Below are 113217 nucleotides of genomic sequence, written 5' to 3'. Positions count from 1 at the left end.
TGCTTTCTGCGCCAGCCGCCAGCGTGCGTTGGTAGGCCACGTCGTCCAGAATGCGTGGCAAATAGAGCTGCTGGCAGGTCTGCTGCCACACATTCAATGCGCTGGCCTCATTGACATCGTCTTTCCAAAACCAGTCTTTCAATACCTTGGCCAGATGGACAGGTGCCCACTCGGTGATCAGGAGCTCGTTGTCTTTCAGCACGCGCTCCATTTCCTGCGACAGATTGGGCGCGCCGGGATTCAGCGGGAACGGTTCCCACTGAATCTCCGACAGCCCGCCGCCTTTGCCGTTCATCGGGCTGCCGATTTGCATGGGTGCGATCAGCCATTTGTAGGTCTCGCGCACCATGCGGCGCAGGGCTTCGTTGGCGTCGTCATAGCTTGCACTGGCTTGCCGGGCCTGGAACTGGTCCAGGTTGAGCTTCATCTCCTGGATGTCGGCCACGATGGACTGCCACGCCAGCGTGGACCGCACCTGTTCGCGTAGCCGGTTCACGCTGTCAAAGTCGGCTGCCAGAAAGATTAAGCGGTTTTGCTTGAAGCGTGGCTGCTCGCCCCGGTGCTTCAGAAAGTCCGTCGCGCGCGCAGTCGCTGCGGCTGGGCTACTCCGGCTAAAGGCCGCATCCGGCGGCAACACCACCAGGCGCAGTTGCCAGTCGTCTGGCACATCGCCACTGCCGGTAAAGATGTGTATGCCACCAAACACGCTGGAAGCAAAGCTGCGTTGCATGCGCTCTCGAATGGCGGGGAACACGTCCTCCTTGTCCTGAAAGCGGCGCTTGCGCTCTTCCATCTCGCGGCGCAGATTGGGGCGCGTGTCAAACCAAAAACGGTTATTGCCACTGTTTAGATAGTGCAACCTGTCGCCCAAGCGGCGCAGCGCGTCCTTGTAAATGCCAATCTGCTGTCCTGGTTGCGCCACACCCAGCACAATGCGCTCCAGCTCTAGGCCGCGCACCATTTGGGTGGCGGTGGTAGGCGCGCTGCCAAGAAAAATAGTCCGCGCCGCGCGGCGGCAGGCCTGCACTGCGCCGAGACGTGTGTCCCGGCTTTCTATGTCGGTGGTTTCGGCGCGTTCGCCGTCCACGTCGCGCTCCACCACTGGGTCCCAACCCGGCGGCAGGTAATTGACCAGATCGTTGCGCGTCTCTGCATCCGCCAGCGGAAAGCTGCCCGGCATGATAAGCGGGTCTTTGTCGTTGTCATTCCACAGCCGGTGAATCACCTTGGCCATTAGCTTCAGCACACCGCGCGTGCGCTGAAAGTTGTCCAATGAAGACCAGTCTTCATACAGCCGGTCAAACACCTCAGGGTGAATCGGGTAGGCGCGCACCAAGCGGTCAAAGTAACGGCTCTCCTGCGTCTCGCGCGGCAGGTCGGCACTATTGGCCGTATAAAAATCGGCAAAGGCCCGACACACCGCTTCGGCAGCCAGCTGGTCGTTGATGGTGGCAAACAAACGGCGACGCACGATTTCAAACGCCTCTTCCGTGCCCACCGGCTTCCACAGCGCCTGCACCCGCCCAAAGTAATGCGACAGCGAGGCCAGCGCCTTCACGCCACGCTGGCTGCCCGCCTCCCGCTCCGACTCGGGCAGCGAAGCCAGCAGCACCGCCGTGGGCACAGCCTTCAACGCCTCGGTCAGTGCCTGCACAAAGCTCAGGTTGGAATCAAAAGTCCCCCCAGTCAGCGTCTTGCCCTCTTCAAACTGGCGCACATAGGCCACCAACTCGTCGATCAAGATCACGCAGGGCGCGTAGCGGGCCAGCAGCGTTTCCAGCACCGCCTTGCCAGGCGATGTACCTGAGGCATCCGCTTCCGCCACCAGCGCATAACCCTCAGCTTTACCCAGTTGCCAGGCCAGGTCGCCCCAGAGCGTACGAACGGCCTGCTTGCTTGCGCCGTCTTGTCGCTGAAGCGGTTGGTTGGGCGCGTACCCGTTTCCATCCAGCACTGCCATGCGCGCTCGCGGCAGCTCGGTCACCCCGGCTGCGTCCAGAATGGCGGGCACGCCCGGCAACTCGCTGGCCGGTGCCAGCCCCTGGGCCAAGTGGTACACCGCCAGCATGGTGTGCGTTTTTCCACCGCCAAACGCGGTTTGCAACTGAATCACTGGGTCGCCGCCCTTACCCACCAAGCGCTTCACCACAGAGTCCAGCAACAGACGCATACCCTCGGTGATGAAGGTGCGCTGGAAGAACAGGGCTGGGTTTTGGTATTCCGGTGTCGCCGTGCCTTCATGCACGCGCGACAGGTCAGCCGCAAACTCGGCTTGCTGAAAAGTGCCCTTGAGCACGTCTTCATGCGGTTCGGCGATTTCGCGCCAGGGTTTGAGTGTCATTTTTTCTCCCTCGGATTCAACAGCCTGCTGCAAGCAGGCGATCTGGTCGGTCTTTGAAATACATCTCGCCAGCCAAAATCACTTGGCTTAGCGTTTCAACTTCATGGCGAACCTTTGCATCCAAACATTGATCTAAATAAGCGCTTGCGCCCAGCTTGGGATTGACATTGCGCCGTAGCGTGCGCAGGCCTTCAGCCAATTGGCGCAGCGCCTCAATATCTGCAGACTCCAGCGGAATGTTCAGCGTGTGGTCCACCGTCATCGAACGGTTCAGATCGTTGTGGCTCAAATACTTGTTGCGCACATCTGCCAAGCCAGAGCCATCCCAAATCGCCCGAATCGTTTTCTCGTCGGCGTCGATGTTTGCATCCGCTGCTACCAATTGCTTCAGGCTAAGGTTTGTCAATTTCCCAGTGGCAGCCGGGTCCATCAATCGAGAAACACGCATCAGTAGCGACTCCATCAATGCCGTTTGCATCACGTGCGTCAACGTTGATGTATCCATGTGTAAAGCTTGCCAACCCTTGCCGTGCGGCTGGAAATACAGACCATTCACGGTTTCCCACAGCAATTGAATGCCGGTAATCTCTTGCTTGATGACCGTCCAGAGGTTCGCTGCTGTTGGCTGTGCAGTTGGTGTCGTAGCCATGTCCGCCCCTTACATATCCAGGGACGTCTGCGAACCGGCAATGCCTGCCTCACCCGCCGCCTGCTCAATGCTCTGCCACGCCGTCACCAACTCGTTGTAGGCCCGTGCTTCTTCGGCCCAGCCTTTGCGTTCGCACAGTGTGTAGAGGCGGTAGGCCAGCAGACGCATGGGGTCTGCGCGCTCGGGCATGCGGGCGAGTAAGGTGCCTGCTGCGGTTTCGCCATCCTGATTCAGCGCACGAATGAGCTGGTGCAGCGCCTCCCACACCGGTGTTTGGGCATCGCTTTCGGGGCTCCAGTCTTTGGCCAGTTCGGCCCAGCGCAGCAGGCGCAGGTTGCCGGCTGTGCTGTCCGCCACGCCGGCCTCTACTAGGCTGCCCACGCTGGTGCCCTTTGCACGGGCCAACACATCAGCATCGCCAAACTTGCCGGTGGCCCAGCCCTGCTGCTCAAACCAGGCCAGGCAGAACTGAGTGTCGTGGTCGAAGTCGTCCTCAGCAAAGAAGCGATTGATGAGCTGCAGCGCGGCGCGCACGCTCATAGGTGTGCCGTCGGCTTCCAGCACGGCGGCGTACTGGCTGAAGATGGCCATGCCGGGGCCGATGATGGCCTGACTCAAGTCCACCGGGTCTACAGGCGACACGGCACCACCGCTCAAATCCACGCCACCGCGCGTCATGTCCAGCAGCGCATCGGGCAACGCGGCATTAAGTTCGCGGATGAATTCGCGGCGGTTGATGGTGGTGGCATCGGCAGCACGCTGGCGGCAGACGAGAACGATGCTGGACGCCAGGGCGTTGGTACCCGAGCCAATCATGCGGTTACTCAACTCGGTGCGCATGGGCCAGGTGCCAGTCAGCGCAAAGCCGGCCTGCAACACAGCCTCCAGGAACGTCACCCAGCCGGTGCTGTGGGTGCCACTGTCGTCAGCGGTGTCGCTTTGCTTGAAGGCGTAGTAAATGGTGACTGGAAAGGCGGGATGTGCCTGCTCGGCCAGGTTGTGCATGGCCTGCGTCATGCCGCCCAAGAAAAAATTCTCGGCTTCCGTCTTGCCGCCATGGCGGTAGGGTGTCGCCACTAACTCCTCGGCCTTGGGAACGGCTACCGTGGCGTACAGACCGGGAAAGATGGGCTTGAGGCTACGGCGCAACCAGACATAGAAGAAGTCGGACAGGTCGGCGTAGCCGATATTGTCGTAATACGGCGGGTCAGTCGAGACGACCTTAGCTGCGCTGATGGTTTGCGTTTGGGCATCGCCCTGATCAGCAAAACCGTGAGCACGTGCAGGCATCAGTTGCAGAGCCTTGTACGCCCAATCTATTCCGCTGCTTACGTTGCCTGCTGAATCGGAGAAGGGATTAGTTTCCGCATAGTCCCAAGTCATGGGAATGGCTTGCCGACCAAATGTGTTACGAATCAGGTCTTTACTGGAATGCCAAGTACAAATCGACGACCAGTAATCCGATGCTTTGTCGATTGAAAACGCCAAATACACCCCCACAGCCTCCGCATACGCCGTGGCACCGCCGCCGCCAGCGTCCAGCCCACGTCCGTCGTCGGGCATTCCTGCGCCCAGAGCATCGGCGCGGACGCGGGCGATGGCTTCGGGCACCAGATCGGAAAACGTGGTCAGCGCAACGAGTTGGCGCGGGATGAAGAGGTCGCCCCACGTGGTCAGCCCATAAGGCGTGCAATTCCCGCCCGTCATGCGGGTGGGAATGTCGCCGCCTGGCTTCCAGGTAGGTGCTGCGGTCAGCGGAGTGGATTCTTGCTCGGGTGTAGGTGCCATATAAATGCGGCCACGCACCCCTTCTGCAACGATGGCCATCAGCCGTGCACCCATGCGCCCGCCCTTGCCTTCGGTCTTGATGTAGTCGCCACCAATGGGCGTACCGGAAAGCAGACACAGGAAGTTGGCACCACGGCCCTCCGCTTTAGTGCCGCCCTTCGCACCATCCGGCGGCGTTCCCGTACGCACCTCAAAACGGTAGCTATCGCCATCCACCACCGGCTGCACATAGGCTTCCTTGCCCACCTTGCTGGACAAAATGAACGTGCTGGCCAGCGGCACATCCACATGGCTGAAGGCCGGGTTGGGACTTTTAACCGTGCGCGCCCACAGCCAGGCGATGACGGTCAGTTCGTCCCCCGCCTTCAAGCCCGCCAGGCCTGCATTGACTGGCATTTCAGTGCCAAATTGGCCTCCAGCCCCAGCGGAATGTGCGTGAGCAGCTATTAATTCAGGAGTAACTACAAATTTGGGATACAGGTGGCCGATGCGCATTGCTGCTTGCTCACGCATCCACGCGCCATAGCGGCGCACGTCTTCGGCCAAGCCCTGCGCACCTTGCCACTGCTTGGTGAACATCTCCTGGCTGGCCTTGCCCTTGAGTTCGGGCGCTGGCCCCACCGGGGCCCGCCCGGCAAACTTGGGCGGAATCTCGATCATGGCTTTGTTGATGGTCACGGCCACGGGGTTCAGGTCGCTGGCATAACTCTCCAGCCCCAGGCGCTGCGCTTCTAGCGGTAGCGCACCACCACCGGCAAACGGATCGTGGAAGGCGGGCAAAACGTCGGGGTTGAACAGCGCTGCGGCCTGCGGGTGGGCCTTGTTCAGCTCACAGGTCTCGCGCCAGCTGCGGCGTATCTCTGCACGGGCGCGCTCCAGCACTTCTTCGTTGTTGGTGTTCTCCCACAGCACCAGGTCTTCGATGATCTTGAACAGGCGCTCGCGCTCTATGGCCGCCCTCTCTTTGTTCACCCCATAGCGAAAGCCGCCACCTTGCTGGTAGCCGGGGTCGTTGACCATCTGCGCAAAGATGACCGCCCGCGCCGCCGCCAACGGGCGGCGCGCCCACCACAGGTGCAGCGTACTGGGGTGGCCGTGGCGGATGGACTTCTCGCGGGCGCAGGCGGCGTTGATGGCGTCCAGCGGCAGGGCGACTTCGATGAGTTTCTTGGGGGTTTTGATGGGGTGCATGTTTCGCATGTGTCTCAGGCAGGTGGCACTGCGCGGGCCAGCAATTCGCTCAAATCCAGATTGATGCTGGTCACCGCCCAATCGGGCTCCTGCGCGAACGGCCGCGTGACGTAGAACGGCCCCTCATGGGTGTCCCCGTCCACCAGCACGATGGCCAAGATGAATTTGTCTTGCTGGTTGAGCGCGTAGAGGATTTCGTTGCGCGTCACCGTCACGGTGCTGGCACCTTTGGTGCGGCCTTTGACTTCGATGTGACGGGCCGGGGGCAGCTTGCCGTTTAACGCGGCGGGCTGGCTGGTCACGTCCCAGCCGCATTTCTGGGCGGACACGTCGCTGACTATGTGACCCAGTGCGCGCTCGGCGTTCATCACCGCGTGCATAGCTGCCCATTCGATGCGGCTGCGGGCAGCGGCATCGGCCGTCCACAATGCGGACGACTCGGGCGCACCGGCACGCTGGGCCAGCAGGCCCGCGGGGATGACAAGCGCGCCACCGGCCACCACTGGCGTGGCGGAGATGACATGGCGCTGGGCCATCAGCTCTTGCTCACGCGACTGGCGGCGGGCGGTCAGGTCGTCAATGGTGCGGCGCACGTTGTCCAGTGTCAGGCGCACGTCTTTGCCTGCGGCCAGGTCGTCGCCGAGCTTGATGTAGCGGTCGGACCAGTAGTTGATTTCCTTGACCAGGCGTTCGTGCACGGCGGCCAAGGTTTTGTCCACATGCTGTTCGCGGCGGGTGCGCACCTCGTCAAAGTGCTCGGGTACCAGGTGGGTGGAGGCGTGGGCCAGGGCCTGCTGCTCCAGTTGGTGCGATGCGCCGCCGTGCAGCCATGGGGCGGCCAGCACGTCTTGCACGCGGGCCAGTTCGTCCGCGCCTATGGGCTGCAAGTCCAGGTGCGGGGCCCAGCCAGCGCTGGTGGCCTGGCCTTCAGGGTCCAGGGCCACGAACTGCATACGCCGTGAGACGACATGCACAGGGTTGCTGCCTTCTTTAACCGAATGGTCGATCATGAACAGCACGTGAGGAGTGACGCCGGTGTCGCTGGGGTCCACCAGCACGGCACCTTGCTTGAGCTTGCTGCGGTGCTGCTCCAGCACCACGTCGGTCACCGACTGCATGAGCGGGTGGCCGGGGTGCATGAGGCTGGCCATGGGCGCGCCCACGCGGCCTGCCAGGCGCACATAGGTTTTCTCAAAACACACGCGCTCGTAGCGGCGCAGCACAGGGTCGGTGCTGCGGCGGTCGCGGCCCGTGATCTGGCGGTCTCGCTCCCGGATGGGGGCGGGCACGTGGGTTATCTCGAACCGGCCCGGTTCGCGGGCACGCAACTCGCCGCCGAGTTGCGCAAAGGCCTGGTGGAAGAAGGCGCGGATGAAGTAGGGCTGGAGCTTGCGGGCCTCGGCCTTGTCCATGTCGGAGCGTACGGCGTACAGGCGCTCGGCGCTCATCACCTCTTCGCACAGGGCGTTGCGCTGGATGATGGCTTGCAGGTGGGCGGTGTCCAGTGCGCCTTCAATCTTGGCAGTCAAGCGGGCGCGCACCTCGGGGTCTTCACCGTAACGAATGGCTTCGATCAGCAGGTCTTTGAGGCTTTTGTCTTCAAACACTTCGCCCAGAATGTCGAACACACGGCCACCCAGCGCGGCGCGCTCGACCTCCAGCTTTTCAAACAGGCGCTGGAAGACGTCGCCTTCGCGCGTCTCGGCGGCCACCATGTTCCACAGGTGGCACACCTCGGTCTGGCCAATGCGGTGGATGCGGCCAAAGCGCTGCTCCAGGCGGTTGGGGTTCCAAGGCAGGTCGTAATTAACCATGAGGTTGGCGTTTTGCAGATTGACGCCTTCGCCCGCCGCGTCGGTGGCCAGCAGCACGCGGGTGGTAGGGTCGTTGCGAAACAGCTCTTGCACCTTGCGCCGGTCTTCGCGCTTGACGCCGCCGTGGATCATGGTGATGGCGTCTTCAGCGCCGCCTGCAACGCCAAGAAGGCCGCGGATTTTGATGGCCAGGTAGTTCAGCGTGTCGCGGTGCTCAGTGAAGATGATGAGCTTGCGCTGGCGGCCACTGTCTTCGCGCATGGCGGGGGACTGCAGCAGGCTGGAGAGTTCGTCCCACTTGCGGTCTTGACCGGAGTGGACCAATTGCCGGGCCTGCTCTTCCAGGTCGGCAAGGATGATGATTTCGGCTTCCAGCTCGGCAATGGTCTGCGCGGCGGTGGCTTGGTCCACCACGGCTTCTTCAAAGTTTTCGTAGTCGTCGGGCGGCAGGGCGTCGCCAGACTCCCAGATGTCTTCCGTCGCGCCGAGGATGTTGAGCGCGTCTGTCAGCAACTGCCCGCGTGTATGGTCGTTGGTGCGGCCACGCTGTTGCAGTTTTTCGTCTTCGACACGGCGAGTGAGCTTGTTGCGGCGGCGTTGCAGAGAGCGGTAGATAGCTTCGGGGCTGGAGGCCAAGCGGCGCTGCAAGGCGGTGAGCGCAAAGCCGACCGTGCCTTTGCGCTGGCCGCCCAGTTTGTCGGCCCGGTTCATTTCTTGTTTGACGTAATCGGTAACGGCGGCATAAAGCGCCGCTTCGGCGATGGACAGCGTGTAGTTGGCCGTGATGGCGCGCCGGTCGGGGAAGAGCTTGGTGCCGTCAAAGCGCAGCATGTCTTCCTTGACGGTGCGGCGCATCAGGTCGGTCACATCCACCTTGTGCGCACCGGTTTTAGCGTCGCCGCGAAACTTGCCGTAGAAGCGGTCGGAGTCCAGCAGAGACATGAAGAGCTGAAAGTCTTCTTCCTTGCCGTTATGGGGCGTGGCCGTCATCAATAAAAAGTGGCGCGTGACGCTGCCCAGCAGCTCGCCCAGCAGAAAACGCTTGGTTTTGTTGACCTTGTTGCCAAAGTAGTTGGCCGACAGCTTGTGGGCTTCGTCCACCACGATCAAGTCCCACTGGCTGGCGCGCAGCTTGTCTTGTAGGTCTTCGTTGCGGGAGAGCTGGTCGACGCGTGCGACCATCAGGTCCACATCGTCAAAGGGGTTGCCACCGCGCGACTGCTCCACTTGCTCACGGCTGAACAAGGTGAAGTGCAGGCCGAATTTCTCGGCCATTTCGTCTTGCCACTGCTCTACCAAGCTGCCGGGGGCGACGATGAGTACGCGCTTGGCGTCGGCCCGCATCAGCAGTTCGCGGATCAGCAACCCGGCCATGATGGTTTTGCCTGCGCCGGGGTCATCTGCCAGCACATAGCGCAGGGGCTGGCGCGGCAACATGGATTCGTAGACGGCGGTGATCTGGTGCGGCAGGGGCTCCACGTTGGAGGTGTGCACGGCCATCATGGGATCGAACAAGTGCGCCAGGTGGATGCGGTAGGCCTCGACCGCCAGCTTGAAGGCCTCGCCCGGAGCGTCAAACGCCCAGGGGCGACCGGCTTCGGCCAGGGAGAGCTTGGCTTCGTCGGCGCGGAACAACATGCGCTCGCACAAAACGCCGTCGGCAGTCTTGTAGTAAACAGTGAGCGCGTCGTTACCCACAGGCTCGGTGGTGACGATGCGCACCACCTGGCCGGGTTCAATGCCAGCAATAGCTGCGTTTTTTTGGATGTGTTCCAGCGTGAGCATGGCAGCGGTGTTGACCTCCCTCTGGGCTGGCCAGAACCGGTCAACGTAATCATTAGTTACGTTTAAAACGTGACTATACCGTGCTGTTCCTAATGTGCTGAATTCGACGGATAGCGTAACCCCATGCAAAACGCAAAGACAATGTTTGCGGATCGGTTACGTGACGCGATGAAGGCCGCTGGCTATGAGGCCAAGCCGGCGGTGCTGGAGCGCGAGTTCAATACGCGTTACTGGGGCAAGCCCATGACCCTGCACGGAGTGCGGCGCTGGTTACGCGGTGAAACGATCCCCACGCACGACAAACTATTGGTTTTGGCAGAGTGGCTAGCGGTATCTCCACAGCAACTAGGATTTGGAGATGAGATTTACCGCAAAGTGGAGCAACGTCGAGCCCGATGGGACAGCGGCATTGGCTACCAAGACCAAGATCTTTTTGAGGCATTTCTGAAGTTGCCCATCCCCCAGCGCAAACTCATCCGCGAAGTCATATTGACGTTTGTAAAAGTCCACCAAGAGAAAGTAGCGGCAAACGACTCGGTATGAAACGCCTAGGCGCTTGCGCGACAATGCCCCTGCCGGCCCCCACCGCAGGGGCCTTTTTTATTCTGGAGACACCTCACCATGCAACGCCGCACGCTCACCATTGCTACACTTTCTATAGCTGCTTGCGCAATATCCACGGGGGCTTGGGCCCAAAAAACACCTCAAACTGCGGCCTGGCCGAGCAAGCCGCTGCGCATCATCGTGGGCTTTCCCGGCGGGTCATCGCCCGACCTGACGGCGCGCGCCTTTGCCGAGCCCCTGTCCAAGGCGCTGGGCCAGCCGGTGATTGTGGAAAACAAGGTGGGCGCGGCTGGCAATATTGCAGCCGATGCAGTGGCCAAGGCCACAGACGACCACACCATCGGGCTGATGATCAATGGCAATATGACGATTGCCAAGCTGCTCAACCCCAAGCTGAGTTACGACCCGCTGAAGGACCTGCAACCCATCAGCCTGCTCGGTGTGTCGCCCTTGGTACTGACAGCACCGGCCAACGCGCCCGGCAACAATGCCGCCGAGTTTTTGCAGGCCGCGCGTACCGCCGGCGACCGCTGGAACTACGGCACCCCCGGCATGGGCACCGTGGGCCACCTGGGCATGGAACTGCTCAAGTCGCAGGCCAAAATCGCCCCGGTGCATGTGCCCTACCCTGGTTACCCGCAGGTGGCCACGGCCATGATTGCCGGGGACCTGCACCTGAGCCTGCTGCCCCCGGCACTGGCCAACGCCCAAATCAAGGCCGGCAAGCTCAAGGCCATTGGTGTGACCGCCAGCGTACGCAGCCCGCTGGCGCCGGAGATTCCCAGCCTGTCCGAAGCTGGCGTGAAGAACTTCAACCTGGAGATCTGGAACGCCGTAGCCGCCCCCAACAGCCTGCCACCGGCGGCAGCGGCCAAGCTGGCCACACTGTTCAGTGAGATTGCGCGCAGCCCCGAGATGCGCCAAAAGCTGTTTCAGCAGGGCTGGACGGTGGTGGGCACCACGGCCGAAGGCCTGCGCCTGCGCGTGAAGTCTGACACCGCGTTGTTGGGCGGCATCATCGCCAGCCAGGGCGTCAAGTTCGACTGAACAAGACGCCAGCCACTATAAAAATAGGAGCTGCTAGCGCTTATTCCACGGGGGCTAGCAGCCTATTTGGCTCTTATTTTGCTCAGGAACTGCTTTTGAGCAGCTGGGCGATGTCGGACGCCAGCACCTTGGCACCGCTGCCATAACGCGTGAACAGGCGCAGATTGCCCTGCGGGTCGTAAATGTAGCTGCCCGCCGAGTGATCCATGGTGTAGCTGGTGGGGGTCTTACCCTCCACCTTTTTGTAATAGACCTTGTAATCCTTGGCCAGCACGGCCAGTTTCTCGGGCGTGGTGCTCAGGGCCAGGAAGCTGGGGTCGAAGTTGCCCATGTAGGCCTTGAGTACCTCGGGCGTATCGCGCTCCGGGTCCACCGTCACAAACAGGCCTTGCAGGCGGTCACCGTCTTTGCCCAGCAACTGCTTGACCTCGGCCAGCTCGGCCATGGAGGTGGGGCACACATCGGGGCACTGGGTAAAACCAAAGAACACCACCACCACCTTGCCTTTGAAATCGGTCAGGTGGCGCAGCTGGCCGTTGTGGTCGGTCAGCTCAAAGTCCTTGGCGTAGTTGGCACCGGTGACGTCTACCGAGGCGAACGAGGGCTTCTGCTCGGAACAGGCAGTCAAAACAGCCATAGCGCCCATGGACAGTGCGCCAGCAGCTATCGATTTAAGAGCAAAACGTTTATTCATGGCAGGGCTCACAGAAGGTAATGGTCTACCAGCAGTGCGGCAAATAACACGCTGAGGTGGATGAGGGAGAAGCGGAAAGTGGCACGCGCCAGTTCGTCAGAGTAGTTGCGCAGCAGGAGCACGGCATACCAGCAAAAGCCTGCGCTCAAGCCCAGCGCCACCACCAGGTAAAGCCAGGAGCTCATGCCATACACAAAGGGGAACACACAGGCCGCCGCCAGGATGATGGTGTAGAGCAGGATCTGCAGGCGTGTGAACTCGCTGCCATGTGTGACTGGCAACATGGGCAGGCCGGACTTGCGGTAGTCCTCTACCCGGTACAGGGCCAGCGCCCAGAAGTGCGGCGGCGTCCACAAGAAGATGATGAGGAACAGGATGAGCGCTTCGGGGCCCACGTCACCGGTCATGGCGGCCCAGCCCAGCACGGGCGGCATGGCGCCAGACGCACCGCCAATGACAATGTTTTGCGGTGTGAGCGGCTTGAGGATGACGGTGTAAACGACCGCGTAACCGACAAAGGTGGCAAAGGTCAGCCACATGGTGAGCGGGTTGACCCAGACATACAGAATGGCCGAACCGGCGGCGCACAGCAGAGCCGAGAAAATCAGGGTTTGCGTGTCGCTGAGCTCACCACGCGCCGTGGGGCGCCAGGCGGTGCGCTTCATCTTGGCGTCAATGCCTTTTTCCACAATGCAGTTAAATGCTGCGGCCGCACCCGCCACCAGGTAGATGCCCGCGCAGGCGATGGCGGCCAGGCCGATTTGCGGGAAGGTGGGCACACCAGGCACCGCCAGCACCATGCCGATGAGGGCACAGAAGACGATGAGCTGAATCACCCGGGGTTTGGTCAGCGCATGAAATTGGCGCAGCACCGAGAGGTTGGCCGTAGAAGCGTTCGCAGTCATTCCGTTTTTCCGTTCAAGGGGGGCTGGCCCGCCAGGGTCAAGGTCCACACCAGGGTTACCAGCAAAGCCCCCGCGCCCCCGGTGTGTAACACGGCCGCCAGCAGCGGCCAGTCCAGCACCACATTGCTCAGGCCTGTGGCCACTTGCAACAGCAACAAACCACCGAGCCAGCGCGCAGGCTTGCGCAGCGCCACCACTGCACGCAGGCGCCAGGCCAAACTGGTCAGCAACAGCACGGTGACCACGGCCAGCAGGCGGTGGGTGAAGTGAATCGCGGTGAGCGCCTGGAAGCTGATGTGGTCGCCATCCTGGCTCACGCCCAAAGGCCGCCAGAGCTCCAGCGCACCGGCAAAGTCCATGGCTGGCCACCAGGTACCCTGGCACATGGGGAATTCGGTACAAGCCAGCACCGCGTAATTGGTGCTGACCCAGGCGCCGGACGCGGCTTGTAACACCAGCATGGCCAGTGCGGCGGCGGCCCAGGGCTTGACCCAGGACGGCACTCCGGCAGCCACAATGCCGCCGTTGCGGACCACCTGCACGGTCAGCAGCGCCAGCAGCAGGTAGGCGCCCAGCAGGTGCAGGCTCACGATGGCGGGAAACAGTTTCATGGTCACCGTGAGCGCGCCAAACGCCCCCTGCACACAGACCCATACCAAGGTGAAGGTGGGCAGCCACGGACTCACGCGGTGTTGCTGCAAATAACTTTTGCGCCCCAGCCAGGCTGACACCGCCAACACCAGGATCAAACCGCCTACGCCCGTGGCCAGGTAGCGGTGCACCATCTCCACCCAGGCCTTGCCGTGGGTCACCGGGCCGGTGGGCATGGCCGCTTGCGCGGTGGCAATGGCGTCGCGGGCGCCCAGCGGGCTGGCACTGCCGTAACAGCCAGGCCAGTCGGGGCACCCCAGGCCGCTGTCGGTCAGGCGCGTGAAGGCGCCAAACAGCACCAGGTCAAACGTCAGAAACAAGGTGATGATGGTGAGCGCCTGGTAACGCCCCATGGGGCTGGTGCGCCGGTGGCGCAGCAGCACCCACAGCAGCGGCCCGGCAGCCAGCGCCACACCAACCAGCAACAGGCGCAGCAGGGGAGACAGGTCATACAAGGCAGTGGACATGGTGTGCGCGGCCCCCGGTCTTAACGACCGGCCTTGTCCCAGAAAGCGGCAGCACGCATCAGGCGGTCCAGGTCCCGCTTGGCCTTGGGAGCCCCTTCGGCATCCAGCTTGGGCGGAAAACGCATCATCAGGTTGCCAATCGGGTCCACCACATACAGGTGGTCGGGCACTGCCGCACCCTCTTGGGCCACCAGCCAGGCGGTCAGGTCGGCCTGCGGCACACGCAGGACGGTGGCGCCCTTGAGCGCGGGCAACAGGGCCTCCGCCAAGGGCTGGGTGTCATTGATCAGCCAAACCCAGTCCAGACGGTCTTTCTCTTTGCCCAGCCCTTCGCGCAGCTGGCGTTGCAAGTACAGGCGTTGGGCGCAGTCGGCATCGCAGTCGGCGCCAGCCACGCTCACAAACAGCCATTGGCCTTTGAGGCTGCGCAGGTTCAACGAGGTGCCGTCCAGCGCCGTCCCCACTACATCAGGCAAAGGCCGCTGTGGATCGATCAGCGTGCCGAAGTTGCGCCGCCCCTCGGGTCGCACCACGTAGTAGGTGAAGTAGGACGCAATGACGGGCGCGGCGCAGACCAGCAGCACCAGCAGCATCTTCCAGCGCCCGCCCCGCGTGCGGCCGCCATCGGCCAACCCCTGCTCGGGGACTGGCAGGGAGTGCACGGTCAGGCCCAGGGGGTGGTCGTCATTCGGGTTGGCGCGAGACATGGGAATCCTTGGAAACAAATAAAACGGGACGAAGCTGAAACCACGCGTACAACACCACGATCAGGGCCGCCAGTGCAAACCACTGCGCCGCGTAACCGTAATGTTTGTCGACACCCAGATTGATTTCAGGCCATTCTCGCAACAGGCCTTCGCTGGCAGCACCGGTCTGCACCACGCTCAGGTCTTGTACAAGCGGCAGGCCCGTTTCCTGTTGGAACTGGGCCAGGTCGAGATTTTGCCGGATTGCGCCCGCGGACGAAGGCCCCGGCTCGTAAAGCTTGGACGGGGGCGGGGCCATCCGGCCTTCCACCACCACCTCTGCGACCGGGGTGTGCACGGTGGGCAAAGCGGTGCGGTCTTCAAAATTGCGGGGTGCCCAGCCGCGCTGCACCATCACCACGGCAGGGCTGTCGGCCAGTTGCAGCGGGGTGAGCACAAAAAAGCCCACCCGGCCCTGCATTTGCCGGTTGTCCAGGTAAACCGTACGCTCGGGCAACCAATGCCCGCGCAGGCGCACACTGCGGTGCACCAGCGTGTCACGCTGGGTCGCCTGCAGGATGTCGCCGGCCGCCAGCGTCGCTTTGCTGCCCTGGGTCTGGATGGACTGGGCCAAGGCCTCCTTTTGCGCCGCACGGTCCAACTGCCAGCGCCCCAGCGACACGGCCACTGCCACCGCAGCAACCGCGGCCATTCCCACCACCACGCGACGCCAATGCAGACTCACGGGATAATCCCCCGCATGACCCTACTTGTCGCACTTGCGTTCCTTGCCATCCTGGCCAGCCTGGGCGCTGCCCTGTTCTTCATGTTGCGCGGCGGCCAGGCGCACAGCAACAAGTCACGCGGCATGGCGCGGGCGCTGGCCTTTCGGGTGGGGTTTTCCATTGTGCTGTTTGTGTGCATTTTGTTGGCCTGGAAGCTGGGTTATATCCACCCCACGGGCATTCCGCAGGGCAGCTAAACCGCTCCATTAAAAAAGGCACCGCAAGCGGTGCCTTTTTTGTGCGGCAATGGTGCTTAGAGCCAGTACACCAACACGTACAAGCCCAACCAGACCACGTCCACAAAGTGCCAGTACCAGGCGGCGCCTTCAAAACCGAAGTGGCGCTCCGAGGTGAAGTGGCCCTTTTGCAGGCGCAAGGTAATGAACAACAACATCAACATGCCCACAAACACGTGGAAACCGTGAAAACCGGTCAGCATGTAGAAGGTAGAACCGAACACACCCGAGCTGAGCTTGAGGTTGTACGCGGTGTACGCGTGGTAGTACTCATACCCTTGCACAAAGAGGAAAGTCACACCCAGCAACACGGTGGCCCACATGAAGCCAATGGTCTTGCTGCGGTTACCGTCCACCAAGGCATGGTGGGCGATCGTCAAAGTCACACCAGACGTCAACAGCAAAGCGGTGTTGATGGTGGGCAACCAGAACGGACCCATGGTGGTGAAGGGTTCCACAATGCCTGCCGGCGAAGCCGTCACACCCGCGACCAGGCTGGGCCATACGGCTTTGAAGTCGGGCCACAACAAGGCGTTTTCCAGGCTGCCCAAGGCAGGCACCGAGTGGGAACGTGCCCACCACAAGGCCGTGAAGAAGGCGCCAAAAAACATCACTTCGGAGAAGATGAACCAGCTCATGCTCCAGCGGAAAGACAGGTCGATCTTGCGACCGTACTGCCCGCCTTCGCTTTCGGCAATCGCATCACCAAACCATTGGTACAACACCACCAGCCACCAGACCATGCCCAGCGCCAGGGAGTATTTGCCCCAGTCTGCGCCGTTGATCCACTGGCCTGCACCCAGAATCACAAAAAACAGTCCGGCAGCTGCCATGACCGGGTGGCGTGAAGGGCCTGGTACAAAGTAGTACGGCGTTCCACCATGTGTTGTTGAACTCATTTTTGCTCCATTCCTTCTCTAATCCAAATCTCTGAAATGCGCCAATTGGCAGCCTACGCGGCCACGACCCATTTCGCCAAACTGATCAAACCGACTACCAGCACCACTGCACCGACCAAGCCCACCAGCACCACGTGCAGGGGGTTCACTTTGGCCAGATCGTCGCGGTAGCCTTTGCTGCTACGGATGCCCAAAAACGACCAAGCCACCAGCTTCACGCTGCGCAGAAACGAGGCCTTGGGCTTGTCCGCTGCATTCACGCCATCGGCAGCCATCAGGAGCCTGCGCTTTCCGCAACCACCGGCTTCGCGGTCGCAACCGGGGCGGGGGGCGTTTTGCCACCGACCTCAAAAAAGGTGTACGACAAGGTAATCGTACGGACATCTTTGGACAGCTTGGGATCAATCACAAACACCACCGGCCACGACTTCTTTTCACCAGGCTCCAGCGTGTACTGGTTAAAACAAAAACACTCCAGCTTGTTGAAATGCGCCGAGGCCTGCATGGGCGCATAACTGGGAATGGCTTGTGCCGACATGCGGCGGTTTTGCACATTCTGGAATTCGTAGACCACTGTCGTCAGTTCACCGGGATGCACTTGTAATGAACGCTGCGCGGGTTTGAATTCCCAGGGCCCACGTGCATTGGCATCGAACTCCACCGTGATGGTGCGGCTGGTGTCCACCTGGGTATTACCCGCCTGTGCCTTCTGGCCGGTCAGCATCTGCTCGCCCAACGCCAGCACATTGATGCCCGTCATTTCGCAAATGGTTTTGTAGATGGGGACCAGCGCGTAACCGAACGCGAACATGCCAACGGTGATCACCGCCAGCTTGCCCAACATGCGGGAGTTTTCGCGCTTGAGGCCCATGCTCATTTACCCAGCAGAACCAGACGTGCCATAAAGCCCACAAAAAACAGCACCGCCACCGAGGCCAAAATCAGGCCCAGGCGTAGATTGGCTTTCTTTTGCTCTGGCGTAGCCATTAACCGATCACCTTGGTCGCTGTGGCGTCCAGCTTGGGTGGGTTCTCGAACGTGTGGAACGGTGCAGGCGATGGCACTTCCCACTCCAGGCCTTCAGCGGCTTCCCAAGGCTTCTGGGGCGCTTTTTCGCCCTTGCCCATCATGGCGGGCACCACGATACAGATGAAGAAATAGACCTGTGCCAGACCGAAAGCAAATGCACCCACGGTAGCCACGGCATTGAAATCAGCAAACTGCATGGGGTAGTCGGCATACCGACGTGGCATACCAGCCAAGCCCAGGAAGTGCATGGGGAAGAAGGTGATGTTGAACGCAATCAGCGACCACCAGAAGTGGATCTTGCCGCGTGTTTCGCTGTACATCACGCCCGTCCACTTGGGAACCCAGTAGTAGAAACCGGCGAACATGGCATACAGGGAACCTGCCACCAGCACATAGTGGAAGTGGGCCACCACGTAATAGGTGTCTTGCAACTGGATGTCGATGGGCGCCATGGCCAGAATCAGGCCCGTGAAACCACCCATGGTAAACACAAATATGAAGCCCACCGCAAACAGCATGGGGGTTTCAAACGTCATGGAACCCTGCCACATGGTGGCGATCCAGTTGAAGATCTTCACGGCGGTAGGCACCGCGATCAGCATGGTGGCGTACATGAAGAACAGCTGGCCTGTCACCGGCATGCCGGTGGTAAACATGTGGTGCGCCCACACGATGAAAGACAGGATGGCGATGGAAGAGGTGGCGTACACCATGGAGGCGTAGCCAAACAGCTTCTTGCGGGCAAAGGCGGGAACGATCTGGCTCACGATGCCGAAGGCCGGCAAAATCATGATGTACACCTCGGGGTGGCCGAAGAACCAGAAGATGTGCTGGTACATCACCGGGTCACCGCCACCAGCGGGGTTGAAGAAGCTGGTGCCGAAGTGGCGGTCGGTCAGCGTCATGGTGATCGCGCCAGCCAACACGGGCATCACGGCGATCAGCAAATAGGCAGTAATCAACCAAGTCCAGGCGAACATGGGCATCTTCATCAGCGTCATGCCAGGCGCGCGCATGTTCAGGATGGTCACGATGATGTTGATCGAGCCCATGATGGAAGAAGCACCCAGGATGTGCATGGCAAAAATGCCGGCGTCCATGGATGGGCCCATTTGCAGGGTCAGCGGTGCGTAGAGCGTCCAGCCGGCAGCGGGTGCGCCACCGGGCATAAAGAAGGAGCCCACCAGCATGCCAGCCGCAGGAATCATCAGCCAGAAGCTGAAGTTGTTCATGCGGGCAAAGGCCATGTCGGAGGCGCCGATTTGCAGCGGAATCATCCAGTTCGCAAAACCCACGAAGCCCGGCATGATGGCGCCGAACACCATGATCAGACCGTGCATGGTGGTCAACGAGTTGAACAACTCGGGATTCACCAGCTGCAGACCGGGCTGGAACAACTCGGCGCGGATCAGCAGCGCCAAGATGCCGCCGATGATCAACATCGTGAAGCTAAACAACAGGTACAGGGTACCGATGTCTTTGTGGTTGGTCGCAAACACCCAGCGCTGCCAGCCCGTGGGGGCGTGGTGGTGGTCGTCATGGGCGTGGTCGTGGTGGTCTAGTACGGCGCTCATTCTGATGTCCTTCTCAATTCTTTGCGTTCTGTTGGGTGCACATTACTTGCGCAAGGCCAACACATCAGCTGGCTGCACCAGCTGGCCCGTCTTGTTAGACCAGCTGTTTTTGGTGTAGGTGATGACGGCGGCGATGTCGGTGTCGCTCAAGGACTTCCAGGCAGGCATCGCACCGTTGTTTTGGCCATTCAGGAGCACCAAAATCTGTTTGCTCTTGTCAGCGTCCAGCACCACGGCAGAGCCATCCACCGGCTTGATGGCGCCAGCGCCCTTGCCGTTGGCCTGGTGGCAGGCTGCGCAGTTTTGTGCGTACACCTTCTCGCCACGCTTGCTGATGTCGTCCAAGGTCCAGACCTTGCTCGGGTCGTCTTGCTTGGCAGCCATTTTCTTTTGTTCGGCAGACACCCAGGCGGAGTAGTCTTCTGCCGACAGCACCTTCACATGGATGGGCATGTAGGCATGTTCTTTGCCGCACAGCTCGGCGCACTGGCCGTAGTAGTCACCGACCTTTTCAGCACGGAACCAGGTGTCGCGGACAAAGCCCGGGATCGCATCCTGCTTGATACCGAAGGCTGGCACCATAAAAGCGTGGATCACGTCATTGGCAGTGGTGATGATGCGGACCTTTTTGTCCACGGGCACGACCAGGGGGTTATCCACCTTGAGCAGGTAGTTGTCAATCGACTCACCCTTCTTGGGGCCGCCCGCATCGGACATGGCGCGCTGGTCGCTGTCCAGAGTAGACACAAAACCGATGCCTTCACCTTCGCCCTTGAGGTAGTCGTAGCCCCATTTCCACTGCATACCGGTGGCCTTGATGGTCAGGTCGGCGTTGGTGGTGTCTTTCATGGCAACCACCACCTTGGTGGCAGGCAGGGCCATCAGGATCACGATAACAAAAGGAACAATGGTCCAGATGATTTCCACGGTGACCGACTCATGGAAAGTCGCCGCCTTGTAGCCCTGGGACTTGCGGTGCTTCCAGATGGAATAAAACATCACAGCAAACACGGCGACAAAAATGACCGAGCACATGATGAGCATGAACCAGTGCAGCCATTGCTGTTCGCGGGCGATGTTGGTCACCGCAGGCGGCAGATTCAATTGGTTGACCGCAGGCCCGCCCGGCAAATCATTGACAGCATGTGCCAAGCTCAGTGCCGCTGTGCTAACCCACGCGCCCACCGCCAGCAAGGGGGTAGCCAGTTTGTTCAATATGCTCTTCATCGTGTTCACTTTTCTAAGCCCCAAAATTACCAAATGCGCTGCAGCTGCACGCGGCCCGTCAGGCTGCGCGCAGCGCGAGTCGGATTTCTTTGGCAAGCAGCGGACGCAGCTCTGGCCTGATAAACCGACCTACCCGGATAGTTTTGCCACGCCCTGACAATTCGATCAAAGATCCGTTGCCAGCCCGCGGCTCGACCCTTACCCATTCCCTCGGAAACTCGGCACGCTCCAGCTTGCCAGCACTTTCCCATTCCACCACCAGCTGCCCCTCCTGCAAGGAGATGTGCTCGCCGTCGGTGGCATGCCGGGCATACGCCAGAAACGCCAAACCCACTGCGACCAGCTCAAGGGATGCAAAGGGAATCACCAAGGGCGCGCCCTGGAACCAGAAAAACATCCCGATCCCAAGCGACACCACACACAGTGACACATACAGCCAGACCAGTTGCAGTGGCGTAACCGAGCAGTTACGCCGCAAAAACCACTGAACGTGCCGCCCTTGTACCGTCGCAAAGCGAAAAACCAGATTCGTCATGCGTCTTGCCCGAAAAGGCCCGGTCGTTACCGAACCGGGACGAGACTGCAGGGGGAAATGCCGTTACCTCTTATTCCTAGCATTGTAGTGCAGACAACCTGTTGATCCGCCTCAAAAAGGCAAACCGCCAGCCTCGGGTAATCGCCTAGGCGCCGCCCTTGGGGCCAGCAGGGCCGTGCTTGAGAACGGATCGCATTTGCTCCAGTGACACGGTCGTCTCGGCCTGGATGTTCAGACGGGGAGCGGGCTTGAAGGCGTGCCCATAGACCACCTCAAAGGTGAGCTGCAAACGCCCATCACCTGCAGGCGAGGCGAGTCCTTCTGCCAGCGCGGCATGCAGGCGTGCCAGCCAGGCGCGTGAGCGCAAGCCCGCAAACCGCTGGGGGTGCAGGTTGCGACCCAGCGAGCGCAATTCGGCCAGCAGGCTTTGGGGTGTGGAATAGGTCAAGGTGATGCGCTCCATGTCCATCACCGGCTCGGCAAAGCCCGCATGGACCAGCATGTCGCCCCAGTCGTGCATGTCAGTGAACTCATGACCCGCCACCGGCCAACCCAAGCGCGCATAAACGGCGCGCAACTCACGCAGCGTGTCCGGCCCCAGGCACGAGAACATGGCAAACCCATCGACCGCGATCAGGCGGTGCCACTCGGCGATGAGCGCTTCGGGGTCAGCCGCAGTATGCAAGGCCATATTCGCCCACAACATCTGCACCGGCTGCGCAGGCGCCTCAAACGTCACCGCAGGTCCCGTCCAGCCACGGGGATTCCACCAGGGTTTTGCTATTAAATTGCGAGCTGCTTGCGCACGATCTACGGTGCTTTCAAGCACAAAACAGTCAGATTCCGGGTAGCGCTTGCTAAGCAGTCCCTGGGCCTGCAGGCCGCCCCGCAGTGCGCCCCAGTGCACCCACTGCCGGGGTTTTTGCACGATCCACTGCAGGCGTTCCTCCATGCGACGCGCCACTTCTTCGTGCAACCAGGGCGACTCGGTCTGCTGCGGTGGCAGGGTGGCCCAGCGGGTGGCGGCAACGGGGTCGATGGTGGGGGGGCGCTGGGTACTCATGGGGTGGGTGCGGGAAGCGCTGGCGAGTATATTGCCTGCATGTTCCGTCAGCTGCTTCAGGGGGTATCGCAGCGCCTGCCCAGCCGGTGCGCCGTGTGCCATGCCTGGCCGGCCCATGCTGTGTGCGAAGAATGCGTGGCGCAGTTTGCACAACCTATGCACCGCTGCGAAACCTGTGCCTTGCCCCTGCCCGCTGGCATGCCGCATTGCGGTGCCTGTATCACCACCCCACCGTTGTGGGATGCTGCGCTGGCGGCGGTGCCCTACGCCTACCCCTGGTCGGGCTTGGTGGTGGAGTTCAAATTCCAACAACACCCGGCCTGGGCCCGTACCCTGGCCACGCTGATGCGTAGCGCTCCCTGGGTGGAGCCGGCCCTGGAGGCCGCGCACTTGGTGCTGCCCCTGCCCTTGTCGGCACAGCGCCTGCAGACGCGTGGTTTCAACCAGGCACTGGAACTGGCGCGCCACCTGGCACCCGGCAAGGTCCACACCGAACTGCTGCTGCGGGTGCGCGACACACCACCCCAAAGCAGCTTGCCACGCCACGCACGCCTGCGCAGCGTGCAAGGGGCGTTTGCCGTGGAGCCGCTGCGCGTGGGCGAACTGCGGGGCCGGCGCGTGGTGCTGGTGGACGATGTAATGACCAGTGGCGCCTCGCTGCACGCCGCCACGACCGCCTTGCGCACAGCAGGAGCCGCGCACATCACGGTACTGGTTTTTGCGCGAACCGAATGAATGGTCCCCACGGTCGCGCGACAATACGCGCCATGTTCCATATCGTTCTGGTCGAGCCCGAAATCCCTCCCAACACGGGCAATGTCATCCGCCTGGCGGCCAACACCGGCTGCACGCTGCACCTGGTGGAGCCGCTGGGGTTTTCCATGGACGACAAGCACATGCGCCGTGCCGGGCTGGATTACCACGAGTACGCGGCGCTCAAGCGCCATGCCGACTGGCAAACCTTTCTGGACACCGAGCAGCCCGCGATTGACCGCATGTTCACGCTGACCACGCGCGGCACGCGCAGCCCCTATGCCGTGGCGTTTCAGCCCGGTGACTGGCTGGTGTTTGGCTCGGAGACCAAGGGAATTTCAGACACGGTGCGTGCCGCATTCGATGCCCAGCGCAGCCTGCGCCTGCCCATGCTGGCGGGGCAGCGCAGCTTGAACTTGTCCAACGCCGTGGCAGTGACGGTATTTGAGGCCTGGCGACAGCAGGGCTTCGCCACGCCAACCGCCTAAGGGTACTGGCGCGCCAGCGACTCGGCCACGCAGACGGGCTTGGGCGAACCCTCGCGCTCCACGGTCACTTCCCAGAGCTGCTGGCGGCCGCCGTTGTCGATGGGGTCGCTGGCCAGCAACTTCACCTGCGCGCGCAAGCGGCTGTTCACCGGCACCGGGGCGATGAAGCGCACCTTGTTCAGCCCGTAGTTCACGCCCATGCGTGCCTCGGTCACGGTGATGGCGCTATCAAAGAACTGCGGAATCAGCGACAAGGTCAGAAATCCGTGCGCGATGGGTGCACCAAACGGGCCAGCCTTGGCGCGCTCCACGTCCACATGGATCCACTGGTGGTCGCCCGTGGCCTGGGCAAACAGGTTGATGTGCTCCTGGGTGATGGTGACCCACTCGCTGGTGGCCACGTGTTGGCCCACCAGGGCGGAGAGTTCGGCTAGGGTGGCAAAGGTTTTCATGCCGCCCACTGTAGCCAGACGCGGCGCACCGGCATGTCCGCCGGGTGACAAACAGGCCTTCTGTTCTGACTACTTGGCGTTCAACCAGCGGCAGATGGGCTCCCACTGCGCCAGGTCGCGCTCCACCCGGCCCGGTGCCACGTCAAACACCGTAAGCCCGCGGGCGGACAGCTGGATGTAGTTTTGCGTGTCGCGCACAAAACCCAGCACCGGCAGGCCCAGGCTGTCCACGAAGGTGTGCAGCTGGTCGGCCGCGCGGGTGCGCTCGTCCACGCGCATGCCCACGATGCCGATCTGCGTCTTGGCGGCGTGGGCACTGTCGGCCAGCTCGTCCAAAAAGGCGCGCGTGGCAAAAATATCGAACACACTGGGTTGCAGCGGCACCACCACCTTGTCCGCCAGTTTGAGCACTTCTTTCAGGCGCTTGCCGTGCAGGCCGGCCGGCGTGTCCAGCACCACATGGGTGGTGCCCTTGGGCGGTTTGGCAATCTGGTCGTCGCCCACCTCCCAGCTGCTGATGGGCCGGGCCGCGATGGGCCGCAGCGTGAGCCAGAGCCGGGAGGACTGTTGCCGGTCGGCGTCACCCAGCATGACGGCATGCCCCTGGGAGGCAAAGTAGCCCGCGATCTGGGTGGACAGGGTGGACTTGCCCACCCCGCCTTTGGGATTGGCGACAACAACCACGGGCATACACGACTCCTTGGAGGGTGGAACTGCGCTATGTTATCGGCATGGACACCGAACACCAAGCACCGCCCGCCCCACCGACCAAACCCGTTTACGTGGTCGCCGCCCACCCCAACTGGCGCGAATCCCGCGTCAACCGGCGCCTGCTGCAGGCCGCCCGCGCCGCCGACACCACCACCGTGTGTGACCTGTACGCACGTTACCCGGACTACAGCATTGCCATCCCGACCGAGCAGGCCAGGCTCCAGGCGGCGCAACTCGTGGTGCTGTTGCACCCGGTGCAGTGGTACTCCATGCCCGCGTTGCTCAAGCTCTGGTTGGACGAGGTGTTGACCCATGGCTGGGCCTACGGCGGCGGCCACGCCCTGCAAGGCAAAGACCTGTGGCTGGTGGCCACCACCGGCGGACCCGAGGATTCGTACCACCCCCAGGGCTACAACCGCTATTTCTTCGACGCCTTTTTGCCGCCTTATGAGCAGACGGCCGCCCTGTGCGGCATGCGCTTTTTGCCCCCGATGGTGCTGCACGGCGCACACCGGGTCGACAGCACCGAGGTGGACAACCATGTGGCCATGTTCGCCGAGCGCCTGGCCAGCTACCCGGCATGGCCCGAGCTGGATGAGATGGAAAGCTGCCCGGCCTGTGTGGTGCCCGACACCGACCGGCCCACCCACGAAACCGTAGAGGGCCCACACTGATGGAACACGCACCGACCTGGCTGATCAACAGCTTTATCTATTTGAGTGCGGCGGTGATTGCCGTGCCACTGTCCAAGGCCGTGGGCCTGGGCTCCATCATTGGTTACCTGGCGGCGGGCATTGCCATTGGCCCCTGGGGCCTGGGCCTGGTGACGAATGTGGAAGACATCCTGCACTTTGCCGAGTTTGGTGTGGTGCTGATGCTGTTCCTGGTGGGCCTGGAGCTGGAGCCCAAACGGCTGTGGAACCTGCGCCGCTCCATCTTTGGCTGGGGCAGCCTGCAGGTGCTGGGTTGTGCGCTGCTGCTGGCGCTGGTGGCCATGGCCTGCGGCGTGGGCTGGCGGCTGGCGGTGGTGGCCGCGCTGGGCCTGGCCCTGTCCAGCACCGCCATTGCGCTGCAGGTGATGGGCGAGCGCAACCTGCTGCCTACCCGCAGCGGCCAGGCGGCGTTCTCCATCCTGCTGTTCCAGGACGTGGCGGCCATCCCGATCCTGGCGCTGCTGCCGCTGCTGGGCGTCGTTTCAGTGACAAATGAGGCCTCAGCGCCCATGGAATATGCGCAAGCAGCTATCAAAATCATAGCTGTCATTGCCGGCATTGTGCTCGGCGGGCGCTTGCTCATCCGCCCGCTGCTGCGCTGGATTGCGCGCTCCAAGACGCCCGAGATCTTTACCGCCGCGGCGCTGCTGCTGGTGGTGGGCATCTCGGCGCTGATGCTGCTGGTGGGCCTGAGCATGGCACTAGGCGCTTTTCTGGCCGGCGTGCTGCTGGCCGAGAGTGAATACCGGCGCGAGCTGGAGACCGACATCGAACCCTTCAAGGGCCTGCTGCTGGGCCTGTTTTTCATCGCCGTGGGCATGAGCATCGACTTTGGGGTGTTGCTGCAATCGCCCGGTGTGATGGCGCTGGTGGTGCTGGGCTTTCTGGCCGTCAAGGGACTGGTGATTTACGCGCTGGCGCGCCACATCCAGCTGCCGTTCCAGGAGCGGCCGGTGTTCACACTGCTGCTGGCCCAGGGCGGTGAGTTTGCATTTGTGGTGTTCCAGGCGGCTGCCGGGGCCAAGGTGTTCCCGGCCGAGACCGCCTCGTTGCTGATTGGCGCGGTGGCCGTCTCCATGCTGCTGAGCCCGCTGATCCTGGTGGCGGTGGACCGGTTTCTGCTACCGCGCTACGCGCACTGCGGCGTACCGCAGCTCGAGGAAATCTCCGAGCAGCAAGAGGCACCCATCGTGATTGCGGGTTTTGGCCGCTACGGCCAGATCGTCGGTCGCCTGCTGACGGCCGAAGGCATTGCCACCACCGTGCTGGACCACGACGCCGAGATGATCGAGGTGGCGCGCAACATTGGTTACCGCGTGTTTTATGGCGACGCCACCCGGTTGGATCTGCTGCGCACCGCGGGCGCGGCCAGCGCCAAGGTGCTGGTGGTGGCGGTGGACGATGTGGAGCAGTCGCTGGAGATTGTGGACCTGGCGCAGGCGCACTTTCCGCAGCTGCAGATCGTGGCACGGGCGCGCGACGTGACCCACTGGAACCAGTTGCGTGACCGCGGTGTGATGCTGGTGGAGCGCGAGCTGTTCGAGTCCAGCCTGCGCAGCGCACGCAGCGTACTGGAACTGCTGGGCCACGAACCGCATGCGGCACGCCAGACCGCACTGCGTTTTCGCCAGCACAACCTGGATTTGTTCGAGAAGCTGCACCCCCACTACAAAGACAGCTCCAAGCTGATTGCCGTGATCAAACAAGGCCGCCAGCAACTGGAAGAACAGATGGCGCAGGAACGTGCCGAACAAACCCAGCGCCGGCCCCACAACTGGGATAGGTAATATGCGCCCATGAACGCAGCCAATTGGAATCGCACCCGGTTCGCCTGGGTCAGCACGCTCAAATTCAAAATTGTGGCCATGGCTGCGGTGACCGGGGTGCTGTCCGCACTGGTGACGGCCCAGTTGGTTCTGAGCACGACGAAGAGCAATATCCAACAAGTCTTGCTGCAAAACGACAGTGACGATGTGCAGCGCACCGCGGAGCTGCTCGCCACCAAGCTGGATATGTTGCAAGGTTCGCTGTGGGCCGTGGCTCGCCAGGTGCGCCCCGAGTTGTGGAGCCAACCCGAGGCCATGACCCGCTACCTGGCCGACAAGCCCGCCGTGGGCGCCCTGTTTGACAGCGTGCTGGCAGCCCGGGCCGACGGGGTCATGCTGGCCCGGCTGGTCAAGGGACAGGCATCGACCGAACTGCCCAACATCGCAGACCGGGCCTACTTTCAGCAAAGCCTCAAAACCGACCAACCCGTGGTGTCCGAACCCCTGGTGGGCAAGGTCAGCAAGACTCCCATCCTCATCATCTCGACCTCTGCGCTGGGCACGGATGGCAAGGTGGTGGGCGTGATCGCAGGCGCGCTGGGCCTGCAGTCCACCAGCCTGTTCTCTGACGTGACGCGCCTGGCCCGCGACACCCCATCGCGTACGCTGGTGATGGACCGAAAAGGCGTGCTGCTGGCCCACCCGGACTCCACACGGGTGCTGGGTCGGGCCGCGGACGAGGAGGGCCTGCGTGCGGTGTACCAGCGCTGGAGTGATATGGGCAGCCCCATCGACACCACTGGCAGTGCCGTACTGAGTGAAGACCACCTGGTGTCCATGGCCGGCATTCCGGTCTCTGACTGGGTGCTGGTGCGGCTCACGCCACGGGCCGTGGCTTTGCAACCGGTGCAGGCCGCGCAAGCCACCGCCTGGCAAGCCGCCATGGGTGTGGGCCTGTTGGCCGCGGCCCTGGCGGGGGTGCTGGCCTGGTACCTGACACTGCCCATCTCCAAGTTGCGCAACCGGGCCGAGCGCATGCTGGCCGAGACCGGCCCCTCCAACGAGGGTTGGCCCCGCGATGGCGGCGAAGTGGGCGAGTTGGCGCTGGCCTTTCAACATGTGGTGGAACACCGGCAACAAAAACAAACCGAAACCCAGGCCCTGCTGATGCAACTGGAGGCGGTGCTGGACCATGCAGAGGTGGGCATTGCACTCACCCGCAACGGTCAATTCGAGCTGGTGAGCCGGCACTTTTGCCACATCTTCCGCTGCGAAAAACACCACGCCCTCGGCCAGCCCACCCGCATGATCCACCCCTCCGACGAGGCCTACCAGGCACTGTCGGCCCGCGCCCACCCCTCGTTCATGCAGCACGGCGCTTTTGACGGCGAAGTGGAGCTGATCCGCCGCTCGGGCCAGCTGTTCTGGGCGCACATGCGCGGGCGTGCCGTAGTGCCCGGTGACCGCTCGCAAGGCACCATCTGGACGGTGGAAGACGTGACCGAAGCGCGCGAACAGCGCGAGCGCCTGGCCTGGACCTCCAGCCACGACTCACTCACTGGTTTGGCCAACCGCCCGGCCTTCGAGACCCTGCTGGAGCGCGCCACGCTGAACGCCAACACCGAGCCGTTCTGCGCCATGTTCATTGACCTGGACCACTTCAAACAGGTCAACGACACCGGTGGCCATGCCGCGGGTGACGCCCTGCTGCGCGATGTAGCCCACGCACTGGCCGCGCAGGTGCGCCAGACCGACACCGTGGCCCGGCTGGGCGGCGATGAATTTGCGGTGTTACTGAGCCGCTGCCCCCTGCCGCAGGCCGTGGCCCTGGCCGAAAAATTGCGCAGTGCCGTGGTGGCCTACCGCCTGGCCTGGGAGGGCCAGAGCTTTGGCGTGGGTGCCAGCATTGGCCTGGTGCAGGTCAATGGCAGCTTCACCACCGCGGCCGATGTGCTGCGCGCCGCCGACGCCGCCTGCTACACCGCCAAACAGGCCGGGCGCAACTGCGTGGCCGTGTTTGACGCCCAAACCACCGCACCCAACCCGGAAATGCGCTAAACCCTTGGCGCGGCACGCCCCCGAATCACTCTTTTGGGGGATGGTGCCCCCCTGCCCGGGCCAGTAGCATCGCAGCACTTTTAATACCAATATTAGGGAGACAAGTTTTGCGTTTTTGCAGTACCGCACGCACCACCGCGTGCCTTCTGGCCGGCCTGGTGGCCAGCATGACCAGCACCACCAACCACGCCCAAGTGGCTTACGACAAGATCGAAGTGGGCACCACCCTCACGGCCAGTGGCATTGCCCTGGGCTTGTTTTCCAAACCCATTCCGCTGCCGGAAGGTCAGTGGGAAGTCGTGAGCAAACACGAAGAAGCCTTGTCCCTCACGGGCGGGCGCAGTGACAGCCCGGGCACCACCCCACGGGTATCGCTCACCCTGCGCAACCTGGACCGCCAAGGTGGCCCCCTGTTTGCGATGGCGCTGAACTTCACGCCCAACTCCCTGCCCATCAACTGGGGCAACCAGCCCTGCAGCACCGACAACCCGGTGGGCCTGGTGGACGACTTTGGCCTCAACGCCAGCGCCATGCTCTTCGCCTGCGCCCGCGGCGACGCGATCGCCAACTTTCGGCAACTCCTTGCCAGCGCGCCCAACCACCCCAACAGCTGGGTGAAGTCCACGCTGGCAAGCCTGACGCCCTACGCCAGCGACTTCCCGGTCAGCGCGGTACTGGTCAACGTCTATGGCAACAAATTCCGCGGCAAGTCCATGGGCATCACCTTCCTGCTGCGCGCCGATGCCAACCTGGATGCGAGCTTGGCCTACCGAAGCCACCTGCAGGGCTGGATACACGAGACCGGCACCCGCTGGATGAAGCTGCTGGACAACGAGGCCACCCCGCTGCCCGGCCCTGCCACCTACTGGGCTTCCAAATAAGCGCGTGTACGGCGGGTTGGCTCAGGCCAACCCGTCCCACAGCAGCTTCACACCGGTCAAGAACATGCCGGCGTACAGAAAGCGGTAGAAAAGCTGCTGGCTAATGCGCCGGGCCAGGCGCACGCCAATCCACACACCCACCGGGGCGATGGGCAGCAGCACCAGGCTGGTGGCCATGTTGCGCATGTCCAGCAGGCCCAACATGCCGTAAGGAATCCATTTGCTCAGGTTCACCACAAAGAAGAAAAACGCCATGGTGGCGGTGAACTTGAGGGGAGTGAGCTTGAGCGGGATCACATAGGCGTTGATGGGCGGGCCACCCGCATGGGCAATGAAGCTGGTAAAGCCCGAGGTGGCGGTGAGCATGGCGCCCAGCCAGCGCGGCGGCGGTGCGCTGTCGGGCTTGGGCGGAAACAACAAGCGCTGCGCCAGAAACAGCAGCGTAAAGCCGCCCACCATGGCTGCCACGGTGTGCGGGTTCAGCACCTTGAACAACAGCGCGCCGATGGCGATGCCCACCAGCCCACACGGAATCAGAAACTTCAGCAACGCCAGGTCAAAGTCTTTGCGAAACGCCGCCATGCCCAGCACGTCCATGAGGAACAACACCGGCATCAGGATGGCAGCAGCCTCGGGCACCGTGACGGCCAGCGCCATCATGGGCACGGCCAGCGAGCCAAAACCCGCGCCAAAGCCACTTTTGCTGATGCCCAGCAGCAACACGGCGGGGATGGTGACGGCGTAGAAAAATGGATCGGTGATCAGCGGAAAGGTCATGAATATAGGTGTTTTAGGGCTCTGGCCCTCGTGGATACTGCGCGAGCAGCTTCCAAAACCATAGCAACCAGCCGCCCCATACGCGCGCCAGCACCACCGCCATGCCCTGCCCCACACCGACGCGAATGGTACACAGGGCCCGGCGCCCGTGCCGCCCCCGGGGGCATGCCCGCAAGCCCGCACCGGAGTGGCAGGCGCGTGCTAACCTTGGCCCCATGTTCAGTCCCTCCCAAGAAGACGTACGTCGATTTTTTTGCTCCACCTATGCCAAGGCCCGCTCAGGTGTTGCGCTAGAAGCTATTGAAACCATAGCATCCCAGTGGATGGACGAGCACCCCGAGTACGCCGCCGACTTTGCCGATGTGGACACCGCGCTGGCCACCATGTACGAAGCGACCGAGGGCCGCACCAACCCGTTTTTGCACCTCTCTATGCACTTGTCGATCAGCGAGCAGTGCAGCATCGACCAGCCGCGTGGCATTCGCCAGGCGGTGGAGCTGCTCACGCACAAGCGCAACTCGCTGCACCAGGCGCACCACGAAGCTATGGAATGTTTGGGCACCATGCTGTGGGAAAGCCAGCGCGCCGGTCGCCCACCCGACGGCAATGCCTACATTGCTTGCGTGCAGCGGCACGCTACCAAAGACTGATCAGGCCCGGGCGGCTGCCAGCAGCCCCTGCACCCAGGCCTCGGCCTCGTCCGCCGTGGCAAACACCTGACAGGCCGGCCAACCGGCCGCCGCAAAGCTTTGCACCAGCAAGGCGGGCATGAAGTGGCTGCCCTCCACCTCGGGCGCCATCACAAAGGCCGTGCCCACCGGGGCCAGGCCTTCCTGCACAAACTTGCGCAGCTCCCCGGTCAACGCCGTCAGCGCTTCGGGGCCGGCCAGTGCACTGCCGTGCACGATGACCACTTCGGCACATGGCCCCTGGGCACACAACAAGGCATAGGCCTGGTGCAGGATGGGTCCGATCGCCTCGGCCAGTTCCCGGTTAAACGGCCCCACCACGTCGGTACGCAACACGTCACCATCAATGCGCCAGTCTGCCCGTCCATGGGGGCGAAACAAGGCCTTGCCGAGACCGTCAGTCGAGAACGGCTGGTCGCGGGAAATAGTCATGGCACCAGTCTAGGAGTGATGACTCACCGCCACAAGCAGGGAAAACCAGACACAAAAAAGCCGCTCAAGAGCGGCTTTTTTTGGGAGGTGCTGTCCGGTTTAACGGAAGCGGTTTTGAGGCACGACCTTGAGGTCGGTTGGCAGCTTGCCCAGGTAGTTGGACAGCTCTTTGAGCTCGGCATTGGTGAACTGCTTGGCCACACCACCCATGATGGCGTTGCCGCGGCCCACTTGGGCGTTGCCTTCTACCTTGTAGGCCTTCAGGGCCACGAACAGGTAGTCGCTGTGCTGGCCGGCGATCTTGGGGTAGGTGGGGTCGATGGGCTTGCTGAACGAATCGCCGTGGCAGGAGGCACAGGCACCCTTGGTCAGCAGCGCGTTCACTTTGTCAGAGGCTTCGGGCGCCTTGGCCAAGGCTGGGGCACCTTCCACCGCACCGCTGGCTTCGTAGTAGGCGGCCAAGTCGGCGATGTCCTGGTCGGTCAGCGAGGCGGCAATGCCGCGCATGGAGGCGTGTTTGCGGTCACCGGTTTTGTAGGCATTCAGGGCGGACGCAATGTACTTGCCGCCCTGACCCGAGATCTTGGGGACCTTGTGGATTTCGGGGAAGCTGGCTTGGTAGCCCACAATGCCGTGGCAGCCAATGCACATGGCGTTCTTCTTTTCGCCAGCCTTGATGTCACCTTGGACGCCCTGGGCGTGGGCAGCGAAAACGGTCACAGAGGCGACAAGCGCGGCGGACACGGACAAGAGGAATTTGTTCATTTTGCGGGGACAATCCAGACGGTGATTGATATAAATCAGCTTGCCGATTATATCGACCACCACCCGTGCCCTTTGCAGGCTTTTTCTGCACCGTTTGGTCCGACCACCCATTGCCCTGCCCACCCACGCCATGAAATTCCACGGAACCAAGAACTACGTCGCCACCCAGGACCTGATGCTGTCGGTCAACGCGGCCATCACGCTGCAGCGCCCGCTGCTGGTGAAAGGTGAGCCCGGCACCGGTAAAACCATGCTGGCCGAGGAAGTGGCCCAGGCGCTGGACATGCCCCTGCTGCAATGGCACATCAAGTCCACCACCAAGGCCCAGCAGGGTCTGTATGAATACGACGCGGTGAGTCGTCTGCGCGACTCGCAGCTGTCCGACATTGACGGCGGCGAACGCGTCAAGGACATCCACAACTACATCATCAAAGGCGTGTTGTGGCAGGCGTTTACGGCGGACAAACCCGTCGCCCTGCTGATCGACGAGATCGACAAGGCCGACATCGAATTCCCCAATGACCTGTTGCGCGAAATCGACCGCATGGAGTTCTACTGCTACGAGACGCGCGAGCTGATCAAGGCCAAACACCGCCCGCTGGTGTTCATCACCTCCAACAACGAAAAAGAACTGCCTGACGCGTTTTTGCGCCGCTGCTTCTTCCACTACATCAAGTTCCCCGATGCCACCACCATGCAAAGCATTGTGGAGGTGCACTTCCCCGGCCTGAAGAAAGAGCTGCTGGCCGCGGCCATGAAAACCTTTTTTGAGGTGCGCAACCTGCCCGGCCTGAAGAAAAAGCCCTCCACCAGCGAACTACTGGACTGGCTCAAGCTGCTGCTGGCAGAAGACATTCCGCTGGAGGCTCTGCAAAGCAAAGACGACAAGATGGCCGTCCCCCCGCTGGTAGGTGCGCTGCTCAAAAACGAGCAGGACACCACGCTGTTCGAAAAACTGATGTTCATGCAACGCCACAACCGCTAAGTCACCCTCTATGAAAAACAATCCAATGATCGAAGGCGTGTCTGACGCCGTGGGCTTTGTGGGCGGTGCGCTGCTCGGCTTCTGGGCTGGCCGCCTGCTGGGGCTGGATGTGTTTGCGCCAGGTTACGGCGCCGCCAGCATTGGCGGCATCGTGCTGGTGGGCGTGGGCGGCGGTTTGGGCCTGCAACTGGCCCGCCGCTGGCGCAACCGCAAAACACCGTCGGACAAGGAATAACCATGGCCTTTGTGGAACCCGTCACCCTGGCCGCCCGCGGCGTGAAGTTGGTCCCGCTGGGCCTGGAACATGAGGCCGGCCTGCGCGCTGCGGCCGCTGATGGCGAGCTGTGGACCCTGCGCATCACCTCGGTGCCCGAACCCGAATACACCCGCAAGTACATCGACGACGCGCTGTCCATGCGCGAGGCGGGCAACCGCTTTGCCTTCGCCGTGACGGACGAAGCCACGGGCCGCGTGCTGGGCAGCAGCAGCTACCACGACATCGTGCCCGCCGTGAAACGTGTGGAAATTGGCTACACCTGGTACGGCAAAAGCAGCCAGCGCAGCCACGTCAACACCACCTGCAAACTCTTGCTGCTGACCCACGCGTTTGAAACCCTGGGCTGCCATGTGGTGGGCTGGCGCACTGATAACTTCAACTTTGCGTCCCAGGCCGCCATCGAGCGCCTGGGCGCGAAGAAAGATGGCGTGATCCGCGGCCACGCGCTGCGCCGCGACGGCACCATCCGCGACACCGTGATGTACAGCATGCGCAGCGGCGAATGGCCCGAAGCCAAGGCACAGCTGCTGTACTTACTGGACAAGCCGCGCGCCTGATACGCGCAAGGAGCACCCTATGCTGCTGGACTTTTTCTACACCCTGCGCTCTGCCAAGCTGCCGGTCTCGGTCAAGGAATACCTGACCCTGCTGGAAGCCCTGCAAAAAGGCGTGGTGGGGCCGATGACGCCGCAGCCCGAGGATGCGTCCGAGCCCACGGGCTACACGATTGACGACTTTTATTACCTGAGCCGCACCACGCTGGTGAAGGACGAGAAACACTACGACAAGTTCGACCGCGCCTTTGCCGCCTACTTCAAGGGCGTGGAGATGGTTGCCGACTTCACCAAGGACATTCCCCTGGAATGGCTGCGCAAGAACCTGGAGCTCAACCTCAGCCCCGAAGACAAGGCCAAGATCGAGAAGATGGGCTGGGACGAGCTGATGGAAACGCTGAAAAAGCGTTTTGAAGAGCAGAAGGAACGCCACGAAGGCGGCAGCAAGTGGATTGGCACCGGCGGCACCAGCCCGTTTGGCGCCAATGGCTACAACCCCCAAGGCGTGCGCATCGGCCAGGACAAGGGCCGCAACAAGAGCGCGGTAAAAGTGTGGGACCAGCGCGCCTACAAGGACTACGACGACACCCAGGAGCTGGGCACGCGCAACATCAAGGTGGCGCTGCGCCGCCTGCGCAAGTTTGCGCGCGAAGGCCATGAGGACGAGCTGGACCTGGACGAGACCATCAGCAAGACGGCGGCCAACGCGGGCTACCTGGACATCAAGATGCGGCCGGAGCGACACAACAATGTGAAGGTGCTGCTGCTAATGGACGTGGGCGGCACCATGGACGAGCACATTGCGCGTGTGGAAGAACTGTTCAGCGCCACCAAGACCGAGTTCAAGCACCTGGAGTTTTATTACTTCCACAACTGCGTGTACGACTACATGTGGAAGAACAACCGCCGCCGCTTTGCCGAGAAGTTCAATACCTGGGACATCCTGCGCAAGTACAACAAGGACTACAAGCTGATCTTTGTGGGCGACGCAACCATGAGCCCGTACGAAATTTTGCAGCCCGGCGGCAGCGTGGAATACAACAACGAAGAGGCAGGCGCCGAATGGCTGCAGCGCCTGACCAGCACCTTCCCCAAGTTCGCCTGGATTAACCCCGAGCCCCAAGGCGTGTGGCAGTACCGCCAGAGCATCAGCGTGATCCAGCAGCTGATGCACAACAAGATGTACCCGCTGACCCTCAAGGGCCTAGAAGAGGCGATGCGGCAACTGACAAAGTAGACAGTGCCCCCACGCTCCGCCGCTGCGCGGGTCGCTGCCCCCCCAAGGGGGCGCATTTCCCTGGCGGGGCTGACCGCCAAGCGGTTCAGAGCGCCTTGGGGCGGCCCGGCGGCGAAACCGGCCGCTCCCTGTGCCCCCTTACAATCCCCGCTCGCTGGTCTCCGTAGTTCAATGGATAGAACGGCCCCCTCCTAAGGGGCAGATACAGGTTCGATTCCTGTCGGGGGCACCAGCCTTTTCAGAATGCTATGAACTTGATAGCTGCTCGCGCAATATCCACGGGCCATTCAGCCACTTTTGGCACTCAAACCTTGCTGCGCAGCGTCCGGCTCAGCATCACCACCGGAATCAGCCCCACCAGCACCAGCGCCAGGCTGGGCACAGCAGCTTCGCCCAGGCGCTCGTCGCGGGCCAGCTGGTAGGCCACCACGGCCAGCGTGTCGCTGTTGAAGGGGCGCAGCACCAGTGTGGCGGGCAGCTCTTTCATGACGTCCACAAACACCAGCAAGGCCGCAGCGGCGGTGGAGCGGCGCAGCAGCGGCCAGTGCACACGCAGCAGGGTGCCCGCGTCGCTGGTACCCAGCATGCGGGCTGCATCGTCCATGCTGGCGGGAATGCGCGCGTAGCCGCTCTGCAGCGACTGCAGCGCCACCGCGCAAAAGCGCACCAGGTAGGCCCAGACAATGCCCAGCGCCGTGGCGGTGACAAAGTAGCCCACCTGCCACTCGGGCTGCCAGGCCTGCACCCAGCCCACCGGCAGCAGCAAGCCCACCACCACCACCGCACCGGGAATGGCATAACCCAGGCCCGCCAGTTGGGCCGCTACACGCGGCCCCCAGTGGCTGCTGCGGCGCGCACCGTAGGCCAGCGCCAGCGCAATGCCCACCGCCAGCACACTGGTGATGCCGGCCAGGCGCACGCTGTTCAGGGCCCACTCGCCAAATCGGTTCCAGGGCAACTCGTTTTGCTCCACCCACAGCGGGCGCAGCATGAAGAGCACCGGCAACACAAAACCCATGAGGATGGGCAGCGCACACACCAGCCAGGCCCAGCCGGCGCGGTGCCCGGCCAGCCGCAGGGGCTGCGCATCACTGGCGTTGGCGCGTGCGCCCTTGCCGGATGCAAAACGCATGCGCGCCTGCGCACGCTGCTCCAGCCACAACAACAGGGCCACCAGCGCCAGCAGCAGCGTGGCCAGTTGGGCGGCAGCGATGCGGTTGTCCATGGCCAGCCAGGCTTTGTAGATGCCAGCGGTAAAGGTCTGGATGCCAAAGTAGCTGGAGACACCAAAGTCCGCCAGCACCTCCATCAGTGCCAGCGCCACACCGGCCGCCACCGCGGGGCGCGCCAGCGGCAGCGCCACCACGGCCATGCGCCGCAGCAGCCCGGCGCCCATCAGGCGGGCCGCCTCCATCAGGTGGCTGGCGCGTTCGGACAGGGCGGTGCGCGCCAGCAGGTACACATACGGATACAGCACAAAGGTGAACACCCAAGCCGCGCCTGCCACGCTGCGGACCTCGGGAAACACCCTCCCCTCCACCTGCAGCCAGGCGCGTATGCCGGTTTGCAGCGGGCCGCTGAACTGCAGGAAGTCGGTATAGGCGTAGGCCACCACGTAGGCGGGCATGGCCAGGGGCAGCAGCAGCGCCCATTCGAACACGCGCCGGCCCGGAAAATCGAACAGCGTGACCGCCGCCGCCGTGCCCAGGCCCACCAGCACCACGCCCACGCCCACCATCAGGCACAGCTGCACAGTGGTCCAGGCATATTCGGGCAGCACGGTGCGCGCCATCTCCTGCACGATCAGCAGCGACTGCGCACCCGACTCGCCCCAGGGCAGCCAAGCGCCAAACACCGCCACCACGGGAAGCAGCAGCGCCACAAAAAACAAGGCCAGGGGAATGCGCTTGAGGCGCGAGAAAGACATAAGGGAGGTGGGGTCGCGGGCAGGTGGATGGGGCTCTGAATGCGAATTGTAAGTATCTACAATCCCAGCATGTTTCTAGAAGTCTCTCAGCTGCAGGTGCATTACCCGGGCCGCACGCAGGCGGCGGTGCAAAACGCGTCGCTAAGCCTGCGGGCAGGAGACATTGGGGTGCTGATCGGGCCCTCCGGTTGTGGCAAAACCACGCTGTTGCGCGCCGTGGCCGGGCTGGAGCCTGCCAGTGGTGGACATATCCACCTGGGCGGCTCCCTGGTGAGCTCAGCCCAGAGCAGTGTGCCGGCGCAGGAGCGCCGCATTGGCATGGTGTTCCAGGACTACGCCCTCTTCCCGCACCTGGATGTGGCGCGCAATGTGGCGTTTGGCATCCACCAGTTGCCCAGCGCCGAGCGCCAGCGGCGAGTGGCCGAGGTGCTGGAATGGGTGGGCCTGTCGGGCCAGGAGCACCGTTACCCGCACGAGTTGTCGGGCGGGCAGCAACAGCGCGTGGCCCTGGCGCGTGCACTGGCGCCCCGCCCCCAGCTGCTGCTGCTGGACGAACCGTTTTCCAACCTGGATGTGGACCTGCGCGAACGCCTGGCGCACGAGGTGCGTGGCATCCTCAAAACCGCAGGCGCCACGGCGCTGTTCGTCACCCATGACCAGATGGAAGCGTTTGCGATTGGCGACATGATTGGTGTGATGCATGAAGGCACGCTGCACCAGTGGGACGACGCCTACACGCTGTACCACCGCCCGGCCACCCGTTTTGTGGCCGACTTCATTGGCCACGGAGTGTTTGCCCCGGCCACCATTGCCATCGAACAGGGTGAGCCCGTGGTGCACACCCCGCTGGGCGTGTTGCAGGACGTGAGTGAATGCCCCTTGCCCAGCGCGTATCCGCAGGGCGAATGTGATGTGCTGCTGCGCGCGGATGACATCGTGCACGACGACGACGCGCCGGTGAAGGCCGAGATTGTGCGCAAGGCGTTTCGGGGGTCGGAATTTTTATACACGCTGCGGCTGGACAGCGGCCTCACCGTCATGGCCCATGTGCCCAGCCACCACAACCACCGCCTGGGCGAATGGATTGGCATCCGCCCGCAGGTGGACCACGTGGTGACCTTCAGCCGCCTGGCCTAAGGTTTCAGCGCCGGGGCACCCAGGTCGGCACGCAGGTCTACCACGGCCTGGTGCAGGTCTGCCGCCCAGGCCCGGCGGTCGCGCCCTTCGGGCAACTGCACCTGGCCAAAACTCACCACCGCCTGCAGGCCCTGGGTCTTGAGCGTGCGCCAGAGCGAATCCCAGAGGCTGTCCTCGCCGATATAACAAGGCGCCAGGCTGTGCTGCCCCGTAGCACTGTCGCCAAAGTGCAGGCCCACGGGCTGCACCGGGGCCTGGGCCGCAATGGCGGCTTGCAGCATGTTGGCGTGGAAGGGGCGCACGATAGTGCCATCGCCCGTGGTGCCCTCGGGAAACACGGCCAACACATCACCTGCGCCCAGGCGCTCGGCCATGTGGTGCACCACGCGCATGGCGTCGCGGCGCGACTCGCGTTCGATGTACAGCGTGCCCGCACCATTCGCCAGGGTGCCGACAATGGGCCAGTGCTGGACCGAAGCCTTGGAGATAAAGCGGCAGTGGCGTGCGGCGTGCATCACCACAATGTCCAACCAGGAGATGTGGTTGGCCACCAGCAGCACCGGGCCCACCGCGGGTGGCTGGCCATGCACTATTAATTTGATAGCTAGTCGCGCAAGCATTTCGCGGGCCCAGGCCTGAACTTCTGCATCACGCGCAGGCTGCTGCAGACGCGGAAACACCCAGCGGATGCGCCAGGCGCCCGCCAGCACGTGGGTGAATACACGCAGCAGACGCCAGCAGGCCAGCACGCGGGCCATGGGGTCAGGCCGCGAAGGCGATGCGCCCCGCCACTACGGTGGCGCGCACACAACCCGGCAACTCATACCCGCTGAAGGGCGTGTGCAGCCCCTGGCTGCGCAGCGCGGCAGGCTCAACCACCCAGGCGGCTTTTGGGTCGAACACACACACATCGGCCACCCCACCCACCGTGAGCTGGCCCAAGCTGCCGGCCAGTGGGCCTGCGCCGTTGCCCAGCACCCGGGCTGCCTGGCTGCTGACCACGGCCAGAGCACGGTCCAGCCCCAGTTGGCTGTCCTGGGCCCATTTGAGGGACAGGCTCAGCAACAACTCCAGCCCGGTCGCACCCGGCTCACTTTCGGCAAATGGCAGGGCTTTGTCGTCTTCGTCCACCGGTGTGTGGTCGGACACCAGCGCGTCGATGGTGCCATCGGCCAGGCCGGCACGCAGGGCATCGCGGTCACGCTGCTGACGCAGCGGCGGGTTCAGGCGCATGCGGCTGTCGAAGTACCCAATGTCCACATCGGTCAGGTGCAGCGAGTTGATGCTCACATCGCAGGTGATGGGCAGGCCCTCGGCCTTGGCTTGGCGTACCAGCGCCACCCCGGCCGCACTGCTGATGCGGCACAGGTGCACACGGGCCTGGGTCGAGCGCACTAGCTCGAAGATGGTGTGCAAGGCAATGGTTTCGGCCGCCACAGGCACGCCCGCGAGGCCCAGGCGTGTGGCCAGTGGGCCGCTGGCGGCCACGCCCTTGCCCAGGTGGTATTCCTGCGGGCGCAACCACACGCTGTAGCCAAAGGTGCTGGCGTACTGCAACGCGCGCTGGGTCACTTGGGTGTTGACCAAGGGCACTTCGGCCTGGCCAAACCCCACACAACCGGCATCGGCCAACTGCTGCATGGGCGAGAGCACTTCACCCGCCAGTGCGCGGGTCAGCGCGCCAAGGGGCAACACACGCGGTCCACCCTGAATCTGGGTGCGGTAGTGCAACATCTCCACCAGACCGGCTTCGTCCAGCACCGGCTTGGTGTCGGGCGGGCACACCAGCGTGGTAACGCCGCCCGCGGCAGCCGCAGCACGTTCGCTGCTGAGCCGGCCGGCTTGAGGCTGACCGGATTCGCGCAGGCGCGCGCACAGGTCCACCAGGCCAGGTGCGACCACGAGGCCGTGTGCGGCAATCGTCTGGTCGGGGACAAAACCCGCGGGTGTGTCGCCGATCGCGAGGATGCGGCCCTCGGCAATGGCCAGGTCGGCCACACGGTCGGTGCCACTGGCAGGGTCCAGGACGCGTCCGCCTTGAATCAACAGGTTCATCTTCATTTCCTCTTTCAGCGCGGATCGGCGTCGTTGCCCGCCACAATGCCCATCACCGCCATACGTACGGCGATGCCAAAGGTCACCTGCGGCAGGATGACACTCTGCAGCCCATCCACCACCGCGGAGTCGATCTCCACACCCCGGTTGATGGGGCCCGGATGCATGACGATGGCATCACTCTTGGCGAGTTGCAGCTTCTCGGGCGTCAGGCCAAAACTCTTGAAATACTCTTGTGTAGACGGCAGCAGCGCACCACTCATGCGTTCGTTCTGCAGGCGGAGCACGATGATGACGTCGCAGTCCTTGATGCCTTCTTCGAGTGTGTGGCACACGCGCACCCCCATCTGCGCCATGTCGGATGGCACCAGCGTTTTGGGGCCGACCACGCGCACCTCGGCACAGCCCAGCGTGGTCAGCGCATGGATGTCGGAGCGCGCCACACGCGAGTGCAACACGTCGCCGACGATGGCCACGGTGAGGTTGGCAAAGTCTTTCTTGTAGTGCCGGATGGTGTACATGTCCAGCAGACCCTGGGTGGGGTGGGCATGGCGGCCATCACCTGCGTTGATCACATGCACATGGGGCGCTACGTGCTGGGCGATCAGGTAGGGGGCGCCCGATTCGCTGTGGCGCACCACGAACATGTCGGCAGCCATGGCACTCAGATTGGCGATCGTGTCCAGCAGTGATTCGCCTTTGCTGGCGCTGGACCGCGCGATGTCGAGGTTGATGACGTCGGCGCTGAGGCGTGTGGCGGCAATTTCGAAGGTGGTACGGGTGCGCGTGCTGTTCTCAAAGAACAAATTGAACACGCTTTTGCCACGCAAAAGCGGCACCTTCTTCACTTCGCGGTCGTTGACCGACACAAAGTTGGAGGCGGTGTCCAGAATGTGGGTCAGGATGCTTTTGGGCAGGCCTTCGACCGACAACAGGTGCACCAGCTCGCCGTGTTTGTTGAGTTGGGGGTTGCGTTTGTAGAGCATGTCAGGCGTCCTGTACATCGAAAGAGAACACGCCTGCATCGCTGCGCGCCAGTGCCAGCGACTGGGTGGGCGCCACGCTCACGCGCGCCGCGGCAAAGTCGGGTTGGATGGGCAACTGGCGGCCACCCCGGTCCACCAAGACTGCCAGTTGCACCGAGGCAGGTCGGCCAAAGTCAAACAGCTCGTTGATCACCGCGCGCAGCGTGCGGCCGGTGTAGAGCACATCGTCCAGCAACAGAATTTGTGCGCCGTTCACATCAAACGGCAATTGGGTCTGCCCCCCCGACGACAGACCGCGCTGTGCAAAGTCGTCGCGGTGCATAGCCGACGAAATGGTGCCCGCCTTGCCCGGTAGTTTCAGGTCCGCCTGCAAGCGCTCGGCCAGCCAGGCGCCGCCCGAGGTAATGCCCACCAGGCGGGTATCGGCGCTGCACAACTGCTGCACACCGCGCAGCAGTTCGCGGTAAAGCGCCTCCGCATCTAAAGCCAGGATACTCACGTCAAACTCCTCAAAAACTGTTCCAGGATGATGCAGGCCGACGCCGCATCGGCGTCTTTCGCTCCCGAGCTGATCGCCTCGGTGGTGCTGTAGCGTTCGTCCACTTCAAACACCGGCAAGCCAAAGCGCCCATTCAGCTGGCGTCCGAACTTTTTGGCCCGTGTGGTGTTTTCGTGGGGTGCACCATCGGGGTGGTAGGGCACACCAATCACAATCGCATCGGGCTGCCATTCCTTGAGCTTGGCAGCCACGCCGTCAAAACGTGCGCTGCCTTCGGCATGGATGGAACCTTGCGGTTGCGCGGTCTTGAGCAAGCGATTGCCCACCGCCACACCAGTACGTTTTAGGCCAAAGTCAAACGCAAGAAACGTTGTCAGATGCACGGGGACGGGCACATCCGGGGTGCTCATGCGTGCCCCGCTTGGGTGGAAATCATCCAGGCCTGCAGGCCCAGCAAGGCCAATGCCTTGTCGTAGCGCTGGTCCACGGGGGTGTCAAAAATAATGCTTTGGTCTGCGTCGACCGTGATCCAGCTGTTCTCACCGAGTTCGGTTTCCAGCTGCCCGCCGGCCCAGGCGGAGTACCCCAAGGACACCAGTACCCTGCGCGGGCCAGAACCGCTGGAGATGGCTTCGAGCACATCCTTGGAAGTAGTCATTTCCAGTCCGCCGGGAATGGTCATGCTGGAGGCATACAGGGAGGACTTGCTGTCTTCCGCACCTGGGACCTCCGTGCCTTCGTGTAATACAAAACCGCGTTCGGTTTGCACGGGCCCGCCCTGGAACACTCTGTTGCCCTGCAAATCACTGCGCGCCATGGGCAGGTCAATTTTCTCGAACAAGGCATTGAGGTCCATGTCCGCGGGCTTGTTGATCACGATGCCCAAAGCACCTTTGCTGTTGTGTTCACAGACATAGACAACGCTTTTGGAAAAAAGGGCATCTTCCAGCCCGGGCATTGCAATCAAAAAATGGTTGGTGAGATTGATGGGTGCAGAATCGCCGGACATAGTTTGATTTTAACGGGTGGCATGCACACACAATACGCCTCTGGCTTGGTCTGGTTCCGCCGCGACCTGCGCACACACGACAACACCGCACTGAATATCGCCTTGCAGCAATGCGAGCGTGTGTACTGTGTGTTTGTCTTCGACACAGACATTTTGGCCTCTCTGCCTCGCCAGGACCGGCGTGTGGAGTTCATTCGTGAATCGCTGGTGGAGCTGGATGCACGCCTGCGCGACCTCAGCGGACAAGCCCACGCAGGCCTGATCGTTTTGCACGGCCGCGCCGAAGAAGAAATCCCCACACTGGCCCAAACGCTGGGCGTACAAGCCGTGTATGCGGGCAAGGACTACGAACCCCAAGCCATTGCGCGGGACGGCGTTGTGCAACAAACGCTGCAGAAGGCCGGTACGGCACTCCATCTGCGCAAGGACCACGTCATTTTTGAAGAGCGCGAAGTGCTGACCCAAATGGGCAAGCCCTACGGGGTGTTTACACCCTATATGCGGGCTTGGCTGGCGCGCCTGGCGGTGCACCCGGCGCAGGAACACGCACCATCGACTCCGCAGCGTTTGGCCGCACGTCCTGAGGCTTACCGCACACCAGCTCCAAGCTTGGCAGACATCGGCTTTGCCACCACCAACCTGCAAGACCTGCGCATCCCTGCGGGAGAAGCCGGGGCCCAGAGTTTGCTGACCGACTTTGTTACGCGCATGGGCCGGTACGAGCAGACACGCAATTTTCCGGCCGTGAAAGGGCCCAGTTATCTCAGCGTACACCTGCGTTTTGGCACAGTCTCTATCCGACAGTTGGTGAACCTGGCCTACCCACGCCACCTGCAGGGCAGCGAGGGGGCTTCCACCTGGCTAGGCGAGCTGGTGTGGCGGGATTTTTATGTGCAGATTTTGGCCAATTACCCACATGTGGCCACCGCGTCCTTCAAGCCAGAGTACGACCAGATCGCCTGGGAGGACGGCCCGCGTGCGGATGCGTTGTACCAAGCTTGGTGCACCGGCCAAACCGGTTACCCACTCGTGGATGCGGCCATGGCCCAGCTCAACCAGACAGGTTATATGCACAACCGACTGCGCATGGTGACCGGCAGCTTTCTGGTCAAACACTTGGGGCTGGACTGGCGCTGGGGGGAGCGTTATTTTGCGCAGACGCTCAACGACTTTGACCTGTCGGCCAACAACGGCGGATGGCAATGGGTCAGCTCCAGTGGCTGCGATGCACAGCCCTATTTCAGGATCTTCAACCCCATTGCCCAGAGTGAAAAATTTGACGCAGAGGGCAAGTTCATTCTGCGGTACCTGCCGCAGTTGTCCAAGCTGGGGCCCAAGGCCATTCACGCCCCCTGGCTCGCAAAACCGCTGGAACTAGCAGCAGCAGGACTCACCTTGGGGCAGGCTTACCCACTGCCAGTCGTCGACCACGCGCAAGCAAGGGCGCGAACCCTGCTGCGGTATGGCGTGGTGAAAAAGCCGGCTTAGGCTTCTACGGCATTGCTGCAGTAGCTGCGCACCAAGCCAAGCAATTCGTCTTCGGAGTAGGGCTTGCCAAGGTAGTGGTCCACACCCAATTCACGCGCATGTTCACGGTGTTTTTCCGCGATGCGTGAAGTGATCATGATGATGGGCACCGCACGTGTGCGCGCATCTGCCCGGATGTTGCGCGCCAGGTCAAACCCGTCCATACGCGGCATCTCGATGTCCGACAAGATGACGGTGGGAACCTCTTCTTGCAGACGCTCCAATGCTTGCAAGCCATCGTTGGCCAACGCCACGCGGTAACCTTCGCGTTTGAGCAAACGCTGGGTGACGCGGCGCACGGTGATGGAGTCATCCACCACCAACACCAAAGGCAGCTGGTTGGCCGGCTCGACCAACTTGGGGGCCACATCAGGCGCATCGGTGGCCTGGCCAGCCCTGTCGCCAGAGGCGCCCAACACACGGGCCAAATCACCGTACACCGCCGCCAGCGCGACCGGGTTGTAGATCAGAACCACTGCACCCGAGGCCAGCACCGACATACCCGCCAAACCCGGCAAACGTGCAAGCTGCGGCCCGAGGTTTTTCACCACCACTTCGCGGTTGCCCAGCACTTCGTCCACGTGCAGGGCCAAACGTTGACCCGCGCTGCGGAACACCACCACGGGCAAGGTCTTGCTCAGGGGTTCGTGGCTGCGTGCCGACACCTGCAACAAGGCACCCGCCCAGAAGAAGGGGAGCACTTGCCCCGCCATACCGAAGGACTGGTCTGCATAGGCCTGCTCCAATTGGGCAGCCGGCACACGCAAAACAGTTTCCATGATGTTGGCCGGAACCCCGATGGTGAACTCGCCCATGCGCAGAATCACCACCTGGGTGACCGCCGTCGTCAGGGGCAGCACCAGCTTGAAACTGGTCCCTTTGTCAGGTTCGGTTTGGGTTTCGATGCGACCACCCAATGCATTCACCTCGGAACGCACCACGTCCATGCCGATACCGCGACCGGCCAGCTCCGTGATTTGCTCCGCCGTAGAAAACCCCGGCATAAAAATCAGGTTGGCGGCATCGCCGTCGCTGAGCGCGGCACCCGCCTCGATCACACCATTGGCAATTGCCTTGGCGCGGATACGGTCCAGGTGCAAGCCACCACCGTCGTCACTGAACGAGACAGAGACGTCATTGCTCTCCTGCAACACGTGGATCAGGATGTTGCCTGCTGCGGGCTTGCCCGCCGCGACACGCGCCTCTGCAGACTCGATGCCGTGCGCCACCGCATTGCGCAACAAATGTTCAAACGCGGGGGCCATACGGTCGAGCACCCCCCGGTCCATTTCGATGGAGCCACCGGTGATATCAAGTTTGACCTGTTTTCCAGAGTCTTTGGCGGCCTGACGCACCACGCCGTACAGGCGGTCTGAAATGCCTTCAAACTCCACCATGCGGGTGCGCAACAAGTCGCGTTGCAATTCGCGCGCCTGGCGGCCTTGGGCGATCAGATCGTCTTCAGTACCTTCCACTGAGCGTTGCAAGTTGCGCTGCACCGTCGCCACGTCGTTCACCGACTCTGCCATCATGCGGGTCAATTCCTGCACACGGGTAAAGCGGTCGAACTCCAGCGGATCAAACGCCTGCGCAGAATCCTTGGTTTGTGCGAGACGTGACTGCATTTGCGACTCGGCCTGCAACTCGACATCGCGCAACTGTTGTCGCAAGCGATCCAGGTTACCCCCTAGCTCCCCCAAAGACGAGCGCAACTGGTTCAGGCGCGCATCCATGCGCGAGCGGGTGATCATGACCTCACCAGCCTGATTGACCAAACGGTCCAGCAACTGAGAACGCACACGCACCGACTGATTTCCTGTACTGCGTGGCATGGCGGCCTGGGGCGCATGCACCACCGGGCGAATACTCAAGGGAGCCACTGTCGCTGCGGTGCTGGCCACAGGCGCTGCTGCCGCCACCGTTGCCACGACTGTGTCTTCTACTTGCACAGACTCTTGGCCCAAGGCCGCGAACACCGCTTGCAGCGAGTCAAACCGGGTGAGCAAAGGCTCCAGCTGTACCGCCTGCAGAGCTTCAGTACCAATCTGCTCGATGGACGACTCCATGCGGTGGGCCATTTCACCCAGTCGCATAGCGCCAGCCAGGCGCGCACTGCCTTTGAGCGTATGCAACAAGCGCAAAATTTCGTTGCGAGCCGCCATATTGTCTGGCTGGGCTACCCACTGGCGCAGTGCAGTCCCAAGCTGGGGCATGAGCTCTGCAGCCTCTTCTTCAAAAATGGGCAATAGATCATCGTCCAGATGGTCCTCTGCATCGATGTCGTCGTCTTGCGCATCGGCGATCGTCAGAGGTGCCGCCACCGCCATGGCCGGTGCAGCAATTTCAGGCATCGCGTCCACCAAAGGCATCGTTGGCAAACTGTCCTCAAACTCGGAGACGGGCTCCTCCATCACATCGATCGTTGCCTGGTCCAACGAAGGTGCCGGGAACTCCGTCTCGGTAATCGTCTGCAGTTCGGCCAGTACGCGTGCATCGGCCTCTTTCAGGAAACCAGCAGCAAACTGGTGCAACAAGCGGCGAATATCCTCGGCCGCGTCATTGAACACTGAAGCTTGGTCCGCCGTGCCCTGGCGGTGCAACTGCACGTGCTGCAGAGCTTGCTCCAGGGCGCGAGCCATATCGGAGAGTGCAGAAAACCCCACCGTGGCGGAGCTACCCAAGAGGGAATGCGCCAGCGCAATGACCGAATCGGGCAAGGCTTTGGGCAATTCCATGGCCCACTCACTCAGCTCCGTCTGCAAGCGCCGTGACCACTCGTCCGCCTCGTTGAGGTACACGTTGTAGAGAGGAATGCTCAATCGCAAAGATCCAATGACCTTCATGCCATCGTCGGCATCCAGCATCGGCACATCCGCCATCACCGCAGGTGCATCGTTGGCGGCTTCGACCTCCGGCATGACAAGCATGTCCGTGGTCAGGGTGGGTGCCGCTACGTCCAAGGCGACAAGCTCTGCCGCGACAGGTTCAGACGGCATTTCCACAATATCTGCGATCACCGTGTCCGGAGCGTCTTCCTGGGCGGACTGGGCCTCGAAGTCGCCAAAATCGAAATCTCCGAGATCGACTTCGCGAACTTCCGTTGCACTCGCCTCTGGCACAGAGCTTGTTACATCCAACGCTTGCGTGCTGTCGAAACTGAACAGCTGGGTGGACACGAAATCCACTGGCGGTGGTACCGCTGCAGCAGGCGCCATATCGAGGTCATTGAACATCTGCGTAGACGCAAAGTCTGCAGAAATCTCGGGCTCGGCCAGCGCCGGCATTTCCGCCACCGCAAACTCGACTGAAGGTGCCTCGGGCTCCTGCCGTGCCTCAGGCGCTGCGGCGAAGGCAAGACCAGGAACCTGCAAAGACAGGTATTGACCATCCAGGCGCAGTGCATCGGCAGTCTTGCGGAACTCTTGGGTACTCCAAGGTGTATTCGCGTGGGTTGCAATGTCCTCCACCCAGCGCTCAAACGCCTGCATAGCCTGCTCGGACACGGAGACCAATGCCTCACTGGCGGGGCGTTGCTCGGCAAGAGAGGTATTGAGCAACTGTTCAAAGGCCCACGCAGCCTCGCCAAAATCATTGAGCCCCACCATGCGGGAGCTGCCTTTGAGGGTGTGGAATGCCCGGCGCAGTGTGGTTTGGTCCGCCAGATTGGTCGGCTCTGCCCGAAGGGCTGCCAACGCAGCCAATCCATTCTGGACAACTTCACGTGCTTCTTCCAGGAAGATGTCACGCAACTCGGCATCATCGTCGGCATCGGGATCCGCCACGGGCACCGCCGCAGATATGACGGGTGCAGGCGCTGACACAGGTGCTGGTGCCGCCACGGCTTGTGGTGCAACCGCCATTTGCAAAGCCGCCAAATCGTCTTGAACCGCAACGTCTGCCGCGGTGGGCGTTTCTGCCTCGGCTTGCACATCGGCCCGCTCACGCCCCATCAGCGGACGGAACTCACCCAACTCCTCGTCGTACACAAACAAAGTCTTGGCGAGCGAGCGCTGGTAACTGAGCATGTCAATCAGGAACCCCATGGCCCCCAGACTGTTACCGACTTTCTCGAAAATACCGGTCCGTGCGCTGGCCTCATCGATGTCATCGACCAGAAACTGCTCGACACTGGAGCGCATGCGCAGCGCCGCAATAGAGGGCTGGTCTAAACCCAACACGGAGAACACGCCGCGCATCTGGGCCAACTGGCTCGGTACCTCACGCAAAGGCGCCTTGTCTTGTGGATTGCGGAAAAACTGGTCCAGCGATTTTTCCACCTCACCTAGTGTGGTGCGCAACTCGTCCACGACACTGCCCATGGTTTGGCGATCGCTCACGCGTCGATACAACTCCTCCATCCAGGATTCCAGCGGCTCCGGCTCACCACCTGAAGTGACATGGGCCAGGCGCTGCGACAAACGCGCACTGCGCTCCGCCATTTGGCTGTCTGTTGGATCGAGGTCTTCGTACGCGGCTTCCAGATACAGCACAGAGGTTGCGACCTCCATGGCCACCGCGGGGACAGGCGCCGTACCGGCGCGGATGGTCAATTCAATAGCGCGCGACAGGGCTTTGCCCAACTCACCACTTTCGACATGCAGCTTGGTGACCGTTTCGGCCACCGCCGCAAACTGCTCGCCAGCCACTTTGAGTCGATTGGTATCCCCCCCGGCCAACGCCGACCAGGTTTCAGCGGCTGCGGCAATGCGCTTGCGTGCCAACACCAGCAAGGCCGGATCGAAGCGGCCAAACTGCTCTGTTTCGTAGTCAACGGGTTTGCTGCGAGCCAGGCCATAGGCAGTCTTGACGGCCTGCAGCACAGGCGCTGCCACCGTAGATGGCGGCATAGCCAGCGAACAAAAGAACACCAAGTCCTGCGCCAATCGGTCTGAAATAGCGCCATCCCCTTTTGCCAAGCTCACGTACTGCTGCAGGATACGCGAGGCCGCGCGCTTGCTGTAAATGTCGCCAGCAAACAGGCCCAATGCCGTACCTTCAAAATACGCAGCACAAGCCATCCAAAACGTGCGGGATTCCAAGTCGGTGCGTCCCGCAGCCAAACCCAAGCTGATGTCCTGCAATCGACGGGCCGATTTCATATCGGCATACTTGACCAGCCGCAACACGCCGTGGTCCATCTCACGGCGCACTTCGGAGCTATAGGCCAACTGCTGCGCAGACGCTGGCACAGGCACTGGCAACCAGCGCCATTCGGGCGGCCACAAGTCCGCGGGGTGGATGCGGTCCGCACCTGCCAGCTCTTGCAAAGCCCGGTACTGAGGAAACAGGGCGACAGATGACGCGGACTTGCCTTTCAGCACACCGTCCAGATATTCAGTGAGCGCAAAGCTTGCACGTTCCATGCAATTGGCGGCATCGTCGCTACACAACTCGGGCCGCTGTACAAACTTCTGTGCCAGCGACTCCATAGCCCGCAAAATTTTGGCCGGAGCCACCAAGCCCACCATCTCCAAAGCACCAACCGCCTGGTGAAGTTGCTGACGTGCAATACGCAGGTGGCTGGCATCCAACTCTGTCAGGTCCGAGCCACGAGCCAGTTCGGCATCGCGCACAAAACGGCGCATGGCTTTGGTAGCGCCGTCCAAAGACTTGCGCAATTCGTCCAACACCCAAGCCAAGGGGCCCAGATCGCTGACCGCTAGTTCGTTGTCGCCGGGAGTGGCTGTGTTCGATGACATGGGTTCAGGCTCTCCTGGATCTCACGGGGCAAGGTGAATGCGGGACACGGGGGATCAAGCGATCTTGAATCGGGACACCGACTGGCGCAGCTCTTCCGCCATGCGGGAGAGTTCACGCACTTGGTTGGCCGTAGCACGTGTACCTTCACCGGTCTGCTCGGTCACCGCAAAAATGTGCTGGATGTTGTCAGCCACCACGTTGGCCAAACCGGCTTCACGCGAAGCGGAGTTCGAAATCTGCTCAATCAGATCGGCCACGCGGCGTGACACACGGTCAATCTCGGTCAGCGCAGTACCTGCGTTATCGGACAGCTTGGCCCCTTCCACCACACCCTGGGTAGAACGCTCCATAGCGCCGATGGCATCCTGTGTATCCGTCTGAATGGCCTTCACCAGTGCAGCAATCTGACGCGTCGCATCGGCAGAACGCTCCGCCAAGCGCTGCACTTCTTCCGCCACCACGGAGAAGCCGCGACCCGCCTCACCGGCGGACGCAGCCTGAATGGCAGCGTTCAAAGCCAACACGTTCGTTTGTTCGGTAATGTCCGAGATCAGTTCGGTAATTTCACCAATCTCTTGTGAGGACTCGCCCAGGCGCTTGATGCGCTTGGAGGTTTCCTGGATCTGGTCACGGATGGAGTTCATACCGCCGATGGCGTTTTGCACCGCCTGCAATCCCGACTCGGCGGCTTGCAGCGATTGACGGGCTACGGCAGCAGACTCTTGCGCCTGGGCAGACACCTCGTTGATTCGACCAGCCATGTCCACCACGGACTTGCCGGTTTCACGAATCTCGTGCAGCTGCTCATTGGAGGCCGCCAACAATTCGGTCGACGTGGCATCCACATCGGCCGTCGTCTGGGCCACGCGGGCAGCCGTGTTTTGCACGTTGGACACCAGGGATCGCAATTCTTCCACCGTGTAATTCACCGAGTCAGCAATAGCGCCGGTAATGTCTTCGGTCACCGTGGCTTCCTGGGTCAAGTCACCTTCAGCCACCGTCTGCAATTCGTTCATCAAACGCAAAATGGCCGCCTGGTTGGCATCGTTCACGCGTTTGGCTTCATGCTCCTGGCGCTCAGCTTCCAGACGCTGGTCTTCGGCCAGCACCTGGCGCTTGCGGCTGTCTTGCAGCTGCACATAAGACAGACCACCCGCGCACAACAGCGCAAACGCCGCCGCAGCCACCATGATGGCCAAGGATCCACCACTGATACCAGCTTGGCTGGACAACTTGGACTGCAGCTCTTCCAAATTGCGACGCAAAGGCTCGCTGTCCGCAATGATGGCGCCCTGCGCTTCACGCGCAGATACCAGGCCCTGCAAGTTACCCAGAATGGCACCCGCTTGCACGCGGGTCTCTTCGTACATTTTGATCAGCGCTTCCAACTGCTCGCGGGTTGCGGGGTCTTTGGTCGCGGTCAAGCGCAGCTCGGTACTACCGGACAACAGGGCTTCAGAAATTTCCTTGAAGGTATTCAAGTCCTTGCCCAGCAAAAACACCGCCTCTGGGCTCACGCCTTCGGCCGTCAAAAACTCATTGGACGACTTGCCGATACGCTGGGTCAACATCACCAATTGACCGACCGCAGAGATTTCCACGGCGGGCGCGTTTTGCTGCAGCTTCAAGGAAGCCACGGTTTCCGCAATTTCCAGCAAGTCGGAGGATTGGCGGTTGATCAAGCGCAGCGCGGAACCGATCTGCGTCAACATCTTCTGCTGACCCATCACGGCCTTGGCATTCTTCTCAGCCCGCTCCACCAGCGGCATCACTTTGCTCAACTCTGGAGCGTAGGCTTCGTCCAGAGGATTAATGCGCATTTCGTCATCACCCGCCTGCAAACCATGGGCTGACTTGGCCAGAATGCCCGCACTTTCTGACACATCGGGAAAGGCCTGGGCACTTCCCACTACCGCCTGCGACACCGACTTGGCCAGACGCTGCGACTGCATCAAGGATTGGCCTGTTGCCCCCAGTTGCTGGGCCACGCGATCCGATTGACTCAACACAATGAACACCACGACCGCCAGCACCAGCAACGCGCCCCCCAGTAAAAAGGACAGCGTACGCTGGTGTTGCGACACCGTACGACGCCCCAGTCCCGGAACCGAAACCAGATCACCCTCGTTACTTGCCAGCTCTTCATGCACCGCTTCTGGTGCACCCTGGGCCTGCAGCGGTGTATGTTGAGATTCCTGCACCGTCTCTTGGACTGCATCCACCGTCGCCTCGGGCATCGCCAGACTCAAACGCGAATCCAGCTCGGACTCCTGCGGCTTCTTGGAAAACAGATTTTTCAATTGATCGACAACAGACATGATGGGGCCTTACTGGTGAACTAAGCGCTGATGCTCAAAAACTGGGGGGTTTGGGACAGGGTACGCAAATTGATTTCTTGCCACTGCTCGCCGGCAGCATCAAAAAATTGATTGCCGAAATACACAGGAGCATCCGCAGACGCGGGTTTGGAAGCGGTAAAGGCGTCCGGGCCACGCAGACCGGAGAGTACATCCACCTGGAGTGCGCAATTCACCTCCAGCAGAGCGTTGAAGGTCACGACACTCGGCTCGGCCACCGACTGCTCGGTGCGCGCATCACCACCACTAATGGCAATAAACCCCGCAAGATCCACAACCCCAAAAAGGCCGCCACGGATATTGAGCACCCCCCGAAACCAATCCAGCGCGTAAGGCACGGGCTGCAATTGCGTCAAGGGAACGATTTCACCCGACTGCCCTAAAGGAAACAGGTAGTTGTGTCCCCCGGCGCGAACAGCCAGCCAGGCCACCGACATACCCTCGGTACGGGCCGCCTGGAGGCGGCTTGCCAAGCGGGCTTGGAGTTCTCGGAGTGCTTCTCTGTTGGCCATGGATGGTGTGGATCAGTCCAGGGCCTTGATTTTTGCGAACAGCTCCGACGCATCGACGGGCTTGGTGATGTAGTCCTTGGCACCCTGGCGCATACCCCAGACGCGATCCGTCTCCAGACTCTTGCTGGTGCACATGATGATGGGGATTTCCGAATACTCGGGGGTGCGGTTGATGGCACGCGTGAGCTGAAATCCATTCTGACCAGGCATGACCACATCCATCAGAATCAAGTGGGGCTTCTCTTCCGAGAGGCGCTTGAATGCTTCATCAGCATTCTCTGCAGACCGAACGGTAAATCCATTTTTTTGCAGCAACTCGGTCAGGAACATGAGTTCGGTTTTCGAGTCGTCAACGATCAATACTTTAGTTATAGCCATTAGATAGCTCCTTGCAAGACAGCACCAAACTGCTGCACTGCTTGCAACAACTGGTCTTTGGTAAAGGGTTTGGTCAAATAGTCCTGGGCGCCGACCATGCGGCCACGCGCCTTGTCAAAGACACCATCCTTGGAGGACAGCATGACCACAGGAACCCCGGAAAACTTGGTGTTGCGTTTGATGATGGCGCAGGTCTGGTAACCGTCCAGACGGGGCATCAAGATATCGCAAAAAATCAGGTGTGGCTGGTAGTCGTTGACCTTGGCCAGCGCATCAAAGCCATCCTCGGCCAGCATCACCTCATGCCCACCCTGCTTGAGAAAAATCTCTGCACTGCGCCGGATGGTGTTGCTGTCGTCAATAACAAGAACTTTAAAGGTAGGTGCTGTGGTGCTCAAGGGGCTTTGCTCCAGTACTAGCGTGGACGGTCAGGATAGGTCAAATCCGCACCAGCGATGCAGCATCAGATCTGCACCATTTCAAAATCTTCTTTGCGTGCGCCGCACTCAGGACAGGTCCAGTTCATAGGCACATCGGCCCAGAGGGTGCCCGGTGCAATGCCATGGTCTGGCGCGCCCGTGGCTTCGTCGTAGATCCAACCGCAAATCAAGCACATCCAAGTTTTAGTATCGGTCACAGCTTAAGGGGCCTTCGAATAGAATGCAACGATTGTATAGAGCAGCTCTTGCGAAATTGCGGGCCGCCCGCTGAAAGTTCGCCATTCTGCCTGATGACAACTCCCAACACAGGCCCCTCAGATGTCGGCAACCCCCTCCCCCGTACTTGAAGAAGAAATCGACGATGACGGCCCCTCGGCCTGCGTCATGGCCTTCAACGCCAACGACCCCAGCGGCGGCGGCGGCACCTCGGCAGACCTCAGCGCGATCGCTTCCGTCGGCGCCCATGCACTCCCAGTCGTCACCGGGGTCTACGCCCGTGACACCTCGGAGATCGTGGACCACTTCCCTCTGGACGACGAGGCCGTGACCGAACAAGCCCGGGTGATTCTGGAGGACGTGCCCGCCCAGGTTTTCAAGGTTGGTTTTGTGGGCACCCCCGAGAACCTGAGCGCCATTGCCGAGCTGGCTTCCGACTATGCCGACGTGCCCTTGGTGGCCTACATGCCCGACCTCTCATGGTGGCAAGAAGACCAAATTGACCTGTACCAGGACGCTTGCACAGAGTTACTTTTGCCGCAGACCACAGTGTTGGTTGGAAACCACAGCACACTCTCGCGCTGGCTCTTGCCGGACTGGAGCTCGGACAAAAGCCCGAGCGCACGCGACATCGCCAAAGCGGCCAACGCCTTTGGTGTGCCCTACACCCTGGTCACCGGCATCCCGCTGCCCGACCAGTTCATCGACAACGTGCTGGCATCCCCCACCGCAGTTTTGTGCAGCGAGAAGTTTGAACGTTTCGAAGCCGTGTTTACCGGCGCGGGCGACACCTTGTCCGCCGCCCTGGCCGCCCTGATTGCCAGCGGCACCGAGCTCACCGAGGCGGTGACCGAGGCCCTAAGTTACCTGGACCGCTGCCTGGAAAGCGGCTTTCGCCCCGGAATGGGGCAGGTCATCCCGGACCGCCTGTTTTGGGCGCACCCAGAAACCGACGACGCAGAAACACCCGACGATGTGGACTTCGACCTGCCGCCACACGCCACACGCCACTGATCTCTCTTCGCCCTTCTTATGTCCATCGACCGCAACCAAACCCTCTTCGACCGCGCCAAACAGGTCATCCCCGGCGGCGTGAACTCCCCCGTGCGCGCCTTCAAGGCCGTGGGTGGCACGCCCCGTTTTGTGCAGCGTGCCCAGGGCGCCTATTTTTGGGACGCCAATGGCAAGCGCCATATTGATTACATCGGATCCTGGGGCCCCATGATCCTGGGCCACGGCCACCCGGCGGTGCTGGAGGCCGTGCAAAAGGCCGCACTGGATGGCTTCTCCTTCGGCGCACCGACCGAGCGTGAAGTGGAACTGGCCGAAGCGATTCTGGAACGCGTGCCCAGCATGGACATGGTGCGCCTGGTCAGCAGCGGCACCGAGGCCGGCATGAGCGCCATCCGCCTGGCGCGCGGTGCCACCGGTCGCAGCAAGATTTTGAAGTTTGAGGGTTGCTACCACGGCCATGCCGATGCACTGCTGGTCAAGGCCGGCTCCGGCCTGGCCACCTTTGGCAACCCCACCAGTGCCGGCGTGCCGCCCGAAGTGGTGCAGCACACGCTGGTGCTGGAGTACAACAACATCGAGCAACTGGAAGAAGCCTTTGCGCTGCATGGCCAAGAACTGGCTTGCGTGATGATCGAGCCAATCGCCGGCAATATGAACTTCGTACGCGCCAGCGTGCCCTTTATGCGGCGCTGCCGCGAGTTGTGCACCCAGTACGGCGCACTGTTTGTATTTGACGAGGTGATGACCGGCCTGCGCGTGGCCTTGGGCAGCGCGCAAAGTGTGTATGCGCGCAGCATCCCCGGCTTCGAGCCCGACATGACGGTGCTGGGCAAGGTCATCGGCGGCGGCATGCCCCTGGCCGCCTTTGGTGGCAAACGCGCGGTGATGGAGCAGCTCGCACCACTCGGCCCGGTCTACCAAGCCGGCACCCTGTCAGGCAACCCCGTGGCCACCGCCTGCGGTCTGGCGACCCTGAAGGAAATCGGCAAACCCGGCTTCTATGAAGACCTGGGCCGCAAGACCCAAAGCCTGATCAGCGGCCTGCAAGCCGAGGCCGACCAGGCGGGCGTGGACTTCTGCGGCGACAGCGAAGGCGGCATGTTCGGCTTCTTCCTGTTCAAGGCGCTGCCCCAGAACTACGCCAAGGTCATGACCACCGACAACGCCCGCTTCAACACCCTGTTCCACGGCCTGCTGGACCGCGGCGTCTACATCGCACCGGCGCTGTACGAAGCCGGCTTTATGAGCGCGGCACACACTGATGCCGACATTGCAGAGACCGTGACCGCGGCGGCTGAAGTGTTTAAGTTGCTATCAAAATAGAAGCTTCTCGCGCATATCAAATAAGGGCTAGAGGCCAATTTGGCTTCTAGCCCTTATTTTTTATCTCAACGCCGAGGGCCTACCCGAAGGTTTTACTCGCCCACGTAGTTCTCGGGAAAGAAGTGGCGCTCGATCAGCTCGATCAGGATGTGCAGCACCTTGATGTGCAGCTCCTGCACACGGTCGGCATACGTACCACCTGGGGTGCATACGTACACATCACTCAGAGGCTCCAGCTTATCGCTGCGTTTGCCGCTGAGGATGATGACCGTCATACCCAGTGCCTTGGCAGCCTCGGCCGCCTTGATCACGTTTTTGCTGGTGCCACTGGTACTCAAGGCGACCAAGCAATCGCCGGGGCGGCCGTGGCCTTCGATGTAACGGGCGAACACCTGTTCGTAACCGTGATCGTTGCCCACGCAGGTCAGGTGGCCAGCGTCACTGATGGCGGTGGCACCCAGCGCCTTGCGGTCTTTGCGGTAGCGGCCGGTCAGCTCTTCGGCAAAGTGCATGGCGTCACACATGGAGCCACCGTTGCCGCAGGAGTAAACACGGCCCTGCTTCTCAAACGTGGCAATCAGCAGCTGCGCCGCCTGCTCCACCGTGGCCAACGCGGCGGGGTTGGCCAGCAAGTTGGTTAATGCGGAGTGCGCCTCTTGCAGGCTGGAGGTGATGTGGTTTTGCATAACGCGCATTTTCCCCCAATCACTTCCCACGCTCCGCATACCCGCAGAACACACCCGCGCCTGAAAGGTGGATGGCACCCAACTCACTATCAAAACAGGAGCTGCTTGCGCATACTCCACCTGGGCTAGAGGCCCATTTGGCATAAAAAAGGCCGCCCAAGGGCGGCCTGTGCATGGCGGTTCCGGGCAATCCGGGTTAGTGGCGGAAGTGGCGCACGCCGCTGAACACCATGGACACGCCGCGTTCGTTGGCGGCGTCAATCACCTCTTGGTCGCGCATGGAGCCGCCGGGCTGGATGACGCAGGTGGCGCCCTGGTCGACCACGACGTCCAGGCCATCGCGGAAGGGGAAGAAGGCGTCGCTAGCGACGACCGTGCCTGCGAGTGACAGGTTCGCATGGCCAGCCTTGATGCTGGCGATGCGGGCCGAGTCCAGGCGGCTCATCTGGCCGGCGCCCACACCCATGGTCATGCCGCCCTTGCAGAAGACGATGGCGTTGGACTTGACGTACTTGGCCACGGTCCAGGCGAACAGCAGGTCGTTGAGCTCTTCGGTCGTGGGTTGTTTGGTGGTCACCACCTTCAGGTCGCTCAAGGCCAGCTCGTGGTTGTCAGCGGTCTGCAGCAGGATGCCGGAGCCGATGCGTTTCATGTCCATGAGGTTGCGGCCCTGGTCCCACGCAGTGCTACCGCCCTTGGGCAGGTCGATTTGCAGGATGCGCACGTTCACCTTGGTCTTGAACACTTCCAGCGCGGCGGGGGTGAAGCTGGGCGCCATCAGCACTTCGACAAACTGCTTGGAGATTTGCTGGGCGCCGGCTTCGTCCAGCTCGCAGTTCAGCGCGATGATGCCGCCGAAGGCGCTGGTGGGGTCGGTCTGGAAGGCCTTGCTGTAGGCCTCCAACGCGTGGGCGCCCACGGCTACGCCGCAGGGGTTGGCGTGTTTGACGATCACGCAGGCCGGGGTGGTGAAACTCTTCACACATTCCCAGGCCGCATCGGCATCGGCAATGTTGTTGTAGCTGAGTTCCTTGCCTTGCAACTGCTTGGCGGTGACCAGCGAGCCCGGTGCGGGGAACAGGTCGCGGTACAGGGCCGCTTGCTGGTGGCTGTTTTCGCCATAGCGCAGGTCTTGCACCTTGACGAAACGGCCATTGCTCTGACCGGGAAACAAATCCAGCATGGGGGCCTTGTCGCCTGCAGGCACGTCGTCACCGATCTGGATGGACGACAGGTAGTCGCTGATCGCGCCGTCGTACTGGCTGATGCGGTTGAACGCGGCGATGGACAGGCCCAGCTTGGTCTTGTCGCTGACTTTGCCGTTGGCTTTCAGCTCGGCGATCACGGTGGTGTACTGGGCGGCGTCGGTCAACACGGCCACGTCTTTCCAGTTTTTGGCGGCGCTGCGCACCATGGCCGGGCCGCCGATGTCGATGTTCTCAATCGCGTCTTCCAGCGTGCAGCCGGCCTTGGCCACGGTGGCTTCAAACGGGTACAGATTCACCACCAGAAAGTCGATGGTGTTGATGTTGTGTTCCGCCAGCGCCGCCATGTGCGCAGGAAAGTCACGGCGCGCCAACAGGCCACCGTGCACGCGCGGGTGCAGGGTCTTGACGCGGCCATCCAGCATTTCGGGGAAGCCGGTCATCTCGGCCACCTCGGTCACGGGCAAGCCCTTTTCGGCCAGCAGTTTGGCCGTGCCACCGGTGGACAAAAGCTTGACGCCTTGGGCGTGCAGGGCCTGGGCGAGTTCGACGATGCCGGTCTTGTCGGAGACCGACAGCAATGCAGTGTGTTGTGCGTTCATGGTGCGGGGTAAAGTAAAAAGCAGAAAAGCGATTCACCAGCCCCGCGCCATGGCGGGGCCTGGCAGCGAGGGTTAAGAGAGCAGCTTGTGCTCGACCAGTTTTTTGCGCAAGGTGTTGCGGTTCAGGCCCAGCCACTGGGCCGCTTTGGATTGGTTGTGGTCGGCCTGGGCCATCACCACTTCGAGCAAGGGTTTCTCTACCGCACGCACCAGCATGTCGTACATGCCATCGGGTTCGGTGCCGCCCAGGTCGGCGAAATACAACTCCAGGCTCGCGCGCACGCACTCATCAATGTGCTTCTTGCTCATGCTGCCAATTCCATCATGTCATGTCCCCTTGCCAGACTGGACGCGTGCTCCCGGCGCGGGATGCGGTCCATTTTTTCGTTCAATTGATCCAAATAATCTTCCACCGCTGCCACCTGTGCAGTGCTGTCTTCGAGCAGGTTCATGCGCTGGCGGAAGTCTTCACCGCCCGGCAGTTCGCGCAGGTACCAGCCAATGTGCTTGCGCGCCGAGCGCACGCCGATGAATTCGTCGTACAGGCTGTAGTGGTCGTGCAGATGCTCGACCAGCAGGCGTTTGACTTCGCTCACCAGCGGCGGTGCAAGGTGCGTGCCAGTGGCCAGAAAATGCGCCACCTCGCGAAAGATCCAGGGGTAGCCTTGGGCGGCGCGGCCAATCATGATGGCGTCGGCGCCGGTGGCCTGCAGCACCTCGCGTGCTTTTTCAGGGCTGGTGATGTCACCATTCGCCACCACCGGGATCTTCAGCGCGGCTTTCACAGCGGCAATCGTGTCGTACTCGGCCGCGCCTTTGTAGCCCTGCTCACGGGTGCGGCCATGCACAGTGACCATCTGCACACCCGCGGCCTCGGCAGCGCGCGCCAGCACCACGGCATTTTTCTCTTCCTGGCACCAGCCGGTGCGCATCTTCAGGGTAACGGGCACGTTGCGCGGGGCACAGGCTTGCACCACGGCTTCCACAATCTCGATAGCCAGCTGCTCGTCCTGCATCAGTGCAGAACCGGCCCACTTGTTGCACACCTTTTTGGCCGGGCAACCCATATTGATATCGATGATTTGCGCGCCGCGGTCGATGTTGTACGCCGCAGCCTCGGCCATCATGGCAGCCTCGGTGCCGGCAATTTGCACGGCAATCGGGCCGGGCTCACCGTCGTGGTTGGCGCGGCGTGAGGTCTTGAGGGTGCTCCACAAGTCTTTGCGCGAGGTCACCATCTCGCTCACTGCGTAGCCCGCGCCCAGGCGCTTGCACAGCTGCCGGAAGGGGCGGTCGGTCACCCCCGCCATGGGCGCGACAAAGAGGTGATTCGCCAACGCGAATGGACCGATGTGCATGGGCTGTGTGTGAAACGGGAGTGGCTTAAAAAGACAAGGGCCCCAGGACGTTGGGGCCGTCCTGCATTCTAACTGCCCAAAATTTCAGCAATTGAAATTCGCCTGCTGCAGCGCAGCGAAGCTGCACCCTGCCTATACTGCGCTCGCCATGGACACCTGGATACCCAACCTGTTGAATCTGCTTGCGCTGCCCGAGTACAGCCTGGGCACCGTGTTTGTGGTGTCCTTTATTTCGGCCACGCTGTTGCCCATGGGCTCGGAACCGGTGGTGTTCGGTCTGGTGCAACTGAACCCCGACCTGTTTTGGCCCGTGGTGCTGGTGGCCACGGCGGGCAACACCCTGGGCGGCGCGGTGAGCTGGTGGATGGGGTATGGCGCGCACCGTGTGGCCGACCACTATGGAAAAAGCGCACACCACCTGCGTGCATTGGACTGGCTGCGCAAGCTGGGCCCCAAGGCCTGCTTGCTGGCCTGGCTGCCTGTGGTGGGCGACCCACTGTGCGCGGTGGCGGGTTGGCTCAAGCTGCCGTTCTGGCCCTGTGTGGCCTACATGGCGGTAGGCAAGCTGGCGCGGTACACCCTGATGACCGCCGCCCTTAGCGGATTGGCAACCCTTTGGTAAGCCGCACTAGATCTACGCAATTCGCTATTAATTCAATAGCTACTTGCGCAACATCCATGCGCCCTAGCGCACTAAAACAAGTGCAGTCCCCAGCACGGTAAGCGCGGCACCCCACCAGGCGCCACGCGCGGGTGCACGCCCCAAGTGCCACCACAGCAAGGGCAGCACCAGCACGGGCGAGACGGACGACAGGATGCCCACCATGCCCACGTCGCCATAACGCAGGGCCAGCAAAATCAGGCTCATGCCCAGCCCCATGCCAATCATGCCGCTCAGGGCCACCCAGGCCAGCACGCGGACTGACAGCGCGTTCTGCGTGCGCGCCACACCCACGCCCGCCCACAACAAAACCAGGTGCGCCACACAGGTCGCGCCCACACGCACCACCGTGGCGGTGACCGGGTCCACACCGGCAGCCATGATGGGTTTGGCGATCAACGAGCCCAGTGCCTGGCACAGCGCAGCCAGCAGGCCCAGTGCCACACCCAGCGGCCAGTGACCGCGTGTGACTTCCAGCGCATGCGATTCGTTTTTGTGCGCGCCCAGCGCCACGGCCATCATCACGCCGCCCACCACCAGCGCACCACCCAACAGGGCCTGAGCGCCCATGCGCTCGTCCAGCACGGCAAAACCCAGCAGGGCACTGAAACAGGCATGGGTGGCAAACAACACGCCAGTGCGGCGCGGGCCCAGCCGGTTCATGGAGGCAAACAGCGCGGTGTCGCCCACAAAAATGCCTATCAAGCCGCTGAACGCCAGTACACCAAAGGAAGCCCAGGATAGCGTGTGCCAGCCCCCACTGAACACCACCACCGGCAGCAGCATGAGGAACACCAGCCCCATGCGCCAGCGCGTAAATGCAAACGCGCCCAGATGGCGCGCTTGCGGGGCCGAGAGCAGCCCGGTGACGGCCCAGCAGGCCGCAGCCCCCAGGGCCAGCCAGTCGTAGGACAGGGTCACGTTGTGGGGAAAAAGATGGCTTAGGAGCTGAACAGGAAGTTCATCACGTCGCCATCCTTGACGACGTATTCCTTGCCTTCGGCGCGCATCTTGCCCGCGTCTTTGGCGCCCTGCTCGCCCTTGTGGGCGATGAAGTCGTCAAACGCGATGGTCTGGGCGCGGATGTAGCCTTTTTCGAAATCGGTGTGGATCACGCCGGCAGCCTGTGGCCCGGTGTCGCCCACATGGATGGTCCAGGCGCGCACTTCCTTCACACCGGCGGTAAAGTAGGTTTGCAGACCCAGCAGCGTGTAGGCGGAGCGGATCAGGCGGTTCAAGCCCGGCTCGCTTTGTCCCAACTCCTGCAGGAATTCGAGCCGGTCGGCATCTTCCATTTCCGACAGCTCGGCTTCGATCTTGGCGCAGATGGCGACCACGGGCGCGTTCTGTTTGGCGGCAAAGGCTTTCAGGCGGTCGAGGAAGGGGTTGTTCTCGAAGCCGTCTTCGGAGACGTTGGCCACAAACATCGCGGGTTTGGCGGTGATCAGAAAGAATTGCTTGAGCAGCGGCTGCTCTTCCTTGCTGAAGTCCAGTGTGCGCACGGGCTTGGCTTCGTTCAGCGCGGCCTGGCATTTCTCCAGAATCGCCACCAGCTTGATGGATTCCTTGTCGCCCGAGCGGGCCAGCTTGGTCACGCGGTGCAGGGCTTTCTCTACCGCGCCCAAGTCGGCCAGGCACAGTTCGGTCTGGATCACTTCGATGTCGGCAATCGGATCGACCTTGCCGGCCACGTGGATCACGTTGTCGTCTTCAAAGCAGCGCACCACGTTGATGGTGGCGTCGGTCTCACGGATGTGGGCCAAAAACTTGTTGCCCAGGCCTTCGCCGGTGCTGGCGCCGGCCACCAGGCCGGCAATGTCCACAAACTCCACAATCGCCGGCACGATGCGCTCGGGCGTGATGATGTCGGCCAACTGCTGCAGGCGCGGGTCCGGCACTTCCACTACGCCCACATTGGGCTCGATGGTGCAAAACGGATAATTTTCTGCAGCAATGCCCGCCTTGGTCAGGGCGTTGAACAGGGTACTTTTCCCTACATTGGGCAGGCCTACAATGCCACACTTCAAACTCATAACAAACCTCTAAAAACTGGGTGCCAAGTGTATGCCATACCTGCTTTTGCGCTTGATGCTGGCCCTGGCACTCGGCTTTGGCATGGGGTTGGCGCCTGTCTGGGCCGCCGCACCCGCAGTGCCAGAGACCCTGGTTTTGGGGGACGGCAACACGGCATTGGAGCTCACGGGTTCAGTGCCCACCTGGCTCGAAGGCGGCACGCGCGCCAGCATTGACGAGGTGGCCGCGGCCCCGCAGGCCTTTACCCCGGCATCGGCCCTGGCACGCCATGCCCTCAACGACGGTAATACCCTCTGGTTGCACCTGCGCCTGGTGCGCGCTGCCGGCAATACCGCGCACTGGACCCTGAATGTGCCCGCTCCTTTTGTGGACGCTGTCACGCTCTACCAGCGCAGCGACGCCAAGCAGTGGGTCGCCCAGTCGGCTGGCGACACGCTGCCCCAGACGCTGTGGAGCCGGCGCGGCCTCTACCCCGAGTTCACCCTGGACCTGCCCAGCGGCGTGCCGCAGGATGTGTACTTGCAGGTGCGCAACTTCAAACACTTGAGCCTGCCGATACGCCTGGCCACGGCCCCGCTGCGTGAGGGCCAGCGCCAACTCGAAAGCGTGGGCCTGGGCCTGGTGATCGGCACCCTGCTCACACTGGCCGCGCTGTCGGTCATCCGCCACTACGAGCACAAAAACCCGTTTGACCTCAAGGCCGCCTGGTACGGGCTGCTGGTCGCGATGTCGGTGGCGCAGGTCAATGGCGTGCTCAACGCTCTGCTGTGGAGCGCCTGGCCCACCTGGGCTGACTATGCCAACAGCATCCTGCCGCTGGTGGCCGTGGGCACATCGCTGCTGTTTGTGCGCAAGCTGTATGCGCTGTCCACCCACTTCCACCGTTACGACAAGGCGCTGGAAGTGATTGCCTGGGGCACCCTGGGCGCGGTGGTGGCGTATGTGCTGCTGGGGCGTGACATGGCGGATCGCATTGGCACCGTCGCCCTGCTGGTGGCCACCACCGCCGGCCTGCTGATCACGGTGATGAGCTGGCGCGGCGGCTCCACCATTGGTACCTGGCTGATGCTGGCCTATGTACCCCAGTTTCTCTGCCTGATGTGGCTGGTGGCAGAAGCCTTTGGCATGGTCACCACGCAGTGGGAAATGCGCTACTTCATGTCGCTAAGCGTGGCCCTGTCGGTCCCCACCCTCATTTACGCCTTGAGCCGCGCCACCCACGACCGCAAGGAAGTGGCCCTGCGCGCCGACCAGTTGCCCACGCAGGACGCCCTGACCGGGTTGCTGACCGCGCAAGCCTTTCAGAGCCATGTGGAAGACGCCTACCAGCGCGCCATTGGCACCCGCGAACCCGTAGCCTTGGTCCTGGTGAGCGTGACCAACCTGGAGCGCATCCGCAGCACCATGGGCGACACCACGGCCGAGCAGTGCATGCTGCGGGCGGTGATCAAGCTGCACCGCATCTTGCGTGATGTGGACCCGGCGGCCCGCATTGGCACCGAACGTTTTGGCATGGTGTTGGAGGGCGTAGCCTCCCGCCAGGCACTGACCGAACGGCTGGTCAAGTTGGTGGCCTCGGGCCTGATTCCGCTGCAGGGGCTGCAGCCCGAGGTGACCCTGCAGTTCCAGGCCGCCTGCGTGCTGCTGCACGACAACCCGGTACCGCCCGAACGGGTGCTGGACGATTTGTCCGAGGTGCTGGCCGGCATTTCGCCACGCACGCGCCGCCCTATCCGGTTCCTGGAACCGGTGCCCACGCTGGCCGCGCCGCTGGCCCCCCTGGCAGAGTCTGCATGACAGCGGGGACCGCACTGCGCAGCTGGTTAACGGGGTGTTTGCTCCTGTGCTGGGTTTGTGGGGGTGCGGCGCATGCACAAGTGAATGCGCTGATCCTGCTGGACAGTGCCCATCCCAGCCTGCAGATTGGCGGCACCCTGGAGGTACTGACCGAAAGTGGCCCCAGTGCAGGCATCGACACGATCAGTAAAAAGTCGCGCGCCAGCTTTTCACCCTTGCCTGCGGACCACCAATTTGCATTGCGCGACGAACGCACGCTGTGGATACGCCTGCGCTTGCAACGCGATGCCGGCGCGTCGGCCGACTGGACGCTGCACTTGCCACTGCCCTACCTGGACTACGCCGCCCTCTACCAACCCAACGCCAAGGGCGGCTGGAACCGACAACTGGCCGGCGATACCACGGCAGTGGCGCAATGGGACCACCCTTCGCTGTACCCAGACTTTGCCATCACCCTACCCGAGCAAGGCGTGCACGAGGTGTACCTGGAAGTACGCAACTTCAAATCCGCCATGCTGCCCCTGCGCCTGGCCACCAAAAGCGTGCGCGACCGGCAGCAGGAGCTGGAGAACCTGGGCCTGGGCACCTTGATGGGCATGCTGCTCATGTTGGTCGGGGTGTGTGCCATCCACTACCTGCAAAGCCGCAGCGCAGTCGATGGCTGGTATACCGGCTACGCCGTGCTGGTGTCCCTGGTCACCACCAATGCCACAGGCCTCTCGGGCATGTGGTTGTGGCCCACCTCTCCCCTGTGGTCCAACTATGCCCACATGGCCCTGCCAGTATTGGGCGTGGGCGGCACACTGCTGTTTGTGCGCCACCTGTCCTCGCTGGACGTGGGTTACCCGCGTTTGGCCAAAGGGCTATACGCCTGCGGTCTGGCGTCCATGCCCATTGCACTGCTCACCGCTGCCATCGACCGCCAAATTGCTGACTACTTCAACTCGGTCTACCTGACCGCTGGCCCCATCCTCACCGTCATGTGCACCGCACTGACCTGGCGACGCGGCTATGCCGTGAGCAAATGGCTGTTCATGGCCTATGTGCCGCAGGCCCTGGCGGTGTTGGTGCTGGTGGCGCAGATGTGGCACCTGATTCCCGACTGGTGGCAAGCACGTTACATGCTGGTGCTGGCCATCGCCATCACCGTGCCTTTGCTGCAACAGGCCCTGCATACCCGCATCCGTGAACGCCGCGAGGCCGAGGAACGTGCCAAGGCCCTGCCCACCCAAGACGCGCTGACTGGCTTGCTGACGGCGCCGCTGTTGCAACAGCAGGTGGCGCACGCCGTGAACCGGGCTCGGCACGATGGTGAGCCCTCGGCCATCGTGCTGGTGGATGTGGTGAATTTCAAATTCCTGCGCGAATCCTACGGCGACGCTGTGGCCGAACAGTGCCTGCTGCGTGCCGCCGTCAAGCTGCACCGCGTGCTGCGCGATGTGGACCCGGCTGGCCGCCTGGATACGGCCCGCTTCGGCCTGGTGCTGGATGGTGTGACCGACCGCCAGGTGCTGACCGAGCGCATGGTGCGCCTGATTGCATCCGGTCTGATCCCGCTGCCCGGCCTCAAGCCCGAGGTGACCTTGCAGTTCCACGTGGCCTGCGTGCTGCTGCACGAGGTCATTCCCTCGGCCGATAGCATTCTGGAAGAGCTGGGCAATGTGCTCGAGGGCATCTCGCCGCGCACGCGCCGCCCCATCCGTTTTCTGGAAGCGCCACACACCGAACCCGCCCCCCTGTCCTCGCTGCACTCCCGGCATGGCGCCAGCAGCGAAATGCCGACTCAACCGAACGCGTAGTCGCCGCGCACCACCTGGCCCACCCGCAGCACGGTGCCGGCGCCATGGGTCACGATGGCGTTCATGCCAAAGGTAATGGCACCATCCACCCGCGCATCCTGGCGGTAGGCCTGCAGGGCATCACCCACGCCAGGGTGGCTCTCGGCTGTCGCCGGGTCGATGTTCGGAATCGGGCAGCGTGCGCAGGGTTTGACCAGTTGCAGGCCGGCGATCGCCGCGCCGTCGGCCCACACCTCCAGCGGGCCCAGGTGATCTTCGTCATGCGGCAGCAGGCCGCTGAGCACCACATTGGGCCGAAAGCGATCCATACCCACCGCCGGGTGGCCCTGGGCGACCAGTCGGGTGTTGAGTTCGTCCATGGCACTGTCGGTGGTCACCAGCACCGGGTAACCGTCGGCAAACTGGGTGCTGGCGGCCACACCGCCGGTCCATTTCGTGCTGCAGGCGCGCTGCGCGGCGGGGTCAAAGCGCACCAGGCGCTGGGCTGGCGCGCCCAGAAACGTCTGCAGCCACTCGCCGGCCTCGGGGCCCATGTCCAGCGCGTCCACCACGTCGTCCCAGACCTGCACACGCAGACTGGGGCCACCCGCCTGCAGCGGCACGCGTAACTCCGGCATGCCAGGCGCCTGCAGCAGCAGCGCGTCAGGCGTGAGCTGCGGGCAAATCAGTGCCATGCGCGCACATTCCCGCTGGCTGAGAAACAGCCCCTCCGCGTCCACCACCATCCAGTGGCGGTCCCACTGCAGGCCGGTGTCCAGCAGCACCGCCTCGGTCACGGCCACTCCGGCGCAAGATTTCACCGGGTAAATCATCAGCTGGGCAATCTGCCCCAACACATCGCTGGCACCTTCACTCATTGGGGTTTTCCTGTTGCGGTCAAAAGGGCATGGTACCCGGCCTCCTACAATGGCCGCATGGCTTCTTCTTACGACATTGGCATCCGCGGCGCAGGCATTGTGGGGCGCACCCTGGCCCTGCATTTGGCCGCCAAACGGCTGCGCGTGGCGCTGTATGCGGCGCCCTCCACCCCGGCCGAGTCCGATGTGCGCGCCTACGCGCTGAACCAGCCCGCACGTGCGCTGCTAGAAGGTGTGCGCTGCTGGCCCGAGGCCGCCCAGGCCACGCCGGTGCTGCGCATGGAAGTGCATGGCGACCAGGGTGGCGAAGTGGCCTTTGATACCGCCTTGCAGGGCACGGACGCACTGAACTGGATCGTGGACGTGCCTGCACTGGAGGCCCAACTGGCCGAGGCAGTGCGTTTTCAACCCCTGATTGAAGTGGTGGACACCCCACCCCAAGCCACCCTCACCGTGGTGTGCGAAGGCCGGGCCAGCCGCACGCGCGAAGAACTGGGCGTGGACTTTGACGTGACGGCGTACGGCCAATGGGCGCTGGCCGCCCGCGTGACCTGCGCCCAGGGCCACGGCCAGGTGGCACGGCAGTGGTTCTCGCAAGGCGAGATCCTGGCCTTTCTGCCCATGGGTGGGCCCGATGGGAACTTATGCGCCGTGGTGTGGTCAGTCTCTCCAGACCGGGCCACCGCCCTGCAAGCCGCCTCCGACATGGAATTTAGCCAAGCACTGCAAGCTGCCAGCCACGATACCCTGGGTGCCGTGACGCTGGAGAGTGCACGCAAGGTGTGGCCGCTGCAACATGCGCTGGCACGCCGCTGGAGCGGCCTATCTGCCACCGGTGCCTGGGTGCTGGCCGGCGACGCGGCCCACAATGTGCACCCGCTGGCCGGCCAGGGCCTGAACCTGGGCCTGGGCGATGTGGCCGAGCTGGTGCGTGTGCTGGACACCCGCCCCTACTGGCGCAGCGTGGCCGACCCCAAACTGCTGCGCAGCTACGAGCGCGCCCGCAAAGCCGACTTTGCCTTGGTAGGCGGCACGGGCGATGCCCTGCAACAACTGTTTGCCCACCCCCACGCAGCAGCGGCCGGCCTGCGCAACTGGGGCATGCAACGCTTCAATGCCAGCGGCCTGCTCAAACATTGGGTAGCGCGACGTGCCATGGGCGCCGCACACCTGTAATCCATTCCCTCACCACGAGACCTAAGCTGTGAAACTCTCCACCTCTCTTCTGGCCGCCGCACTGGCCCTTTGCACCCTGGGCAGCAACCTGCACGCCCAAGAGGCCGCTATCCGCGCCAATCTGGGCAAACGCGTTCCTCTTTTCAAAAACATCGACGAGGTACGCAAAACCAGTATTCCGGGCATTTTTGAGATCCGCGTGAACGGTGCTGAAATCTATTACAGCGATGCCAGTGGTGACCACATCTTCCAAGGCAACCTGATCCTCACCAAAGACAAGGAACTGCGCAACCTGACCGAGGAGCGCATCAACAAACTCACCGCCGTCAAGTTCGACAGCCTGCCCTTCAAGGACGCCTTCACCATCGTGCGGGGCAATGGCCAACGCAAGGTGGCGGTGTTTGAAGACCCCAACTGCGGCTACTGCAAACGCTTTGAGCGCGACCTGCAAAAGGTCGACAACGTCACCATCTACATGTTCCTCTACCCCATCCTGGGTGCAGACTCCACCGAAAAATCCAAGGCCATCTGGTGCGCCAAGGACAAGGTCACCGCCTGGCAAGACTGGATGCTGCGCGACCAGGCCGCCCCGACCGCGGCTGCCATGTGTGACGTGAGCCCGCTGGCGCGCAATGTGGAATTTGGCAAAACCTACCGCATCAACGGCACACCCACACTGATCTTCCAGGATGGCAACCGTGTGCCCGGCGCCATTGACGCACCGCAAATCGAGAAACACCTGGCTGCGGCCAAGGGCTAAGACCAACGCAGCACCCAGGAGCCGCAGATCGGCCCCTCTACACTCCTGTTTTAATAGCTGCTTGCGCAGCATCCATAAGGTCTAGCGGCCTATTTCACATGAAAATCACCTCCTCGCCCCGAAAAGCCGCTACCCCCATTCACTACCAGGTGGAGGTGCTGGACCCAGCCACCCACCTGTTCCAGGTCACCCTGACCGTACCCACCCCCGCGGCCACGCAAACCCTGCGCCTGCCGGTGTGGATTCCGGGCAGCTACCTGGTGCGCGAATTTGCCAAGCACCTGCAAAAGCTGGAGGCCCGCCAAGCCGGCAAACGGGCGGCTGTGGTGCAGCAAGACAAGGCGACCTGGGAGGTGAGCTCCACACCTGGCACCCCGCTGCAGGTGCAGTACGAGGTCTACGCGTTTGACAATTCGGTGCGTACTGCCTGGCTGGACGCAACCCGCGGCTTTTTCAACGGCACCAGCCTGTGCCTGCAGGTGGCCGAGCAAGCCGACGCCCCGCACACGCTGGCGCTGACGGCCAGCGACGGCCTCAAAGGCTGGAGCGTGGCCACCGGGCTGGAGCCGGTGCGCGTAACCAAGGCCGGCTTTGGCCTATACCGCGCCGACAACTACGACACGCTGGTGGACTGCCCGGTGGAAATGGGGCCGTTCTGGAGCGGCAGCTTTGTGGCCTGCGGCATTCCGCACCGCTTTGTGGTGGCCGGTGCGCCACCCAGCTTTGACGGTGCCCAGCTGCTGGCTGACACCCAGGCCATCTGCGAGGCCGAGCTGCGCTTCTGGCATGGCGACGCGGCCGACACAGACATCAAAAAAGTGAGCGCCTCGCGCAAGCGGGACGTGGGCCAGAGCCCGATTCCATTCAAAAACTACGTCTTCATGCTGAATGCCGTGCACGACGGCTACGGTGGCCTAGAGCACAAAAACTCCACCGCGCTGATCTGCAACCGCAAAGACCTGCCGCGCCAGCCGCGCAGCACGCTGGCGCCCACCACACACAAACAGCCGGAGGGTTACACCACGCTGCTGGGGCTGATCAGCCACGAGTACTTCCACACCTGGAACGTCAAACGCCTGCGCCCGGTCGAACTGGCCACGTATGACTACACCCAAGAGAACTACACCCAGCTGCTGTGGTTCTTTGAGGGCTTCACCAGCTATTTTGATGACCTGCTGCTGCGCCGCGCCAAGCGCATCGACAACACCACCTACCTCAAGCTGCTCACCAAAACCCTCAACCAGGTGGCCCAGACGCCGGGCCGCCTGGTACAAAGCGTCGCACAAAGCAGCTTTGACGCGTGGGTGAAGTACTACCGCCAAGACGAAAACACCGCCAACGCCACGGTGAGCTACTACACCAAAGGCTCGCTGGTCGGCCTGTGCCTGGACCTGACGCTGCGCGCCGAAGGCAAGACCACACTGGACGCCGTGATGCGTGGCCTGTGGACGCGCTGCGCCGGTGGCCCCATGGCCGAGGCCGACCTGCTGGCCGTGTTGCAAGCGCTGGGCGGCCGTTCATTTGCCAAAGAGATTGCGCACTGGGTGCACAGCACCAAAGAGCTGCCCGTGGCCGAACTGCTGGAGCAGCACGGCGTGCAGGTGAACCGCGAGCCCGACCAGGTGGCCCAGCAACTGGGCCTGCGCGTGAAGGAAAACGGCGGCCTGTTCATTCAGCAGGTGCTGCGCGGTGGGGCGGCAGAAAAAGCTGGCTTTGCCGCAAATGACGAATGGCTGGCAGTGCAAACCGAGGGTGAGCCCTGGCGCATGCAGGTACTGGACGATTTGACGCTGTACACCGGCAAGGCCAAGAAGGTCAGCGCGCTGGTATCGCGCGACAAGCGTTTGATGAGCTTGACACTGACCATGCCCGCCCCAAGCACCGCTGTGCGCCTGTCCATCCGCGACACAGCCGCAGTAACAAAGTGGCTAGACGGCAGTTCCTAGCCACCACAACACACACGCACCGCACGCCGAAGCGGGTTGGGCTGGGGCCCGATTTCTGGCCAGCAGGACAGTATGAGGGCCCCGGCCCAACCCGCTTCGGCGCCCCCACCCTGCTGGCGAGCGGCAACTAACTCCCCGTAAATTTGGGAAGCCGTTTCTCGCGGAAAGCCCACACCCCCTCCACATAGTCTTCAGTCCGCCCCATGGCACTTTGCGCATCGCGCTCGGCATCCAACTGCTGGTTCAACGTACGCGCAGCCCCATCCCGCAGCAAATGCCGCGTCGCCACCAACGCCTGCGTCGGCATGGCGGCCAGGCGCTGCGCCATCTCCATGGCGGCGGCCACACAGTCATCGGCCACGTCCCAAATCAGACCCCACTCCTTGGCCTGCGCGGCCATCAGCTTGTCGCCCGTCATCGCCAAGGCCAGCGCGCGTGGCATGCCCAGGCGCTGCGGCAAAAACCAGGTGCTGCCCGCATCGGGAATCAGGCCGATCTTGCTGAAGGCCTGAATAAAGCTCGCGCCCGGCGCAGCAATGGCAATGTCGCAGGCCAGCGCAAACGACATGCCATTGACCGCGGCCACTGTGGGGAACCGCAGCGCTTGTAGGCGGCGCGCCGTGGGGTTAAAGGCCTGCTCGATGCTCACGCCAGGATCAGGCCGCCCCGCCGGGTGCGCGTCTGGCCCCAGCTCTCCGGTATTGAGGTCCGCCCCCGCGCAGAAGCCACGCCCTGCGCCCGTCAGCACCACAGCGCGGATGGCAGGATTGGCCTCCGCCCGGTCCAGCGCGGCCCACAGCGCGTGGTGCATCTCGCGGGTGAAGGCGTTGAGCGCGGCCGGGCGGTTCAGCGTGAGCAGGGCCACGGCGCCGTGTTCGGCGTAAAGAACCAAAGTTTCCGGGGTGGAGGTCGTGCCGGTGTCAGTCATGTGCAAACCCTCTTCGCTATAGTGCCAAGACGCAAAAATCTGGAGACCCCATCATGAGCTACGAATGCATCACCACCCGTACCGAAGGCGACAAGGTCGCTGTCATCACGCTGAACCGCCCCAAGGCGCTGAACGCGCTGAACGACCAACTCATGGACGAGCTGGGCGCCGCACTCAAGGGTTTTGACGCCGACCCGGCCATTGGCTGCATCGTGCTCACTGGCAGCGAGAAGGCTTTTGCCGCGGGCGCCGACATCACGGTCATGGCTAAGTTCAGCTTTGCCGACGCCTACAAGGGCGACTTCATCACCCGCAACTGGGAAACCATTCGCAGCGTGCGCAAGCCCGTGATTGCCGCCGTCAGCGGCTTCGCCCTGGGCGGTGGCTGCGAGCTGGCCATGATGTGCGACTTCATCATTGCCGCCGACAACGCCAAATTCGGCCAGCCCGAGATCAAGCTGGGCATCATCCCCGGCGCGGGCGGCACCCAGCGCCTGCCGCGCGCCGTGGGCAAAGCCAAGGCCATGGACCTGGCGCTGACCGGCCGCATGATGGACGCGGCGGAAGCCGAGCGCGCCGGGCTGGTGAGCCGTGTGGTGCCGCTGGACAAACTGCAGGACGAAGCCCTGGGCGCCGCGCTGCAGATCTGCGCCTTCTCGCAAATCGCCACGATGGCGGCCAAAGAGGCTGTGAACCGGGCATTTGAAGGCACGTTGGCCGACGGGATTGTGTTTGAACGCCGCCTGTTCCACGCGCTGTTTGCCACCGCCGACCAGAAGGAAGGCATGGACGCCTTCGTGAACAAGCGCGCAGCCCAATTTACCCACCAATAATTTTTGGTCTATAATTCTGGGCTTCGGTCGTATAGCTCAGTTGGTTAGAGCGCAGCATTCATAATGCTGATGTCGGTGGTTCAAATCCACCTACGACCACCAAATTAAAAACCCGTAATTGTTCACACAATTACGGGTTTTTTCATTCTGGCGACCGGCCCGTACCAGGCCGTCGTTGCCCCAGACATACAATTTCTGAAAACGATGCCATAACGCATCGTTAGCCTCTTTTAGGCCTAAATGAAAGTAGATCTCAGGTGTGGAATCCCGAACAAGTGGCAGCAACAGCCACAGCAGTCCTTGTTGAGTACCTTGGTGTAGCCGCTCAGTTCGTTGTGGACGATGCCATGGAAGCCACAACAACAGGAGACAGCTTGCTACAGGCCAGCGAAGAAGTTCACCTGCGCTCCTTTTTGATCAACCTGCTCCAACAATTGCCAGCCGGCTTGCCCAGTGAGCGCATTCGCCAAGCTGTCTTGGAGCAATGTGGTCACAAAACACTCGCCAACATCCAACAGAAGAAGTAACCCATGAAAACCATCTCTATCAACCGCAATCTGATGATCGGCCTCGTAGCCATCATTGCGTTTTTTGTACTGCAGGCAGTCGGCGTGCTGACCATGGGACGCTACACCGAGCGGGAAGTCGTCGAGGTGGCTCGAAAAAATACCGTTGCACAGGTTGGTTTGGCTGAACTGTCTACCTTGGCGCAGCAGATTCGCCGATACGAAAAAGAGTACTTTATTTACGTCGACAACCCTGAGAAGCGCGCGCAGTACCAAAAAGAGTGGACAGGTACGATGGAAAAAATAAGCACGTTGCTGAGCCGCATGCGCGCGAATACGGACAGCGCCCTGAACGGGGATGATGTCACCCAGGTCGAAAAATGGGCCGGTGCCAGCGCGTTCTACGCAGCAGAAATGACCAAAGTGTTTGCCGAAGTAAATGCCCGGGCCGACAAAATTCAACAAGAAACAGCACAAGCGCAAGCATTGGCAGCAGAAGCTGCGACCAACAGCAAAGGTGCCAAAACCAAAGAGGTAACACCGCCTGTGTCGAGCACACGCATGCTGATGCCCGATGAGGCCAACGACCTCATCAAGGCTGGCAAGGATCGCTTTTCTGCGGACCTGATCAAAGGCGTGGCAGAAACCTTTACCCAAAAGAGCCAGGCCACATTGGCACTGACCACCGTGACCAATGAGGGTTTTAACAAGATGATTTATGGCGTGATGGCCACCGTGTTGATTGGTATTGCCATTGGTATCTATCTGTTGATCAGCCTGCCCAAAAGTGTGTCTGAGCCTATTCAGACGTTGACAGAGATGGTCGACGCACTCAGCCGCGGAGAGTCCGCCAAGCCCGTCGCCAGTATCAAAGTTCAAGAGTTCAAAAACTTGTCTGCTGCCGTGGAGCGCATGCGCATTGCGCAAGAATTGATGCTGCAGCGCCTTAAAAAGTCCCGCTGAACAGCAAGGCCGGTAAAATCGGCGCCTTCCTCCACAGCCTCTGGATACACACCATGAACCGCTGCATTCGCGCCCTGAGCGCACTTTCTCTGCTGGCCGCCCTGCCCCTGGGCGGCATGGCGCAAACCAGCCCCACAACCCAGGTGATCACGGACAGCACTGGCACGGTGGCTGTGGCGGTGCGCACCTTCCCGCCCAAATCCTTGCGCGGCACGCTGCAGGTACTGGCACCGCCCGAGGTGCTGCTGAACAACAAGGTAGCGCGCCTCTCGCCCGGTGCCCGCATCCGAGGCGCCAATGGCATGCTGGCCATGTCGTCCGCCATGGTAGGCCTGACCCTGCCCGTGGTCTACCTGCTGGAGCCGCAAGGCATGTTGCATGAAGTGTGGGTGCTGACCGAGGTGGAAGCCAAACTCATGCCCACCGCGCCGGCCTACTCCACGCAGTAAGCGCCACCGCGCTACTTTCAAGCCAAATCGGCTTTTCACCCTCGCCAGTACTGCGCGAGAAGCTCCTTTATTCATAGCATTTCTTCGGGATACATCATGTCCAAAAAAGTCTTTATCAAAACCTTTGGTTGCCAGATGAACGAGTACGACTCGGACAAGATGGTGGACGTGCTGGGCGCAGCCCAAGGCTACGAGCCCACACAAAACGTGGACGAGGCGGACCTGATTTTGTTCAACACCTGCTCGGTGCGCGAGAAGGCGCAGGAGAAGGTGTTTTCCGACCTGGGCCGCATCAAGCACCTGAAGAAGAAAGGCGTGCAAATTGGCGTGGGCGGTTGCGTAGCCAGCCAGGAGGGCGCCGAGATCATCAAGCGCGCGCCCTATGTGGACGTGGTGTTTGGCCCGCAAACCCTGCACCGCCTGCCCGAGCTGCTGAACCAGCGTCGCCTGCTGGACAAGCCCCAGGTGGACATCAGCTTTCCCGAGATCGAGAAGTTCGACCACCTACCACCGGCCAAGGTGGACGGCGCCAGCGCGTTTGTGAGCATCATGGAAGGCTGCTCCAAGTACTGCAGCTACTGCGTGGTGCCCTACACGCGCGGCGAGGAAGTGAACCGCCCATTTGAAGACGTGCTGGTGGAGATTGCCGGTCTGGCCGACCAGGGGGTGAAAGAGGTCAACCTGCTGGGCCAGAACGTGAACGCCTGGCGCCACACCATGGGCGGCACGGGCGAGATGGCCGACTTTGCAACGCTGCTGGAATACGTGAGCGACATTCCCGGCATCGAGCGCATCCGTTACACCACCAGCCACCCCAACGAGTTCACGCCCAGCCTGATTGCGGCCTACGACAAGCTGCCCAAGCTGGTGAGCCACCTGCACCTGCCGGTGCAGCACGGCAGCGACAAGATCCTCATGGCCATGAAGCGCGGCTACACCGCCATGGAATACAAGAGCACCATCCGCAAGCTGCGCGCCATCCGGCCCGACATGTCGATCAGCTCGGACTTCATCGTCGGCTTCCCCGGCGAGACCGACGACGACTTCGCCAAGATGATGAAGCTGATTGCCGACGTCGGGTTTGACAACTCGTTCAGTTTCATCTTCAGCCCGCGCCCCGGCACCCCCGCAGCCAATCTGCACGACGAAACCCCGCACGAGGTGAAGCTGGCGCGCTTGCAGGAGCTGCAGGCCGCGATCAACGCCAACATCGCCCGCATCAGCGACCAGCGTTTGGGCACGGTGCAGCGTATTCTGGTGGAAGGTGCTTCCAAGCGCGACAACGGCGAACTGATGGGCCGCACCGAGTGCAACCGCGTGGTGAACTTCGCTGGCCAGCCGCGCCTGGTGGGCCAGCTGGTCGATGTACGCATCACCGAAACCCGCAGCTACACGCTGCGCGGCGAGGTACTGACGCAGGAGCTGGTGGGCGCCTAAGCCTGCACGACTTGACGCGCCAGCAGCGCCCTCAATTGCTATTATTTCAGGAGCTGCTTGCGCAATACCGGTAAGGGCTAGAGGCTGATTTCATCCAAAATCAGTGCTCCGGCGGCTCCGCCGATGCTCGGCTTTCGTGCGCCGTGAGCAAGGCGCCCGCAGCACCACACACCGCAATCAGGCCCATGCCCACCAGTGACCAGTGGTCGGGCACATGCGAGAACAGCAACCAGCCGCCCAGCATGGCAAAACCGATCTGCGCATACATATAGGGCATGAGGGTGGCCGCTGGCGCGCGCTTGAAGGCCAGGATGAACAGAAAGTGGCCGACCGTGCCCATCACGCCCATCAACAACAAGCCGCCCCACACCGCAGGTGCCGTGATCTCGACCCACACCCAGGGCAAGGCCAAGGCCGGCAACAACGCGCCCACCCAGCCGGTATAAAACTGCATGGTCATGGGGTCTTCGGTGCGCGCCATGCGGCTGGTGAGCAGCTGAAACCCCGCGTTTGCCACCACCACGCCCACGGGGAACAGCAAGGCCCAGGTGAAGTCTTGCCCACCCGGGCGCACGATGGTCAAGGTGCCGATGAAACCACCGGCCACCAGCAGCTTGCGCAGCGGCGACACGGTTTCGCGCAACATGCGCGCCGCCAGCAGCGTGACCACCAGGGGGGTGATCAGCACAATCGCCGTGAACTCGCCCACCGGCATGTGTTTGAGGCTCAGAAAGGCCAGCAGGCTGGTGGTGAGCAACAAAACACCACGCGCAATGTGCAGCCCCAAATGCCGGGTATGCAACAGCGCCCGCCCACGCTGGGGATACACCGCCACCGTGGTGGCCACGGCCTGAAACAGGTAGCGAAACCCAATCGCCATCATCAGCGGCACGCCCAGCGACACCCATTTGGTGGTGGTGTCCAAGACCGCGAAACAGGCCATGGCCAACACGGCCAGGCCAATACCCGCCAGGGTGTTGGGGCTGGGGGATGAACTCAAAACGGCATCTTGGGCATGCCTTTCATGCCCCCCATGCGTTTCATCATCTTCATCATGCCGCCGCCCTTCATCTTCTTCATCATGTCCTGCATCTGCTCAAACTCTTTGAGCATGCGATTCACCTCTTGCACCTGCACGCCCGCACCGGCAGCAATACGGCGCTTGCGCGTGGCCTTGATGAGGTCGGGCTTGCGGCGCTCCAGCGGCGTCATGCTGTGGATGATGCCTTCCTTGCGCTTGATGTCTTTTTCGGCCTTGTCCATGTCCACCTGACCGGCCTTGGCCGCCATGGCGGCAGGCAGCTTGTCCATAAGGCTGGCCAGGCCGCCCATCTGTTTCATCTGCTGGATCTGGGCCAAGAAGTCGTTCAAATCGAAGCCCGCACCACTCTTGACCTTGTCGGCCAGCTTCTTGGCGGCTTCGATGTCCACGCCGGCAGTGACCTGCTCCACCAGCGCCACGATGTCGCCCATGCCCAGGATGCGGCCCGCATGGCGCTCCGCGTCAAACACCTCCAGTCCGTCCAGCTTTTCACTGGTACCGGCAAACTTGATGGGTGCGCCCGTGACCTGGCGCACCGAGAGGGCCGCACCACCGCGCGAGTCACCATCCGTCTTGGTCAGGATGATGCCGGTCAGCGGCAGCGCTTCCTTGAAGGCCCGGGCGGTGTTCACCGCGTCCTGGCCCTGCATGGCGTCCACCACAAACAGCGTTTCCACCGGGTTCAGCGCGGCGTGCAGGTTCTTGATTTCCAGCATCAGCGCTTCGTCAATCGCCAAGCGGCCCGCGGTATCCACCAGCAGCACGTCGAAGAAATGTTTTTTAGCGTAGTCCAGCGCGGCGCGGCCAATGTCCACCGGGTTTTGGTCTGGCGTGCTGGGAAACCACTCCGCACCGGCCTGCGCCGTCACGGTCTTCAGCTGTTCGATAGCGGCCGGGCGGTACACGTCGCCCGACACCGTCAGCACCTTCTTTTTGCGCTTCTCGATCAGGTGTTTGGCCAGCTTGGCCGTGGTGGTGGTTTTACCAGCGCCCTGCAAACCGGCCATCAGGATGACGGCAGGGGGTTGGGCCGCGAGGTTGATGTCACTCACGCCCTCGCCCATGGTGGCGGCCAGCTCGCGGTTCACGATGCTGACCAGCACCTGGCCGGGCTGGAGTGAGCCCAGCACTTCCTGGCCCAGGGCCTTGTCTTTGACGCGGGCGATGAAGTCGCGCACCACGGGCAAGGCCACGTCGGCCTCCAGCAGCGCCATGCGCACCTCGCGCAACATGTCGGTGACGTTGCTCTCGGTGATGCGGCCTTGGCCACGCAGGTCTTTGACGAGGCGGGAGAGTTTGTCGGTGAGGGCGGAAGCCATAAGACGTATTCCGGCAAGCGGAACCTGTGGTGAGGGCCAGCCGGGGCTGGCAGGGAGCAAAACGCTAAACTGTGGGCATGATTTTAGCCAGTGCGTCCCCCATCAGCCTGACCCTGTCGGTTTTGGCCGCCAGCGCCTACGCGTGGACGGCTCTGCGTGCGGCCCATCTGTCGGTGGGTGCGGCGCGGGCCTGGGTGGCCGTGGCCTGGGTGCTGCATGGCGTGGTGCTGGCCTGGGGCCTGCTGGGCGAGACCGTGCATTTCGGGTTTGCCCCCGCGCTGTCGGGCACCGCCTGGCTGGTGGCTGCGGTCTATACCGTGGAAAGCCAGGTGTTCCCCCAGCTGCAAACCCGCTGGGCCCTGGCCGCCCTGGGGGCCCTGGCGGTGGTGCTGGCCTTTGTGTTTCCCGGCACGGCCCTGTCGTCCTCAGCCTCCATCTGGCTGCCCCTGCATTTGTTGTTGGGCGTCGCCAGCTACGGCCTGTTTGGCACCGCCGTGGTACACGCCTGGTTCATGACCCGCGCGGAAACACGGATTCGCCAGGCAGCCGATCCGCACAGTGGCTTGCCCTTGTTGACGCTAGAACGGTTGACCTACCGCTTTGTCGCGGCAGGTTTTGTGCTGCTGAGTGCCACGTTGGTCATGGGCTTTGGGTTTGGTGATGTGGTGTACGGGCCGGCCCACGCCTGGCGCTGGGACCACAAGACGGTGTTTTCCGTGCTGGCCTGGCTCACCTTTGCCGTTTTGCTGGTCGGCCGTTACCAGTTTGGCTGGCGCGGCAAGCAGGCCAACCGCATTCTGTACACCGGCACGGTTTTGCTGCTACTGGCCTATGTGGGCTCGCGGTTTGTGCTCGAAGTGGTTTTGGGGCGCGGTGCATGAAGTATTTCATTGTCTTGGCCGTGGTGTTTCTGGTGGCCTGGCGCTGGCGCAGTGCGCGCAGTAGCACCCTGGAGCACAAGCGGCAGCAGAAGACCCAAGCGCAGGCGGCGCCAGCGGACATGGTGGCCTGCCGCCAGTGCGGCCTGCACTTGCCAGAATCTGAATCGCTCCGTGGCCAACACGGTGTTTACTGCAGCCCAGCGCACCGCCAAGCGGCGGAGGGGTGATGCCCACCAACGCGCTTCCCGAGCACTCGTGGTTCGGCCCGGCGGCGCTGGAGCCCACGCCCGAGCCCCCCGAGGGCACCCAAGAGTTCTCACGCCTGTGGCAAGCCTTCATGACGGCGCGACTCACGCTGGGCTTGGTGTTGCTGGTACTGCAAGCGGGTCTGTATGCCACAGGGTCGGCCCAAAGTCGCACCCTCATCGGGATCTGCGCCGCGTACTTTCTGGGCACCCTGGCGGCAAAACGCTTGGTACGTCCGCGTTACCTCGGCCAGGCTTTCAACCGTGCCTGGGGGGTGCTGATCGGGCTGGACATTGGCGTGTTCTCGGCCTTGCAATGGCTACAGGGCGGCAACCTCAACTACACCCCCCTGTTTGCACTGCCCATTTTGCTGGCATCGGTACTGGGGTCCTTACGCTTGGCGCTGGGTACCGCGGCGGGGGTCAGCATGCTGCTTCTCGGCGGTACCTTTTGGATGTACAGCGACGCCCCTGGAGATGCCACCCCAGCGTTTGTGCAAGCGGCGTTGGCTGGCGCCGGTTATTTTTTAATTGCACTGCTGGCCAATCAGTTGGCGACCCGCCTGGCCAGCGAGGGAAAACGCGCCCGCCTGAGTCAATTGGCAGCGACCATCCAGCGCCAGGTGAATGAGCTGGTGATTGAGTCCCTGCCCGATGGGGTGCTCATTGTGGATGCGCAGGGCCTGGTACGGGCCGCCAACCCCGCTGCCCGCATGCTGCTGGGCAGCCCGCAACGGCCATTGCGCTCGGCCATGTTCGACCTCAAAAGCAGCCCTGCCTGGCAGCCCTTGCTGCACCTGACCCGCATGAGTACAGGCACCGGCCGCGCCCAACAGGCAGAGGTCACCATCCACCACGCAGACAGCGGGCCGCGCCGGGTGATGGTTCGCACCAGCCTGGCGGCACCACAAGGCATCGCTCAAGACAGTTTGTGTGTTCTGTTTCTGCAAGACCAGCGCGAGCAGGAAGCCCGCTTGCGCACCGAAAAACTGGCCAGCATGGGGCGACTCTCCACCGCGGTGGCGCACGAGATACGCAATCCGTTGGCCGCCATTGCCCAGGCCAATGCCTTGCTGGACGAAGACATCAGTGACCCACGCCAGAAAAAACTGACCGCGATGGTGTCCCAAAACGCCAAACGGCTTGAAAAAATCGTGGATGACATCCTCAACGTGTCCCGTGTGCGCGGCAACGATCCCGCCTTGCTGGCACAGCACATTCTTTTGCACGAGCTGGTACACCGCATTGCGTCGGATTGGGGACAACAATCGGGGTACCTGCCTCAGTTGCATATTGAAGTCGACACCGAAGCGCTCCCGGTGCACTTTGATGCGGATCACCTGCGCCAGATTCTGGTGAATCTGCTGGAAAACGCACGGCGCTACGCCAGCAAGCGTGCCACTAGCATCCAGGTACTGAGCCAGCGCTATGACCGCGTAGCACGCGTGACAGTGTGGAGCGATGGAGCCCCCATGGACGCGTCTGTGCAACGCCACCTGTTTGAACCGTTTTTCTCCTCCGAGAGCCGCTCCAGCGGTCTGGGTCTGTATATTTGCAGAGAGCTGTGCGAGCGCCATGGTGCCACCCTGGCCTACCACCGCAGCGCGCAGCCTATGGCGGGCCAAGCCACCGACGGCAATGCGTTTTCGATTACCTTGCCACTGATCGAGGACACAAGGCCAAACGACAATACGGAAGCACCATGGCAAACCTCCCTGTACTGAACGACGCGCGCATTCTGGTCATTGACGATGAACCAGACCTGCGCACGCTGTACGAGCTGACGCTGCTGCGCGAGGGTTACCGTGTAGAGACCGCCGGTAGCGTGCAAGAGGCCAGGGACCAGTTGGGTCAACAACGTTTTGACGCGATCATTACCGACATGCGCCTGCCCGATGGCTCGGGCACCGACATTCTGGCCCAGTTGCGGGCGGAGCAGCGCCCGGAGCGCTGCGTCGTGATTACCGCCTATGGATCTGCTGAAAACGCCGTGGAGTCACTCAAAGCCGGGGCGTTTGACTACCTCTCCAAACCGGTTGACCTGAAACAGTTTCGCGCCGTCGTGGCCAACGCCCTGCAGGGCAATGCATCCACCCCACCGGTCCCGTCACGCAACCCGACCCTGAAAACATCGCACAGTGGCGCCACCGCCAGTGCGGAAGCCGCGCTGGCCAAAATGGTCGGCACCTCCGGCGTCATGACGCAAGTGAAGGACCGGATCGTCAAGGTGGCCCGCAGCATGGCCCCGGTGCTTATCCGCGGTGAATCGGGTACCGGCAAAGAGCTGGTTGCAGGCGCCATCCACGCCAACAGCCACCGCGTCCAGGGACCCTGGGTTCCCGTGAACTGCAGCGCCATTCCGGAGAACCTGCTGGAAGCCGAGTTTTTTGGCGCCCGCAAAGGCGCATACACCGGTGCGAATCAGGACCGCGTCGGCTTTTTCCAGGCCGCCCATGGTGGCACCTTGTTTTTGGACGAAATTGGCGACCTGCCCCTGGCCATGCAGTCCAAGCTGCTACGCGCGATCCAGGAACGCAGCGTGCGGCCCCTGGGAGCGTTACAAGAAGAGCAGGTGGATGTCCGCATCGTCAGTGCCACCCACAAAGACTTGGCGGCCGAAGTACAGGCCGGACGGTTTCGACAGGACCTGTATTACCGCCTCAACGTCATCGACATTTACATCCCCCCTCTGCGCGAGCGCTGCGAAGACCTGCCAGCCTTGTGCCGGGCCCTGTTGATCAGGATCGCCGCTGAGTCCGGCATACCAGCACCTCAGCTGTCCGCCCCCGCCCTGGCGCAAATCTGCACACTGCCCCTGCCGGGCAATGTCCGGGAGCTGGAGAACGTGCTGCACCGCGCCATGGCGCTCTCCGAGGGGCCGGTACTTGAACTCGACACCCATGCGCTGAACACGCAGCCACAAGCTCTGCGCGAGGAGCCAGAACAGCCCGCGGCCCCGGACATCGCAGCGGCGCTTGCCCCGCCCTTACCTTTGGCAAGCAGCCTGGCAGAGTCCATCCCGAGTGACTTGCAAGTGCATCTGGATCGGATTGAGCGCGACATTCTGGTGCGTACCCTGCGTGAAACCCGCTTTAACCGTACCTCCGCAGCCCAGCGACTGGGCATCAGCCTGCGACAAATCCGCTATCGAATGGCTCGCCTGCAAATTGACGTCCCCAATGCCTCCGACGAACCCTCCGATGCCTGAAGAAGCACCATCCTTATGGAAAGAGGGCTGGTATCGCTTCGCGCACCAATGCGCCTCGCCCAATTTCGGCCCGCGGCCCGCCGGAGCATTGATCGATCTGGTGGTGCTGCACTCCATCAGTCTGCCACCCGGACAGTACGGCACCCCCCATGTCGCAGAGCTGTTCACCAATCGGCTGGATTGGGAGGCCCACCCTTACTTCAAGTCCATCGAAGGTCTGCAGGTGTCTGCCCATTTTTTCATCACACGACAGGGGGACCTTTGGCAGTTCGTGAGTTGCAAGGACCGCGCGTGGCACGCGGGGGTCTCCGCCTACCGAGGAAGAAGCAATTGTAATGACGACTCCATCGGCATTGAACTGGAGGGTCTGGAGGGGGACACCTTTGCACCAGCACAGTACGAGACATTGCAATCGCTGATTCCAGCCCTCAGCACACACTACCCGGTGCGCCACATTGCGGGCCATGAGCACATTGCGCCCGGACGCAAAGAAGATCCAGGCCCGGGCTTGCGATGGGACCTCTTGCGCAAAAGCCTTGGCTTTTCAGATGCGTGTTATCCACCCAGCACACGCAAGCAGCCTGGCTGAAAATATTTTTTTAGTGTCAATTTGATAGGGTTTTCCAGCCACGCACTGCGCTGGTTTTGCAAGAGGCGCTGATTCCATGCGCCTTTGCCGACCAAACGCGCTCGCAGAACGCGTCAAACCTCGCGATCGCCCCCCAAAGCTCCATTTCACGCGCGCCTCCCGATACTGTTTTCCGGCATGTAATCCGCATGCCCCAATAGCAAGACCCTGCCAAGCGTCAATAGCAGCCTGTACACTACCTGTAGTGGCTTGCCTCCACCATAGACCCCAGATATAGTGTGTGCTGTTAGTGAAGACGACTGGCCCACGCAAGCAATAAGGGGCCGTTCATGCGCAACGACAAGCCCCAAAAAATACCGATTTAGACGAGGAAATCATGGAATCTGTTTCTACCGCAACGCCCACCCCCTCCAGCACGCTGCTGACTGCCCACAGCAGCAGCAACGCCGAAGGTGGCATGGCCAACACCCTGGCCCACTACCAGATCATTCGCCGCAACGGCGCAGTGGTTCCCTTCGAGCCCAACAAAATTGCGGTTGCCCTGATGAAGGCATTCCTGGCCGTGCACGGCACCCAGGGCGCGGCCTCGGCCAGTGTGCGCGAAACAGTGGACGGATTGACCCAGCAGGTCATTCGCGCACTGATGCGCTCTCGCCCCGGTGGCGGCACCTTCCACATTGAAGATGTGCAAGACCAGGTCGAGCTGGGCCTGATGCGCGGCGGCCACCATGAGATCGCCCGCGCCTACGTTCTCTACCGCGAGCGCCGCACGCAAGAGCGTGCCAAGCAAGTGGCACAAACAGCACCAGCCTTGCCCACCATCCACGTGCTGGAAGGCGGTCAGCGTATTGCATTGGACTTGAACCAGCTGCAATCCCGCATTGAAACCGCATGCTCGGGTCTGGGCGCAGATGTCAAAGCCGACCCCATCGTCGCCGAAACCATGCGCAACCTGTACGACGGCGTACCCATGGACGAGGTCTACAAGGCCTCCATCCTGGCCGCCCGTACCCTGATCGAAAAAGACCCGGACTACACCTACGCGACAGCGCGTCTGCTGTTCCACACGATTTCCCGCGAAGTGCTGGGGCGCGATGTGGCTCAGGCCGACATGCAAGAGGCTTACGCCGACTACTTCCCTGGTTTTATCAAGCGCGGCGTGGATGCCGAGCTGCTGGACGAAAAGCTGCTGCAGTTCGACCTGAAGCGCCTGGGTGCCGCCCTCAAGGCCAGCCGCGACCTGCAATTTGATTACCTCGGTCTGCAGACGCTGTATGACCGCTACTTCCTGCACGAAGGCAAGACCCGCATCGAATTGCCCCAGGCTTTCTTCATGCGTGTGGCCATGGGCCTGTCGCTCAACGAGATCGACCGCGAAACCCGCGCCATCGAGTTCTACGAAGTGCTGTCCAGCTTCGACTTCATGTCCAGCACACCCACGCTGTTCAACAGCGGCACGCTGCGCTCGCAACTCTCCAGCTGCTACCTGACCACCGTGCCCGACGACCTGGACGGCATTTACGAGTCCATCAAAGAAAACGCGCTGCTGTCCAAATTTGCCGGCGGTCTGGGTAACGACTGGACCCGTGTGCGCGCCCTAGGCTCCCATATCAAGGGCACCAACGGTGAATCCCAAGGCGTGGTCCCCTTCCTGAAAGTGGTGAACGACACTGCCGTGGCCGTAAACCAGGGCGGCAAGCGCAAGGGCGCGGTGTGCACCTACCTTGAAACATGGCACCTGGACATCGAAGAGTTCCTGGAACTGCGCAAGAACACCGGCGACGACCGCCGCCGCACGCACGACATGAACACCGCCAACTGGATCCCCGACCTCTTCATGCGCCGCGTGATGGAGAAAGGTAGCTGGACCCTGTTCTCGCCCTCCAACGTCCCCGACCTGCACGACCTGTTTGGCGCCGACTTCGAAAAGGCCTATGTGGCCTACGAAGCCAAGGCCGCCCGCGGCGAGATCAAACCCTCCCGCACCATTGAGGCCAGCGACCTGTGGCGCAAGATGCTCACCATGCTGTTTGAAACCGGCCACCCCTGGATCACGTTCAAAGACGCCTGCAACGTGCGTTCGCCCCAGCAGCACGCTGGTGTCGTGCACTCGTCCAACCTGTGCACCGAGATCACACTCAACACCAGCGACACCGAAACCGCAGTCTGCAACCTGGGCTCGGTCAACCTGCGCCAGCATTTGAAAGACGGCAAGCTGGACCACGACAAACTCAAGCGCACCATCGCCACGGCCATGCGCATGTTGGACAACGTGATCGACATCAACTACTACGCGGTCAAGAAGGCACGTGATTCGAACATGCGCCACCGCCCCGTGGGTCTGGGCGTCATGGCCTTCCAGGACAGCCTGTACGCCCTGCGCATCCCTTACGCCAGCGATGCTGCCGTCCAGTTTGCTGACGAATCCATGGAAGCCATCAGTTACTACGCCTACTGGGCGTCTACGGAGCTGGCCCGTGAACGCGGTCAGTACTCCAGCTTCAAGGGCTCGCTGTGGGACAAGGGCATCCTGCCCCCCGACACCCTGGACATGCTGGCCCAGGCCCGTGGTGGTTATGTGGAAGTAGATCGTTCCTCCACCCTGGACTGGGACGCCCTGCGCAAGAAAATTGCCGCAGACGGCATGCGCAACTCCAACTGCGTAGCCATTGCCCCAACTGCCACCATCTCCAACATCATTGGCGTGGATGCGTCCATCGAACCCTGCTTCGGCAACCTGTCGGTGAAGTCCAACCTGTCCGGTGAGTTCACCGTCATCAACAGCTACCTGGTGCGTGACCTCAAGGCCCTGGGCCTGTGGGACGACGTGATGGTGATGGACCTGAAACACTTCGACGGATCGCTGAGCCCCATCGACCGCGTGCCCCAAGAGATCAAGCAGCTCTACGCTACCGCGTTTGAAGTGGAAACCCGTTGGTTGGTGGAAGCTGCCGCACGTCGCCAGAAATGGATTGATCAGGCGCAATCGCTGAACATCTACATGGCCGGCGCATCGGGCAAGAAGCTCGACGAGACCTACAAGCTGGCGTGGTTGCGTGGTCTGAAAACCACCTACTACCTCCGCACCATGTCGGCCACCCACGTGGAGAAATCCACGGTCGCCGCGGGTCGCATGAATGCCGTGTCGTCGGGCAACGATGCACAAGGCTCCACCAAAATGTCCAGTGCATTGGAAGCCGCAGCAGCTGCAGCACAAGCGCAGATGGAGTTATCCAGCAACGCCGCAACCGACATCAAGTTCTGCGGTGTGGATGACCCCACCTGCGAGTCCTGCCAGTAACAAGAGAGGCGCATCGCAAGCACCATTGCGATGCAATTGAGCAACACAAATGGGCGGCGGAATGCATGACTTCTTTTCAATTCATTTCGCTGCTCTCATAATCCGCTGATTGGAATCATCTATGTTGACCTGGGACGAAGAAGTCAAGCCCACATCGCCGAGCAACTTTGCGCGCAACCCGTCTGAACAGCTGTCGGTTGCGCAGGCATCGGTCACTCCAGTTTCCGTGCAGACACCTGCTGCTGTAGCCGCTGTTATGCAGACCGGCACACCACGCCGCATCCGCGCCGATGACAAACGCATCATCAATGGCCAGACCGATGTGAACCAGCTGGTGCCCTTCAAGTACAAGTGGGCTTGGGAAAAATACTTGGCTTCCTGCGCCAACCACTGGATGCCGCAAGAAGTCAACATGACACGCGACATCGCCTTGTGGAAAGATCCCAATGGCCTGACCGAAGACGAACGCCGCATCGTCAAACGCAACCTCGGCTTCTTTGTCACTGCCGATTCGCTGGCGGCTAACAACATCGTGTTGGGCACCTACCGCCACATCACGGCGCCTGAGTGCCGCCAGTTTCTGTTGCGCCAGGCCTTTGAAGAAGCCATCCACACTCACGCTTACCAGTACATCGTGGAATCGCTGGGCCTGGATGAGAGCGAGATTTTCAACGCGTACAACGAAGTTCAGTCCATCCGCGACAAAGACGAGTTCCTGATCCCGTTCATCTCGGCCATCATGGACCCCAACTTCCACACCGGCACTGCCGAGACCGACCAGACGCTGCTCAAGTCGCTGATCGTGTTTGCCTGCCTGATGGAAGGCCTGTTCTTCTACGTGGGCTTTACGCAAATCTTGGCATTGGGTCGCCAGAACAAGATGACCGGTGCTGCCGAGCAGTACCAGTACATCCTGCGCGACGAGTCCATGCATTGCAACTTTGGCATCGACCTGATCAACCAGCTCAAGCTGGAAAACCCCCACCTGTGGACGGCAGAGTTCAAGGCAGAGATCAAGGCCCTGTTCGAGAAAGCCGTGGAACTGGAATACCGCTACGCGGAAGACACCATGCCACGTGGCGTGCTGGGCATGAACGCCTCCATGTTCAAGGGCTACCTGCGCTACATCGCCAACCGCCGTGCCACCCAGATTGGGCTGGAACCCTTGTTCCCGAACGAGGAAAACCCGTTCCCCTGGATGAGCGAAATGATCGACTTGAAGAAGGAACGCAACTTCTTTGAAACCCGCGTGATCGAGTACCAGTCGGGCGGCGCCCTGTCTTGGGATTAAAACGCTGATTATGTTTTCTAGAACTTCATGCCTCCAGCACCGCAGCACAGACTGCGGACTGGGGGCGTGTCACCGCGTTCATGTTGCTGGGACTGCGCCCAACAACATGAATCGCTTCTTGCAACCAACTGGCAAGAAGTGCTCTTTGTAAATTGATCAAGGAGAAAATCATGGCAACTGCAAAAAAACCGGCCGCAAAAAAGGCCGCTCCCGCGAAGAAAGCTGCTCCCGCTAAAAAAGTAGCAGCAAAGAAGGCAGCTCCTGCTAAAAAAGCCGCTCCCGCTAAAAAGGTAGTAGCAAAGAAGGCAGCTCCCGCTAAGAAAGCCGCTCCCGCCAAAAAGGTAGCAGCGAAGAAGGCAGCTCCCGCTAAGAAAGCCGCTCCCGCTAAAAAGGTAGCAGCGAAGAAGGCAGCTCCCGCTAAGAAAGCCGCTCCCGCCAAAAAGGTAGCAGCAAAGAAGGCAGCGCCTGCCAAGAAAGCAGCCGCGAAAAAGGCTCCAGCGAAGAAAGCCGCTGTTGCCAAAAAGCCTGCAGCGAAGAAGCCAGTAGCCAAAAAAGCAGCGAAGAAGCCCGCTGCGAAGAAAGCCGCGAAAGCACCCGCTGCCAAAGCTGCCCCTGCAGCCCCTGCGGCGCAAACCACGCTGAATCCGCAAGCGGCCTGGCCGTTTCCGACTTCCAGCAAGCCCTGAGCGTTTACGCCCTAGGCGCCAAAGCCCGATACCGCAAGGTTTCGGGCTTTTTTACGTCTGGTACTCAGGGATAAAAAGCCAGCAGACGGTAACCAGAAATGCGTTCGGTACTGCTGCCGGGTTTGACGGTGATGGGAATCGCCGTGGTAAGTTCGGCACCCGCGCCCAAAGTGTCCTTGCCTGCGCCCAACTCTGACGCCAGCAGCACACGACGCACCACCGCCTGGTCTTGCAAATCGGTCAGGGTCAACTCCAGCGACGGCACCGCTAAGGCAATCGCCGCGGTACTTTTCAGCGTGAAATTCAAACGGTACACGTCCGCACGTACTTTGGTGAAAGATGAGCTGTCAATCACCACCGACTCGATCTGCCGCACGGGCAACACCTTGCAATCCAGCCACCCACAGACCGCCAGCAAAGCCTCTTTCGCAGCAGGCTCCGTGGCCGCAATGCGGTCGCGCTCATGCACCACCACCTGCAAGGCCAAAGCAGCCACCAGCACCAAGGCCACCAACGACAGCAGCACACGCACACTGGTGCGTTGCCACACACTGGCTCCACGTGCCTGGCGCATGAATGACAACTTGGGAGTATCTGTGGGCTCTACCGTTTTGACCTGCACTTGCGCATACCGCGGCTCGACAGCTTGTGGGGGCTTGGCCAACACCGGAGACACATCCTCTGGCGCTTCGGGCTCATCCCGTGCATGGCCGGGTCGCAAGTCCAACAGGTCGTCCAGTCCAGGCTCCCGCACAAAGGGTGCCGCGTAACCATGCTGCGTTGCGCCTTCAGCCACAGCGCCATCGCGAACATCCAGCACGTCCACCACCGCAGCCTCGTTCAACTCAAAGGCGGCCTCGTCAGCCAGGGGGGCAGCCTCTTGTTGCTCGTTGGCAAAGCGCAGGGAAGACTTCCAGTCGCCACTGGCCTCACCTGCCAGCACCGCCTCTTGAGCCACCGGCTCTGGCTGTTGCTCGGGGTCGGTGTAGAGATGGGCGTTGGCATCAAATACCTCGTCACACTGCCCACAACGAACCCAGCCGTCCGAAATGCGCAACTGGTCTGGCACGACCTTGAACATCGTGGCGCAGGCAGGGCATTGGGTAATCAGGCTCATCGCGTCACATTGTAGAGCCGAGGTAGCCGCCGTCAGAGGGTGGCGGTCATCAGAATCCAGCCATCTTCCTCGTCTGCCACCGACAGTGTGCAATAGGGGGCATAGGCGGCAATCAACTCATCGGCTTGCCGGGCCAAAATACCCGCCAGCACCAGATGGCCACCCGCTTTCACGTGCGCGCACAGCAGCGGCGCCAGCACCTTGAGCGGCGTGGCCAGGATATTGGCCAGCACGAGCGCGTACACGCCCGCCGCCTTGTCGGGCAGGCCCGCCAAAAGCTGCACGCTGTTGGCCTCGGCATTCAGCACCGTGGATTGCACGGCCGCCTCATCAATGTCCACCGCTACCACCTGCTGAGCACCGAACTTGGCCGCACCAATGGCCAAGATACCGGAACCGCAACCGTAGTCCAACACCTCGGACTGGTTCGGGTGGCCCGCAATCCAGCGCAGGCACATGCGTGTGGTCGGATGGGTACCCGTGCCAAAGGCCAGGCCCGGGTCCAGGCGAATGACCTGTTTAGCCTGCGCCGGAGGCTCATGCCAGGTGGGAACAATCCAGAACTCTGGCGTGATTTCCACGGGCGCGAACTGCGACTGCGTCAAACGCACCCAATCCTGGTCTGCCACGGCAGCAATGCCCAGCACTTGGCAACCCGCAAAAAAGTCTTGTGCTTGCAACAGACGCGCGGCATCGTCGGCCAGCGCCTGGTCGGCAAACAGGGCAATCACGCGGGAACGCTGCCAACCGTCTTTGGGCGGCGGCATGCCGGGTTCGCCAAACAGGGCTTGCTCGGCATCGGTCTGGGCGTCCGCATCTTCCACGCTCACGCTCAGGGCGTCCAACGCGTCCAGCGCATCGCTCAGGCTTTCGACCCGGTCCTCGGGACACATCAAACGCAATTCAAACATGCCAGCCTTTACCGTTTGTGCTGTTCCAGCCAGTGTTCCAAGTAGTGGATGTTGGTTCCACCGTCCATGAACTTGGCATCCACCATCAACTCGCGGTGCAACGGGATGTTGGTGTTGATCCCTTCCACCACCGTCTCGGCCAGGGCTGTGCGCATGCGCGCCATGGCCTGCTCGCGGGTGTCGCCGTGCACAATGATTTTGCCAATCATGGAGTCGTAGTTGGGCGGCACAAAGTAGTTGGTGTAGACATGCGAGTCCACACGCACACCAGGACCACCCGGCGCATGCCACATGGTCACGCGGCCCGGCGAGGGAATGAACTTGTAGGGATCTTCGGCGTTGACGCGGCACTCAATCGCGTGACCACGCACTTCGATCTGGCGCTGCGTGAAGGGCAGCTTTTCGCCCGCAGCCACCATGATCTGGGTTTTGACAATGTCAATGCCCGTCACCATCTCGGTCACCGGGTGCTCCACCTGCACGCGGGTGTTCATCTCAATGAAGTAGAACTCTCCATCTTCATAGAGAAACTCGAACGTACCGGCGCCGCGGTAGCCAATCTTCTTGCAGGCGGCAACGCAGCGCTCGCCAATACGTTCGATCAGTTTGCGGTTAATGCCGGGCGCTGGAGACTCTTCCAACACCTTCTGGTGGCGGCGTTGCATGGAGCAATCGCGCTCACCCAGGTAGACCGCATTCTTGTGTTTGTCTGCCAGGATCTGGATTTCAATGTGGCGCGGGTTCTGGAGAAACTTCTCCATATACACCGCAGGGTTGCCAAAGGCAGCTCCCGCCTCGGCCTTGGTCATGGCCACAGCATTCACCAACGCAGCTTCGGTGTGCACCACGCGCATGCCGCGGCCACCGCCGCCGCCCGCCGCCTTAATGATGACCGGATAACCAACCGACTTGGCCATGCGTTTGATCAGTACGGGATCGTCCGGCAATTCGCCTTCAGAGCCTGGCACACAAGGCACACCGGCACGAATCATGGCCTGCTTGGCCGAGACCTTGTCGCCCATGATGCGGATCGACTCAGGGGTAGGGCCGATAAACTGGAAACCGCTTTTTTCCACACGCTCGGCAAAGTCCGCGTTTTCGCTCAAAAAGCCGTAGCCGGGGTGGATGGCTTCGGCATCCGTCACCTCGGCGGCCGAGATGATGGCCGGCATATTGAGGTAACTCTGCGCCGACGGCGCTGGGCCGATACACACCGCTTCTTCGGCCAGCTTGACGTATTTGGCTTCGCGGTCCGCCTCGGAATAGACCATGACGGCCTTGATCCCCAGCTCGCGACAGGCGCGCTGGATCCGCAAGGCAATCTCGCCACGGTTGGCGACCAGGATTTTCTTGAACATGGGTGCGTGTACTTATTCGATGGTGAACAAAGGCTGGCCGTATTCGACGGCCTGTCCGTTTTCACACAGGATTTGGGTCACGGTGCCCGACTTGTCGGCTTCGATCTCGTTGAGGATCTTCATCGCCTCAATGATGCAAATCGTCTCGCCCTGCTTGATAGTGTCGCCAATTTCCACGAAAGGCTTGGCACCCGGAGCAGACGACCGGTAGAACGTTCCGACCATGGGGGACTTCACAGCGTGGCCTGCAGGCGCTTCCACCACAGGTGCAACCACGGCGGCTGGAGTCGCTGCGGGTGCGGCAGGCGCATTCGCGGGAGGGGCGGCGTACACAGGCTGTGCATAGCCTTGAACCACCGCACCACCGCCCTTGACGATACGCACCTTGCCTTCGGCTTCGGTGATTTCGAGTTCCGACACATTGGAATCCGAGACCAGGTCAATCAGGGTTTTGAGTTTGCGTAAATCCATGGAATCTCCAACAACCGACATTTGTGAAGCGGCGAATTTACCGCAAAAATGCCGGCATCTGCCGATAATTTTATTGATCTCTGGGTAAATGAGGTCATTTCTGACGATTTACCTCAGACGAAGGGTGGCTGCAAGCACCACCGGGGACGACACACCCACTAGGGTGAGCGCTCTATTTTAGCCCAGCCCACGCCTGCAGGTCTGCAGGCAACACGCGCCCCATTTTTCGCTGCTGCACCACCCCGTCACCCGACAGGACCACCGTGAACGGCAGACCACCGGTCAGATTGCCGAGGCTGCGCCCCAAGTCAGCGCCCGCCATGCCTGCCAACGCTACCGGAAAATCCAGCGGCATGCGCTGCAAAAAAGCCTGCACCGGCGCCTTCTTGTCGATGGCCAATGCCAACACTTGCCAGCCGTTAGACCGATTTTCGCGGTAAAACTGATTGATCAGCGGCAACTCCTCCACGCAGGGGGGGCACCATGTGGCCCAAAAGTTGATCAGCAGCGGACGCCCTTGAAAACCCTGCAATGCCACCGACGCGCCCTCGGGCGACTCCCAACGCTGGGCCCAAAATCCGGGCACTGGTTCCGCCACGGACGGGCCGGCACCTTTCCAAAGTGCAACGCCTGCACCCGCCAGGGCAGCACCAGCGGCCAGCCCCCTGAGCAACCAGCGGCGCGAGCGGGTGTCAGACACAGATTCGGTGTGATCGGGGAGAGGCGACAACTCAGTCATATGCAGCATCCTGCAACAAGCGCCGCAACGCAGCGGCGTCACCACGCGGACGGCGCCCGCGCGCATCGGGCTGCAGGGCGCCACGCACATCGTCCAGGTCATACACCAACAGGTGCACACCAACCTGCTCATTCAGCGGACGGCACAGGGCGTGCACGCTGAGCGCATCCACCATCTCCCCATGCAAGCCCGGCACGGACCGAGCATCAAAACGCACGCCACCATCAATCAGCGCAATCTCGGCCGATTTGGGGTCATCACAAAACAACTGCAGGTAAATGTCGGATCGGCGCGTGGCCGTGCCATGCCAGACCGCCCCGCCTACATGCGGGCGAAACGGGGCCAGGCGCTCCATCCACTCCAACGCCAGCTGGCGCAGGGCCAACAACTCCTGTGGCTGGGTGTCCGCACAAAACAGGGCGATGTACTCCTGCACCGCGGCCTCCAACTGGTCGTTGTCTGGCAAGGCCGCACGCGCCGACACGCCCAACTGCTTGACCGCACGGCGCTTGGCGGCACCGTATTCCAGGCCCTCTTCCACCACCATGCGGGCGGCAGTGACAGCGATTTCTTCTTTCAGGTCGTCCATGGGGCCATGGTACCGCGCCCCCTGTGACCCCAGCGCCGCACCGGGATTGCTGCAGTTTTGATAGCTGCTTGCGCATATTACACGGGGGCTAGAGGCATAAAAGGCTTAAAAACTCTGTACTCCATAGGCACGTAAAATAAGCCCATGCATATTCATATTCTTGGTATTTGTGGCACCTTTATGGGCGGCTTGGCCGCCCTGGCCCGCGAGGCCGGCCACCGCGTCACGGGTTGCGACGCGGGTGTTTACCCCCCCATGAGCGACCAGCTGCGCGCCCTGGGCATTGACCTGATCGAAGGTTTCGGCGCCGACCAGATGGCGCTGAAGCCCGATATGTTTGTCATCGGCAACGTGGTGAGCCGCGCCCACCTGGCCGACGGCACACCCAAATTCCCGCTGATGGAAGCGATTCTGGACGCCGGCGCGCCGTACACCAGCGGCCCGCAGTGGCTGGCCGAACACGTGCTGCAGGGTCGTCACGTACTGGCCGTAGCCGGCACCCATGGCAAAACCACCACCACCGCCATGCTGACGTGGATATTGGAAAGCGCCGGCCTACAACCCGGCTTCCTGGTCGGCGGTGTACCCCTGAACTTTGGTGTATCAGCGCGCTTGGGCGGCTGGGTGGCAGAGGGTTCTGCGCAGGTAAAGGAGGAGCCCGCGACGCGGGCGGGGGACACGGAGCAGAAGGCGCTGGCGCCCCACCGCCCTCTCTTCGTGATTGAAGCCGACGAATACGACACCGCCTTCTTCGACAAACGCAGCAAGTTTGTGCACTACCACCCGCGCACGGCCGTGCTCAACAACCTGGAATTTGATCACGCCGACATCTTTGATGATCTGGCAGCGATCGAGCGCCAATTCCACCACCTGGTGCGCACCGTACCCAGCACCGGGCGTGTGGTGGTGAACGGGCTGGAAGAAAGCCTGACCCGCGTGCTGCACCAAGGCTGCTGGAGCGAAGTGCGCAGCTTTGGCGCCGCCGTGAGCGACTTCACCGCCGTGGGCGAACCGCATGACTTTGCGGTGCACTACCAAGGTAAACCCGTTGCGCACGTGCAATGGGCACTGGGCGGCGTGCACAACCAACTCAACGCACTGGCTGCCATCGCCGCGGCCGACCACGTGGGCGTAAGCCCCGCCGCCGCGGCCAAGGCGCTGGCCAGTTTTGAGAACGTGAAACGCCGCATGGAAGTGCGCGGCCAAGTCAGCCTGCGTAGCGGCGGCGCGCCCGTCACCGTGTACGACGACTTTGCCCACCACCCTACCGCCATCCGCACCACCGTCAACGGCCTGCGTCGCAAGGTCGGCGCGGCCCGCATCCTCGCCGTGTTCGAACCCCGCTCCAACACCATGAAACTGGGCGCGATGAAAGCCCAACTTCCCTGGAGCCTGGAAGAAACCGATCTGGCCTTCTGCCACAGCGGCGGCCTGGGCTGGGACGCAGCGGATGCGATGGCGCCGATGGGCGTGCGTGCCGTAGTGTCGGACTCGATTGACGACCTGGCGCGCCAGGTGGTGGCGCAGGCGCGGGCCGGCGACCACATTCTGTGCATGAGCAATGGCGGGTTTGGCGGCATCCACGCCAAGCTGCTTGACTTGCTACAAAAACAATAGCCGCTTGCGCAAACATGACGCCGTTCAGGCCACATTTTCGCCATAAATGCGCGGGAATACCCTGAGCATGGACTGTGGAGAGGCACTAAAAAAGAATGGCCGTGCCCGCTAAGATGCGCTGACGAGTTAGCCGCCTTCACTGCACACCATGTCCCCAGTCGCCAAGCCCAAGAAGCGCAGCACCAGCCAGATCAAGACCTCACAGTTCACCCCGCATGGCGTGGTGGAGCTCTGGATGGAGGGGCGCCTGATGCACTACGAGGCCACTGGCCCCTTCAACACCGAGCTGGTCGACTGCCTGGCCATTGCCCAGCGCGACTACCTGCTGGCCACCCGCCCCCAGGGCGCCTGGGTCAGCGTGTGCACCGTGGTGGGCAACGCCATGAGCAGCCCTGACGGCATTGCGCGTTACGCCGCCATCATGGCCGCCCCCAAGCCCGACAACATGATTCCCGTGGCCACGGCGTTTGTCATCGCGCCGGACGTGGAGGGCGGCCGCATCATGGCGCCGCAGTTCACCAAGATCTACGCCGACATTGGCCGCCCGTTCCAGATTTTTGAAACCATGGCGGCCGCCCAGGTGTGGGCTGACGCCATGCTTGAACAAGCCCGCACAGCCCCAACCGCGCCGACCTGACCATCGCTTATTTCAGAGCGCGGCGCGCCTGCACGGCCGCCGACAAGACCTCCAGCGACTCCATCGAATCGTCCCAGCCCAGGCAGGCATCGGTGATGCTCTTGCCGTACTCCAGCTTGCTGGAATCGTCTTTGCCGGGCGTGAACTTCTGGGCACCGGCATTCAGGTGGCTTTCCACCATCACACCAAACACGCTCTTGGACCCACTGCGAATTTGGCCCGCGATGTCCTTGGCCACTTCCAGCTGTTTCTCATGCTGCTTGCTGCTGTTGGCGTGGCTGCAGTCCACCATCAGGGTCTGGGGCAACTTGGCCTTGGCTAGGTCGGCGCAGGCGGCGGCCACATTGGCGGCGTCGTAGTTGGGCGTCTTGCCACCGCGCAGGATGACGTGGCAGTCCGGGTTGCCATTGGTTTGCACAATCGCCACCTGGCCGTTTTTGTGGACCGACAGGAAGTGGTGACCACCCGCTGCGGCCTGAATCGCATCGGTGGCGATCTTGATGTTGCCGTCGGTACCATTCTTGAAGCCGATGGGGGCGGAGATGCCGGAGGCCAGCTCACGGTGCACCTGGCTCTCAGTCGTGCGCGCACCAATCGCGCCCCAGGAAATCAGATCGCCCAGGTACTGGGGCGAAATCACGTCCAGAAACTCGCTACCGGCGGGCAGGCCCAGGCGGTTGATTTCGATCAGCAACTGGCGCGCAATACGCAGGCCTTCGTCGATGCGGAAGCTCTCGTCCAGATAGGGGTCGTTGATCAGGCCCTTCCAGCCCACGGTGGTGCGGGGTTTCTCGAAGTACACGCGCATCACGATTTCCAGTGTGTCCTTGTACTGCTCGCGCACGGCCTTGAGGCGGCGGGCATAGTCCAGCGCAGCGGCAGGGTCGTGGATGGAACAGGGCCCGATGATGACCAGCACACGGTCGTCTTTGCCGGCCATGATGTTCTGGATGGCACCGCGCGTGTCGGTGATCAGGGTCTCCACCGCGCTACCGCGGATGGGGAAAAAGCGAATGAGGTGCTCAGGAGGGGGCAACACGGTGATGTCCTTGATGCGTTCGTCGTCGGTTTTGCTGGTGCGGTCGGCGGGATGGGATTGGCCGTACCAGTCACCGGTGGCCGTGGCTTTTGCATTCATGGGTCGCTCCTGAGGTCAAAGTTAAAGAGAAAAAGACATAAAAAAACCGCCGGGGGTGCCGGCGGTTTTTGGGAAGATTCAGGACGTTTCTTTTGGGTACGTTCAGATCTCTCGACCGCCGGATGCGCGTGAGAACCAAAAGTAGCTAAAAAAGAAACGTGCTGAATGCATGGCTTCAATGTAGCACAGGTTGAAAACGGCTGGCTGACAGCCCGGTTCAGGCCGTGCCGCCCACGGTCAGCCCGTCAATGCGCAGGGTGGGCTGGCCTACACCTACGGGCACGCTTTGGCCTTCTTTGCCGCAGGTGCCTACGCCGCTGTCGAGCTTCATGTCGTTACCGATGAGGGAGACGCGCTTCAGGCATTCCGGGCCGCTGCCCACAATGGTGGCGCCCTTCACGGGGTACTGGATCTTGCCGTTTTCCACCCAATAAGCTTCACTGGCGCTGAACACAAACTTGCCGCTGGTGATGTCCACCTGGCCACCACCGAAGTTGACCGCGTACAGCCCCTTCTTGATGCTCTTGACGATTTCCTGCGGGTCCTTGTCGCCGCCCAGCATGTAGGTGTTGGTCATGCGTGGCATGGGCACGTGGGCGTAGCTCTCGCGCCGGCCGTTGCCGGTAGGCGCCACGCCCATCAGGCGGGCGTTCATGCTGTCTTGGATGTAGCCCTTCAAGATGCCGTCTTCGATCAGCACATTGCGTTGGCTGGCATTGCCTTCGTCGTCCACATTGAGCGAACCGCGGCGGTCGGCGATGGTGCCGTCGTCCAGCACGGTCACACCCTTGGCGGCCACGCGCTGGCCAATGCGGCCACTGAAGGCGCTGCTGCCCTTGCGGTTGAAGTCACCCTCCAGCCCGTGGCCAATGGCCTCGTGCAGCAGGATGCCGGGCCAGCCAGAACCCAGCACCACGGTCATCTCGCCGGCCGGTGCAGGGCGTGCGTCCAGGTTGGTCAGCGCGGCGTGCACGGCCTGGTTCACATACTCTTCAATCTGCGCGTCGGTGAAATAGGCCAGGCCAAAACGGCCGCCACCGCCGCTGGAGCCGACTTCGCGCCGGCCCTTTTGCTCGGCAATCACGGTCACGCTCAGGCGCACCAGCGGGCGCACATCGGCGGCAATGGTGCCGTCGGCGCGCGCCACCATCACCACGTCGTATTCACTGGCCAGACCGGCCATCACCTGGATGATGCGCGGGTCTTTGGCACGCGCCAGCTTTTCCACCTTGCCCAGCAGTTCCACCTTAGTGGTGCTGTCCAGCGTGGAGATCGGGTCCACACCGGCGTAGAGCTTGCGGCCACCGGCGATCTTCGTGCTGGCCGTCTTGGTGCGTTTGGACTGGGCCGCGCTGGAGATGGTGCGCACGGTGCGCGCTGCGTCCAGCAAAGACGCTTCGGAAATGTCGTCGGAGTAGGCAAAGGCGGTTTTCTCGCCGCTGACCGCACGCACGCCCACGCCCTGGTCGATGCTGAAAGAACCGGTTTTCACAATGCCCTCTTCCAGGCTCCAGCCCTCGGAGCGCGTGTACTGGAAGTAGAGGTCCGCCTCGTCCACCTGGTGCGCCTTGATTTCGTTCAGCGCTTTGGTGAGATGGCTCTCATCCAGCCCAAACGGGGTCAGCAGCAGGGACTTGGCCGTGGCCAGGCGTTCAATGGTGGGTTCGCGAGAGATCATTCGGCCATTTTAGGCCGCTGCAGGAATGCCAGCAGGGCGCCGTCATCCAGCCCTTCCAGGCCTGCGGCTACTGCGGCGGCAAACACTGCGCTGGCATGGGCGCCCAGCGGCCCTGCAAAGCCCGAGTGCGCCGCAGCCTCTTGCGCCAGGCGTGTGTCTTTGGCCAAGAGCGTCATGTGGGCGCGCGGCGCCAGGTCGCCTGCAATGGCGCGGCGCATGCGGTCGCTGCCAATCCAGCTCTGGCCGCTGGATTGCTCCACCACATCCAGTGTGTGATTCAGGTCCAGGCCCATGCGGCTGGCCAGCGCCATCACTTCGGCCGCACCCACCAGGTTGATACCGGCCAGCAGGTTGTTGACCAGCTTGGTACGCGCGCCGTCACCCACGCGCTGGCTGATGCGAAACACCTTGCCCGAGAGTGCATCCAGCAACGGCTGCACACGCGCCACCACGGCGTCTTCGCCCGCCACCATCAGGCTCATGCTGCCGTCGCGTGCCCGCGCCGGGCCGCCCGACATGGGGGCGTCGATGGAGTGGATGCCGCGCTCGGCAAGCTGGGCGGCGATGGCTTCCACGTCTTGCGGGGCGATGGTGGGGCACAGCAGCACCACATGGCCAGCGGGCAGGTGTGGGGCCAGCCCCTGGGGGCCGAAGAGTACGTCGCGGGTCTGCGCCGCATCCACCACGCAGATGATGATTGCTATGGATTCAGTAGCTGCTTGCGCAATATCCACGGGGGCTAGAGCACCAAAAGGCACTAAATCGTGCACCTTGGCAGTGTCCACATCGTGCACCCACGGCGCCCAGCCCAGGCTGCACAGGCGCTGGGCCATGGCGCCGCCCATATTGCCCACACCCATAATTCCGACGTTCACGATTGCACCAGCCGTTTGGAATTGGCAATCGACATCAGAATTCCCAGAGCAAGCCCCAGCGTCACCATGGCGGTGCCGCCGTAGCTGATAAAGGGCAGTGGCACACCTACGACGGGCAGGATGCCGCTGACCATGCCCATGTTCACAAAGGCATAGGTGAAGAAGATCATGGTCACTGCACCGGCCAGCAGGCGCGAGAACAGCGTGGGTGCCTCCAGCGCAATCGCCAGGCCGCGCAGGATCAGGAACACAAAGGCTGCCAGCAGGCACAGGTTGCCGATCAGGCCAAACTCTTCCGAGAAGGCGGCAAAAATAAAGTCGGTGGTGCGCTCGGGGATGAACTCCAAGTGGGTTTGTGTGCCCTTCATGAAGCCCAGGCCGGTGATGCCACCTGAGCCAATGGCGATCATGCCCTGGATGATGTGGAAGCCCTTGCCCAGCGGGTCCCGCGTGGGGTCCAGCAGGGTGCAGATGCGCTGCTGTTGGTAGTCGTGCAACACGGCCCAGCGCATGCCGTCGGCGCACAGCTTGGGCTCAAACACCACCAGCAGCACGATGCCCACCAGCGCTATCGCCACCGGCGGAATCACCAGCCGCCAGCTCATGCCGGCAAAAAAGATCACCGCCAGCCCCGCCGCCAGCACCAGCAGCGAGGTGCCCAAATCCGGCTGGCGCATGATGAGCCCCACCGGCACCAGCAGCAGCAGCCCGGCCACCACAAAGTCCAACGGGCGCAGTTGGCCTTCACGCTTCTGGAACCACCAGGCCAACATCAGCGGCATGGCGATTTTGAGAATCTCGCTGGGCTGGATCACGATGCCCACGTTCACCCAACGCCGCGCGCCCTTTTTGGTAATGCCAAACACCGCCACCGCAATCAGCAGCGCCACCCCCACCAGGTACAGCGGCACAGCCACCGCCATCAGGCGCTGCGGTGGCACCTGGGCCACCACAAACATGATGGTGGCCGCGATCAGCATGTTGCGGCCATGGTCCTCAAACCGCGTGCCATGGTCATACCCCGAGGAGTACATGGTGAGCATGCCGGCGCAGGCCAGCATAAAGACCGCAAACGCCAGCGGCCCATCAAAACCCGCAAACCAGGGCGCAATACGCTGGCGCAGGGAGACTTTTCCGAATTGGTAAGACATATGGGCCTGAATTATCCCGCCAACTATCATGGCCCCATGGCTTCTTCCCCAACCACCCACCTGCTGTACCTGCACGGTTTCCGCTCCTCCCCCCAGTCCACCAAGGCGCGTACCCTGGCCGCCCACATGGCGGCCCACCACCCCCAGGTGCACTGGTGGTGCCCACAATTGCCGCCCTCGCCCCGGGCAGCCATGGACATGTTGCTGGAGGGTATTGCCAGCTGGCCGCGGGAGACCATGGCCGTTGTGGGCTCCTCCTTGGGCGGTTTTTATGCCACGGGTGTGGCCGAACACACGGGCTGCCGGGCCGTCCTGGTCAACCCTGCGGTGGACCCGGCGCGGGACCTCGCCAAGTACATCGGCGAGCAAACCAGTTGGCACGACCCCGATGAGCGCTTTTTCTTTCAGCCCGAGTACGTGGACGAACTGAAGACGCTTGCCTGCGGCCCGCTGGCCCACCCCGAACGGTATTTGGCCTTCATTGCCAAGGGCGACGAGGTGCTGGACTGGCGCGAAATGCATGGGCGCTATGCCAGCAGCCCCCAGGTGCTGCTGGAGGGCGGTGACCACGCGCTGAGCGACTTTGACAGCCACCTGCCCCGGCTTCTGGGCTTTTTGGGACTGGTCTGAAACGGGCCGCCCGGGTCGGTCCCAATTTGCAGGGACAATCTACCCCCTATGTTTGTACTGTTTGAAGAAGCCGGAAAGTTCATGGCCGGTCGTGTGCTGTCGGAGGCGGAAGCCTCTGCACAGGTGGAGCTGGATTCCGGCAAACGCGTCAAGGTCAAGGGCGCCAACATCCTGATCAAGTTCGAGAAACCCGCCCCGGCAGAGCTGATGGCGGCCGCCCAGGCCCAGGCCGAAGCTATCGAACTGGACATGGCCTATGAATTTGCGCCCGAGACGGAGTTCGGCTTTGCCGACCTGGCCAAAGACTATTTCTCGGCCAACGCCACGCTGACCGAGCAGGCCGGCATGTTGTTCAAGCTGTTCGACACGCCGCACTACTTCCGCCGCGCAGGCAAGGGCCGATTCAAGAAGGCGCCCGCTGACATCATTGCGCAAGCCCTGGCTGCGATTGAAAAAAAACGCGTGATTGCCGAGCAGATCGCCCAGTGGGCGACCGACCTGGGTGCGGGCACCTGCCCCGAGCCGATCAAGGAGCAGCTCTACAAGATCCTGTTCAAGCCTGACAAAAACGCGCCCGAATACAAGGCCGTGGTCGAGGCCAGTCGCACCACGCACACCGCGCCGCTGGAACTGCTGCAAAAGGCCGGCGCCATCGCCTCGCCCTACCAGTTCCACTGGAAGCGCTTTTTGCTGGAGAACTTTCCCAAAGGCACGGGCTTCCCGGCCATTACCGCACCCGCCATTGCGGACGAGCTGCCATTGGCACCGGTGCAGGCCTACTCCATCGACGATTCGCAGACCACCGAAATTGACGACGCGCTGAGCCTGCAGGGTTTGGGCAGCGGCGCGGTCACCATCGGCATCCACATTGCGGCGCCCGGCCTGGCCGTGCAACCCGGCAGCCCCATCGACGTGCTGGGCCGCGCGCGCCTGTCCACGGTCTACATGCCGGGCTACAAGGTCACCATGCTGCCCGACGACGTGGTGCAAACCTACACCCTGCAGGAAGGGCGCGACTGCCCGGCTCTGTCGCTGTATGTGACGTTGGACGAAGCGACGCTGGAGATCAAGGGCAGCGAGACCAAGCTGGAGCGTGTGCCAATTGCGCACAACCTGCGCCACGACCAGCTCGACGCAGTAGTCACCGAGCCCTGGCTGCTGGACCCCGCGTTTGAGCATGAAACAACGCCCCAGCCCATGCCAGCACTGCGCGAGCAGCTATCATTTTTATACCGCCTGGCACGTGACCTGAAGGCCAAACGCGAGGTGGTGCGCGGCAAGCCCGAGACCTTCAACCGGCCGGACTACAACTTCCGCCTGGTGCGTGAGGCTGATGCCCAAGGCACCGAACCGCAAGGCCATGAAGAGGTGCAGATCAGCATCCGCCAACGCGGTGCGCCGCTGGACCTGATCGTGGCCGAGGCCATGATCCTGGCCAACAGCACCTGGGGCAACCTGATGGCCGAGATGGGCGTGCCCGCCATCTACCGCAGCCAGGCCAGCCTGGCGCCCGGCGTGAAGGTGCGCATGGGCACCAAGGCACTGCCGCACGCGGGCATTGGCGTCAAGAGTTACGCCTGGGCCACCTCACCGCTGCGCCGCTACACCGACTTGGTGAACCAGTGGCAAATCATGGCCTGCGCACGCCACGGCAAGACGGCGGCACTGGTCGCCCCCTTCAAACCCAAAGACGCCGAGCTGTTCGCCATCATCTCGGCCTTTGACACGGCCTACAGCGCGTACAACGGCTACCAGGGCGCCATGGAGCGCTTCTGGACCATGCGTTATGTGCAGCAGCACGGCATCACCGAACTGGTGGCCACGGTGTTCAAGGAAAACATGGTGCGCGCCGACGACATTCCGCTGGTGCTGCCCGTGATGGGTGCCCAGGGCCTGCCGCGCAACGCCAAGGTGCGCGTGAAGCTGGGCGAGATGGACCTGATCACGCTGGATGTGCACGGCACGGTGGTGGAGCGCCTGGATGCCCCGGCAGAAACCCCGAACACCGAAGTGGACGAGAGCGAAGACGAAGACGATGTGGCCGGCCCGATTGCGATTGCCGTGGATGTGAACGAAGCGCCCGAGGGCGGCAGCGATAATTCCGCCTCGTGAAGCTGCACAACATCACCACCCTCCAATGGGCGCTGGGCGCCTCTATCGCGGTCCACGCGGTCTTGTTGACCGTGCGTTTTGTCGACCCCGAGGCCTTTAACCGCGTGTTTGAGGACCAGCCACTGGAAGTGATTCTGGTGAATGCCAAGAGCAACGAGAAGCCCGACAAGGCCACGGCCATCGCGCAAACCTCGCTGGCCGGTGGTGGAGATGCAGACAAAGGCCGCGCCACCAGTCCCTTGCCGCCGTCGCTGCTGACCGATGTGGGTGACTCGATGGAAGAGGAGTCCTCCAAAAAGCTGCAAACCCTGCAGGAGCAGCAAAACCTGCTGCTGGCCCAGGTGAAGAACCAACTGGCCGCCCTGCCCCCGCCCGACCCCAGCCAAGCCGCCAACAAGGCCGAGCAAGCCGAGCGCGAGGAGAAGCGCCGCCAGCTCATCAAGCTGCTGGCCGAGATTGAGCGGCGCATCAACATGGAAAACGCTCGGCCCAAGAAGCGCTACATCAGCCCGGCGGTGCGTGAGGAGGTGTACGCGGTGTATTACGACGGCCTGCGCCGCGCGATTGAAGACCGGGGCACTGAGAACTTTCCGCAAAGCGGTGGCAAAAAGCTGTACGGCGAGTTGACCATGATCGTCACGGTGAACCATGACGGCCGCGTGATCGACACCGATGTGGTGCAAAGCTCCGGCAACACCGTACTGGACAAGCGCGCCGAAGCCATTGCCCGCACTGCCGGCCCCTTTGGCACCTTCAGCGCGGCCATGCGCCGCCAGGCAGACCAAATTCTGGTGGTCTCACGTTTCAAATTCACCCGCGAAGAGACCCTTGAAGCCAAGGTTTCCGCCTCGCAATGAAGAGCCTGTGGCGTTGGATCTGGTTGTGCGCGCTGGCCTTGCTGGCACTGCAGCTCTACTTTGTCGGTCGTATTGCCGCCATGGCCGTGGTGGCGCCGCAAAGCACGGCGTTTGAACGCTCGGAGGCCTGGCGTGTGGTCACTGAAAAAGGTGAACTGCGTTGGCGCCAGCAGTGGGTGGACTACGCGCAAATCTCTGACCACCTGAAACGCGCAGTGATCGCCTCGGAAGACGACGGTTTCAGCCAGCACGATGGGGTGGACTGGGAGGCATTGGAAAAGGCCTGGGCTAAAAACGCCAAGGCTGAGCAACGTGCCGAGCAGAGGAAAACCACCAAGCCGCCCAAGATTGTGGGTGGCTCCACCATCACACAGCAGCTGGCAAAGAACCTGTTTTTGTCAGGCGAGCGCACGCTGATGCGCAAGGGCCAGGAGTTTGTATTGACGCTGTTGCTGGAGCATTTGCTGAGCAAGCAGCGCATTTTGGAGATGTACCTCAACAGCGTGGAGTGGGGCGAAGGCGTGTTTGGTGCCGAGGCCGCAGCCCAGCACTATTTCCGCAAGCCCGCCAGCAAGCTCAGCGCCTACGAAGCCGCGCGTCTGGCGGTGATGTTGCCGCGGCCCAAGTACTTTGAGAAGGTACCCAACTCGGGTTACCTGGCCAGCCGTGCGGGGACGATTGTGGTGCGCATGTCGGACGCGCAGCTGCCTTAACTTTTTTTCCGCTCGCTCGGCTTTTGTCTTTCGCCCGCAGCGGACCAGGGGTGAGCCCCGCCGCTCGTGTCCCCCGGGCCGTGAGGGCCCTCCTCCTTTACCTCGCTTTGGTGCTCACCCCTGTTCCCCTGCTCGGGTTGCGTGTGTAACGCTCACCTGCCAAACCGGACCCGGTGGCCAGGGTACTCTGCGCAGTGAGGTAAAGGAGGAGGGCCCTCACGGCCCGGGGGACACGAACGGAGCGGAGTACCCTGGCCGCCGGATCCAGCGAGAGAGCGAGAGAGCGAGAGAGCGAGAGAGCGAGAGAGCGAGAGAGGGATAGAGGGATAGAGGGATAGAGGGAGAAAACCCCCAGCGCCAGAGACACAACCCATAGGTATCATCCCCGCCATGCTAGCCAAGTTGATGAGTTACTTTTTGCTCGGTTTGATCCGGGTGCTGACCGGCGCGCAAGCGCGCTGGCATGGCTGCCCGCCCAAGGCCGAACAGCGCATTTATTTTGCCAACCACCAAAGCCACGCCGACTTGGTGATGATCTGGGCCGCCCTGCCCAAAGAACTGCGCCACATCACCCGCGCCATTGCCGCCAAAGACTACTGGACCAAGACACCCTTCAAAAAATGGCTCACCACCGAAGTGTTCAACGTCATCTACGTCTCGCGCGACCGCACGGCCGACGAAGACCCGCTGGAGCCACTGATGGACGCACTCACCAACGGGGACTCCATCATCTTGTTCCCCGAAGGCACACGCGGCCACTTTGAGGAACCCCAGGCCTTCAAGGCAGGGCTCTACAACCTGGCTACCAAGTTCCCGAACGTCGTGCTGGTCCCCGCGTGGATCAACAACGTGCAACACGTGTTGCCCAAAGGCGAAGTGGTGCCCGTCCCGGTGTTGTGCTCGGTCACCTTTGGCGCGCCCATGCAGGTGCAGGCCGGTGAAGACCACCGCAGCTTCCTGACCCGCGCACGCAATGCCGTCATCGCCCTGCGCGACGTCTAAGGGCTTCCATGTACTTTTATCTGAAGAACCTCACAGCCACGCAGCAGATTGGCGCGCTGTTCATCATCGTGTTCGGCCTGCTGCTGCTCTCCAGCATCGTGGCCTTTGTGCTGTCTCTGCGCGAACATGCAGACGATGCTGCGGGCGACCTGCGCCGCAAGGAGCTGAAAAGCCTGGACGGCGTGATTCGCACCAGCTGGTTCATGATGTTTGTGTTCTGGATCGGTTGGGTGGCGGGCGACTGGGTCGCGCTCACGCTGTTTGGCCTGGTGTCCTTCTTCGCGCTGCGCGAATTCCTCACGCTGTCCCCCACACGCCGGGGCGACCACCGCAGCCTCGTGCTGGCCTTTTTTGTGGTGCTGCCGCTGCAGTACTGGCTGGTGGGCACCGAACACTTTGACATGTTTGCGGTGTTCATCCCGGTCTACGTGTTTCTGGCGTTGCCGCTGACCAGTGCGCTGGCCAACGACCCACTGCGTTTTCTGGAGCGCAATGCCAAGCTGCAGTGGGGGATCATGGTCTGCATCTACGGCATGAGCCATGTGCCCGCGCTGCTGATGCTGAATTTCCCAGGTTACGACAACAAAAATGCGTTCATGGTGTTTTTTCTGGTGCTGGTGGTGCAGACCTGCATGGCCACCCAACACCTGGTCTCGCGCAAGCTCATGCGCCCGCCCGTGGCACCGGCCATCAGCCAGAGTTTCAACTGGCCGAGCTGGTGGATTGGCATGGTGGTGGCCAGCCTGTTTGGTGCCCTCTTGGCCGGCATCACACCCTGGGTGCCGGGCACCGCGTTTGCCTTCAGCTTCATCGCCTGCCTGGCGGGCTCCATGGGGCACTTTGTGATGAAGGCGCTGAAACGCGACCGCGGCATCCCCAGCTGGGGCAACGAAGGCAAGGGCGTCACCGGGGCCGGTGGCTTGCTGGACCGGGTCGATGCGCTGTGTTTTGCAGCACCCGTGTTTTTTCACTCAGCCAGGTGGTATTTTGACCTCTAGCACCCGTAGAACCTGCGCGAGCAGCTCCTGAAACCATAGCATGCGAATTCTTGGCATTGACCCCGGCCTGCGCACCACCGGCTTTGGTGTGGTGGACGTGGTGGGCGCCGACGTGCGTTATGTAGCCAGCGGAACCATCGGCACCCAGCACCTGGACACGCGCGCCCTGCCCGAACGCCTGAAGGTGCTGTTTGACGGCATGGGCGAGGTGGTGCAGCGTTACCAGCCCACCTGCGCGTCGATCGAGATCGTATTCGTCAACGTCAATCCACAGTCCACCCTGCTGCTGGGCCAAGCGCGCGGCGCGCTGATCACCGCACTGGTCACCGCCGGGCTGCCGGTGGCCGAATACACCGCGCTGCAAATGAAACAGGCCGTGGCCGGCCACGGCCGCGCGCAGAAGGACCAGATCCAGGAGATGGTGAAACGCCTGCTGAGCCTGCCGGGCTTGCCCGGGCCCGACGCGGCTGATGCCCTGGGCCTGGCCATCACCCACGCCCATGCGGGCAAGGCCATGGCCCGGCTGGCCGCCGCGGACGGCCTGGGTGGCAATGGCAAGGTGTCCTACCGTGCTGGCCGGCGGCATTAGGCACGCCTGGTTTGATCCAGCGTAAGACTGACGACATGGCCTGCCTGTAATATCTAAACGCTGCACATTCCTTTCTGGTCCATGCCTTCTTCCCTGACGCGCAACTGCCTTCTCTCCCTGTCCATCGGGCTGTTCGCCTGGACTGCTGGGGCCGCCCCAGGTGGGGCCAACAACCTGGTGGCCTACACCGAACAATGGCCACCTTACAACTTTGCCGAAGCGGGCAAGGTGCAGGGCATTGCCACCGATGTGCTGCGCGCCGCCTGTGAGCTGGCCCAGTTGCGCTGCAGCTTTCAGGTCGTGCCCTGGGCCCGCGGCTACAAAGTCGTGCGCCACACCCCCAACACCGTGCTCTACACCACCGCGCGCAAACCTGCACGGGAGGACCAGTTTCTCTGGGTCGGCCCTTTGCTGCCGCGCACCACCTGGGTCTACACCCGCAACATCCCCGGTGCGCCCATTCGGGATGCCAAAGAGCTGGCCCAACTGCGCATTGGCGTAGTGCGCGAGGAAGCCGCCCAGCAAGACCTGCTGGCCGCCGGTGTACCCGCAAGCGCACTGGTGGAAGAAAGCTCCAACGACGCGGTGTTTCGCATGCTGATGGGGGACTTGGTGCACGCCATGGTGGACACCGAGGTGGGCATGGCCTGGAATTTGCGCAGCGTGGGTCGCCCCGCAGGCAGTGTCAACAAGCTGCTCAAGCTCAGTGAAGACGGTGGCTACTACTTCGCTCTGAACTTGCAGACCGACCCGCACGTGGTGCGCAAACTGCAGCAGGCGATAGACAAACTCCGCGCGGAGGGGCGCCTGGACGCCATCGTCAAAAACTACGAACCAGCACCTTAGGCCTTGGTGTCCAGCAGGGCACCGGCCATCTGGTTACTCGTCTTGAACACCGCCAGGTTGGCAATAAAGCTGTGTTTGGCCTGCAGCTGGGTCACCACATCGGTCTCCAGCGCGTTGCCTGCAACTTCGGCCTGACGTACCTCGGTGCTGACGCCGCCACCGGGCTGCTCGGTTTGCACAGTTTCCTGGCGTTTAAAACCTTCGGTGGCCAGGTTGGCCACGTTGTGGGCGCTGGTGTTGAGCGAAGTTTGGGCCGCGTTCATGCCCGAGAGGGCGATGGAAGACAAGGAGTTCATGGGGCAATCCTTTCGCGGCAGGTCCAGAGGTGGCAGTGCCTATTATGCAACCCGCTCCATGATGAGCACCGTGAAAAATCCCCCTGCGGCCAGCAGGGTCCATTTCAGCGTGACCCAACCATAGTGTTTGAAGCGCGGCTGGCCGGTGCCTACATAGAAGGCAAAACACACGGCTGCGCCCAGCAGGCACAAGAGAATCAGCCAGCGAAACAGCAGCATGGCTGTGGCTGCTTACCAGGCCCGCACGGGCTGAGCAAAGCCCATGGGGGCCTGTTTGACGTCTTCGAAAGTCACCACTTCCCAGCACTCGGGGTGGGCCTGCAGCTCACGCAGCAGCTTGTTATTGAGCGCATGGCCGGAGCGGCGTGCGCTGTAGGCTGCCAGCAGGGGCTTGCCCACGATGTAGAGGTCGCCCATGGCGTCCAGGATCTTGTGTTTGACGAACTCGTCGTCGTAACGCAGACCGTCGGCGTTCAGCACCTTGTAGTCGTCCATCACGATGGCGTTGTCCAGACCGCCGCCCAGGGCCAGGCCGTTGGAGCGCATCATTTCCACGTCTTTGGTAAAACCAAAGGTGCGGGCACGTGCGATGTCACGCGAGTACGAACCCGTGCTCAGGTCAAACTCCACGCGCTGACCGGTAGAGTCCACCGCCGGGTGGTTGAAGTCGATCTCAAAACTGAGCTTGTAGCCGTGGTACGGGTCCAGGCGCGCCCACTTCTCGTTGGCGCCCTCGCCTTCGCGCACTTCCACCGGTTTGATGAGCCGGATGAAGCGGCGCGGCGCGTTCTGCATCTCGATGCCCGCGCTTTGCAGCAAGAACACAAACGAGGCGGCCGAGCCGTCCAGGATGGGGATTTCTTCGGCCGTGATGTCGACAAACAGGTTGTCCACCCCCAGGCCGGCGCAGGCCGACATGAGGTGTTCCACCGTGTGCACCTTGGCATTGCCGCAGGACAACGTGGACGCCAGGCGTGTATCGGTCACCGACTCGGCCGAGACCACGATGTCCGGCGCATTGGGCAAATCCACCCGGCGAAACACAATGCCCGTATCCGGCGCAGCCGGGCGCAACGTGATTTCCACACGCTGGCCGCTGTGCAGGCCCACGCCGACGGCGCGGGTCAGGGATTTGAGGGTTCGTTGTTTCAGCACAGGTCTATTGTAAAAGTAGCGCAAAAAGGCCTCCGGAGTGCGTGTATTCCGCCAGAAACACCGTGGAACCGGCTAGGCCGGGCCACAGGTGTTGCCCCCTGCAAGGGGGAAAGCGTAGCGACACGCAGTGCGCGTAGCCGGGGGGTGAGCCCGATCAGTCCGCTTGCTTGCGCAGGAACGCGGGGATTTCGTAGTCATCCATGCCGCCGCTGGACAACGCGTCCACCTTGGCTGCGGCTTGCGTGCGGTTGGTGCGCCACACGCTGGGCGTGGCCATGCTGCCGTAGTCGGGCTGGCTGGCCGTGTGGCCCGTGCCACCCAAGGCCGCTGCGGCGCCGGAGGGCGAAGCAATGGTGTTGAGCGTGGGCACGTGGAAAGGCACGTTGTCGGTTCCGGTGCGCAGCACTTGCAGCGGAGGCGCTGTGCGGCGCGCGCCTTGGCGGCTCAAACCGGTAGCGACCACGGTCACACGAATTTCTTCACCCAACGAGTCGTCGTACGCAGTGCCGTAGATCACGTGTGCATCGGGCGATGCGTAGGCGCGGATGGTGTTCATCGCCAGCTTGGACTCGGACAGCTTGAGGCTGCCCTTGGCTGCGGTGATCAGCACCAGCACGCCCTTGGCGCCCGACAGGTCAATGCCTTCGAGTAGCGGGCAGGCCACGGCCTGTTCGGCGGCAATCCGGGCGCGGTCCGGGCCCTTGGCCACGGCAGTACCCATCATGGCTTTGCCGGGCTCACCCATCACGGTGCGCACGTCTTCAAAGTCGACGTTCACATGGCCGGGCACGTTGATGATTTCGGCAATCCCGCCCACGGCGTTTTTCAGCACGTCGTTGGCGTGGGCAAAGGCTTCGTCCTGGCTCACGTCGTCGCCCAGCACTTCCAGCAACTTTTCGTTCAGCACCACGATCAGCGAATCCACATTGGCTTCGAGTTCAGCCAAGCCGGCATCGGCATTGGTCATGCGGCGACCACCTTCGAAGTCGAAGGGTTTGGTCACCACGCCCACCGTCAAGATGCCCATCTCTTTGGCCACACGCGCAATCACGGGAGCGGCGCCGGTACCGGTGCCACCGCCCATGCCGGCGGTGATGAACAACATGTGTGCGCCTTCGATGGCGGTGCGGATGTCCGCCTCGGCCTGGTCGGCTGCCTCACGCCCCTTGTCGGGCTTGCTGCCGGCGCCCAGACCACTGCCACCCAGCTGGATGGTCTTGTGCGCGCTGCTGCGGGACAGGGCTTGCGCATCGGTGTTGGCGCAGATGAATTCCACACCGCCCACGGCGGTCTGGATCATGTGCTCAACGGCGTTGCCGCCGCCACCGCCCACACCGATGACCTTGATTTGGGTGCCTTGGTTAAACGCTTCTTCTTCGATCATTTCGATGGTCATGTTGTTACTCCTGAAAAACTATTTGAATGAATGTTTGAAAACTGGGTAAGGGGTTTGGAGTCGGTGTTCATTTATGAAGGCGGACTCCCCCGTGCAAGCCAAAGTCTGTGTTTCATGGTTAAAAGTTCCCCACGAACCAGTCCTTGACGGAACCGAATGCTGTTTTCATTGAGCCGGCTTTTTGCGCCACCTTGTAGCCGCGCATGCGGGCCAGGCGGGCTTCTTCCAGCAGGCCCATGACGGTGGCCGCACGGGGCTGCGCCACCATGTCAGCCAGCGCGCTGTTGTACTTGGGAATGCCGCGGCGCACGGGCTTGAGGAAGATGTCCTCGCCCAGCTCCACCATGCCCGGCATGATGCAGCTGCCACCCGTGAGCACGATGCCGCTGGACAACACCTCTTCATAGCCCGACTCGCGCATTACCTGGTTCACCAGGCTGAAGATTTCCTCGATGCGAGGCTCGATCACCCCGGCCAGCGCCTGGCGGCTCAACATGCGCGGGCCGCGGTCGCCCAGGCCGGGTACTTCCACCTGCACCTCGGGGTCCACCAGCAACTGCTTGGCGTGGCCGCTCTCGACCTTGATCTCTTCGGCGTCCTTGGTGGGTGTGCGCAGGGCCATGGCAATGTCGCTGGTGATCAGATCCCCAGCAATCGGAATAACAGCCGTGTGGCGGATGGCGCCGTTGGTGAAGATGGCCACGTCGGTGGTGCCGGCGCCAATATCCACCAGCGCCACACCGAGTTCGCGTTCATCTTCGGTCAGCACGGACAGCGAAGAGGCCAGCGGATTGAGCATGAGCTGCTCGACTTCCAGGCCGCAGCGGCGCACACACTTAATGATGTTCTCGGCCGCGCTCTGCGCACCGGTCACGATGTGCACCTTGGCTTCCAGGCGGATGCCGCTCATGCCGATGGGTTCACGCACATCCTGCCCGTCGATGATGAATTCCTGTGGCTCCACCAACAGTAGGCGCTGGTCGGTGCTGATGTTGATCGCCTTGGCGGTTTCCACCACGCGCGCCACATCGGCCTGCGTCACTTCACGGTCTTTCACCGCCACCATGCCGCTGCTGTTGATGCCACGAATATGGCTGCCCGTGATGCCGGTGTAGACACGGCTGATCTTGCAGTCGGCCATCAGCTCGGCCTCTTTCAGGGCCTGCTGAATGCTGGCCACGGTGGCGTCGATGTTGACCACCACGCCCCGCTTGAGGCCGTTGCTGGGTGCAATG

107 protein-coding genes and 2 tRNA genes (2 of these 109 only partly in view) are annotated in these 113217 nt (G+C 62.2%); 49 read left to right on the top strand and 60 right to left on the bottom strand.

Going from position 1 to position 113217, the window contains the following annotated elements; translation table 11 throughout:
* The 4 genes in view from AC097A_RS14530 to AC097A_RS14515 are tightly spaced (at most 16 nt apart) and all read right to left on the bottom strand, a layout consistent with a single transcriptional unit that may run on beyond the window.
* Nucleotides 1-2341 carry the 5' portion of an ATP-binding protein gene (locus tag AC097A_RS14530; protein WP_479621392.1) on the bottom strand. 539 nt of this gene lie to the left of the window's left edge, so only the first 2341 of its 2880 coding nucleotides appear in the window; its start codon is at nt 2339-2341; its stop codon lies off the left edge, out of view.
* A 16-nt stretch (nt 2342-2357) separates the two neighbouring features.
* A complete protein-coding gene (locus AC097A_RS14525) occupies nt 2358-2990 on the bottom strand; it encodes a hypothetical protein (RefSeq protein WP_479621391.1) in 633 nt (210 codons plus the stop codon).
* Nucleotides 2991-2999: 9 nt separating this feature from the next.
* Complete coding sequence (locus tag AC097A_RS14520; RefSeq protein WP_479621390.1) at nt 3000-5969, bottom strand: DUF1156 domain-containing protein; 2970 nt, start codon at nt 5967-5969, stop codon at nt 3000-3002.
* Nucleotides 5970-5983: 14 nt separating this feature from the next.
* Nucleotides 5984-9568, bottom strand: a complete 3585-nt coding sequence (locus AC097A_RS14515) for a helicase-related protein (RefSeq protein WP_479621389.1) — start codon at nt 9566-9568, stop codon at nt 5984-5986.
* A gap of 123 nt (nt 9569-9691) precedes the next feature.
* On the opposite strand from AC097A_RS14515, the gene AC097A_RS14510 reads away from it, so the two are divergent.
* Together AC097A_RS14510 and AC097A_RS14505 are read left to right on the top strand one after the other, a co-directional pair.
* On the top strand, nt 9692-10111 hold the full coding sequence (locus tag AC097A_RS14510; RefSeq protein WP_479621388.1) for an XRE family transcriptional regulator: 420 nt from the start codon (nt 9692-9694) through the stop codon (nt 10109-10111).
* A gap of 78 nt (nt 10112-10189) precedes the next feature.
* A complete protein-coding gene (locus AC097A_RS14505) occupies nt 10190-11179 on the top strand; it encodes a Bug family tripartite tricarboxylate transporter substrate binding protein (protein ID WP_479621387.1) in 990 nt (329 codons plus the stop codon).
* Between the two features lie 82 nt (nt 11180-11261).
* Here the strand turns inward: AC097A_RS14505 and AC097A_RS14500 are convergent, their stop codons facing one another.
* From AC097A_RS14500 to AC097A_RS14480, 5 genes are read right to left on the bottom strand one after another with little or no spacing between them, the layout of a single operon-like run.
* Nucleotides 11262-11873 (bottom strand): SCO family protein, encoded by a 612-nt coding sequence (locus tag AC097A_RS14500; protein WP_479621386.1) that lies wholly within the window; start codon nt 11871-11873, stop codon nt 11262-11264.
* 8 nt (nt 11874-11881) lie between these two features.
* The gene (gene cyoE, locus AC097A_RS14495) at nt 11882-12778 is read right to left on the bottom strand and encodes a heme o synthase (RefSeq protein WP_479621385.1); all 897 of its coding nucleotides are present in this window, start codon (nt 12776-12778) and stop codon (nt 11882-11884) included.
* Nucleotides 12775-13896: a COX15/CtaA family protein gene (locus AC097A_RS14490; RefSeq protein ID WP_479621384.1), complete on the bottom strand. Its 1122-nt coding sequence runs from the start codon at nt 13894-13896 to the stop codon at nt 12775-12777. Before AC097A_RS14490 ends, cyoE begins: the two co-directional genes overlap by 4 nt.
* Nucleotides 13897-13916: 20 nt before the next feature.
* Nucleotides 13917-14603 carry a hypothetical protein gene (locus tag AC097A_RS14485; protein ID WP_479621383.1) on the bottom strand — a complete coding sequence of 229 codons (687 nt, stop codon included), beginning with the start codon at nt 14601-14603 and terminating at the stop codon, nt 13917-13919.
* The gene (locus AC097A_RS14480) at nt 14581-15294 is read right to left on the bottom strand and encodes an SURF1 family protein (RefSeq protein WP_479621600.1); all 714 of its coding nucleotides are present in this window, start codon (nt 15292-15294) and stop codon (nt 14581-14583) included. The genes AC097A_RS14485 and AC097A_RS14480 overlap by 23 nt, the downstream gene beginning before the upstream one ends.
* 48 nt (nt 15295-15342) lie before the next feature.
* On the opposite strand from AC097A_RS14480, the gene AC097A_RS14475 reads away from it, so the two are divergent.
* On the top strand, nt 15343-15564 hold the full coding sequence (locus tag AC097A_RS14475) for a twin transmembrane helix small protein (protein ID WP_315495465.1): 222 nt from the start codon (nt 15343-15345) through the stop codon (nt 15562-15564).
* A gap of 56 nt (nt 15565-15620) precedes the next feature.
* Here the strand turns inward: AC097A_RS14475 and AC097A_RS14470 are convergent, their stop codons facing one another.
* The 8 genes from AC097A_RS14470 to AC097A_RS14435 all read right to left on the bottom strand — a co-directional run bounded on the left by AC097A_RS14470 (nt 15621) and on the right by AC097A_RS14435 (nt 21930).
* Nucleotides 15621-16502, bottom strand: coding sequence for a cytochrome c oxidase subunit 3 (locus AC097A_RS14470; RefSeq protein WP_105262178.1), 882 nt, complete (start codon nt 16500-16502; stop codon nt 15621-15623).
* Between the two features lie 53 nt (nt 16503-16555).
* Entirely contained in the window at nt 16556-16777 is a 222-nt protein-coding gene (locus AC097A_RS14465) for a DUF2970 domain-containing protein (RefSeq protein ID WP_479621382.1), read from the bottom strand.
* The gene (locus AC097A_RS14460) at nt 16777-17373 is read right to left on the bottom strand and encodes a cytochrome c oxidase assembly protein (RefSeq protein WP_479621599.1); all 597 of its coding nucleotides are present in this window, start codon (nt 17371-17373) and stop codon (nt 16777-16779) included. Before AC097A_RS14460 ends, AC097A_RS14465 begins: the two co-directional genes overlap by 1 nt.
* Before the next feature lie 2 nt (nt 17374-17375).
* On the bottom strand, nt 17376-17489 hold the full coding sequence (locus AC097A_RS14455) for a cytochrome oxidase small assembly protein (protein ID WP_236635383.1): 114 nt from the start codon (nt 17487-17489) through the stop codon (nt 17376-17378).
* Complete coding sequence (gene ctaD / locus AC097A_RS14450; protein ID WP_479621381.1) at nt 17489-19105, bottom strand: cytochrome c oxidase subunit I; 1617 nt, start codon at nt 19103-19105, stop codon at nt 17489-17491. Before ctaD ends, AC097A_RS14455 begins: the two co-directional genes overlap by 1 nt.
* Before the next feature lie 42 nt (nt 19106-19147).
* Nucleotides 19148-20332, bottom strand: coding sequence for a cytochrome c oxidase subunit II (coxB, locus tag AC097A_RS14445; RefSeq protein WP_315473844.1), 1185 nt, complete (start codon nt 20330-20332; stop codon nt 19148-19150).
* A gap of 58 nt (nt 20333-20390) precedes the next feature.
* Nucleotides 20391-20867 (bottom strand): DUF2244 domain-containing protein, encoded by a 477-nt coding sequence (locus AC097A_RS14440; protein WP_105262174.1) that lies wholly within the window; start codon nt 20865-20867, stop codon nt 20391-20393.
* 145 nt (nt 20868-21012) lie between these two features.
* Nucleotides 21013-21930, bottom strand: a complete 918-nt coding sequence (locus AC097A_RS14435; protein WP_479621380.1) for a biotin synthase — start codon at nt 21928-21930, stop codon at nt 21013-21015.
* A gap of 39 nt (nt 21931-21969) precedes the next feature.
* Between AC097A_RS14435 and AC097A_RS14430 the strand changes: the two genes are divergently transcribed.
* Together AC097A_RS14430 and trmL are read left to right on the top strand one after the other, a co-directional pair.
* Nucleotides 21970-22665, top strand: a complete 696-nt coding sequence (locus AC097A_RS14430) for a phosphoribosyltransferase family protein (protein ID WP_479621379.1) — start codon at nt 21970-21972, stop codon at nt 22663-22665.
* 32 nt (nt 22666-22697) lie between these two features.
* Nucleotides 22698-23171 carry a tRNA (uridine(34)/cytosine(34)/5-carboxymethylaminomethyluridine(34)-2'-O)-methyltransferase TrmL gene (trmL, locus tag AC097A_RS14425; RefSeq protein WP_479621378.1) on the top strand — a complete coding sequence of 158 codons (474 nt, stop codon included), beginning with the start codon at nt 22698-22700 and terminating at the stop codon, nt 23169-23171.
* Here trmL and AC097A_RS14420 read toward each other — a convergent pair.
* Entirely contained in the window at nt 23168-23623 is a 456-nt protein-coding gene (locus tag AC097A_RS14420; protein ID WP_479621377.1) for a MaoC family dehydratase, read from the bottom strand. The two genes, trmL and AC097A_RS14420, sit on opposite strands and share 4 nt — an antisense overlap.
* A gap of 69 nt (nt 23624-23692) precedes the next feature.
* Nucleotides 23693-24313, bottom strand: a complete 621-nt coding sequence (locus AC097A_RS14415; RefSeq protein ID WP_479621376.1) for a ParA family protein — start codon at nt 24311-24313, stop codon at nt 23693-23695.
* Between the two features lie 41 nt (nt 24314-24354).
* Between AC097A_RS14415 and kefF the strand changes: the two genes are divergently transcribed.
* The 4 genes from kefF (at nt 24355) to AC097A_RS14395 (ending at nt 29752) form a co-directional block, all read left to right on the top strand.
* Nucleotides 24355-25008 (top strand): glutathione-regulated potassium-efflux system oxidoreductase KefF, encoded by a 654-nt coding sequence (gene kefF, locus AC097A_RS14410; protein WP_479621375.1) that lies wholly within the window; start codon nt 24355-24357, stop codon nt 25006-25008.
* Nucleotides 25008-26834, top strand: coding sequence for a glutathione-regulated potassium-efflux system protein KefC (kefC, locus tag AC097A_RS14405; RefSeq protein WP_479621374.1), 1827 nt, complete (start codon nt 25008-25010; stop codon nt 26832-26834). The genes kefF and kefC overlap by 1 nt, the downstream gene beginning before the upstream one ends.
* 9 nt (nt 26835-26843) lie before the next feature.
* Nucleotides 26844-28871 carry a diguanylate cyclase gene (locus AC097A_RS14400; RefSeq protein WP_479621373.1) on the top strand — a complete coding sequence of 676 codons (2028 nt, stop codon included), beginning with the start codon at nt 26844-26846 and terminating at the stop codon, nt 28869-28871.
* A 167-nt stretch (nt 28872-29038) separates the two neighbouring features.
* Entirely contained in the window at nt 29039-29752 is a 714-nt protein-coding gene (locus AC097A_RS14395) for a hypothetical protein (RefSeq protein ID WP_479621372.1), read from the top strand.
* A gap of 21 nt (nt 29753-29773) precedes the next feature.
* Here the strand turns inward: AC097A_RS14395 and AC097A_RS14390 are convergent, their stop codons facing one another.
* A complete protein-coding gene (locus tag AC097A_RS14390) occupies nt 29774-30529 on the bottom strand; it encodes a TSUP family transporter (protein ID WP_315473853.1) in 756 nt (251 codons plus the stop codon).
* Nucleotides 30530-30744: 215 nt separating this feature from the next.
* Between AC097A_RS14390 and AC097A_RS14385 the strand changes: the two genes are divergently transcribed.
* Nucleotides 30745-31179: a DUF1841 family protein gene (locus AC097A_RS14385; protein ID WP_105262164.1), complete on the top strand. Its 435-nt coding sequence runs from the start codon at nt 30745-30747 to the stop codon at nt 31177-31179.
* On the opposite strand, the gene AC097A_RS14380 is transcribed toward AC097A_RS14385, so the two are convergent.
* Nucleotides 31180-31650, bottom strand: coding sequence for a hypothetical protein (locus AC097A_RS14380; protein WP_479621371.1), 471 nt, complete (start codon nt 31648-31650; stop codon nt 31180-31182). It lies immediately after the preceding gene.
* A gap of 99 nt (nt 31651-31749) precedes the next feature.
* Nucleotides 31750-32415, bottom strand: a complete 666-nt coding sequence (locus AC097A_RS14375) for a c-type cytochrome (RefSeq protein WP_315479528.1) — start codon at nt 32413-32415, stop codon at nt 31750-31752.
* 130 nt (nt 32416-32545) lie between these two features.
* Here AC097A_RS14375 and AC097A_RS14370 point away from each other — a divergent pair, with 130 nt between their 5' ends.
* From AC097A_RS14370 to AC097A_RS14350, 5 genes are all read left to right on the top strand, one after another.
* Complete coding sequence (locus AC097A_RS14370) at nt 32546-33400, top strand: AAA family ATPase (RefSeq protein WP_105262161.1); 855 nt, start codon at nt 32546-32548, stop codon at nt 33398-33400.
* 10 nt (nt 33401-33410) lie between these two features.
* The gene (locus AC097A_RS14365) at nt 33411-33635 is read left to right on the top strand and encodes a hypothetical protein (RefSeq protein WP_479621370.1); all 225 of its coding nucleotides are present in this window, start codon (nt 33411-33413) and stop codon (nt 33633-33635) included.
* A 2-nt stretch (nt 33636-33637) separates the two neighbouring features.
* On the top strand, nt 33638-34234 hold the full coding sequence (locus AC097A_RS14360) for a GNAT family N-acetyltransferase (protein ID WP_105262159.1): 597 nt from the start codon (nt 33638-33640) through the stop codon (nt 34232-34234).
* Nucleotides 34235-34253: 19 nt separating this feature from the next.
* Nucleotides 34254-35468, top strand: a complete 1215-nt coding sequence (locus AC097A_RS14355; RefSeq protein ID WP_479621369.1) for a vWA domain-containing protein — start codon at nt 34254-34256, stop codon at nt 35466-35468.
* Nucleotides 35469-35625: 157 nt separating this feature from the next.
* A tRNA-Arg gene (locus AC097A_RS14350) sits at nt 35626-35700 on the top strand.
* A 72-nt stretch (nt 35701-35772) separates the two neighbouring features.
* Here AC097A_RS14350 and AC097A_RS14345 read toward each other — a convergent pair.
* Nucleotides 35773-37395, bottom strand: a complete 1623-nt coding sequence (locus AC097A_RS14345; protein WP_479621368.1) for an ABC transporter permease — start codon at nt 37393-37395, stop codon at nt 35773-35775.
* A gap of 69 nt (nt 37396-37464) precedes the next feature.
* On the opposite strand from AC097A_RS14345, the gene AC097A_RS14340 reads away from it, so the two are divergent.
* On the top strand, nt 37465-38532 hold the full coding sequence (locus tag AC097A_RS14340) for an ABC transporter ATP-binding protein (RefSeq protein ID WP_479621367.1): 1068 nt from the start codon (nt 37465-37467) through the stop codon (nt 38530-38532).
* On the opposite strand, the gene AC097A_RS14335 is transcribed toward AC097A_RS14340, so the two are convergent.
* Genes AC097A_RS14335 through AC097A_RS14310 form a run of 6 tightly spaced genes read right to left on the bottom strand, consistent with a single transcriptional unit; the run spans nt 38529 to nt 43081 of the window.
* The gene (locus AC097A_RS14335) at nt 38529-39290 is read right to left on the bottom strand and encodes a lysophospholipid acyltransferase family protein (RefSeq protein WP_479621366.1); all 762 of its coding nucleotides are present in this window, start codon (nt 39288-39290) and stop codon (nt 38529-38531) included. The genes AC097A_RS14340 and AC097A_RS14335 overlap by 4 nt on opposite strands.
* A gap of 4 nt (nt 39291-39294) precedes the next feature.
* Nucleotides 39295-40587 carry a dihydroorotase gene (locus AC097A_RS14330; protein WP_479621365.1) on the bottom strand — a complete coding sequence of 431 codons (1293 nt, stop codon included), beginning with the start codon at nt 40585-40587 and terminating at the stop codon, nt 39295-39297.
* 14 nt (nt 40588-40601) lie between these two features.
* Nucleotides 40602-41573 (bottom strand): aspartate carbamoyltransferase catalytic subunit, encoded by a 972-nt coding sequence (locus AC097A_RS14325; RefSeq protein WP_105262154.1) that lies wholly within the window; start codon nt 41571-41573, stop codon nt 40602-40604.
* A gap of 1 nt (nt 41574) precedes the next feature.
* On the bottom strand, nt 41575-42072 hold the full coding sequence (pyrR, locus tag AC097A_RS14320; protein ID WP_315479537.1) for a bifunctional pyr operon transcriptional regulator/uracil phosphoribosyltransferase PyrR: 498 nt from the start codon (nt 42070-42072) through the stop codon (nt 41575-41577).
* Complete coding sequence (gene ruvX / locus AC097A_RS14315; protein ID WP_479621364.1) at nt 42069-42482, bottom strand: Holliday junction resolvase RuvX; 414 nt, start codon at nt 42480-42482, stop codon at nt 42069-42071. The genes pyrR and ruvX overlap by 4 nt, the downstream gene beginning before the upstream one ends.
* Nucleotides 42479-43081 carry a YqgE/AlgH family protein gene (locus AC097A_RS14310; RefSeq protein ID WP_479621363.1) on the bottom strand — a complete coding sequence of 201 codons (603 nt, stop codon included), beginning with the start codon at nt 43079-43081 and terminating at the stop codon, nt 42479-42481. Before AC097A_RS14310 ends, ruvX begins: the two co-directional genes overlap by 4 nt.
* Nucleotides 43082-43102: 21 nt before the next feature.
* On the opposite strand from AC097A_RS14310, the gene AC097A_RS14305 reads away from it, so the two are divergent.
* Nucleotides 43103-44569, top strand: coding sequence for a cryptochrome/photolyase family protein (locus AC097A_RS14305; RefSeq protein ID WP_479621362.1), 1467 nt, complete (start codon nt 43103-43105; stop codon nt 44567-44569).
* Here the strand turns inward: AC097A_RS14305 and AC097A_RS14300 are convergent.
* From AC097A_RS14300 to AC097A_RS14275, 6 genes are all read right to left on the bottom strand, one after another.
* Nucleotides 44566-50307, bottom strand: coding sequence for a hybrid sensor histidine kinase/response regulator (locus AC097A_RS14300; RefSeq protein WP_479621361.1), 5742 nt, complete (start codon nt 50305-50307; stop codon nt 44566-44568). The two genes, AC097A_RS14305 and AC097A_RS14300, sit on opposite strands and share 4 nt — an antisense overlap.
* A gap of 54 nt (nt 50308-50361) precedes the next feature.
* A complete protein-coding gene (locus AC097A_RS14295) occupies nt 50362-52626 on the bottom strand; it encodes a methyl-accepting chemotaxis protein (protein ID WP_105262148.1) in 2265 nt (754 codons plus the stop codon).
* Nucleotides 52627-52646: 20 nt separating this feature from the next.
* Complete coding sequence (locus AC097A_RS14290) at nt 52647-53177, bottom strand: chemotaxis protein CheW (RefSeq protein ID WP_315494922.1); 531 nt, start codon at nt 53175-53177, stop codon at nt 52647-52649.
* Between the two features lie 12 nt (nt 53178-53189).
* Nucleotides 53190-53555, bottom strand: a complete 366-nt coding sequence (locus AC097A_RS14285) for a response regulator (protein ID WP_105262146.1) — start codon at nt 53553-53555, stop codon at nt 53190-53192.
* A complete protein-coding gene (locus tag AC097A_RS14280; protein ID WP_105262145.1) occupies nt 53555-53953 on the bottom strand; it encodes a response regulator in 399 nt (132 codons plus the stop codon). The genes AC097A_RS14285 and AC097A_RS14280 overlap by 1 nt, the downstream gene beginning before the upstream one ends.
* A 65-nt stretch (nt 53954-54018) precedes the next feature.
* Nucleotides 54019-54171 carry a rubredoxin gene (locus AC097A_RS14275; protein ID WP_370446738.1) on the bottom strand — a complete coding sequence of 51 codons (153 nt, stop codon included), beginning with the start codon at nt 54169-54171 and terminating at the stop codon, nt 54019-54021.
* A 142-nt stretch (nt 54172-54313) separates the two neighbouring features.
* On the opposite strand from AC097A_RS14275, the gene thiD reads away from it, so the two are divergent.
* Together thiD and hemL are read left to right on the top strand one after the other, a co-directional pair.
* Nucleotides 54314-55225: a bifunctional hydroxymethylpyrimidine kinase/phosphomethylpyrimidine kinase gene (gene thiD / locus AC097A_RS14270; RefSeq protein WP_479621360.1), complete on the top strand. Its 912-nt coding sequence runs from the start codon at nt 54314-54316 to the stop codon at nt 55223-55225.
* Nucleotides 55226-55243: 18 nt separating this feature from the next.
* A complete protein-coding gene (gene hemL, locus AC097A_RS14265) occupies nt 55244-56548 on the top strand; it encodes a glutamate-1-semialdehyde 2,1-aminomutase (RefSeq protein WP_479621359.1) in 1305 nt (434 codons plus the stop codon).
* 92 nt (nt 56549-56640) lie between these two features.
* On the opposite strand, the gene AC097A_RS14260 is transcribed toward hemL, so the two are convergent.
* The 4 genes from AC097A_RS14260 to dusB form a co-directional block, all read right to left on the bottom strand.
* The gene (locus AC097A_RS14260; RefSeq protein ID WP_479621358.1) at nt 56641-57234 is read right to left on the bottom strand and encodes an SIS domain-containing protein; all 594 of its coding nucleotides are present in this window, start codon (nt 57232-57234) and stop codon (nt 56641-56643) included.
* A gap of 196 nt (nt 57235-57430) precedes the next feature.
* Nucleotides 57431-59041: a bifunctional phosphoribosylaminoimidazolecarboxamide formyltransferase/IMP cyclohydrolase gene (gene purH, locus AC097A_RS14255; RefSeq protein ID WP_479621357.1), complete on the bottom strand. Its 1611-nt coding sequence runs from the start codon at nt 59039-59041 to the stop codon at nt 57431-57433.
* Between the two features lie 72 nt (nt 59042-59113).
* Nucleotides 59114-59350 (bottom strand): Fis family transcriptional regulator, encoded by a 237-nt coding sequence (locus AC097A_RS14250; RefSeq protein ID WP_105262140.1) that lies wholly within the window; start codon nt 59348-59350, stop codon nt 59114-59116.
* The gene (dusB, locus tag AC097A_RS14245; protein WP_479621356.1) at nt 59347-60399 is read right to left on the bottom strand and encodes a tRNA dihydrouridine synthase DusB; all 1053 of its coding nucleotides are present in this window, start codon (nt 60397-60399) and stop codon (nt 59347-59349) included. The genes AC097A_RS14250 and dusB overlap by 4 nt, the downstream gene beginning before the upstream one ends.
* A gap of 148 nt (nt 60400-60547) precedes the next feature.
* Here dusB and AC097A_RS14240 point away from each other — a divergent pair, with 148 nt between their 5' ends.
* Entirely contained in the window at nt 60548-61021 is a 474-nt protein-coding gene (locus AC097A_RS14240) for a YqaA family protein (protein WP_479621355.1), read from the top strand.
* A gap of 63 nt (nt 61022-61084) precedes the next feature.
* Here AC097A_RS14240 and AC097A_RS14235 read toward each other — a convergent pair whose 3' ends face one another.
* Both AC097A_RS14235 and ychF read right to left on the bottom strand, forming a co-directional pair.
* Nucleotides 61085-61981, bottom strand: coding sequence for an EamA family transporter (locus AC097A_RS14235; protein ID WP_315479547.1), 897 nt, complete (start codon nt 61979-61981; stop codon nt 61085-61087).
* Nucleotides 61982-62001: 20 nt separating this feature from the next.
* Entirely contained in the window at nt 62002-63093 is a 1092-nt protein-coding gene (ychF, locus tag AC097A_RS14230) for a redox-regulated ATPase YchF (protein ID WP_315473878.1), read from the bottom strand.
* Nucleotides 63094-63124: 31 nt separating this feature from the next.
* On the opposite strand from ychF, the gene AC097A_RS14225 reads away from it, so the two are divergent.
* Together AC097A_RS14225 and AC097A_RS14220 are read left to right on the top strand one after the other, a co-directional pair.
* Entirely contained in the window at nt 63125-64891 is a 1767-nt protein-coding gene (locus AC097A_RS14225; RefSeq protein ID WP_315473879.1) for a sensor domain-containing diguanylate cyclase, read from the top strand.
* Between the two features lie 80 nt (nt 64892-64971).
* Nucleotides 64972-66690, top strand: a complete 1719-nt coding sequence (locus AC097A_RS14220; protein ID WP_315473880.1) for a sensor domain-containing diguanylate cyclase — start codon at nt 64972-64974, stop codon at nt 66688-66690.
* Here the strand turns inward: AC097A_RS14220 and AC097A_RS14215 are convergent.
* Entirely contained in the window at nt 66675-67547 is an 873-nt protein-coding gene (locus AC097A_RS14215; RefSeq protein ID WP_479621354.1) for an MOSC domain-containing protein, read from the bottom strand. The genes AC097A_RS14220 and AC097A_RS14215 overlap by 16 nt on opposite strands.
* Before the next feature lie 57 nt (nt 67548-67604).
* Between AC097A_RS14215 and AC097A_RS14210 the strand changes: the two genes are divergently transcribed.
* The 3 genes from AC097A_RS14210 (at nt 67605) to AC097A_RS14200 (ending at nt 71429) form a co-directional block, all read left to right on the top strand.
* Complete coding sequence (locus tag AC097A_RS14210) at nt 67605-68723, top strand: FAD-dependent monooxygenase (protein ID WP_479621353.1); 1119 nt, start codon at nt 67605-67607, stop codon at nt 68721-68723.
* A 28-nt stretch (nt 68724-68751) separates the two neighbouring features.
* On the top strand, nt 68752-69483 hold the full coding sequence (locus AC097A_RS14205) for a DsbC family protein (protein WP_479621352.1): 732 nt from the start codon (nt 68752-68754) through the stop codon (nt 69481-69483).
* 98 nt (nt 69484-69581) lie between these two features.
* A complete protein-coding gene (locus tag AC097A_RS14200; RefSeq protein WP_479621351.1) occupies nt 69582-71429 on the top strand; it encodes a M61 family metallopeptidase in 1848 nt (615 codons plus the stop codon).
* Between the two features lie 127 nt (nt 71430-71556).
* Here the strand turns inward: AC097A_RS14200 and AC097A_RS14195 are convergent, their stop codons facing one another.
* Nucleotides 71557-72357, bottom strand: coding sequence for an enoyl-CoA hydratase-related protein (locus AC097A_RS14195; protein WP_479621350.1), 801 nt, complete (start codon nt 72355-72357; stop codon nt 71557-71559).
* A gap of 53 nt (nt 72358-72410) precedes the next feature.
* Between AC097A_RS14195 and AC097A_RS14190 the strand changes: the two genes are divergently transcribed.
* The 6 genes from AC097A_RS14190 (at nt 72411) to miaB (ending at nt 76545) form a co-directional block, all read left to right on the top strand.
* A complete protein-coding gene (locus AC097A_RS14190; protein WP_479621349.1) occupies nt 72411-73190 on the top strand; it encodes an enoyl-CoA hydratase in 780 nt (259 codons plus the stop codon).
* Nucleotides 73191-73215: 25 nt separating this feature from the next.
* A tRNA-Met gene (locus tag AC097A_RS14185) sits at nt 73216-73292 on the top strand.
* Between the two features lie 245 nt (nt 73293-73537).
* Nucleotides 73538-73717 (top strand): hypothetical protein, encoded by a 180-nt coding sequence (locus AC097A_RS14180; RefSeq protein WP_479621348.1) that lies wholly within the window; start codon nt 73538-73540, stop codon nt 73715-73717.
* A 3-nt stretch (nt 73718-73720) separates the two neighbouring features.
* Nucleotides 73721-74659, top strand: coding sequence for a hypothetical protein (locus AC097A_RS14175; protein ID WP_479621347.1), 939 nt, complete (start codon nt 73721-73723; stop codon nt 74657-74659).
* Nucleotides 74660-74712: 53 nt separating this feature from the next.
* The gene (locus tag AC097A_RS14170; protein ID WP_315473888.1) at nt 74713-75108 is read left to right on the top strand and encodes a hypothetical protein; all 396 of its coding nucleotides are present in this window, start codon (nt 74713-74715) and stop codon (nt 75106-75108) included.
* Nucleotides 75109-75204: 96 nt separating this feature from the next.
* Complete coding sequence (gene miaB / locus AC097A_RS14165) at nt 75205-76545, top strand: tRNA (N6-isopentenyl adenosine(37)-C2)-methylthiotransferase MiaB (RefSeq protein ID WP_479621346.1); 1341 nt, start codon at nt 75205-75207, stop codon at nt 76543-76545.
* Between the two features lie 100 nt (nt 76546-76645).
* On the opposite strand, the gene AC097A_RS14160 is transcribed toward miaB, so the two are convergent.
* Both AC097A_RS14160 and ffh read right to left on the bottom strand, forming a co-directional pair.
* Entirely contained in the window at nt 76646-77545 is a 900-nt protein-coding gene (locus AC097A_RS14160) for a DMT family transporter (RefSeq protein ID WP_479621345.1), read from the bottom strand.
* Nucleotides 77542-78906, bottom strand: coding sequence for a signal recognition particle protein (gene ffh, locus AC097A_RS14155; RefSeq protein WP_479621344.1), 1365 nt, complete (start codon nt 78904-78906; stop codon nt 77542-77544). Before ffh ends, AC097A_RS14160 begins: the two co-directional genes overlap by 4 nt.
* Before the next feature lie 77 nt (nt 78907-78983).
* On the opposite strand from ffh, the gene AC097A_RS14150 reads away from it, so the two are divergent.
* The 8 genes from AC097A_RS14150 (at nt 78984) to AC097A_RS14115 (ending at nt 89107) form a co-directional block, all read left to right on the top strand.
* Nucleotides 78984-79787, top strand: coding sequence for a cytochrome C assembly family protein (locus AC097A_RS14150; protein WP_315479565.1), 804 nt, complete (start codon nt 78984-78986; stop codon nt 79785-79787).
* Nucleotides 79784-80014, top strand: coding sequence for a PP0621 family protein (locus AC097A_RS14145; protein ID WP_479621343.1), 231 nt, complete (start codon nt 79784-79786; stop codon nt 80012-80014). Before AC097A_RS14150 ends, AC097A_RS14145 begins: the two co-directional genes overlap by 4 nt.
* Complete coding sequence (locus AC097A_RS14140) at nt 80014-81756, top strand: two-component system sensor histidine kinase NtrB (RefSeq protein WP_479621342.1); 1743 nt, start codon at nt 80014-80016, stop codon at nt 81754-81756. Before AC097A_RS14145 ends, AC097A_RS14140 begins: the two co-directional genes overlap by 1 nt.
* Nucleotides 81735-83240 carry a sigma-54-dependent transcriptional regulator gene (locus AC097A_RS14135; RefSeq protein WP_479621341.1) on the top strand — a complete coding sequence of 502 codons (1506 nt, stop codon included), beginning with the start codon at nt 81735-81737 and terminating at the stop codon, nt 83238-83240. Before AC097A_RS14140 ends, AC097A_RS14135 begins: the two co-directional genes overlap by 22 nt.
* Complete coding sequence (gene ampD / locus AC097A_RS14130) at nt 83212-83829, top strand: 1,6-anhydro-N-acetylmuramyl-L-alanine amidase AmpD (protein WP_479621340.1); 618 nt, start codon at nt 83212-83214, stop codon at nt 83827-83829. Before AC097A_RS14135 ends, ampD begins: the two co-directional genes overlap by 29 nt.
* A 376-nt stretch (nt 83830-84205) precedes the next feature.
* Nucleotides 84206-87130, top strand: a complete 2925-nt coding sequence (locus AC097A_RS14125; protein ID WP_479621339.1) for a ribonucleoside-diphosphate reductase subunit alpha — start codon at nt 84206-84208, stop codon at nt 87128-87130.
* A gap of 121 nt (nt 87131-87251) precedes the next feature.
* A complete protein-coding gene (locus AC097A_RS14120) occupies nt 87252-88421 on the top strand; it encodes a ribonucleotide-diphosphate reductase subunit beta (RefSeq protein ID WP_105262117.1) in 1170 nt (389 codons plus the stop codon).
* A 170-nt stretch (nt 88422-88591) separates the two neighbouring features.
* Nucleotides 88592-89107: a histone H1-like DNA-binding protein gene (locus tag AC097A_RS14115; protein ID WP_094482843.1), complete on the top strand. Its 516-nt coding sequence runs from the start codon at nt 88592-88594 to the stop codon at nt 89105-89107.
* Between the two features lie 64 nt (nt 89108-89171).
* Here AC097A_RS14115 and AC097A_RS14110 read toward each other — a convergent pair whose 3' ends face one another.
* From AC097A_RS14110 to AC097A_RS14085, 6 genes are all read right to left on the bottom strand, one after another.
* The gene (locus AC097A_RS14110; protein WP_479621338.1) at nt 89172-90224 is read right to left on the bottom strand and encodes a zinc-ribbon and DUF3426 domain-containing protein; all 1053 of its coding nucleotides are present in this window, start codon (nt 90222-90224) and stop codon (nt 89172-89174) included.
* Between the two features lie 32 nt (nt 90225-90256).
* Nucleotides 90257-91135 carry a 50S ribosomal protein L11 methyltransferase gene (gene prmA, locus AC097A_RS14105; protein WP_315494946.1) on the bottom strand — a complete coding sequence of 293 codons (879 nt, stop codon included), beginning with the start codon at nt 91133-91135 and terminating at the stop codon, nt 90257-90259.
* A gap of 8 nt (nt 91136-91143) precedes the next feature.
* Complete coding sequence (accC, locus tag AC097A_RS14100; protein WP_105262115.1) at nt 91144-92493, bottom strand: acetyl-CoA carboxylase biotin carboxylase subunit; 1350 nt, start codon at nt 92491-92493, stop codon at nt 91144-91146.
* A gap of 12 nt (nt 92494-92505) precedes the next feature.
* Nucleotides 92506-92964: an acetyl-CoA carboxylase biotin carboxyl carrier protein gene (accB, locus tag AC097A_RS14095; protein WP_479621337.1), complete on the bottom strand. Its 459-nt coding sequence runs from the start codon at nt 92962-92964 to the stop codon at nt 92506-92508.
* A gap of 172 nt (nt 92965-93136) precedes the next feature.
* Nucleotides 93137-93703: a TlpA disulfide reductase family protein gene (locus AC097A_RS14090; RefSeq protein ID WP_479621336.1), complete on the bottom strand. Its 567-nt coding sequence runs from the start codon at nt 93701-93703 to the stop codon at nt 93137-93139.
* Entirely contained in the window at nt 93696-94292 is a 597-nt protein-coding gene (locus AC097A_RS14085; protein ID WP_479621335.1) for a hypothetical protein, read from the bottom strand. The genes AC097A_RS14090 and AC097A_RS14085 overlap by 8 nt, the downstream gene beginning before the upstream one ends.
* 144 nt (nt 94293-94436) lie before the next feature.
* Between AC097A_RS14085 and mpl the strand changes: the two genes are divergently transcribed.
* Together mpl and AC097A_RS14075 are read left to right on the top strand one after the other, a co-directional pair.
* On the top strand, nt 94437-95909 hold the full coding sequence (gene mpl / locus AC097A_RS14080) for a UDP-N-acetylmuramate:L-alanyl-gamma-D-glutamyl-meso-diaminopimelate ligase (RefSeq protein ID WP_479621334.1): 1473 nt from the start codon (nt 94437-94439) through the stop codon (nt 95907-95909).
* Between the two features lie 148 nt (nt 95910-96057).
* On the top strand, nt 96058-96546 hold the full coding sequence (locus AC097A_RS14075; RefSeq protein WP_479621333.1) for a hypothetical protein: 489 nt from the start codon (nt 96058-96060) through the stop codon (nt 96544-96546).
* A gap of 7 nt (nt 96547-96553) precedes the next feature.
* On the opposite strand, the gene AC097A_RS14070 is transcribed toward AC097A_RS14075, so the two are convergent.
* The 4 genes from AC097A_RS14070 to rodA all read right to left on the bottom strand — a co-directional run bounded on the left by AC097A_RS14070 (nt 96554) and on the right by rodA (nt 101388).
* Nucleotides 96554-97684, bottom strand: a complete 1131-nt coding sequence (locus AC097A_RS14070) for a 3-deoxy-7-phosphoheptulonate synthase (protein WP_479621332.1) — start codon at nt 97682-97684, stop codon at nt 96554-96556.
* A 217-nt stretch (nt 97685-97901) separates the two neighbouring features.
* Nucleotides 97902-99362: a metalloprotease TldD gene (gene tldD, locus AC097A_RS14065; protein WP_479621331.1), complete on the bottom strand. Its 1461-nt coding sequence runs from the start codon at nt 99360-99362 to the stop codon at nt 97902-97904.
* The gene (locus AC097A_RS14060; RefSeq protein ID WP_479621330.1) at nt 99359-100237 is read right to left on the bottom strand and encodes an NAD(P)-dependent oxidoreductase; all 879 of its coding nucleotides are present in this window, start codon (nt 100235-100237) and stop codon (nt 99359-99361) included. Before AC097A_RS14060 ends, tldD begins: the two co-directional genes overlap by 4 nt.
* Nucleotides 100234-101388 carry a rod shape-determining protein RodA gene (rodA, locus tag AC097A_RS14055; RefSeq protein WP_479621329.1) on the bottom strand — a complete coding sequence of 385 codons (1155 nt, stop codon included), beginning with the start codon at nt 101386-101388 and terminating at the stop codon, nt 100234-100236. Before rodA ends, AC097A_RS14060 begins: the two co-directional genes overlap by 4 nt.
* Nucleotides 101389-101424: 36 nt before the next feature.
* Between rodA and AC097A_RS14050 the strand changes: the two genes are divergently transcribed.
* The 8 genes from AC097A_RS14050 (at nt 101425) to AC097A_RS14015 (ending at nt 109135) form a co-directional block, all read left to right on the top strand.
* The gene (locus tag AC097A_RS14050; protein WP_479621328.1) at nt 101425-102018 is read left to right on the top strand and encodes a YqiA/YcfP family alpha/beta fold hydrolase; all 594 of its coding nucleotides are present in this window, start codon (nt 101425-101427) and stop codon (nt 102016-102018) included.
* Between the two features lie 48 nt (nt 102019-102066).
* Entirely contained in the window at nt 102067-104130 is a 2064-nt protein-coding gene (locus AC097A_RS14045; protein WP_479621327.1) for a ribonuclease catalytic domain-containing protein, read from the top strand.
* Complete coding sequence (locus AC097A_RS14040) at nt 104127-104987, top strand: energy transducer TonB (protein ID WP_479621326.1); 861 nt, start codon at nt 104127-104129, stop codon at nt 104985-104987. The genes AC097A_RS14045 and AC097A_RS14040 overlap by 4 nt, the downstream gene beginning before the upstream one ends.
* Complete coding sequence (gene mtgA, locus AC097A_RS14035) at nt 104984-105700, top strand: monofunctional biosynthetic peptidoglycan transglycosylase (protein ID WP_479621325.1); 717 nt, start codon at nt 104984-104986, stop codon at nt 105698-105700. The genes AC097A_RS14040 and mtgA overlap by 4 nt, the downstream gene beginning before the upstream one ends.
* Nucleotides 105701-106090: 390 nt before the next feature.
* On the top strand, nt 106091-106702 hold the full coding sequence (locus AC097A_RS14030; RefSeq protein ID WP_479621324.1) for a lysophospholipid acyltransferase family protein: 612 nt from the start codon (nt 106091-106093) through the stop codon (nt 106700-106702).
* Nucleotides 106703-106710: 8 nt separating this feature from the next.
* Entirely contained in the window at nt 106711-107700 is a 990-nt protein-coding gene (locus AC097A_RS14025) for a phosphatidate cytidylyltransferase (RefSeq protein ID WP_105262101.1), read from the top strand.
* 40 nt (nt 107701-107740) lie between these two features.
* Entirely contained in the window at nt 107741-108289 is a 549-nt protein-coding gene (gene ruvC / locus AC097A_RS14020) for a crossover junction endodeoxyribonuclease RuvC (protein ID WP_105262100.1), read from the top strand.
* A gap of 81 nt (nt 108290-108370) precedes the next feature.
* The gene (locus tag AC097A_RS14015; RefSeq protein ID WP_479621323.1) at nt 108371-109135 is read left to right on the top strand and encodes a substrate-binding periplasmic protein; all 765 of its coding nucleotides are present in this window, start codon (nt 108371-108373) and stop codon (nt 109133-109135) included.
* Here AC097A_RS14015 and AC097A_RS14010 read toward each other — a convergent pair.
* The 5 genes from AC097A_RS14010 to ftsA all read right to left on the bottom strand — a co-directional run.
* Nucleotides 109132-109431 carry a flagellar basal body protein gene (locus AC097A_RS14010; RefSeq protein WP_105262098.1) on the bottom strand — a complete coding sequence of 100 codons (300 nt, stop codon included), beginning with the start codon at nt 109429-109431 and terminating at the stop codon, nt 109132-109134. The genes AC097A_RS14015 and AC097A_RS14010 overlap by 4 nt on opposite strands.
* Nucleotides 109432-109473: 42 nt before the next feature.
* Nucleotides 109474-109650, bottom strand: a complete 177-nt coding sequence (locus AC097A_RS14005) for a hypothetical protein (protein WP_479621322.1) — start codon at nt 109648-109650, stop codon at nt 109474-109476.
* Between the two features lie 12 nt (nt 109651-109662).
* Entirely contained in the window at nt 109663-110586 is a 924-nt protein-coding gene (gene lpxC, locus AC097A_RS14000; RefSeq protein WP_479621321.1) for a UDP-3-O-acyl-N-acetylglucosamine deacetylase, read from the bottom strand.
* Between the two features lie 154 nt (nt 110587-110740).
* Entirely contained in the window at nt 110741-111982 is a 1242-nt protein-coding gene (ftsZ, locus tag AC097A_RS13995; protein WP_315473916.1) for a cell division protein FtsZ, read from the bottom strand.
* 118 nt (nt 111983-112100) lie between these two features.
* On the bottom strand, nt 112101-113217 hold the 3' portion of the coding sequence (gene ftsA / locus AC097A_RS13990; protein ID WP_105262096.1) for a cell division protein FtsA. 113 nt of this gene lie beyond the right edge of the window; the window shows 1117 of its 1230 coding nt (coding positions 114-1230); its start codon lies off the right edge, out of view — the gene reads right to left on this strand; it ends in the stop codon at nt 112101-112103.

This window comes from Rhodoferax sp. XS2R6, assembly GCF_056521365.1.
Note: the sequence above shows the minus strand (reverse complement) of the source record. Positions and strands in the feature narration are given on the sequence as shown.

Coding starts and splice junctions, on each gene's coding strand:
- kefC (WP_479621374.1), top strand. CDS start 25,008: ATGGAACACGCACCGACCTGGCTGATCAACAGCTTTATCTATTTGAGT.
- AC097A_RS14200 (WP_479621351.1), top strand. CDS start 69,582: ATGAAAATCACCTCCTCGCCCCGAAAAGCCGCTACCCCCATTCACTAC.
- AC097A_RS14385 (WP_105262164.1), top strand. CDS start 30,745: ATGTTCAGTCCCTCCCAAGAAGACGTACGTCGATTTTTTTGCTCCACC.
- AC097A_RS14180 (WP_479621348.1), top strand. CDS start 73,538: ATGGAAGCCACAACAACAGGAGACAGCTTGCTACAGGCCAGCGAAGAA.
- AC097A_RS14340 (WP_479621367.1), top strand. CDS start 37,465: ATGTTTCTAGAAGTCTCTCAGCTGCAGGTGCATTACCCGGGCCGCACG.
- ruvX (WP_479621364.1), bottom strand. CDS start 42,482: ATGAGCACCCCGGATGTGCCCGTCCCCGTGCATCTGACAACGTTTCTT.
- AC097A_RS14305 (WP_479621362.1), top strand. CDS start 43,103: ATGCACACACAATACGCCTCTGGCTTGGTCTGGTTCCGCCGCGACCTG.
- AC097A_RS14045 (WP_479621327.1), top strand. CDS start 102,067: ATGTTTGTACTGTTTGAAGAAGCCGGAAAGTTCATGGCCGGTCGTGTG.
- AC097A_RS14115 (WP_094482843.1), top strand. CDS start 88,592: ATGGCAACTGCAAAAAAACCGGCCGCAAAAAAGGCCGCTCCCGCGAAG.
- AC097A_RS14380 (WP_479621371.1), bottom strand. CDS start 31,650: ATGACTATTTCCCGCGACCAGCCGTTCTCGACTGACGGTCTCGGCAAG.
- AC097A_RS14520 (WP_479621390.1), bottom strand. CDS start 5,969: ATGCACCCCATCAAAACCCCCAAGAAACTCATCGAAGTCGCCCTGCCG.
- AC097A_RS14395 (WP_479621372.1), top strand. CDS start 29,039: ATGACCAGCACCACCAACCACGCCCAAGTGGCTTACGACAAGATCGAA.
- AC097A_RS14470 (WP_105262178.1), bottom strand. CDS start 16,502: ATGAGTTCAACAACACATGGTGGAACGCCGTACTACTTTGTACCAGGC.
- accB (WP_479621337.1), bottom strand. CDS start 92,964: ATGGATTTACGCAAACTCAAAACCCTGATTGACCTGGTCTCGGATTCC.
- AC097A_RS14285 (WP_105262146.1), bottom strand. CDS start 53,555: ATGGCTATAACTAAAGTATTGATCGTTGACGACTCGAAAACCGAACTC.
- AC097A_RS14070 (WP_479621332.1), bottom strand. CDS start 97,684: ATGAATGCAAAAGCCACGGCCACCGGTGACTGGTACGGCCAATCCCAT.
- ftsZ (WP_315473916.1), bottom strand. CDS start 111,982: ATGACCATCGAAATGATCGAAGAAGAAGCGTTTAACCAAGGCACCCAA.
- AC097A_RS14260 (WP_479621358.1), bottom strand. CDS start 57,234: ATGCAAAACCACATCACCTCCAGCCTGCAAGAGGCGCACTCCGCATTA.
- AC097A_RS14195 (WP_479621350.1), bottom strand. CDS start 72,357: ATGACTGACACCGGCACGACCTCCACCCCGGAAACTTTGGTTCTTTAC.
- AC097A_RS14345 (WP_479621368.1), bottom strand. CDS start 37,395: ATGTCTTTCTCGCGCCTCAAGCGCATTCCCCTGGCCTTGTTTTTTGTG.
- AC097A_RS14050 (WP_479621328.1), top strand. CDS start 101,425: ATGGCTTCTTCCCCAACCACCCACCTGCTGTACCTGCACGGTTTCCGC.
- mpl (WP_479621334.1), top strand. CDS start 94,437: ATGCATATTCATATTCTTGGTATTTGTGGCACCTTTATGGGCGGCTTG.
- AC097A_RS14365 (WP_479621370.1), top strand. CDS start 33,411: ATGAAAAACAATCCAATGATCGAAGGCGTGTCTGACGCCGTGGGCTTT.
- AC097A_RS14215 (WP_479621354.1), bottom strand. CDS start 67,547: ATGAGTGAAGGTGCCAGCGATGTGTTGGGGCAGATTGCCCAGCTGATG.
- AC097A_RS14435 (WP_479621380.1), bottom strand. CDS start 21,930: ATGAGTACCCAGCGCCCCCCCACCATCGACCCCGTTGCCGCCACCCGC.
- AC097A_RS14475 (WP_315495465.1), top strand. CDS start 15,343: ATGACCCTACTTGTCGCACTTGCGTTCCTTGCCATCCTGGCCAGCCTG.
- purH (WP_479621357.1), bottom strand. CDS start 59,041: ATGAACGCACAACACACTGCATTGCTGTCGGTCTCCGACAAGACCGGC.
- AC097A_RS14330 (WP_479621365.1), bottom strand. CDS start 40,587: ATGAACCTGTTGATTCAAGGCGGACGCGTCCTGGACCCTGCCAGTGGC.
- AC097A_RS14295 (WP_105262148.1), bottom strand. CDS start 52,626: ATGTCTGTTGTCGATCAATTGAAAAATCTGTTTTCCAAGAAGCCGCAG.
- accC (WP_105262115.1), bottom strand. CDS start 92,493: ATGTTCAAGAAAATCCTGGTCGCCAACCGTGGCGAGATTGCCTTGCGG.
- AC097A_RS14500 (WP_479621386.1), bottom strand. CDS start 11,873: ATGAATAAACGTTTTGCTCTTAAATCGATAGCTGCTGGCGCACTGTCC.
- AC097A_RS14145 (WP_479621343.1), top strand. CDS start 79,784: ATGAAGTATTTCATTGTCTTGGCCGTGGTGTTTCTGGTGGCCTGGCGC.
- AC097A_RS14310 (WP_479621363.1), bottom strand. CDS start 43,081: ATGTCCGGCGATTCTGCACCCATCAATCTCACCAACCATTTTTTGATT.
- AC097A_RS14485 (WP_479621383.1), bottom strand. CDS start 14,603: ATGTCTCGCGCCAACCCGAATGACGACCACCCCCTGGGCCTGACCGTG.
- AC097A_RS14400 (WP_479621373.1), top strand. CDS start 26,844: ATGAACGCAGCCAATTGGAATCGCACCCGGTTCGCCTGGGTCAGCACG.
- AC097A_RS14240 (WP_479621355.1), top strand. CDS start 60,548: ATGGACACCTGGATACCCAACCTGTTGAATCTGCTTGCGCTGCCCGAG.
- hemL (WP_479621359.1), top strand. CDS start 55,244: ATGTCCATCGACCGCAACCAAACCCTCTTCGACCGCGCCAAACAGGTC.
- AC097A_RS14025 (WP_105262101.1), top strand. CDS start 106,711: ATGTACTTTTATCTGAAGAACCTCACAGCCACGCAGCAGATTGGCGCG.
- ampD (WP_479621340.1), top strand. CDS start 83,212: ATGCCTCCGACGAACCCTCCGATGCCTGAAGAAGCACCATCCTTATGG.
- ychF (WP_315473878.1), bottom strand. CDS start 63,093: ATGAGTTTGAAGTGTGGCATTGTAGGCCTGCCCAATGTAGGGAAAAGT.
- AC097A_RS14150 (WP_315479565.1), top strand. CDS start 78,984: ATGATTTTAGCCAGTGCGTCCCCCATCAGCCTGACCCTGTCGGTTTTG.
- thiD (WP_479621360.1), top strand. CDS start 54,314: ATGTCGGCAACCCCCTCCCCCGTACTTGAAGAAGAAATCGACGATGAC.
- AC097A_RS14075 (WP_479621333.1), top strand. CDS start 96,058: ATGTCCCCAGTCGCCAAGCCCAAGAAGCGCAGCACCAGCCAGATCAAG.
- AC097A_RS14015 (WP_479621323.1), top strand. CDS start 108,371: ATGCCTTCTTCCCTGACGCGCAACTGCCTTCTCTCCCTGTCCATCGGG.
- AC097A_RS14460 (WP_479621599.1), bottom strand. CDS start 17,373: ATGGGCCTCAAGCGCGAAAACTCCCGCATGTTGGGCAAGCTGGCGGTG.
- mtgA (WP_479621325.1), top strand. CDS start 104,984: ATGAAGAGCCTGTGGCGTTGGATCTGGTTGTGCGCGCTGGCCTTGCTG.
- ctaD (WP_479621381.1), bottom strand. CDS start 19,105: ATGAGCGCCGTACTAGACCACCACGACCACGCCCATGACGACCACCAC.
- ruvC (WP_105262100.1), top strand. CDS start 107,741: ATGCGAATTCTTGGCATTGACCCCGGCCTGCGCACCACCGGCTTTGGT.
- AC097A_RS14420 (WP_479621377.1), bottom strand. CDS start 23,623: ATGAAAACCTTTGCCACCCTAGCCGAACTCTCCGCCCTGGTGGGCCAA.
- AC097A_RS14370 (WP_105262161.1), top strand. CDS start 32,546: ATGAAATTCCACGGAACCAAGAACTACGTCGCCACCCAGGACCTGATG.
- AC097A_RS14375 (WP_315479528.1), bottom strand. CDS start 32,415: ATGAACAAATTCCTCTTGTCCGTGTCCGCCGCGCTTGTCGCCTCTGTG.
- AC097A_RS14360 (WP_105262159.1), top strand. CDS start 33,638: ATGGCCTTTGTGGAACCCGTCACCCTGGCCGCCCGCGGCGTGAAGTTG.
- AC097A_RS14110 (WP_479621338.1), bottom strand. CDS start 90,224: ATGAGCCTGATTACCCAATGCCCTGCCTGCGCCACGATGTTCAAGGTC.
- AC097A_RS14335 (WP_479621366.1), bottom strand. CDS start 39,290: ATGGCCCGCGTGCTGGCCTGCTGGCGTCTGCTGCGTGTATTCACCCAC.
- AC097A_RS14505 (WP_479621387.1), top strand. CDS start 10,190: ATGCAACGCCGCACGCTCACCATTGCTACACTTTCTATAGCTGCTTGC.
- coxB (WP_315473844.1), bottom strand. CDS start 20,332: ATGAAGAGCATATTGAACAAACTGGCTACCCCCTTGCTGGCGGTGGGC.
- AC097A_RS14415 (WP_479621376.1), bottom strand. CDS start 24,313: ATGCCCGTGGTTGTTGTCGCCAATCCCAAAGGCGGGGTGGGCAAGTCC.
- AC097A_RS14135 (WP_479621341.1), top strand. CDS start 81,735: ATGGCAAACCTCCCTGTACTGAACGACGCGCGCATTCTGGTCATTGAC.
- cyoE (WP_479621385.1), bottom strand. CDS start 12,778: ATGACTGCGAACGCTTCTACGGCCAACCTCTCGGTGCTGCGCCAATTT.
- AC097A_RS14010 (WP_105262098.1), bottom strand. CDS start 109,431: ATGAACTCCTTGTCTTCCATCGCCCTCTCGGGCATGAACGCGGCCCAA.
- miaB (WP_479621346.1), top strand. CDS start 75,205: ATGTCCAAAAAAGTCTTTATCAAAACCTTTGGTTGCCAGATGAACGAG.
- AC097A_RS14125 (WP_479621339.1), top strand. CDS start 84,206: ATGGAATCTGTTTCTACCGCAACGCCCACCCCCTCCAGCACGCTGCTG.
- AC097A_RS14465 (WP_479621382.1), bottom strand. CDS start 16,777: ATGGCTGCCGATGGCGTGAATGCAGCGGACAAGCCCAAGGCCTCGTTT.
- AC097A_RS14120 (WP_105262117.1), top strand. CDS start 87,252: ATGTTGACCTGGGACGAAGAAGTCAAGCCCACATCGCCGAGCAACTTT.
- AC097A_RS14510 (WP_479621388.1), top strand. CDS start 9,692: ATGCAAAACGCAAAGACAATGTTTGCGGATCGGTTACGTGACGCGATG.
- AC097A_RS14175 (WP_479621347.1), top strand. CDS start 73,721: ATGAAAACCATCTCTATCAACCGCAATCTGATGATCGGCCTCGTAGCC.
- AC097A_RS14085 (WP_479621335.1), bottom strand. CDS start 94,292: ATGGACGACCTGAAAGAAGAAATCGCTGTCACTGCCGCCCGCATGGTG.
- AC097A_RS14430 (WP_479621379.1), top strand. CDS start 21,970: ATGTTCCGTCAGCTGCTTCAGGGGGTATCGCAGCGCCTGCCCAGCCGG.
- AC097A_RS14355 (WP_479621369.1), top strand. CDS start 34,254: ATGCTGCTGGACTTTTTCTACACCCTGCGCTCTGCCAAGCTGCCGGTC.
- AC097A_RS14390 (WP_315473853.1), bottom strand. CDS start 30,529: ATGACCTTTCCGCTGATCACCGATCCATTTTTCTACGCCGTCACCATC.
- AC097A_RS14140 (WP_479621342.1), top strand. CDS start 80,014: ATGCCCACCAACGCGCTTCCCGAGCACTCGTGGTTCGGCCCGGCGGCG.
- tldD (WP_479621331.1), bottom strand. CDS start 99,362: ATGATCTCTCGCGAACCCACCATTGAACGCCTGGCCACGGCCAAGTCC.
- AC097A_RS14515 (WP_479621389.1), bottom strand. CDS start 9,568: ATGCTCACGCTGGAACACATCCAAAAAAACGCAGCTATTGCTGGCATT.
- AC097A_RS14030 (WP_479621324.1), top strand. CDS start 106,091: ATGCTAGCCAAGTTGATGAGTTACTTTTTGCTCGGTTTGATCCGGGTG.
- AC097A_RS14490 (WP_479621384.1), bottom strand. CDS start 13,896: ATGTCCACTGCCTTGTATGACCTGTCTCCCCTGCTGCGCCTGTTGCTG.
- AC097A_RS14190 (WP_479621349.1), top strand. CDS start 72,411: ATGAGCTACGAATGCATCACCACCCGTACCGAAGGCGACAAGGTCGCT.
- AC097A_RS14325 (WP_105262154.1), bottom strand. CDS start 41,573: ATGCTCTACAAACGCAACCCCCAACTCAACAAACACGGCGAGCTGGTG.
- rodA (WP_479621329.1), bottom strand. CDS start 101,388: ATGTCTTACCAATTCGGAAAAGTCTCCCTGCGCCAGCGTATTGCGCCC.
- AC097A_RS14275 (WP_370446738.1), bottom strand. CDS start 54,171: ATGTGCTTGATTTGCGGTTGGATCTACGACGAAGCCACGGGCGCGCCA.
- prmA (WP_315494946.1), bottom strand. CDS start 91,135: ATGTTTGAATTGCGTTTGATGTGTCCCGAGGACCGGGTCGAAAGCCTG.
- AC097A_RS14300 (WP_479621361.1), bottom strand. CDS start 50,307: ATGTCATCGAACACAGCCACTCCCGGCGACAACGAACTAGCGGTCAGC.
- dusB (WP_479621356.1), bottom strand. CDS start 60,399: ATGCACATCGGTCCATTCGCGTTGGCGAATCACCTCTTTGTCGCGCCC.
- AC097A_RS14170 (WP_315473888.1), top strand. CDS start 74,713: ATGAACCGCTGCATTCGCGCCCTGAGCGCACTTTCTCTGCTGGCCGCC.
- trmL (WP_479621378.1), top strand. CDS start 22,698: ATGTTCCATATCGTTCTGGTCGAGCCCGAAATCCCTCCCAACACGGGC.
- AC097A_RS14210 (WP_479621353.1), top strand. CDS start 67,605: ATGGCTTCTTCTTACGACATTGGCATCCGCGGCGCAGGCATTGTGGGG.
- AC097A_RS14440 (WP_105262174.1), bottom strand. CDS start 20,867: ATGACGAATCTGGTTTTTCGCTTTGCGACGGTACAAGGGCGGCACGTT.
- AC097A_RS14455 (WP_236635383.1), bottom strand. CDS start 17,489: ATGGCTACGCCAGAGCAAAAGAAAGCCAATCTACGCCTGGGCCTGATT.
- AC097A_RS14525 (WP_479621391.1), bottom strand. CDS start 2,990: ATGGCTACGACACCAACTGCACAGCCAACAGCAGCGAACCTCTGGACG.
- AC097A_RS14250 (WP_105262140.1), bottom strand. CDS start 59,350: ATGAGCAAGAAGCACATTGATGAGTGCGTGCGCGCGAGCCTGGAGTTG.
- ffh (WP_479621344.1), bottom strand. CDS start 78,906: ATGGCTTCCGCCCTCACCGACAAACTCTCCCGCCTCGTCAAAGACCTG.
- AC097A_RS14480 (WP_479621600.1), bottom strand. CDS start 15,294: ATGGCCGCGGTTGCTGCGGTGGCAGTGGCCGTGTCGCTGGGGCGCTGG.
- AC097A_RS14090 (WP_479621336.1), bottom strand. CDS start 93,703: ATGACTGAGTTGTCGCCTCTCCCCGATCACACCGAATCTGTGTCTGAC.
- kefF (WP_479621375.1), top strand. CDS start 24,355: ATGGACACCGAACACCAAGCACCGCCCGCCCCACCGACCAAACCCGTT.
- AC097A_RS14225 (WP_315473879.1), top strand. CDS start 63,125: ATGCCATACCTGCTTTTGCGCTTGATGCTGGCCCTGGCACTCGGCTTT.
- AC097A_RS14005 (WP_479621322.1), bottom strand. CDS start 109,650: ATGCTGCTGTTTCGCTGGCTGATTCTCTTGTGCCTGCTGGGCGCAGCC.
- AC097A_RS14290 (WP_315494922.1), bottom strand. CDS start 53,177: ATGGCCAACAGAGAAGCACTCCGAGAACTCCAAGCCCGCTTGGCAAGC.